At 67.4% G+C, this 92591-nt stretch carries 87 protein-coding genes, 1 tRNA gene and 1 rRNA gene; 70 read left to right on the forward strand and 19 right to left on the reverse strand.

Features of this window, described 5'->3' with window-relative positions; genetic code table 11:
- The 7 genes from rrf to mnhG all read left to right on the forward strand — a co-directional run.
- Positions 1 to 75, forward strand: a 5S ribosomal RNA gene (gene rrf, locus ACI1US_RS06970); the annotation flags it as partial.
- 213 nt (positions 76 to 288) lie between these two features.
- A complete protein-coding gene (locus tag ACI1US_RS06975; protein ID WP_461639411.1) occupies positions 289 to 3168 on the forward strand; it encodes a Na+/H+ antiporter subunit A in 2880 nt (959 codons plus the stop codon).
- Between the two features lie 2 nt (positions 3169 to 3170).
- Entirely contained in the window at positions 3171 to 3617 is a 447-nt protein-coding gene (locus ACI1US_RS06980; RefSeq protein ID WP_461639413.1) for a Na(+)/H(+) antiporter subunit C, read from the forward strand.
- Positions 3614 to 5281 (forward strand): Na+/H+ antiporter subunit D, encoded by a 1668-nt coding sequence (locus tag ACI1US_RS06985; RefSeq protein WP_461639297.1) that lies wholly within the window; start codon positions 3614 to 3616, stop codon positions 5279 to 5281. The genes ACI1US_RS06980 and ACI1US_RS06985 overlap by 4 nt, the downstream gene beginning before the upstream one ends.
- On the forward strand, positions 5274 to 5834 hold the full coding sequence (locus ACI1US_RS06990) for a Na+/H+ antiporter subunit E (protein WP_461639299.1): 561 nt from the start codon (positions 5274 to 5276) through the stop codon (positions 5832 to 5834). Before ACI1US_RS06985 ends, ACI1US_RS06990 begins: the two co-directional genes overlap by 8 nt.
- Entirely contained in the window at positions 5831 to 6139 is a 309-nt protein-coding gene (locus ACI1US_RS06995; protein WP_461639301.1) for a monovalent cation/H+ antiporter complex subunit F, read from the forward strand. The genes ACI1US_RS06990 and ACI1US_RS06995 overlap by 4 nt, the downstream gene beginning before the upstream one ends.
- Positions 6132 to 6587, forward strand: a complete 456-nt coding sequence (gene mnhG / locus ACI1US_RS07000) for a monovalent cation/H(+) antiporter subunit G (RefSeq protein ID WP_461639303.1) — start codon at positions 6132 to 6134, stop codon at positions 6585 to 6587. Before ACI1US_RS06995 ends, mnhG begins: the two co-directional genes overlap by 8 nt.
- On the opposite strand, the gene ACI1US_RS07005 is transcribed toward mnhG, so the two are convergent.
- A complete protein-coding gene (locus ACI1US_RS07005) occupies positions 6578 to 7876 on the reverse strand; it encodes a zinc-binding dehydrogenase (RefSeq protein WP_461639305.1) in 1299 nt (432 codons plus the stop codon). The genes mnhG and ACI1US_RS07005 overlap by 10 nt on opposite strands.
- 249 nt (positions 7877 to 8125) lie before the next feature.
- Positions 8126 to 9799, reverse strand: coding sequence for a malate synthase A (gene aceB, locus ACI1US_RS07010; RefSeq protein WP_416549458.1), 1674 nt, complete (start codon positions 9797 to 9799; stop codon positions 8126 to 8128).
- A gap of 255 nt (positions 9800 to 10054) precedes the next feature.
- Here aceB and ACI1US_RS07015 point away from each other — a divergent pair, with 255 nt between their 5' ends.
- The 4 genes from ACI1US_RS07015 (at position 10055) to ACI1US_RS07030 (ending at position 13540) form a co-directional block, all read left to right on the forward strand.
- The gene (locus ACI1US_RS07015) at positions 10055 to 11524 is read left to right on the forward strand and encodes a helix-turn-helix domain-containing protein (protein ID WP_461639307.1); all 1470 of its coding nucleotides are present in this window, start codon (positions 10055 to 10057) and stop codon (positions 11522 to 11524) included.
- Between the two features lie 154 nt (positions 11525 to 11678).
- Entirely contained in the window at positions 11679 to 12131 is a 453-nt protein-coding gene (locus ACI1US_RS07020; protein WP_461639309.1) for an FHA domain-containing protein, read from the forward strand.
- A complete protein-coding gene (gene ftsR, locus ACI1US_RS07025) occupies positions 12131 to 12808 on the forward strand; it encodes a transcriptional regulator FtsR (protein WP_461639311.1) in 678 nt (225 codons plus the stop codon). The genes ACI1US_RS07020 and ftsR overlap by 1 nt, the downstream gene beginning before the upstream one ends.
- A gap of 210 nt (positions 12809 to 13018) precedes the next feature.
- On the forward strand, positions 13019 to 13540 hold the full coding sequence (locus ACI1US_RS07030) for a MerR family transcriptional regulator (protein WP_461639415.1): 522 nt from the start codon (positions 13019 to 13021) through the stop codon (positions 13538 to 13540).
- 392 nt (positions 13541 to 13932) lie between these two features.
- On the opposite strand, the gene ACI1US_RS07035 is transcribed toward ACI1US_RS07030, so the two are convergent.
- Positions 13933 to 14733 carry a ParA family protein gene (locus ACI1US_RS07035; RefSeq protein WP_461639313.1) on the reverse strand — a complete coding sequence of 267 codons (801 nt, stop codon included), beginning with the start codon at positions 14731 to 14733 and terminating at the stop codon, positions 13933 to 13935.
- A gap of 86 nt (positions 14734 to 14819) precedes the next feature.
- On the opposite strand from ACI1US_RS07035, the gene def reads away from it, so the two are divergent.
- A complete protein-coding gene (def, locus tag ACI1US_RS07040) occupies positions 14820 to 15311 on the forward strand; it encodes a peptide deformylase (RefSeq protein WP_461639315.1) in 492 nt (163 codons plus the stop codon).
- Positions 15312 to 15729: 418 nt separating this feature from the next.
- Here the strand turns inward: def and ACI1US_RS07045 are convergent, their stop codons facing one another.
- Positions 15730 to 17559 (reverse strand): AMP-dependent synthetase/ligase, encoded by a 1830-nt coding sequence (locus tag ACI1US_RS07045; protein WP_416549459.1) that lies wholly within the window; start codon positions 17557 to 17559, stop codon positions 15730 to 15732.
- 138 nt (positions 17560 to 17697) lie between these two features.
- Between ACI1US_RS07045 and ACI1US_RS07050 the strand changes: the two genes are divergently transcribed.
- Both ACI1US_RS07050 and ACI1US_RS07055 read left to right on the forward strand, forming a co-directional pair.
- Entirely contained in the window at positions 17698 to 18372 is a 675-nt protein-coding gene (locus ACI1US_RS07050) for a lysophospholipid acyltransferase family protein (protein WP_416549460.1), read from the forward strand.
- A gap of 148 nt (positions 18373 to 18520) precedes the next feature.
- Positions 18521 to 19903, forward strand: coding sequence for a class II 3-deoxy-7-phosphoheptulonate synthase (locus ACI1US_RS07055; protein WP_416549461.1), 1383 nt, complete (start codon positions 18521 to 18523; stop codon positions 19901 to 19903).
- A gap of 150 nt (positions 19904 to 20053) precedes the next feature.
- On the opposite strand, the gene pknB is transcribed toward ACI1US_RS07055, so the two are convergent.
- Complete coding sequence (gene pknB / locus ACI1US_RS07060) at positions 20054 to 22051, reverse strand: Stk1 family PASTA domain-containing Ser/Thr kinase (protein WP_461639318.1); 1998 nt, start codon at positions 22049 to 22051, stop codon at positions 20054 to 20056.
- Between the two features lie 93 nt (positions 22052 to 22144).
- On the opposite strand from pknB, the gene ACI1US_RS07065 reads away from it, so the two are divergent.
- A complete protein-coding gene (locus ACI1US_RS07065; RefSeq protein ID WP_461639320.1) occupies positions 22145 to 22492 on the forward strand; it encodes an Rv2175c family DNA-binding protein in 348 nt (115 codons plus the stop codon).
- A gap of 83 nt (positions 22493 to 22575) precedes the next feature.
- On the opposite strand, the gene ACI1US_RS07070 is transcribed toward ACI1US_RS07065, so the two are convergent.
- The gene (locus ACI1US_RS07070) at positions 22576 to 23676 is read right to left on the reverse strand and encodes a polyprenyl synthetase family protein (RefSeq protein WP_461639321.1); all 1101 of its coding nucleotides are present in this window, start codon (positions 23674 to 23676) and stop codon (positions 22576 to 22578) included.
- Between the two features lie 72 nt (positions 23677 to 23748).
- Here ACI1US_RS07070 and ACI1US_RS07075 point away from each other — a divergent pair, with 72 nt between their 5' ends.
- From ACI1US_RS07075 to ACI1US_RS07200, 26 genes are all read left to right on the forward strand, one after another.
- On the forward strand, positions 23749 to 24117 hold the full coding sequence (locus ACI1US_RS07075; RefSeq protein ID WP_461639323.1) for a DUF3040 domain-containing protein: 369 nt from the start codon (positions 23749 to 23751) through the stop codon (positions 24115 to 24117).
- A 292-nt stretch (positions 24118 to 24409) separates the two neighbouring features.
- Positions 24410 to 24841: a division/cell wall cluster transcriptional repressor MraZ gene (mraZ, locus tag ACI1US_RS07080; protein ID WP_461639325.1), complete on the forward strand. Its 432-nt coding sequence runs from the start codon at positions 24410 to 24412 to the stop codon at positions 24839 to 24841.
- A 13-nt stretch (positions 24842 to 24854) separates the two neighbouring features.
- Entirely contained in the window at positions 24855 to 25826 is a 972-nt protein-coding gene (gene rsmH, locus ACI1US_RS07085; protein ID WP_461639327.1) for a 16S rRNA (cytosine(1402)-N(4))-methyltransferase RsmH, read from the forward strand.
- Entirely contained in the window at positions 25823 to 26410 is a 588-nt protein-coding gene (locus ACI1US_RS07090; RefSeq protein WP_461639329.1) for a hypothetical protein, read from the forward strand. The genes rsmH and ACI1US_RS07090 overlap by 4 nt, the downstream gene beginning before the upstream one ends.
- Positions 26411 to 26440: 30 nt before the next feature.
- Entirely contained in the window at positions 26441 to 28261 is a 1821-nt protein-coding gene (locus tag ACI1US_RS07095; protein ID WP_461639331.1) for a peptidoglycan D,D-transpeptidase FtsI family protein, read from the forward strand.
- Between the two features lie 11 nt (positions 28262 to 28272).
- Positions 28273 to 29832 (forward strand): Mur ligase family protein, encoded by a 1560-nt coding sequence (locus tag ACI1US_RS07100; RefSeq protein WP_416549465.1) that lies wholly within the window; start codon positions 28273 to 28275, stop codon positions 29830 to 29832.
- Positions 29829 to 31283: a UDP-N-acetylmuramoyl-tripeptide--D-alanyl-D-alanine ligase gene (locus ACI1US_RS07105; RefSeq protein WP_461639333.1), complete on the forward strand. Its 1455-nt coding sequence runs from the start codon at positions 29829 to 29831 to the stop codon at positions 31281 to 31283. The genes ACI1US_RS07100 and ACI1US_RS07105 overlap by 4 nt, the downstream gene beginning before the upstream one ends.
- Complete coding sequence (gene mraY, locus ACI1US_RS07110) at positions 31280 to 32365, forward strand: phospho-N-acetylmuramoyl-pentapeptide-transferase (RefSeq protein WP_416549467.1); 1086 nt, start codon at positions 31280 to 31282, stop codon at positions 32363 to 32365. The genes ACI1US_RS07105 and mraY overlap by 4 nt, the downstream gene beginning before the upstream one ends.
- On the forward strand, positions 32347 to 33864 hold the full coding sequence (murD, locus tag ACI1US_RS07115; RefSeq protein WP_461639336.1) for a UDP-N-acetylmuramoyl-L-alanine--D-glutamate ligase: 1518 nt from the start codon (positions 32347 to 32349) through the stop codon (positions 33862 to 33864). The genes mraY and murD overlap by 19 nt, the downstream gene beginning before the upstream one ends.
- Positions 33865 to 33867: 3 nt before the next feature.
- Positions 33868 to 35094, forward strand: coding sequence for an FtsW/RodA/SpoVE family cell cycle protein (locus ACI1US_RS07120; protein ID WP_416549469.1), 1227 nt, complete (start codon positions 33868 to 33870; stop codon positions 35092 to 35094).
- Between the two features lie 5 nt (positions 35095 to 35099).
- Positions 35100 to 36176: a UDP-N-acetylglucosamine--N-acetylmuramyl-(pentapeptide) pyrophosphoryl-undecaprenol N-acetylglucosamine transferase gene (locus ACI1US_RS07125; RefSeq protein WP_416549470.1), complete on the forward strand. Its 1077-nt coding sequence runs from the start codon at positions 35100 to 35102 to the stop codon at positions 36174 to 36176.
- Positions 36177 to 36183: 7 nt separating this feature from the next.
- The gene (locus tag ACI1US_RS07130; protein WP_461639339.1) at positions 36184 to 37446 is read left to right on the forward strand and encodes an MFS transporter; all 1263 of its coding nucleotides are present in this window, start codon (positions 36184 to 36186) and stop codon (positions 37444 to 37446) included.
- Between the two features lie 178 nt (positions 37447 to 37624).
- Positions 37625 to 39151, forward strand: coding sequence for a UDP-N-acetylmuramate--L-alanine ligase (murC, locus tag ACI1US_RS07135; RefSeq protein WP_461639341.1), 1527 nt, complete (start codon positions 37625 to 37627; stop codon positions 39149 to 39151).
- A complete protein-coding gene (locus tag ACI1US_RS07140) occupies positions 39148 to 40497 on the forward strand; it encodes an FtsQ-type POTRA domain-containing protein (protein WP_461639343.1) in 1350 nt (449 codons plus the stop codon). Before murC ends, ACI1US_RS07140 begins: the two co-directional genes overlap by 4 nt.
- Before the next feature lie 132 nt (positions 40498 to 40629).
- The gene (gene ftsZ, locus ACI1US_RS07145) at positions 40630 to 41829 is read left to right on the forward strand and encodes a cell division protein FtsZ (RefSeq protein ID WP_416549473.1); all 1200 of its coding nucleotides are present in this window, start codon (positions 40630 to 40632) and stop codon (positions 41827 to 41829) included.
- A gap of 9 nt (positions 41830 to 41838) precedes the next feature.
- The gene (locus ACI1US_RS07150) at positions 41839 to 42537 is read left to right on the forward strand and encodes a YggS family pyridoxal phosphate-dependent enzyme (protein ID WP_416549474.1); all 699 of its coding nucleotides are present in this window, start codon (positions 41839 to 41841) and stop codon (positions 42535 to 42537) included.
- Positions 42538 to 42568: 31 nt separating this feature from the next.
- Entirely contained in the window at positions 42569 to 43051 is a 483-nt protein-coding gene (locus ACI1US_RS07155) for a cell division protein SepF (RefSeq protein ID WP_416549475.1), read from the forward strand.
- Positions 43051 to 43347, forward strand: a complete 297-nt coding sequence (locus ACI1US_RS07160; RefSeq protein ID WP_416549476.1) for a YggT family protein — start codon at positions 43051 to 43053, stop codon at positions 43345 to 43347. Before ACI1US_RS07155 ends, ACI1US_RS07160 begins: the two co-directional genes overlap by 1 nt.
- Positions 43348 to 43428: 81 nt before the next feature.
- The gene (locus tag ACI1US_RS07165; protein WP_416549477.1) at positions 43429 to 44085 is read left to right on the forward strand and encodes a DivIVA domain-containing protein; all 657 of its coding nucleotides are present in this window, start codon (positions 43429 to 43431) and stop codon (positions 44083 to 44085) included.
- Positions 44086 to 44092: 7 nt separating this feature from the next.
- Positions 44093 to 44815: a signal peptidase II gene (lspA, locus tag ACI1US_RS07170; protein ID WP_461639347.1), complete on the forward strand. Its 723-nt coding sequence runs from the start codon at positions 44093 to 44095 to the stop codon at positions 44813 to 44815.
- The gene (locus tag ACI1US_RS07175) at positions 44802 to 45719 is read left to right on the forward strand and encodes an RluA family pseudouridine synthase (RefSeq protein WP_461639349.1); all 918 of its coding nucleotides are present in this window, start codon (positions 44802 to 44804) and stop codon (positions 45717 to 45719) included. Before lspA ends, ACI1US_RS07175 begins: the two co-directional genes overlap by 14 nt.
- A gap of 487 nt (positions 45720 to 46206) precedes the next feature.
- The gene (dnaE, locus tag ACI1US_RS07180; protein WP_416549480.1) at positions 46207 to 49707 is read left to right on the forward strand and encodes a DNA polymerase III subunit alpha; all 3501 of its coding nucleotides are present in this window, start codon (positions 46207 to 46209) and stop codon (positions 49705 to 49707) included.
- Positions 49707 to 50576 carry an ammonia-dependent NAD(+) synthetase gene (gene nadE / locus ACI1US_RS07185; protein ID WP_416549481.1) on the forward strand — a complete coding sequence of 290 codons (870 nt, stop codon included), beginning with the start codon at positions 49707 to 49709 and terminating at the stop codon, positions 50574 to 50576. Before dnaE ends, nadE begins: the two co-directional genes overlap by 1 nt.
- Entirely contained in the window at positions 50573 to 51097 is a 525-nt protein-coding gene (msrA, locus tag ACI1US_RS07190) for a peptide-methionine (S)-S-oxide reductase MsrA (RefSeq protein ID WP_461639351.1), read from the forward strand. Before nadE ends, msrA begins: the two co-directional genes overlap by 4 nt.
- 133 nt (positions 51098 to 51230) lie before the next feature.
- The gene (locus ACI1US_RS07195) at positions 51231 to 52100 is read left to right on the forward strand and encodes a hypothetical protein (RefSeq protein WP_461639353.1); all 870 of its coding nucleotides are present in this window, start codon (positions 51231 to 51233) and stop codon (positions 52098 to 52100) included.
- 83 nt (positions 52101 to 52183) lie between these two features.
- The gene (locus ACI1US_RS07200) at positions 52184 to 53029 is read left to right on the forward strand and encodes a Pr6Pr family membrane protein (RefSeq protein ID WP_461639355.1); all 846 of its coding nucleotides are present in this window, start codon (positions 52184 to 52186) and stop codon (positions 53027 to 53029) included.
- On the opposite strand, the gene ACI1US_RS07205 is transcribed toward ACI1US_RS07200, so the two are convergent.
- Complete coding sequence (locus ACI1US_RS07205; protein WP_461639357.1) at positions 53022 to 53534, reverse strand: single-stranded DNA-binding protein; 513 nt, start codon at positions 53532 to 53534, stop codon at positions 53022 to 53024. The genes ACI1US_RS07200 and ACI1US_RS07205 overlap by 8 nt on opposite strands.
- A 195-nt stretch (positions 53535 to 53729) precedes the next feature.
- On the opposite strand from ACI1US_RS07205, the gene ACI1US_RS07210 reads away from it, so the two are divergent.
- Positions 53730 to 54212, forward strand: a complete 483-nt coding sequence (locus tag ACI1US_RS07210; protein WP_461639359.1) for a DUF6993 domain-containing protein — start codon at positions 53730 to 53732, stop codon at positions 54210 to 54212.
- Between the two features lie 151 nt (positions 54213 to 54363).
- Here the strand turns inward: ACI1US_RS07210 and ACI1US_RS07215 are convergent, their stop codons facing one another.
- Entirely contained in the window at positions 54364 to 55212 is an 849-nt protein-coding gene (locus tag ACI1US_RS07215) for a phosphotransferase (protein WP_461639361.1), read from the reverse strand.
- Positions 55213 to 55322: 110 nt separating this feature from the next.
- On the opposite strand from ACI1US_RS07215, the gene ettA reads away from it, so the two are divergent.
- On the forward strand, positions 55323 to 57002 hold the full coding sequence (gene ettA / locus ACI1US_RS07220; RefSeq protein ID WP_416549482.1) for an energy-dependent translational throttle protein EttA: 1680 nt from the start codon (positions 55323 to 55325) through the stop codon (positions 57000 to 57002).
- A 115-nt stretch (positions 57003 to 57117) separates the two neighbouring features.
- Positions 57118 to 57585, forward strand: coding sequence for an acyl-CoA thioesterase (locus tag ACI1US_RS07225; RefSeq protein ID WP_416549483.1), 468 nt, complete (start codon positions 57118 to 57120; stop codon positions 57583 to 57585).
- A 25-nt stretch (positions 57586 to 57610) separates the two neighbouring features.
- On the opposite strand, the gene ACI1US_RS07230 is transcribed toward ACI1US_RS07225, so the two are convergent.
- Complete coding sequence (locus ACI1US_RS07230) at positions 57611 to 58531, reverse strand: acyl-CoA thioesterase (protein ID WP_416549484.1); 921 nt, start codon at positions 58529 to 58531, stop codon at positions 57611 to 57613.
- Between the two features lie 62 nt (positions 58532 to 58593).
- Here ACI1US_RS07230 and ACI1US_RS07235 point away from each other — a divergent pair, with 62 nt between their 5' ends.
- The 5 genes from ACI1US_RS07235 to ACI1US_RS07255 all read left to right on the forward strand — a co-directional run bounded on the left by ACI1US_RS07235 (position 58594) and on the right by ACI1US_RS07255 (position 65973).
- Positions 58594 to 59256, forward strand: a complete 663-nt coding sequence (locus ACI1US_RS07235; protein WP_461639364.1) for a hypothetical protein — start codon at positions 58594 to 58596, stop codon at positions 59254 to 59256.
- Positions 59257 to 59287: 31 nt separating this feature from the next.
- On the forward strand, positions 59288 to 59539 hold the full coding sequence (gene rpoZ, locus ACI1US_RS07240; protein WP_042544196.1) for a DNA-directed RNA polymerase subunit omega: 252 nt from the start codon (positions 59288 to 59290) through the stop codon (positions 59537 to 59539).
- A gap of 92 nt (positions 59540 to 59631) precedes the next feature.
- Positions 59632 to 60834, forward strand: a complete 1203-nt coding sequence (gene metK, locus ACI1US_RS07245) for a methionine adenosyltransferase (RefSeq protein WP_416549485.1) — start codon at positions 59632 to 59634, stop codon at positions 60832 to 60834.
- Between the two features lie 11 nt (positions 60835 to 60845).
- Positions 60846 to 62930 (forward strand): primosomal protein N' family DNA-binding protein, encoded by a 2085-nt coding sequence (locus tag ACI1US_RS07250; protein WP_461639367.1) that lies wholly within the window; start codon positions 60846 to 60848, stop codon positions 62928 to 62930.
- On the forward strand, positions 62923 to 65973 hold the full coding sequence (locus ACI1US_RS07255) for a DEAD/DEAH box helicase family protein (RefSeq protein WP_461639369.1): 3051 nt from the start codon (positions 62923 to 62925) through the stop codon (positions 65971 to 65973). The genes ACI1US_RS07250 and ACI1US_RS07255 overlap by 8 nt, the downstream gene beginning before the upstream one ends.
- Before the next feature lie 156 nt (positions 65974 to 66129).
- On the opposite strand, the gene trpB (ACI1US_RS07260) is transcribed toward ACI1US_RS07255, so the two are convergent.
- Positions 66130 to 67371, reverse strand: coding sequence for a tryptophan synthase subunit beta (gene trpB, locus ACI1US_RS07260; protein WP_461639371.1), 1242 nt, complete (start codon positions 67369 to 67371; stop codon positions 66130 to 66132).
- Positions 67372 to 67572: 201 nt separating this feature from the next.
- Between trpB (ACI1US_RS07260) and ACI1US_RS07265 the strand changes: the two genes are divergently transcribed.
- Both ACI1US_RS07265 and ACI1US_RS07270 read left to right on the forward strand, forming a co-directional pair.
- Complete coding sequence (locus ACI1US_RS07265; RefSeq protein ID WP_461639373.1) at positions 67573 to 68496, forward strand: methionyl-tRNA formyltransferase; 924 nt, start codon at positions 67573 to 67575, stop codon at positions 68494 to 68496.
- Complete coding sequence (locus ACI1US_RS07270) at positions 68493 to 70154, forward strand: RsmB/NOP family class I SAM-dependent RNA methyltransferase (protein WP_461639375.1); 1662 nt, start codon at positions 68493 to 68495, stop codon at positions 70152 to 70154. The genes ACI1US_RS07265 and ACI1US_RS07270 overlap by 4 nt, the downstream gene beginning before the upstream one ends.
- Here ACI1US_RS07270 and ACI1US_RS07275 read toward each other — a convergent pair.
- Positions 70138 to 71073 carry a DMT family transporter gene (locus ACI1US_RS07275; protein WP_461639377.1) on the reverse strand — a complete coding sequence of 312 codons (936 nt, stop codon included), beginning with the start codon at positions 71071 to 71073 and terminating at the stop codon, positions 70138 to 70140. The genes ACI1US_RS07270 and ACI1US_RS07275 overlap by 17 nt on opposite strands.
- Positions 71074 to 71143: 70 nt before the next feature.
- Here ACI1US_RS07275 and ACI1US_RS07280 point away from each other — a divergent pair, with 70 nt between their 5' ends.
- The 5 genes from ACI1US_RS07280 to ACI1US_RS07300 all read left to right on the forward strand — a co-directional run bounded on the left by ACI1US_RS07280 (position 71144) and on the right by ACI1US_RS07300 (position 74331).
- Entirely contained in the window at positions 71144 to 72073 is a 930-nt protein-coding gene (locus ACI1US_RS07280; RefSeq protein WP_461639379.1) for a LysR family transcriptional regulator, read from the forward strand.
- Positions 72051 to 72746, forward strand: coding sequence for a ribulose-phosphate 3-epimerase (gene rpe, locus ACI1US_RS07285; protein ID WP_461639381.1), 696 nt, complete (start codon positions 72051 to 72053; stop codon positions 72744 to 72746). The genes ACI1US_RS07280 and rpe overlap by 23 nt, the downstream gene beginning before the upstream one ends.
- A gap of 207 nt (positions 72747 to 72953) precedes the next feature.
- Positions 72954 to 73367, forward strand: a complete 414-nt coding sequence (locus tag ACI1US_RS07290) for a hypothetical protein (RefSeq protein ID WP_461639383.1) — start codon at positions 72954 to 72956, stop codon at positions 73365 to 73367.
- 76 nt (positions 73368 to 73443) lie between these two features.
- A complete protein-coding gene (locus ACI1US_RS07295) occupies positions 73444 to 73875 on the forward strand; it encodes a PaaI family thioesterase (RefSeq protein WP_461639385.1) in 432 nt (143 codons plus the stop codon).
- A 90-nt stretch (positions 73876 to 73965) separates the two neighbouring features.
- The gene (locus tag ACI1US_RS07300; RefSeq protein WP_461639387.1) at positions 73966 to 74331 is read left to right on the forward strand and encodes a thiamine-binding protein; all 366 of its coding nucleotides are present in this window, start codon (positions 73966 to 73968) and stop codon (positions 74329 to 74331) included.
- A gap of 24 nt (positions 74332 to 74355) precedes the next feature.
- Here ACI1US_RS07300 and chrA read toward each other — a convergent pair whose 3' ends face one another.
- On the reverse strand, positions 74356 to 75666 hold the full coding sequence (gene chrA / locus ACI1US_RS07305) for a chromate efflux transporter (protein WP_461639389.1): 1311 nt from the start codon (positions 75664 to 75666) through the stop codon (positions 74356 to 74358).
- Between the two features lie 168 nt (positions 75667 to 75834).
- Here chrA and ACI1US_RS07310 point away from each other — a divergent pair, with 168 nt between their 5' ends.
- The 13 genes from ACI1US_RS07310 (at position 75835) to ACI1US_RS07370 (ending at position 86452) form a co-directional block, all read left to right on the forward strand.
- Entirely contained in the window at positions 75835 to 76098 is a 264-nt protein-coding gene (locus tag ACI1US_RS07310) for a phosphoribosyl-ATP diphosphatase (RefSeq protein WP_059061754.1), read from the forward strand.
- A 106-nt stretch (positions 76099 to 76204) separates the two neighbouring features.
- Complete coding sequence (gene hisG / locus ACI1US_RS07315) at positions 76205 to 77047, forward strand: ATP phosphoribosyltransferase (protein WP_416549486.1); 843 nt, start codon at positions 76205 to 76207, stop codon at positions 77045 to 77047.
- A gap of 12 nt (positions 77048 to 77059) precedes the next feature.
- On the forward strand, positions 77060 to 77842 hold the full coding sequence (hisF, locus tag ACI1US_RS07320; protein WP_416549487.1) for an imidazole glycerol phosphate synthase subunit HisF: 783 nt from the start codon (positions 77060 to 77062) through the stop codon (positions 77840 to 77842).
- On the forward strand, positions 77839 to 78294 hold the full coding sequence (hisI, locus tag ACI1US_RS07325) for a phosphoribosyl-AMP cyclohydrolase (RefSeq protein ID WP_416549488.1): 456 nt from the start codon (positions 77839 to 77841) through the stop codon (positions 78292 to 78294). The genes hisF and hisI overlap by 4 nt, the downstream gene beginning before the upstream one ends.
- A 107-nt stretch (positions 78295 to 78401) precedes the next feature.
- Positions 78402 to 80036: an anthranilate synthase component I gene (locus ACI1US_RS07330; RefSeq protein WP_416549489.1), complete on the forward strand. Its 1635-nt coding sequence runs from the start codon at positions 78402 to 78404 to the stop codon at positions 80034 to 80036.
- Positions 80029 to 80655 (forward strand): Trp biosynthesis-associated membrane protein, encoded by a 627-nt coding sequence (locus tag ACI1US_RS07335; protein WP_461639393.1) that lies wholly within the window; start codon positions 80029 to 80031, stop codon positions 80653 to 80655. The genes ACI1US_RS07330 and ACI1US_RS07335 overlap by 8 nt, the downstream gene beginning before the upstream one ends.
- A gap of 87 nt (positions 80656 to 80742) precedes the next feature.
- Positions 80743 to 80976 carry an HGxxPAAW family protein gene (locus ACI1US_RS07340; protein ID WP_416549492.1) on the forward strand — a complete coding sequence of 78 codons (234 nt, stop codon included), beginning with the start codon at positions 80743 to 80745 and terminating at the stop codon, positions 80974 to 80976.
- A 2-nt stretch (positions 80977 to 80978) separates the two neighbouring features.
- On the forward strand, positions 80979 to 81749 hold the full coding sequence (trpC, locus tag ACI1US_RS07345; RefSeq protein ID WP_416549493.1) for an indole-3-glycerol phosphate synthase TrpC: 771 nt from the start codon (positions 80979 to 80981) through the stop codon (positions 81747 to 81749).
- 33 nt (positions 81750 to 81782) lie between these two features.
- Positions 81783 to 83030, forward strand: a complete 1248-nt coding sequence (trpB, locus tag ACI1US_RS07350; RefSeq protein WP_416549494.1) for a tryptophan synthase subunit beta — start codon at positions 81783 to 81785, stop codon at positions 83028 to 83030.
- Complete coding sequence (trpA, locus tag ACI1US_RS07355; protein WP_416549495.1) at positions 83027 to 83815, forward strand: tryptophan synthase subunit alpha; 789 nt, start codon at positions 83027 to 83029, stop codon at positions 83813 to 83815. The genes trpB (ACI1US_RS07350) and trpA overlap by 4 nt, the downstream gene beginning before the upstream one ends.
- Before the next feature lie 70 nt (positions 83816 to 83885).
- The gene (gene lgt, locus ACI1US_RS07360; protein WP_416549496.1) at positions 83886 to 84824 is read left to right on the forward strand and encodes a prolipoprotein diacylglyceryl transferase; all 939 of its coding nucleotides are present in this window, start codon (positions 83886 to 83888) and stop codon (positions 84822 to 84824) included.
- Positions 84825 to 84835: 11 nt separating this feature from the next.
- Complete coding sequence (pyk, locus tag ACI1US_RS07365) at positions 84836 to 86299, forward strand: pyruvate kinase (RefSeq protein WP_416549497.1); 1464 nt, start codon at positions 84836 to 84838, stop codon at positions 86297 to 86299.
- Between the two features lie 69 nt (positions 86300 to 86368).
- Positions 86369 to 86452, forward strand: a tRNA-Leu gene (locus ACI1US_RS07370).
- A gap of 62 nt (positions 86453 to 86514) precedes the next feature.
- Here the strand turns inward: ACI1US_RS07370 and ACI1US_RS07375 are convergent.
- The 6 genes from ACI1US_RS07375 to ACI1US_RS07400 form a co-directional block, all read right to left on the reverse strand.
- Positions 86515 to 86910, reverse strand: coding sequence for a hypothetical protein (locus ACI1US_RS07375; RefSeq protein ID WP_461639397.1), 396 nt, complete (start codon positions 86908 to 86910; stop codon positions 86515 to 86517).
- Entirely contained in the window at positions 86907 to 87776 is an 870-nt protein-coding gene (locus ACI1US_RS07380; RefSeq protein WP_461639399.1) for an ABC transporter ATP-binding protein, read from the reverse strand. The genes ACI1US_RS07375 and ACI1US_RS07380 overlap by 4 nt, the downstream gene beginning before the upstream one ends.
- A gap of 20 nt (positions 87777 to 87796) precedes the next feature.
- Positions 87797 to 88540, reverse strand: a complete 744-nt coding sequence (locus tag ACI1US_RS07385; RefSeq protein WP_461639401.1) for a hypothetical protein — start codon at positions 88538 to 88540, stop codon at positions 87797 to 87799.
- Positions 88541 to 88557: 17 nt separating this feature from the next.
- Positions 88558 to 89184, reverse strand: a complete 627-nt coding sequence (locus ACI1US_RS07390) for a hypothetical protein (RefSeq protein WP_461639403.1) — start codon at positions 89182 to 89184, stop codon at positions 88558 to 88560.
- Positions 89185 to 89247: 63 nt separating this feature from the next.
- Entirely contained in the window at positions 89248 to 89838 is a 591-nt protein-coding gene (locus ACI1US_RS07395) for a hypothetical protein (RefSeq protein WP_461639405.1), read from the reverse strand.
- A gap of 193 nt (positions 89839 to 90031) precedes the next feature.
- A complete protein-coding gene (locus tag ACI1US_RS07400; RefSeq protein WP_461639407.1) occupies positions 90032 to 90580 on the reverse strand; it encodes an RNA polymerase sigma factor in 549 nt (182 codons plus the stop codon).
- 306 nt (positions 90581 to 90886) lie between these two features.
- On the opposite strand from ACI1US_RS07400, the gene ACI1US_RS07405 reads away from it, so the two are divergent.
- The gene (locus tag ACI1US_RS07405) at positions 90887 to 91495 is read left to right on the forward strand and encodes an ANTAR domain-containing response regulator (RefSeq protein ID WP_059061781.1); all 609 of its coding nucleotides are present in this window, start codon (positions 90887 to 90889) and stop codon (positions 91493 to 91495) included.
- 505 nt (positions 91496 to 92000) lie between these two features.
- On the opposite strand, the gene ACI1US_RS07410 is transcribed toward ACI1US_RS07405, so the two are convergent.
- Positions 92001 to 92591: HNH endonuclease signature motif containing protein (locus tag ACI1US_RS07410; protein WP_461639409.1), on the reverse strand; the 591-nt coding region annotated here is incomplete at its 5' end.

A 92591-nucleotide genomic window follows, 5' to 3' on the forward strand; every position in this document is an offset into this window, starting at 1 on the left:
AACCCGGAAGCTAAGGCTGACAGCGCCGATGGTACTGCGAGGGGGACCTCGTGGGAGAGTAGGACACCGCCGAACAATTATTGGGGAAGCCCCCGGAGCATTGCTCCGGGGGCTTTTCGCATTTCTGGGCGAGACACCGCACCCTTGTCGGGAGTAGAAAGCAGCGCCAGAGAAAGAACACTGTCAGGGGATTGTTAGCTTCGGTCTTGGAAGCTCCCGGTTTCCGATAAACTGGACGTTGGACAAAGTTAGCGAAGCAGCGAAAGTGGGCAGCCAATGGGCGCGATGATGGGTGTTATCCTCCTTCTCGCGCTCGTGTCTCTCGTTACTCATCCCATTGTCAAGCGCCTCGGGCGTCGTGCGTTCCTCCTGCTGGCTGCCCTCATGGCCGCCGCGTTTGGCGTGTTCGTCACCCTCGCGGTCCCGGTGTTTGGGGGAGCGAACCTCGTCGAACACCTCGAGTGGATCCCCGCCCTCGACGTCGGAATCACCCTGCTGCTCGACCCGCTCTCCGCGCTGTTCGCGCTGCTCGTCACGGGTGCCGGAGCACTCGTGCTGCTCTACTGCGCGTTCTACTTCGACGACAACGAGCTCGGCATTCCCCGCTTCGCCGCCGTCTTCATGGGGTTCGCGACGAGCATGCTGGGCCTTGTCATCGCAGACAACGTCTACCTCCTATTTGTCTTCTGGGAAGCGACCACGGTCTTCTCGTTCCTGCTCATCGGCCACGTCTCCCGTCTGCGCACCGCGAACTCCGCAGCGCTGCAGGCGCTCATGATCACGACGCTTGGCGGCCTCTCGATGCTCGTCGGCTTCGTGCTGCTCGTGCACGCAGGCGGCACGCCGCTGCTCTCGGAGATTATCGCGAACCCTCCCGAGGGAACGATCGTCACCGTGGCCGTCTACCTGGTGCTGCTCGGCGCGCTCTCCAAGTCCGCGATTTTCCCGCTCCACTTCTGGCTTCCGGGTGCGATGGCCGCCCCGACCCCAGTGAGCGCCTACCTGCACGCCGCCGCGATGGTGAAGGCCGGCGTGTACCTCATCGCACGCATGAGCGAACCGTTCTCCGATGTGCCCGGCTACCGCTGGACGCTCGTGATCCTTGGCGGCATCACCATGCTGGTGGGCGGGTTCAGAGCGCTCAGGCAGTTCGACATTAAGCTCATCGTCGCGCAGGGCACCGTGAGTCAGCTCGGCCTGCTCGTCATGGTGATTGGCGTCGGCGACCCTCGCGCGACGTTCGCCGGCCTCGTGCTGCTCTTTGCGCACGCTGTCGCTAAGGCTCCGCTGTTCCTCGCGGTTGGCATCGTCGACTACTCTACCGGCGTGCGCGACCTGCGGCGGCTCAGCGGCATCGGCCGCCGCTTCCGCGGTCTCTTCGTTGTGTCGCTCGTCGCAGCAGCATCGATGGCCGGTGTTCCGCCCTTCTTCGGCTTCGTCGCCAAGGAGTCAGCGTTCACTGAGCTCCTCGAGGTGGGTCTGACACAGCCCGCGGCCTACGTCGCGCTCGCCTTTGCCGTCGTCGGCAGCATCCTGACGGTGAGCTACATGATCCGCTTCCTCTGGGGCGCTTTTGCGTCAAAGCCGGGCGTGCCCGACACCCCAATCGAGACGCGAGTGAGTCCGGCGATCGTCATCGCCCCCGCGCTCTTCGCGGCGATCGCCGTGCTCTTCGGCCTCGCATCGCAGCTGCTCGATCCTTTGGTGCGTGGCACCTTGCCCGAAACGACGCTCGGGTCTCCCGAGTACCTGAGCCTGTGGCACGGGTTCACGCTGCCGCTCGCGCTTTCCGCAGCGATCCTCGCACTCGGCACCCTGCTGTTCTTCCCGGCACGCAAGCTCGCGACGACGCTGCCGCCGCCCTCCGAGCGCTTCTCCGGTTCGCACGTGTACTGGCTGGCGACCCGCACGCTCGACACGATCGCGGTGCGGTTCACCTCGCTCACGCAGCGCGGCTCCCTGCCCTTCTACCTCGCGGTGATCCTCACGGTCGTCGTGGTGACGCTCGGTGGAACCGTGCTGTCCGTGCGGCAGTGGCCCGAGGAGATCGCGCTCGTCTCAAGCCCCGTGGACATCCCGATTGCAATCGTCATGATCGTCGCTGCTCTCTTCGCGATGCGCGCCCGCACCCGCTTCCAGGGCGGCCTGCTCGTCGGTGTGACGGGCTACGGGATGGCGACAATCTTCGCCCTGCACGGCGCTCCAGATCTCGCACTCACCCAGCTGCTCGTCGAGACCGTCACCCTTATCGCGTTCGTGCTCGTGATTCGCAGGCTGCCGGCACACATGGCGGAGCGGCCGAAGCGTGCCCCGCGATTCTTCCGGCTCGCGCTCGGTCTCGGAGTGGGCTTGGTACTCGGCGCAGTCGCCGTTGTCTCACTCGGGGCCCGAATCGCCGACCCGATCTCGCTGGGCTTCCCGCAGCTCGCCGTCGAAGGCGGGCACGGCTACAACGTGGTCAACGTCACGCTCGTCGACATTCGCGCGTGGGACACGATGGGGGAGCTCTCCGTCGTGCTCGCGGCCGCGACCGGCGTGGCCTCCCTCGTGTTCCTGAACACGCGCGTCGACCAGAGCCCGCACCTCTCTCGGCGAGCGGCGCGTGACGCTACGCGCGCACACCTGCTCAGGGTCGCGGACCCCGAGGATCCGGCAAGCCGCATGAACTGGCTGCTCGCCGGCTCGTACCTCAAGCCCGAGCGGCGCTCGATCATTCTCGAGGTCGTGGTGCGGCTCGTCTTCCACGGGCTCCTCATCCTCTCCGTGTTCCTGCTCCTGTCTGGGCACAACGCGCCTGGCGGCGGCTTCGCCGCCGGCCTGGTCGCCGGCCTCGCGCTGGTCGCCCGCTACCTCGCGGGCGGCAGGCACGAGCTCCGGGCGACGGTGTCGCTCGACGCCGGGCGTATCCTGGGCATTGGCTTGGCACTCGCGGTCACCATGGCGATTGTGCCGCTGTTCTTCGGCCAGCCCGCGCTCGCCTCGAGCTGGGTCGACGTCGACCTCGGCCCGTTCGGCACGCTCCCGCTTGTCACCTCGACGCTGTTCGACATTGGCGTGTACCTCGTGGTCTTCGGCCTGGTGCTCGACGTGCTGCGAAGCCTCGGCTCAGAGATCGACGAACACGAAGAGGCCGACAACGCTGAGTTCGCAGAGGAGGCCAGCAAGTGACCATGCCACTCGTACTTGTCGCCGTGATGGTCGTGATGTACACGGCGGGCGTCTATCTGCTGCTCGATCGCAGCCTTACACGCATCATGCTCGGCTTCCTGCTCGTCGGTAACGCGACGAACCTCCTCATCTTCCTCATGTCGGGGGAGTTCGGGGCGTCGCCGATTGCGGGCGGTGACGATGACATCAGCGATCCGCTGCCGCAGGCATTCATCCTCACGGCGATCGTCATCACCTTCGGTGTGAGCGCATTCCTCCTCGCGCTCATCTACCGCTCGTGGCGGCTCGCGCGTGTCAGCGATGACCACGTGGAAGACGACGAGGACGATCTCGCAATCGGCTCGGCCGAGACCCTCACGGCCGAGCAGGTCACCGACGAGGACCTCGAGGACGCGCCAGAGTTTGAAGAAGATGTGCCGGAAGACGAGACAGAGGGGGTACGCAAGTGACATTCCTCGTCCCGCTCGTGGTGCTGATTCCGCTCGTTGCGGCGGCGCTCGCGCTCGCCGTTCCGGGCCACCGCGAGTTGCAGCGCGGCATTACGCTCGTTGCCCTCACGGTGAGCTCCGCGCTCGGCATCACGCTGATGTTCGTCGTTGACCGGCTGGGCCCGCTCATCATGCAGGTGGGGGGCTGGGCGGCACCGTACGGCATCTCGCTCGTGGTGGATCGCGTCTCGGCGCTCATGCTCGCGGTCTCCGCGGTCGTGCTGCTCGCGGTCTTCATCTTCTCGATCGGCCAGGGCCTCGCCGACGGCGACAAAGAGACCCCGGTCTCCATCTACTACCCGACCTATCTGGTGCTCGGCGCGGGCGTGTTCAACGCGTTCATCGCGGGCGACCTCTTCAACCTCTACGTCGGCTTCGAGATCCTGCTGGTGTCGAGCTACGTGCTCATCACGCTCGGCGGGACCGCCGCGAGAATTCGCGCCGGTGTCACCTACGTGGTGGTGTCGCTCGTGTCGTCGATCCTCTTCCTCGCGGCAATTGGGCTCGTGTACGGCGCGACAGGCACCGTGAACATGGCGCAGCTCGCAACGCGCATCGCCGAGCTGCCGAGTGACCTCCAACTCCTGCTCAACTTGGCGCTGCTCATCGCCTTCGGCATTAAAGCCGCGGTGTTCCCGCTCGCGTTCTGGCTGCCCGACTCGTACCCGACCGCACCCGCGCCCGTCACCGCCGTGTTCGCGGGGCTGCTCACGAAGGTCGGCGTGTACGCGATTATCCGGACGCAGACGATGCTCTTCCCGGAGTCGAGCGTCGACCCGTTATTGATGGTGATCGCCGCGCTCACGCTCATCGTCGGGATCCTCGGAGCCATCTCCCAACTCGACGTGAAACGCATGCTCTCGTTCACGCTCATCAGCCACATCGGCTACATGATCTTCGGCATCGCTATCGCGAACGCCGCCGGATTTTCGGCGACGATCTACTACATTGCGCACCACATTATTGTGCAGACGACGCTGTTCCTCGCGGTCGGGCTCATGGAGCGCCAGGGCGGAACGACGTCGCTGTCGGGCCTCGGTGGCCTCATGCGCAGCGCGCCCGTGATTGCCGTGCTGTTCTTCGTGCCGATGCTGAACCTCGGTGGTATTCCGCCGTTCTCTGGCTTCCTCGGCAAGCTCGGCCTGTTCACCGCGGGTGCACAGCTCCAGACCCCCGGGGCGTACTGGCTCATCGGTATCGGCGCGCTCGTGTCGTTGCTCACGCTGTATGCGCTGGCCCGCGCGTGGGTGCTCGCCTTCTGGCGGCCGAAGCCCGCGGCTGCGCCCGTCGCGGAGCCCGTCAAACCGGTCAAGCCGCCGTCGACCGAGGCGCTCATGCTGCGCGCCCGTGAGGAGGCCATGATCGAGCGGCTCCACGACGCGCCCGACGCGGGCCCCGCGCAGGAGAAGCGCGGCATCCCGAAGCTCATGATCGCGGCGACAGCCGGCATGATCGGCGTGAGCCTCGTCCTCACCTTCGCAGCGGGCCCGCTGTTTGCATACGCCGACCGCGCGGGCGACGACCTCGCCCACCCCGAACGGCTCGCCTCACTCGTGCTCGACGGCGAGCACCCGAACGGCGGCAGTGGATCGACGGCAGCCCCGAAGGAGGACGCTGATGGCTAAGCGCTCACCCCGCACCGCGACCGGGCTCGAACTCATCGTCCGGTTCCACGAGCTGCCGCTGCTCGTCGGGCTCGTCGTGCTCTGGATGATGCTCTGGCAAGAGGCATCACTCCTGTCTCTCGTCAGTGGACTCGTCGTGTCCATCGTGATGATGCGCGTCTTCTACCTTCCGCCGGTCGCCCTCGCGGGGCGGTTCAACCCCTGGTACGCCGTGCGCTACCTCAGCTACTTCCTCTGGAACCTCGCGAGCGCCTCAATCGAGGTTGCGTGGCTTGCGGTGCGACCTGGGCCGGTGCCGAAGACCGCGATCATCGCGGTGCGGCTGCGCACGAGCTCCGACTTCATCCTCACGCTCGTGGGCCTCACGATCTCGCTCATCCCGGGGTCGCTCGTCGCCGAGGTTGACCGCTTCGGCTCGACGCTCTACCTGCACGTGCTCAACACGCCCTCGCAGAAGGCGATCACGAAGATGCGGCACGACGTGGCCACCATCGAACGGCTGTTGATCCTCACGCTCGGGTCGAAAGAGGAAGTACAGGCGGTGCGCGGATGACCTTCGAACTGCTCATGTTCATCATCGTGGGGGCGGGCCTCACCTTCACGGCGCTTGCGGCGCTCGTGCGGATCGTGCGCGGGCCGACGATCCTCGACCGCATGGTCGCCTCCGACGTGCTGCTGACGACCGTGATCCTCGCCCTCGGCGCAGACATGGTCGCGCGCGGCCACACCGATTCGATTCCCATCATGATCGCGATTGCCGCGACCGCAACGTTCGCGACCATCGTCGTCGCGCGCTACGTGAAGCGGCGGAGTGAGCAGGGGATCCCGGAGCAGAAGGGCGATGCAGGCCATGTTTGATCAGATTCTCGATATTGCCGCCCTCGTCTGCCTCGTGCTCGCGGCGCTGCTCTCTGCCGCAGCGGGCGTGGGGCTCCTGCGCTTCACCGACTCGCTGAGCCGGCTGCACGCCGCCACGAAGCCCCAGATCTTCGGGCTGTTGCTCGTGATCGCTGCGGTCGCGATCGACGAGCGATCATTCGGCGTGCTGCTCTCGCTCGTGCCGGTGTTCGTCTTCCAGGCGCTCACCGCGCCGACTGCCGCCCACATGGTGGGGCGTGCCGCGTACCGCACCGGTCAGCTCGACGGAGACACGATTCTCGTCGACGAGCTCGGGCCCGCAGTCGAGCGGGCGACGGCACGTGCGGCAGAGCAGGATCGCGAGCAGGCGCGCGCCGCGGCTGCCCGCGACCGGGAGCTTGACGCGCTCGACGCACTGAACGAGTCGGATCAGCCGCCTCAGGTGTAGCGACCGGGGGACTCTCCCGCGTGACCGATCCGGATCCCGACGCGCACCGCGCCTCCAGCGGCCGCGAGCGTTATCGCGTCGTCGAGTTCCCCGAGCGCACGCTCGGCCCCGACGAGCTCCCTGAACGGATAGGCAGTGTGCCGTTCGGCGAGGTATCTCACCGCTGCCTCGAGCTGCGCGGGGGTGTAGTTGTGGACGCCGCGAATGGTCTGCACGCCGCGCACGATCGCCTCTGGGTCGAGCGGAACTGTGCCGGCCGGCGCGACGCTGCCGACGAGCACCGCAACACCGCCGATGGCGAGGATGCCGAGCGCCTGGGAGACCGCGGACGCGGAGCCCGAGGCCTCGATGACCGCGTGCACACCGTCGGGCGCATGGTGCGCGGCGGCGTTGATGTCTGCGGCGTTGATCTCAGCGGCACCGAGCTCGGCGAGGACGCTGCTCAGTGATCCAGGCTCGCTGGCGTCGAGCAGCGGATCCGCAGCGGCGACCGCGCCGAAGCGAAGCGCGAGCGCGCGGCGGTGCGGGTCGGGATCGGCAGCGATCACGCGAGCGCCCCGGTCGCGCGCAATCGCCATCGCGGTGAGCCCGACGAGGCCCGCGCCCGTGACGAGCACGGTCGCCCCGGCGAGCTCGGTGACCTGGGCGGCGGCGTCGACCGCGGCGACGGCGGTTGCCGTGCCGCAGGATAGCGGCGCGGCGATCTCGACGGGGAACTCCTCGGGGATGACCGCTACGGTGGTGCCCGCAAGCAGCTGGACGTGGCTGGCGAAGCCGCCGCTGAGTTGCCACTCCGGCGCAAACCGCTCGTGGCCGAACTTGCGGAGGGTACGGCACTTCTGGGTGAGACCACGCTGGCAGCGGTCGCAGTCGCCGCAGCTCACCGTCAGCGACCACACCACGCGCTCGCCGAGCGCGAGTGGCTGCCCGTCCGAACGACTGGCTCCGGTGCCGAGCGCGACGACCCGCCCGACCTGCTCGTGTCCGAGGACGAGCGGCGCTGGCGCAGAACGCCGCCCGGAGACGGTGTGGAGGTCGGATCCGCACACCGTCGCGTACTCGATCGCGACGAGCGCGTCGCCGGGGCTCAGCTCGACGCTGTCGATCGCGACGGCCTCGTGCGCGGCGCCTGGCCGGGACCACACCATCGCGATGGGCCGAGGCGATAGCTCGGCTGGCGCTGGTGCTGGTGCTGGTGCTGGTGCTGGTGCTGGTGCTGCGGCTGCGGCTGCGGCTGGTGCTCGCGTGAGCGTCGGCGCGGGCGTGCGTTCTGAATCGGGGAGCGGCACAGGGTTCCTTCTCGCGTGTGGGGCTGTGGGCTTGCGGCCTCCTGGCGCGCGTGCAACTCACGAAAGGGTAGCGGGCTCGCGCAAACGGCCTGCGAACGCCTGGCGAACCAAGGGTGAACGCGCGGGCGCTGCGCCGCCCACCAACGCCACAGGGAGGGCCCCGTGTGGGGAGCCCTCCCTGTGTGGAGTGCCGGCGAGCGCGTGTTGCTTCGCCTGTTGCGCTTGCCGGGATTAGCGGGCTATGCCGGGCTATGCCGCGTCGACGAGGTACCGGCTGTACGCGGGAACGGTGAGGAACGTCGGGAAGGTGTCGCCGAGGGCCACGTCTGCGAAGAGTTCCGCGGCGTCGTCGTAACGGTCGCCCTCGAAGCGCTCGAAGCCGCGCACGGTCTCAGCGAGGATCTCCGTTACCCAGGCGCGGGTGATCTGCGTGCCGTCTGCGGTGCGCTGATCCTGATGGATCCACTGCCAGATCTGCGAGCGGCTGATCTCGGCTGTCGCCGCGTCTTCCATGAGGTTGTCGATCGCGGCCGCGCCGATGCCGCGGAGCCACGACTCGATGTAGCGCACGCCGATTGAGACGTTGTCGCGGACGCCCGCCTCGGTGATGTCGCGGCCGATGTGCACGTCGAGCAGCTGGGCGGCGGTCACCTCGACGTCGTCGCGCTGGCGATCCACCTGGTTCGGGCGGTCACCGAGCACGGCGTCGAACTCGGCCTGTGCGACGGGGATGAGATCGGGGTGTGCGACCCAGGTGCCGTCGAAGCCGTCGTTCGCCTCGCGGTTCTTGTCGGCGCGTACCTTCTCCTCGGCGAGCTGCGTCACCTCGGGGTCGCGACGGTTCGGGATGAACGCGCTCATGCCGCCGATGGCATGCGCGCCGCGCTTGTGGCAGGTCTTCACGAGCAGCTCGGTGTACGCCCGCATGAACGGTACCGTCATCGTGACCTCGCTGCGGTCAGGCATCACGAAGCGTGCGCCGCGGCCGCGGTAGTTCTTGATGATCGAGAAGATGTAGTCCCAGCGCCCCGCGTTCAGACCAGCCATGTGGTCGCGCATGACGTAGAGGATCTCCTCCATCTCGAACGCTGCCGGCAGCGTCTCGATGAGCACGGTCGCGCGGATCGTGCCGTGTGCGAGGCCGAGGCGCTCCTCGGTGTAGCTGAAGATGTCGTCCCAGAGCTTCGCCTCCTCGCTCGACTCGAGCTTGGCGATGTAGAAGTATAGGCCGGCGCCGTTGTCGACGAGCTGCTGAGCGTTGTGGAAGGCGTAGAGCCCGAAGTCCACGAGGCTGCCCGAGGCTGCGCCCGACTGACCCTGTGCGTCGGTGAAGCGGATGTGCTTCTCGACGAGGTGCCAGCCGCGGGGCCGCATCACGATCGTCGGCGTGCGCTCGGCAGTGATGCTGTAGTGCTTGCCCGGCTGGCCGTCGGTGCCTTCGCTCGTGTACTCGAGCTGGCCGCGGATCGCGTCGAACAGCGACAGCTGGCCGCCGATGACGTTCTGCCAGGTCGGGCTGGTCGCGTCTTCCTGGTCGGCGAGCCAGACGCGTGCGCCTGAGTTCATGGCGTTGATGGTCATCTTGGGGTCGGTCGGCCCGGTGATCTCGACGCGCCGATCCTCGAGCCCGGGAGCTGGGGGAGCGACCTGCCAGCTCGCGTCTTCGCGAATGTGGCGGGTGTCCTCGCGGAACTTCGGATCGCGGCCGTTGCCGATCTCGTAGCGCTTGCGCTGCCGGTCAGCGAGTCGCTCGTGGCGGGGGCTTGCGAACCGTGCGTGCAGCTCGGTGAGGAACGCGAGTGCCTCCGGGGTGAGGATCTCGTCTGAACGGTGGAACGGGCGGCCGTTGACCTCGAGGCGCGGCTCGTGGGCAGCGGGGGAGAAGGTGCGTGGCCGTTCGGTAGTCGCGGTTGAGGTGTTCATGATCGTGTCTTTCTCGTGGGTGAAGCCGGAGCCGTGAAGCTGGGTGCTGTGCTGGTGCTGCGGAGCCGCTTGGTGTGCTGCTGGTGCCCCGGATCAGGTTTCTCGCCGTTGAGAGCTGTGAACCTGTTTCCGGGGCGGAATCTGTGGTGTGCTTCTATCTTCGGCCCTGGTAACGCCCCAACCGCACACTTTGTAGCGTGAAATACTGCGATATTTCTGCTTGCCGAAAAATCTGGGGTCTGTCACCATGGGGACATGACCATGGAAGCAGGAGATCTCGCCGCCGCCGAGGCGGAAACTGACGCGGGTGACGCCCTCACCCTCGGCCGCCGTATCCGCGAGCGGCGTATCGAGCTGGGGATGACGCTCGAGCAGCTCGCGGCGGCCGTCGACCGCGCGCCCTCGCAGCTGTCTGCTCTGGAGAACGGGAAGCGGGAGCCCCGGCTCCCGCTATTGCGTGCGCTGGCTGGTGCCCTGCAGTCGACCGTCGATGAGCTGCTCATCGACGAGGCGCCGAGCGAGCGCGCGGCGCTTGAGATCTCTGTCGAGCGCGCGCAGCGCGGCTCGGTGTTCCGCTCGCTGGGGCTCCAGCCGATCCGCGTCTCGAAGACCGTGGGCGACGAAACGCTGCGCGCCATCATCGGACTGCATCAAGAAGTTGAGCGGCTGCACACCGAGCGCGCCGCGACCCCGGAAGAGGCGCGGCGAGCAAACACCGAACTCCGAGCCGGCATGCGCGTCGCCAACAACTACTACCCGGATCTCGAGAAGGCCGCCGCGCAGCTCCTCGACAGCGTGGGCTACTCGGGCGGGCCCGTGCTACAGCAGACGGTCGCGCGAGTCGCCGAGAAGCTCGGCTTCACGCTGCACTACGTCACCGACCTGCCGCACTCGACCCGATCCGTCATCGACCGCCGCAACGGCCGCATCTACCTCAGCGCGAACCTGCCGTCGCGGGACGCGAGGGCACCGATCCTCCGCGCCCTCGGCAGCCTCGTGTGCGGGCACGAGGAGCCGCGAAACTACGGCGACTTCCTCAAGCAGCGTGTCGAGGTGAACTATCTCGCCGGCGCGGTGCTGCTGCCCGAGGCGGCCGCCGTCGAGTCGCTGAAGGACGCGAAGAAGCGGCGCGAGATCTCCATGGAGGATCTGCGCGACGCCTTCGCCGTCTCCTACGAGATGGCCGCGCACCGCTTCACGAACCTTGCGACCGAGTGGCTCGACCTCAACGTGCACTTCATGAAGGCGCACGAGTCGGGAACACTCATTAAGGCGTACGAGAACGACGGCGTGCGCTTCCCGTCTGATGCGCTCGGCAACCTCGAGGGCGCGATGGTGTGCCGCAACTGGACCGCACGCACCGTCTTTGCGCAGCCAGACCTCTTTAATCCCTGGTACCAGTACACCGACATGGCGGCGGGCGGCACCTACTGGTGCACCTCGCGGCTGGAGAAGGCGAAAGAGGGGCAGTACTCGGTGAGCGTCGGCGTGCGCTTCGAAGACGTCAAGTGGTTCCGAGGGCGCGAGACGCAGCACCGCTCGAAGTCGTTCTGTCCGGACGAGCGATGCTGCCGCAGGGCGTCGAGCGAGCTCACCAACAAGTGGCAGGCTTCGGCATGGCCGGAGGCGGCGACCCCGACGAGCTTGCTCGCCGCGCTGCCAACCGGGACCTTTCCCGGGGTTGACTCGCACGAGGTGTACGAGTTCCTCGAATCGCATGAGTAGCCAGGGCGGGGTGTCTCGCACGGTGTGAGCCACCACCCGACAATTTGCCCCGCGTGTTGCGTGATCGGGGTGCGCTGAGGTGCCTCACTGCGATAGCGTAGGGGGAAAGTATCGGGGTGAATGCCCCGACGAGTATGAAACGGGTGAGGCAGTGGTGAGCGAGAAGCGGAACAAGGATACCGAGGTACGCGCCACGGAGCAGTTCCGTGAAGACTTGAACGCGATGATTCGCGCGCAGGTCACCGATCTCAATGTCGATGAGCTCGAAGCGGTGCAGTCGCTCCCCTCGGGAGCAGCCCTGCTCGTTGTGCGCCGCGGACCTGACCTTGGCGCGCGCTTCCTGCTCGACCAGGACGTCACGGTCGCCGGGCGACACCCCGCAGCAGACATCTTCCTTGACGACGTGACGGTGAGCCGTAAGCACGCCGAGTTCACGCGCAAGGGCACGATCTTCTCTGTGCTCGACCGCGGGTCGCTGAACGGCACCTACTGCAACGGTGAGCGGATCGAGGGTGAGGTCGTCCTCGAAGACGGGGTAGAGGTGCAGGTCGGCAAGTTCCGCTTCACCTTCTTCGCCTCACGCTTTGATCTTCCAGGCTCGTTTTAATGGGGGCCGCTTCGCTCCGTGCCGTTCCGGCAGGGCTGCTGAGCATCGGTCAGGTGCTCGCGACGTTGCAGGACGAGTTCTCGGACCTCACGCCGTCGAAGCTGCGTTTTCTCGAGGACCAGGGCCTCGTTGCGCCTGAGCGCACGAAGTCTGGCTACCGGAAGTTCTCGCAGGAGCACGTCGAACGGGTGCGGCTCGTGCTCACCCTGCAGCGCGACCACTACCTGCCGCTAAAGAAGATCGCCGAGGTGCTCGAGGATATCGACGCCGGCCGCGATCCCGTGATCCCCGGTGCGTCGCAGCGCAGCGCGTCGACGATCCTCTCATCGAAGCAGGTGCTCTCGAGCGACGAGCTTTGCCGTGCCACGGGCACGAACAAGCGCTTCCTTGGCGAGGCGATTGTGGCCGGGCTGCTGCCCGCCACTGAGGTGTTCCCATACGACTGCATTGCGCAGCTCACGGCGCTCGTGAAGCTCGCTCAGGCCGGCCTCACGCCGCGCCACCTGCGGTCGCTGCGCGTGGCAGCCGAGCGCGAGGCAGAGATGCTCGCGCTTGCTGTGTCCTCGCGTGGCGAGAAGCAGGGATCCCCGAGCGCAGTCGACGGCTCGCTCGAGCTCGTCGAATACCTCGAAACCGTGCGCTCCGGCGTGTTGCGCAGGAAGTTTGGCGCGCTCTAATTCGGCGAGATTCCGCTGATTTCTCAACTTCAAGTTGAACCTTAAGGTGTGTCTCGCGAAATCGCTGCCCGCGGTCGTTGCCAGAGAGCCTGTACGCCGATAGCGTTAGGTGAATTGAGCACAGTGCGAGAGAGGGACGTCATGGAGCATATCGAACCGCCATTCGGCGGTAGCGGTAACGGTACAAACGAGTACCTGGATTCCGCAGAGATGCTCTTCAGCGACGGCCTGCCGCAGCCGAACATCGACGGTGGTTTCAAGGGGGCCGTCGCCGCTCGCGCGGCCGGCATCACCTACCGCCAGCTCGACTACTGGGCGCGCACCGGGCTCGTCGAGCCCACCGTGCGCGAGGCAAGCGGCTCCGGCTCGCAGCGTCTCTACGGCTTCCGTGACATCCTCGTGCTGAAGCTCGTGAAGCGGCTCCTCGACACCGGTATCTCGCTGCAGCAGATCCGCACCGCCGTCGCTCAGCTCCACGCCGCCGGTGTGCACGACCTCTCGCAGACCACGCTCATGAGCGACGGCGCGAGTGTCTACCTGTGCACCTCGAACGACGAGGTCATCGACCTCGTGAGCCGCGGCCAGGGTGTCTTCGGCATCGCGGTCGGTAAGGTGCTCCGCGAGGTCGAAACTTCGCTCGTCGATCTCGACGAGCACCGTCAGAAGGGTGCAGAGGCACCCGCCGCAAGCGACGAGCTCGCAGCGCGCAGGGCGGCCCGCAAGACCTCGTAGCTGGCCCTGAGCCTCCTGTGTGGCTCTGAGCATCCTGAGCCTCCTTGAGCGGTTTTGCGCCTCCTGAGCGGTGCCCCGTGTCTCTCGGAATCGTGTCACCCCTGGCATCCTCTCCGACCCTATTTATTCAGACCGACCCCTGCGAGGGGCGTAAATGGGTCGGAATGGATTAATCGGGGCCCTTGGGACTCGCGCGGGGTTCACGGTTCAAGCGCGGCGGTAGTCGGATCGACCGCATGAGCGCATGCAGGAGCAGCAGGCATGCAGGAGTAGCAGGCATGCAGCAGCAGTAGCAGTAGCAGTAGCAGGCACGCAGGATCAGGCACGCAGGAGTAGAGGGTACGCGGCCTGTCGGGAAGGCGCGCGGCGAACCTCAGGGTGTGGCTGCGCGTTTACTTGGCTGCTGCTGCGGCCGCTGAGCGGAGCACGCGGTCAAGCACGAGGTCGAAGTTCGCTGCCATCTCCTGCGCGGGCTCGCCCGGCCAGAGGTGCACCGGCTTCGCGGCACCCTGTGCCTGCTGCAGCGCGGGGCGCTCGGGCAGCTGCGGGTTGAGCACGAGCGGCCCGAACATTTCGCGCAGCTCGCGGATACGGAACTGGTGCTCCATTGACTGCGGCTGGACGCGGTTGATGAGGATGCCGAGTGGCTGCAGTCGGGGGCTCACGCCGCGGCGGATCTCCTCGATTGCGCGGAGCGCGCGGTCAGTGGCTGCGACAGCGAAGAGGCTCGGCTCGGTGACGATGAGTACGCGGTCGCTCGCGGCCCACGCTGTGCGGGTGAGGGCGTTGAGCGAGGGTGCGGAGTCGATCACGACGAGGTCGTAGTCAGCCTCGACGGTTGCGAGGGCTTCCTCGAGCTTCCAGATGTCGCGTGCCGACGGGTGCGGTCCGTCGAAGTTGATGGCCGAGGGGCTGCCCACGAGCAGGTCGATCTTGCCGCCCTCGTGGAACTCGTTCCAGCCGCTGGGAGCGATCGCCGAGCGGACGACCTTCTCCTTCGGGGACTCGAGCACATCGGCGATGTTGGCGTACCCGTCCGGATCAACCGCAAGGCCGGTCGAAACGTCCGACTGCGGGTCAAGGTCCACGACAAGGGTGCGAAGGCCACGCGAAAACGCTGCCGACGCGATGCCGAGACTCACGGTCGTCTTTCCTACGCCACCTTTGAGGGAGCTGACACTCAATACATGCACATTTCGAGCTTACTGGATTCCGGTTGGAAACGGTTGGGTGTTCTCCGTACGTCGGGCAAATCTCGGTCACCCGATAGCATCTATGCATGGCAAAACGCGAGATTCGACTGTTTGGGGACCCGGTGTTGCGCACCGTGTGTACGGAGATTACGGAGATCGACGCTGGCGTGCACGCCATGGTCGCAGATCTCTGCGAAACCGTGGACGAGCCCGGGCATGCCGGGCTCGCATCGACGCAGATCGGGTACACCCAGCGCGCGTTCAGCCTCCACATTGACGGGCAGATTGAGTATGTGCTCAATCCGGAGCTCGTCGAGGTCTCGGGGGAGCCGCAGCTCACGGGCGAGGGGTGCCTCTCCGTTCCTGGCCTGTGGTTCGACGTCCTGCGTTACCCGTATGCGAAGGTGCGCGGCATCGATCTGCAGGGAAACGAGATCTCTGTCGAAGGCGAAGGGCTCAAAGCGCAGGCGCTGCAGCACGAGTGCGATCACCTCGACGGCAAGCTGTACATCTCCAGGCTTGAGCGGGAGGCGCGCGGGGAGGCCATGCGGCAGATCCGCACCGCTGACTGGTTCTAAGCGAGCGCGCGGCGACGAGCGCGAGAGCCGCAGTTGCCGCTGAGGCGGCTCTTCATGCCTGAGGGCGTCGCCCTGAGCGATCACAAGCGCCCCTGAGGTGGGTGCCAGAGTGAGTACTTCCGAAGAGCGACCGCACGCAGCCGTGGGCCCCGGCATGCATCGGTAGCCCCACGCACGCATCCGTAAGCCCCGGTTTAATCCATTCCGACCCGTTTTAAGCCCGTGCAAGGGTCGGAATGGATTACACGGGGAGGACACGGGGGCCGGGGTGGCTCCACGCGCGCACCGGGCGCGCAGCGGAAGCGCGCGCGACCTACCGCAGACGCAGAAGGCGGCCCCCAGAACGAATCTGGGGGCCGCCTTTCTGTGCTTACAGCTTGCCCTGTAGCCTGCGCTGCGGGCGCGAAGCAGCTGCGTGCTAGCGCTGCGTCTGCACGAAGTCAGTCTGCGGGTTCTCCCCGTAGATCTCGGCGATCTCGGCCGAGAAGTCGCGCATGATGTTGTCGCGCTTAATGCTCATCTTCGGGGTGAGGTGGCCGTTGGCTTCGAAGAAGTCGGTCGGCAGGATCACGAACTTTCGGATCGACTCTGCCCGCGAGACGAGAGCGTTGCCACCGTCGATCGCGCGCTGCACCTCGGCGAGCACCTTCGGGTGCTTCGACGCCTCGAGGATTGTCATCGCGGGATCCTCGTCCTGGTTCTTCAACCACGCGGGGAGCATCTCGGCGTCGAGGGTGATGAGCGCCGCAATAAAGGGCTTCTGGTCGCCGACGACGACGACCTGACTGATGATCGTGTTCGACCGAATCGGATCCTCAAGCGCTGCCGGTGCGACGTTCTTGCCGCCGGCGGTGACGATGATCTCCTTCTTGCGGCCCGTGATCGTGAGGTAGCCGTCGGAGTCGAGCGAACCGAGGTCGCCCGTGCGGAAGAAGCCGTCTTCGGTGAACGCTGCTGCGGTCGCCTCGGGGTTGTTCCAGTACTCCTTGAAGACGTCGATGCCCTTGACCTGGACCTCGCCGTCCTCGGCGATGCGCACGGTGTGCCCGGGAAGCGCGGGGCCGACGGTGCCGATCTTGAACTTGTCGGGCAGGTTCACGGTCACGGGGGCCGTGGTCTCGGTGAGGCCGTAGCCCTCAAGGATCTTGATGCCGAGGCTGCGGTAGAAGTGACCGAGGTAGGGGCTCAGCGGAGCCGATCCCGACACTGCGTTCTTCACGCGTCCGCCGAGCTTCTCGCGGAGCTTCGCGTAGACGAGCTTGTCGAACAGTTTGAACTTCATGTTCAGCATGAACGGAACCTTGCCCGCGTCGAGCGCCTCTGAGTGCTCGACGGCTACCTTTGCTGCGGCGGTGAAGATCTTGCCCTTGCCGTCGGCGGCGGTGCTCTGCTCTGCCGAGTTGTAGACCTTCTCGAAGACGCGGGGGACCGCGAGCAGGAACGACGGGTGGAAGGTGCTCAGCGCGGGCAGCAGCTGGCTGGTGTCTGCCTGGTGGCCAACACGCACGCCGGCGTGCACGCAGAGGATCGAGATGAACCGCGCGAACACGTGCGCGAGCGTCACGAAGAGCAGCGTCGAAGCGCCGGGCTCCTGCACGAGCGAGGAGAGCGCGCCCGCCGAGTTGCGGGAGAGATCCACGAAGTTCGAGTGGGTGAGCACGCAGCCGCGGGGGCGGCCGGTCGACCCGGAGGTGTAGATGAGGGTCGCGATATCGGCGCCGACCGCGAGATTGCGGCGACGGTCGATCTCGGCGTCTTCAACCGAGGCGCCCTGCTCGCCGAGCTGTGCGACGGCACCCTCGTCGATGCGCCACACCTGCTTCATCTCGGTGAGTTGATCCTCGATCTCGGCAAAGCGGGCGTGCTGCTCGCCGGTCTCGATGATGAAGTGCTTCGCGCCTGAGTCTTCGAGGATCCAGTGGATCTGCAGCGCGGACGACGTCTCGTAGACGGGAACCATGACGGCGCCCGTGTAGAGGATCGCGAAGTCGACGAGCGACCACTCGTAGCTTGTCTTGCACATGAACGCGACGTGGTCGCCTGGCTGGACACCCGCGGCGACGAGGCCCTTCGCGAGCGAGACGACTTGCCGACGGAACTCGGTGGCGCTGATGTCGCTCCAGCCGCCGTTCGACGGCGTGGCGAACAGGGCCAGGTCTGGCGTAGCGGCAACCCGCTGCTCAAGAAGATCGGTAATGTTGTCTTCGGGAACCGGGGGAATGAGCAGTGGTGTTTCTGACAGCTTCACGGCAACTCCTTTGTACCTTGTGTCGGACGCTTCCGCGGCTGTTCGGCCGCAGGCATGTATGTTGAACAGCCTATCTCTATGCGCCTGTGGATGCGCGGCTCCGCTATTCTGAAGGCCTACGAAGGGAACCAGCTCACTTTGCTCTACTGGATCTTTAAACACCTGATCGTCGGGCCATTCCTCAAGGCGGTATACCGGCCGTGGGTGGAGGGAGCCGAGAATATTCCGGCCACGGGGCCCGTAATCCTTGTTGGGAACCACCTATCGGTTATCGACTCGTTTTTCATGCCAATCATGATTGATCGCCGCGTGTACTTCCTCGCGAAGAGCGAGTATTTCACCGGCAAAGGCCTGAAAGGCTGGCTCGTGAAGACGTTTATGCTGGCCGTCGGGCAGCTCCCGATTGATCGCTCGGGCGGCAAGGCGTCGGAGGCGTCGCTGAATACCGCGCTCCAGGTGCTGGATCGCGGAGACGTGCTCGGGATCTACCCGGAGGGCACGCGCAGCCCCGACGCGCGATTGTACCGCGGCCGCACGGGCGTGGCGCGCATGGTGCTCGAATCGGGAGCCACCGTTGTGCCCGTCGTGATGGTCGACACCGAGAAGGCGATGCCAATTGGCGCCAAGTTCCCGAAGATCCGCCGCATCGGCACGGTCATCGGAGCTCCGATGGACTTCTCGCGGTTTGCTGGCATGAGCGCGGATCGCTTCGTGCTGCGGAGCGTGACCGACGAGATCATGCTTGAGATCCAGAAGCTCAGCGACCAGGAATACGCCGACGTCTACGCGTCGAGCGTGCGACAGCGCGGCTAGACCACGCGTCGAGCGTGCGGCGGCGCGGCGTCGTAGCGCCGTTCGCTCTGGGCATCGCCCGGGCATTCCCAGCTGACCGGGCGTGTTGGGTAGGCTTGAGCGGGGCCGTCACCCAGGACGGCACACTTGAGATATACACGGGATGGCCATGAACGCAGTAAGCGTAGAGACCCTGACGGCGCAGCAGACCTTCGAGCAGCTCGATACCTATCGTGCACTCGTCGCGAAGCAGCAGCCGAGCTGGCCCGACGCTGCTGCCCTCGAGTATGCGAAGCAAGAGCTTTCGACGCAGCCGCCGCTCGTGTTTGCGGGCGAGGTCGACCAGCTGCGCGAGCGCCTCGCGGCCGCGGCGCGCGGTGAGGCGTTTCTGCTCCAGGGCGGCGACTGCGCTGAGACCTTCGAAGCGGCGACCGCCGACAAGATCCGCGACCGCGTAAAGACGCTGTTGCAGATGGCCGTCGTGCTCACCTACGGCGCGTCGATGCCGGTGATCAAGGTGGGCCGGATGGCCGGCCAGTTCGCGAAGCCGCGCTCGAGCAACGACGAGACCCGTGAGGGTGTCACGCTGCCCGCCTACCGTGGCGACCTCGTGAACGGGTACGACTTCACCGAGGCGTCGCGCACGGCCGATCCGAGCCGACTGGTGCGCGGTTACCATGTGTCCGCGTCGACGCTGAACCTCATTCGCGCGTTCACGCAAGGGGGGATGGCTGACCTGCGCCAGGTGAACTCCTGGAACCAGGGCTTCGTCTCGAACCCCGCGAACCAGCGGTACGAGGCGCTCGCGACGGAAATAGACCGCGCTCTGCGGTTCATGGATGCGTGCGGGGTGGATCACACCGCGCTCACCCAGACCGAGTTCTACGTGAGCCACGAGGCGCTGCTGCTCGATTACGAGCGTCCGCTCGCGCGGATCGATTCGCGCACGGGCGAGCTCTACGGCACGTCGGGGCACATGCTCTGGATCGGCGAGCGCACCCGCGACATCGACGGCGCGCACGTCGACTACCTGTCGAAGCTGCGCAACCCGATCGGCGTGAAGCTCGGTCCGACCGCCACGACCGACGACGCGATGCGCCTCATCGACAAGCTCGATCCCGAGCGCGAGCCCGGCCGCATCACCTTCATCACCCGCATGGGCGCTGAGAAGATCCGCGACGTGCTGCCGGGGCTGCTCGAGGGCGTCCGCGACGCTGGCGCGCAGCCTCTGTGGGTCACCGACCCGATGCACGGCAACGGCATCACGACCGCGAACGGCTTCAAGACGCGCCGCTTCAACGACGTGATGGACGAGCTGCTCGGCTTCTTCGAGGCGCACCGCGAGGTCGGCACGTACCCGGGCGGGATCCACGTCGAGCTCACCGGTGACGACGTCACCGAGTGCCTCGGAGGCTCGGAGAACATCGACGAGGAAGCGCTCGAGCAGCGCTACGAGTCAGTGTGCGACCCGCGCCTGAACCACATGCAGTCGCTCGAGCTCGCTTTCCAGGTCGCCGAAGAGCTCAAGCGCACGGTGGGCACGACCCGCTAGCGCGTCGCGCACGCAGCAGACCCCGCCCCGACGTTCATTCGCGGGGCGGGGTCTGCTGTGTGTTGGTCGCTGACTGTCGGCCACTGTGTGCCGGCCACTGTGTGCCGGGCGTTTCGAGCCGGCCGTTACGTGCTGGCCGCTACGTCCCGGCTACAGCGAGAGCTGCGACGTGACGCGGATCTCGGTGCCGGCCTCGACCCGTTCGCCGGCGGCGGGTGTGCTACCGGTTGCGCGGGCGAGGCCGCGGAGCGCCTCGGGGACGAGCGTGGTGGGGGAGAACCCTGCCCCGGCGAGCGTGTCCATGGCCTCCTGCAGGCCGAGGCCGGAGATGTCGGGGATCTCGAAGAGCTCGGGCCCCTGCGAGATTTGCAGCCCGACGGCATCGCCCGGGCGCACGGGGTCGGTGAGCCAGATGATCCCGATCACCTGCCCCTTGGGCACGTCGTCACTGATGACCTCGGTATTGCTCGCGCTGTCGACCACGAGCTCGCTCTTCGCGAGTGCCTCGGTGGCCTGCTCGACGCTCATGCCGCCCACCTCGGGGGCCGGGCCCGCAGAGAGGATCAGGTTGATCGTGCTGCGCTCCGGGAGGGTCTCGCCGAGCTCGGACTCGTCGCCGTCAAGCGCGCCGAGCACCTCACCAGCTGCGGCGCCCGAGAGCCGGGTGTCGGTGATCTCGCCGAACGTGAACTTGCTGTCTTCGATGAGCTTGATCGCATCGTCCTGTGACAGCCCCACGAGGGTGGGGACGGGGAGCAACTGCGGGCCCGTCGACTGGCAGACAGTGACCTCACTGCCGCGGTCGAGACGTGTACCCGGCTCGGGAGTCACGGCCGCCGCGAGCCCGACCTCGACCTCGAGGCTTGCGCACTCGGATGCCACGACCACGAGATCAAGCTGTTCGAGTGTCTCCTGGGCTGCAGCCATGGTCTCGCCCGTGAGGTTGGGCACGGTGACCTTCGAGCCGGGGCCCTGCCCAAACCAGAGCGCGACGCCCCCGGTCGCGAGGAACAGCACGGCGAGCACGGCAGCGGTGATGAGTCCGCGACGCGAGCGGCGCGCGCTCTGCGCACGGACCCGTTCGACGTCGCCCTCGTGGGCCGGAGCAGCGCCGGTGCCGCTGGTGCCACCGCCGTTGCGCGCCCCCGTGAGCGTGCCCTGTTCTGCACGGTTGAGGATCGACGTCGACGGCGTGAGCTGCGTTGTCGCGGGCGCGCCGAGTGCGGCGGTGCCCGGGAGCACGCTCGTTTCCGAGAACTCGGTGGTGCCCGGCAGTACCGCGGTCGCGAGCGCCTCGGGGAAGCCATACGGGTCTTGGCGCAGCTCGCGCATGTGCACGAGCGCCTCGCCGGCGTTAGCGGGGCGCAGCTCGGGGTTTCGCTGGGTGAGCCAGACCACAAAGCTGTCGAGGGCCGGTGTCGAGACGTCGCCGGCAGACGAGGGAGCGGGCACGTCTGAGTGGGCGTGCTGGTAGGCGATCTGCATCGGCTGCTCGCCGGTGAACGGCTGCGTGCCCGTGAGCATCTCGTAGAGCATGATGCCGAATGCGTACAGGTCGCTGCGCTCGTCTGCGATGCCGCGGGTGACGAGCTCGGGTGAGAGATAGGCGATGGTGCCGAGCAGCGCCTGCCCGGTCGTCGTGTTTGCGCTGACCGCGCGAGCGAGGCCGAAGTCGCCGATCTTGATGCGGCCGTCGTCGACGAGCAGCACGTTCTCGGGCTTCAGGTCGCGGTGCACGATCCCGGCGCTGTGCGCCGCAGCGAGGCCCGCGAGCACGGCGTCACCGATCTCGAGGCTCTGGTCGAGGGTGAGACGCTGCTGCTGCTTCAGGAGCTCGCGCAGGGTGATGTTCGGCAGGTACTCCATCACCAGGTACAGCCGCCCGAGGTCTTCGCCCTGGTCGAAGACATTCACGAGGTTCGTGTGCGAGAGTCGTGCGGCGCTTCTGGCCTCGCGGTCGAAGCGGCGCGTAAAGTTCTCGTCTTCCGCGAGGTGCTCGTGCATGACCTTCACGGCAACGCGGCGTTCGAGCCGGAGGTCGTGCGCGAGGTAGACCATCGCCATGCCGCCGCGCGCGATCCTTGAACGGATCACGTATCTCGCATCGAGCGTCTGCCCGATCAGCGGATCGATGGGAGGAGGAGTCACGCCGAAAGTCTACGGAATTTCGAGGTGGCGAGTGTTGCCGCGCGCCGGTGTTCACGGATTGCGCTTATGGAAACACGCTGGCAGAGTTAATGTGTGCCAGAAACTAGCGGAACAGATCGCTCCTATTACACCATTAGCCAAGTTGCAGAGCTCCTCGGGTTCTCTGTGAGTAAGGTGCGCCGCCTCATCGAGGATCACCACCTCGGGGCCGTGCGCCGCGACGGGGCCCTCATGGTGCCCACCGAGTTCGTGCAGGGCAATGAGCCGCTCCCGTCGCTTCGCGGCACGCTGCTCGTACTGCTCGACGCCGGCTTCTCCGACGATGAGTCGATGGAGTGGCTCTTCAGCGTGAGCGAGGAGCTCGGGGAATGCCCGATCGACTCGCTCGTAGACGGGCGGAAGAGCGCGGTGCGCAGGGCAACCCAGTCACTCGCCTTCTAGCAGTGACATGACAGAAGCCCAGGATCCCGAACGGGATCCTGGGCTTCTGTCGTTCACCCGGGTAGCGGGTCCGCGGGCTCGCGCTACGAAGTTCGCTGCGCTGCTCGCTCGGCGAGCACGTTGAGTCGAGCGATCGCGTCGCTGTCGAGCGTTGCGGCGTCGAGTGCTTGGTGAGCGCGCTCAATGTTGCGGGTGATCATCGTCTCGACCTGCTGCTCGGCTTCGCTTCCGCGGATGGTGCGCTGCAGCATGGCGACCTGCTCTTCGTCGAGGTCGGTTCCGAGCAGGTCGTCGAAGATGCGGCGCTGGGTGCCTGGGAGGGCTTCGCGTGCGAGCGTGACGAGGACCGTGCGCTTGCCCTCGATGAGGTCGTCGCCGCTCGGCTTGCCCGTGACGTTCGTATCACCGAAGACGCCGAGGAGGTCATCGCGCAGCTGAAACGCCACGCCGACGGGAAGCCCGAAGCCGGCGAGCGCCTCTTCCTGGGCGGTGCTCGCGCCGGCGAGGGCGGCCCCGATGAGCAGGGGAGCTTCGACGCTGTACTTCGCCGACTTGTACACGAGCACCCGGGTCGAGCGGTCAAGCTGCTCGGAGTGCTCGGCAAAGCCGCCCCGCTGCTCCTCGAGCACGTCGAGGTACTGTCCGAGCGCAACCTCGCTGCGCATCCGGTTGAAGTGCGCGCGGGTGGCGCGTGCGGCGTCACGGTCGGCGATCGTGTCGCAGGCGCGGCTCATGAGCTCGTCTGACCACGACTGCAGCAGGTCACCGAGCAGGATCGCGCTCGAGATGCCGAAGTGCTCGGGGGTGTTGCGGTAGCCGTGGCGCTCATGCAGGCCCGCGAACGTGCGGTGCACCGAAGGCCGACCCCGGCGGGTGTCGGAACGATCGATGACGTCGTCGTGGATCAGCGCCGCAGCGTGAAAGAGTTCGAGTGAGCAGGCGACGTCGAGGAGCGCCCCAAACTCGGCGTCGATGGGGCCGTCGATGTCTAGGGGGCGAACCGCGCGGTATCCGTGCACGGCGAAGAGCGCGCGAAAGCGCTTGCCTCCGGTGAGGAAGCTCTGAGCCTCGTCGAGCAGCGGCGCGGCGTCAGGACCCAGCGGCTCCAGCCCTTCGCGATGCGCGTCGATTGTATCGTTCAGTCGCTCCTGTATAAGGCCTGCGAGTCTCGTCGTTTCGTCCACCCGACTAGCCTATCCGGGAGGAGAAGCCGTAAACTGGTAGGAAAGACTTTTCTTGAGGGTGAAGGGGGCATTATGGCGCTGTCAGAACACGAACAGCGGCTGCTCGACGAGATGGAGCGCAGGCTCTATCAGAGCGAGGCAGATCTGCTTCCCGCGTCGACGGGCGTGCAACGTCGTTTCAACTATCGCTCGCTCGTGCTCGGCACGCTACTCGCGCTCGCCGGCATTGGCATGTTGATCGGGGGCGCGGCGATGCAGCAGCTGTGGCTCGGTCTCCTTGGCTTCGGCGCAATGCTCGCCGGCGTGCTCGTGATGTTCTCGAAGCGCACCGAGGTTGAGCCCGAACAGTTCAACGCCAGCTCACGGCCGCAGGCCGAATCAAAAGAGTCCCTGACTGACCGGATGGAACGGCGCTGGGACGAGCGCATGGGCGGCCAGTAGCCCCCCACTTTCCTCCACACGGGTCGCAGCTTACGCTGCGGCCCGTTTTTTTGTGCCTAAAAGCTGGCGCGCGGCACCCCCAGACGGGGTGCTTCCCAGGCCTCCGCAGGCGGTATCTGGCCCCAACGCGACCAAATTTGCGAGAAAGCCGTATTCCACTCCACTTTGCTCCACCAATAAATAACAGGTCGATAGTGGAGTTTCTTGGAAACTTGGCGCAAATTTATGAGAAAAGTGGAGGGAAGTGGAGTAGCGTGGGAGAAACGTAACTGCGGCGGGAGGGGAGTGGACCATGTTTCTCGGTACGTTCACCCCGCGCCTCGACGACAAAGGGCGGTTGATCCTCCCCGCGAAGTTTCGTGACGAGCTCGCAGAGGGCCTCGTCATCACCCGTGGCCAAGAGCGCTGCCTCTACGTCTTCAGCGAGAGCGAATTTGCGTCGATGCACGAGCGAGTGCGGCAGGCACCCCTCACCTCGAAGCAGGCTCGCGATTACCTCCGCGTGTTCCTCTCGGGCGCTCACCCAGAGACCCCCGACAAGCAGCACCGCGTCACCGTCCCGCAGAGCCTGCGCGACTACGCGGGGCTCGATCGCGAACTGGCCGTCATCGGAGCAGGCTCGCGGGCCGAGATCTGGGACGCCGCTGCGTGGGAGACGTACCTCACCGAACAAGAATCAGTCTTCTCCGACATTGAAGAGGAGGTGATTCCCGGCATGTTCTAGCCGGGAACACCGAATGGACGAAATCATCCCTAGAAACCCAGCCGAGCTGCACACCTCGGTCATGCTCGAGCGCTGCGTCGAACTGCTCGCGCCCGCCGCCAGTCGCGCAGGCGCGTTCGTCATCGACGCAACCCTCGGCATGGGCGGCCACACCGAGGCGCTCCTCGAGCGCTTCGATGGGCTCACCGTGATCGGGCTTGACCGCGACACCGAGGCGCTTGAGCTGGCCGGAAGCCGCCTCGCCCGCTTCGGCAGCCGCTTCGTACCCGTGCACGCCGTCTACGACGACATTGACTACGCCCTCGAGCAGGCCGGCGCCGGGGGCCTCGACGGTGCGCTGTTCGACCTCGGCGTCTCCTCGCTTCAGCTCGACGACGCGGACCGCGGCTTCGCCTACGCGCAGGACGCGCCGCTCGACATGCGTATGGACCAGACGAGCGGCCGAACCGCGGCCGAGATCCTCGCAGAAGAGCCCGAGGGCAGGCTGCGGGAGCTCTTCGAACGCTACGGCGACGAGCCGCTGGCCGGCCGCTACGCGCGCGCAATCATTGCCGCACGCAGGGTGACGCCGCTTGTGCGCTCGGGCCAGCTCGTAGACGTGCTGCAGGAGGCAACGCCCGCCGCGGTCGCGAGCAAGCGCCACCCCGCCAAGCGCGTGTTTCAAGCGCTCCGTATCGAGGTGAACGGCGAGCTTGCGACGCTCGAGCGGGCAATCCCCGCCGCGATCGACCGCCTGAATCTTGGCGGACGGCTCGTCGTCATGTCCTATCAGTCGCTCGAGGACCGCATCGTGAAGCGGGCGCTGCAGGCACGCAGCCGCTCGACCGCCCCGCAGGGGCTTCCGGTGGAGCTCCCCGAGCACCGCCCCGAGCTGCGCATCCTCACCAAGGGGGCGGAGCTCGCAAGCGAGGCGGAACGCGAGATCAACCCGCGGGCCATCCCAGCGCGGCTCCGCGCCGCTGAACGAGTAAGGGAAGTGTCATGAATGCAACAGTTCCCGTCGAGGGAGATTCGATCCACCTCTTCGGAGCGGCGGCGCCCGAGCGCGAGACCTGGGAGGAGCGGCGGACCCGGCTCCGCCCAGTTGACGCCCCCGCGCCCAAGCCCCGCAAGAGCCCCGTGCTCGGCGCGATTGTCGCCGTTGGCGTGATCCTCGGGATCTTCGCGGCGCAGCTCGCCCTGAGCATTCTCGTGTCGGAGGGCGCCTACGAGAGCCGTGCCCTGAGCATCGAAGAGCGCGATCTCGGTCGCGTCGAGCGCGTGCTGTCGCAGAACCTCGACAAGCTCGCTTCCCCACAGAACCTCGTGGAAAACGCAGGTGCCCTCGGCATGGTCCAAAACGTCGCTCCGGCGACGATGCGGCTGAGCGACGGCGCGATCCAGGGCTCGCTCGACTCCGCAACTCGTGAGGCGAGGGCCAACCTCGTCCCGAACGCGCAGCTTGACGCGCTGCCCGTCGTCGACACCCGCGGGCTCCTCGCGAGCCGCACGGCACCGCAGGTGCCCGCCGCCGACGCGGCAGAGGCCGTCGCCTGGCAGGGTAAACTTCCCGCACCGGAAACCCACTAACGACCGACGCGGCGCGAAGGAGAGGAACGAGTGTTGTGGCGAACCCTGAGCGGTAAGCGCGGACGAAATCTCATCGTGTTCGCGATGGTGATCATCGTCGCGTTTGCGTTCATGGTGCGGCTGATCGACGTGCAGATGGTCTCCGCGGCGCAAATGAACGCGGATTCGCGTGAGAAGCGCGCGGTGCCGATGATTATCCCGAGCGTTCGCGGAGACATCGTCGACCGCAACGGCGACGTCCTCTCGACAACCGACGAACGATACGACGTGCAGCTGTCGCCCAAGAACGTCGACGCTGACGGGACGCGGATGTTCTTCAGGCCCGACCTCGAGCGCGGTGTCGGCACGGTCGAGGTCACCGCTGACCAGGCCTTCGCCGAGATCGGCGCGATCACCGGGCAGCGCGGGCCAGAGATCAAGAAGATCGTCGACGACGCGCTCGCGGTCGACAAAAAATCGGACTTCGCCTACGTCAAGCGCGGCGTCGACCTCTCGCAGCTCCAGGCACTCAAAGAACTGCACATTCCCTGGCTGACATTCGACAGCCAGCACAAACGGGTCTACCCGAACGGGGCCGTCGGCGGTAACATCGTGGGCTTTGCCGGCCAAGACGAAGCTCCGCAGGCCGGCGTCGAGCTCTCGCAAGACGAATGCCTCGCTGGCACCGACGGCGCGGAGACCTACGAACGCGGCGCTGACGGGGTGCAGCTGCCCGGCAGCCTCGTGCAAACCAAGCGGGCCGAAGACGGCGGCACGGTTGAACTCACCATCGACCGCGACCTGCAGTGGTCGGCACAGCAAGTCATCAACGAGCAGACCGCGAATGCGGGTGCCGAGTGGGGCTACCTCGTCATCATGGACGCGAAGAACGGCGAGCTGCTCGCGGTCGCAGAGGACGGCTCCGTCGACCCGAATGATGTTGATGCGTCAGATAGCTCTCGGCACAACGCGCGCTCCTTCGTCGACCCGTACGAGCCCGGCTCGACCTTCAAAGTGATCACCGCCGCCGCGCTCATCGACCAGGGCGCGGCGACGCCGGAGACGATGGTCACGGCACCCTACAACTGGCAGCCGCAGCCCGGCGTGAACTTCAGCGACTGGTTCCAGCACGGCGAGCACGACTGGACACTCACGGGCACCCTCGTCTATTCCTCGAACGTCGGCATCGCGAAGCTCGGCAGCAAGCTCTCGCCCGAGGTGCGCTACGACTACCTGCAGAAGTTCGGTATCGGGCAGCCCACCAGGGCAGGCCTCCCGCTCGAAGACGCAGGGCTCCTCGCCGACGTGGCCGACTGGGATGCGCAAACGAGCTACGTCACGATGTTCGGCCAGGGCCTGTCGTCGACAATCGTGCAGACCGCCGGCGTGTTCCAGACCATTGCGAACGACGGCGTGCGGATCCCGCCGTCGATCGTGAAGAGCTGCACCTCTGCAGACGGCAAGACCGTGAAGCCCGACCACGGCGAGCCAGTGAAGGTGATCTCGCCGGAGGCCGCGCGCACGACGCAGTCGATGCTCGAGACGACGGCCACTGACGGCCTCGTGAAGGGAATGCTGAACATTCCCGGCTACCGCATCGGCGGAAAGACCGGAACAGGCGAGCAATCTGACGGCCAGGGCGGATACCGCACCGACTTTGTGCACAGCTTCGCCGGCGTGTTCCCGATGGACGACCCGCAGTACGTCATCGTCGCCTCGGTCGGATACCCGCACGGCGGCGACGGGACCACGGCGGCGGTGACAGCGTTCCACGACGCGGCCGAGTCGACGATTCGCAAATTCCAGCTCCCGCCATCGGCGGAGGGCTACGAGAAGCTCCCAATTGGCGACGAGCCCGGCACGGCTGGGTAGGATAGATCCACGTGACCAGCTCTCTTGAGGATCGAACGATCCGACCCCAGCACCCGCGACAGGCGTCGCTCTCGCAACTCGCGGAGCAGTTCGCCTGTGACCTCTTCGACGCAACCCCGGGCGCTTTCGTCACCGGCGTAACGATCGACTCCCGCGATGTGCGGCCCGGAGACCTCTACGTGGGCATCCCCGGAGCGCGGCACCACGGTGCGAAGTTTGCCGACGCCGCAGCGCGCGCCGGAGCCGCCGCGATGCTCACCGACGCCGCGGGGCGCGAACTGGCCGCAGCGGCAGGGGTCACTGGCCTCCCGATCCTCGTCATCGACCGGCACCCGCGCGAGATCCTCGGTGAGCTGTCAGCGCGCGTCTACGGCACGCATGAGCTCGGAGCAAAGGTGTTCGGGATCACCGGCACCAACGGGAAGACGAGCGTCGTCTACTGCATCGCGCAGCTGCTCGAGGCGGCGGGTATTCGCCCCGGACTCAGCTCGACAGCAGAGCGGCGGATCGGCCAAGAGGTCATCGTCTCGAACCTCACGAGCCCCGAGTCCTCAGAGCTCCACGGACTGCTCGCCCGGATGGTCGAGCGCGGCGTCGAGGGCATCGCGATCGAGGTGTCGGCGCAGGCGATCGGCCGCCACCGCATCGACGGCGTGCACTTTGACGTGGTCGCGTTCAACAACTTCTCGCAGGATCACCTCGAAGAGTACGGCGACATGGAAACCTATTTCCAGGCGAAGGCCGCGCTGTTCGCGCCCGAGCATGCCGCCCGCGGCGTCGTCGTTGTCGACGGCCCGCACGGGCAGCGGCTCGCCAAAGAATCGGCGATCCCCGTCACCACCCTCGCGACCGAATACGGCCGCTCAGCCGACTGGCACCTCGCGGTCACCCACCAGAGCCTCGACGGCGTCTCGTTCGTGCTGCAGGGCCCGGAGGGCGCGCACTTCCGCGGCCGCGTGCCCGTCTTCGGGCGGTTCATGGCTGAGAACGCCGCACTCGCCCTCATCATGCTGCACGAGGCCGGCATCTCGCTCGAGCAAGTCGCCGCGGGGCTCGACAACGGGCTGATCCCGGTGCACATTCCCGGCAGGCTCGAGGAGATCACGGAGGGCGGCGACGGGCCGCGCTTCTTCGTTGACTACGGTCACACCCCCGGCTCGTTCGAAGCGATGCTCGACGCGCTCGGAGAGGTCGCAGACGGCGACATCATCTTCATGTTCGGCGCCGACGGCGACCGCGACACCACGAAGCGGGCAGAAATGGGCCGGATCGCGGCCGCCGGCGCTGACACAGTCATCGTCTGCGACTACCACCCCCGCACCGAGCCACCCGAGCAGATCCGGGCGCAGCTACTCGAGGGTGCGCGCTCAGCGAAGCACGCGACGCTGCACGAAGAACCGGACCCGCGTGCGGCGATCCGGCGTGCGCTGTCGCTCGCGAAGCCCGGCGACGTCATCTTGTATGCCGGCCCGGGACACGAGGATTATCAGGAGATCAACGGTGCGCAAATTCCGTACTCGGCGCGTGATGAGGTACGCGGGGCACTCCGCGAGGCAGGATTGCTTGCGTGATTGAACTAACTCTGTCCGAAATCGCGGAGGCCACCGCTGGCACGCTAATCCTCGCAGCAGGGGACACCCCTGAGACCGTTGTCTCGGGGGAATCCCAGACCGACTCGCGCGAGGTGCTCCCTGGCCAGCTCTTCTTCGCCCGGCGCGGCGAAGACACCGACGGGCACCTCTTCGGCGGCAAGGCCGCGCGCGCTGGTGCCGCGCTGCTCGTCGTCGAGCGGGAGCTGCACGCGGCTGACCTCGGACTCGAGGCCGCGGCCGACGCCGCAGCCTCCCAGCCCGCCGTTACCCAGCTCGTCGTGGCCGATGCGACTGACGCGCTCGGCGCGCTCGCGACGCTCGTCGTCGGGAGGCTCCGCGAGCGCGCGACGCTCAAGATCGTCGGCATCACCGGGTCAAACGGGAAGACGACGACCAAGAACCTCGTCGCGACGATGGCCGAGAAGCTCGGCCCCACCGTCGCCAGCGAAAAGTCGTTCAACAACGAGGTCGGTGGCCCGATCACGATGCTGCGCACCACCCCCGAAACCGAGACACTCGTCGCCGAGATGGGCGCGAGCGCTGAGGGCGAGATCGCCCGGCTCACGGGGATGGCGCAGCCACACATCGGCGTGGTGCTCTCCGTTGGTCTCGCGCACGCCGGCGAGTTCGGTGGGATCGAGGCGACCTTCCGGGCGAAGAGCGAGATGGTGCAGAGCCTCGACGCCTCGGGAATCGCCGTGCTCAACCGCGACGACCCGCGTGTTGCGCAAATGGCTGAGCTCACGCCCGCCCGCGTGCTGTGGTTCGGGCAGCACCCCGAGGCAGACATCCGCGCGAGCGACATCGAGCCCTCGGCGGCCGGCACCACCTTCACACTGCACGCGAACGGTGAGTCGCGTGAGGTCAGCTTCCGGGTGCTCGGTGAGCACCACGTGATGAACGCCCTCGCCGCGGCCGCGGTGGGGCTGACCCTCGGGCTCGACCTGGACTCGGTCGTCGCCGAACTCGAGGCGGCAACGCTCGCGGCCCCCGGCCGCATGCAGGTGCTCGGTGGCCGCGACGGCATCACCATCATCAACGACGCCTATAACGCGAGCCCGGACTCCATGAGCGCCGCGATCCGCACGCTCGCCCAGATCGGCAAGCCGGGTGGGCGCACCGTCGCCGTGCTCGGCGCAATGAGTGAGCTCGGCGAGTACACGATCCAGGAGCATCTGCGGATCGGTCTGCAGGCCGTGCGCCTGCGCATCAGCGAGCTCGTCGTGGTGGGCCGCGAGGCCCGCGACCTGCACATCAGCGCGATCAATGAGGGGTCGTGGGACGGCGAAAGCGTGTTCTTCGAAACCCAAGATGAGGCTTACAACTATCTACTCGAGACTCTCCGCGCCGATGACACGGTGCTGGTGAAGTCCTCGAACGCCGCAGGCCTGCAGGGCCTCGGAGACCGCCTGGGGGAGGCATACGCATGATCGCCATGCTCATCGCAGCCGGATTCTCGATGCTGTACTCGCTGCTGCTCACGCCACTGTTCGTGCGCGGCTTCAACCGGCTGCGCTGGGGCCAGCCCATTCGCGTCGACGGGCCGAAGCTGCACGAGGTGAAGCGCGGCACGCCGACAATGGGCGGGCTCATCTTCATCTCGGGCTCGGTGCTCGCATACTTCGTCGGCAAGCTTGTCATGGGGGAGGCCCCGACGCCCTCGGCGCTGCTCGTCATCCTCATGGCGGTTGGCGCGGGAACGGTCGGCTTCATCGACGACCTCATGAAGACCCGCAAGCAGAACTCGGCGGGCCTCGGGGGCTGGGCGAAGATCGCAGGCCAGATCCTCATCGCGGTATCGTTCGCCCTGCTCGGCCTGCAGTTTGCCGACCACCACGGACTCACCCCGGTATCCACGCACATCTCAGTGTTCCGCGATCTGCCGTTTGACTTCATGACGCTGGGCGTCGTCGGCGGCACGATCCTTGTGATCCTCTGGGTGATGGTCATCGTCACCGCAACGACGAACGCCGTGAACGTCACCGACGGGCTCGACGGGCTCGCGGCGGGTGCCTCGATCTTCGCGTTCGGCGCGTACGTCATCATCGGTTTCTGGCAGGCGGCGCAGAACTGCGCGGTGAGCCCCGGCGAGGCCGGCTGCTACGAGGTGCGCGACCCGATGGATCTCGCCGTGATCGCCGCAGCATTCCTCGGCGGCGTCGCCGGCTTCCTGTGGTGGAACACGAACCCGGCGCAGATCTTCATGGGCGACACCGGCTCGATGGGCATCGGCGGCGCGATTGCCGCGCTCGCGATCCTCAGCCGCACCGAGGTGCTGCTCGTACTCATCGGCGGCCTCTTCATCATCGAGACCGGCTCCGTGATCCTGCAGCGCGTCTACTTCAAGGTGACGAAGGGCAAGCGCATCTTCCGCATGAGCCCGATCCACCACCACTTCGAGCTCAAGGGCTGGGCGGAGGTGACGATCGTCGTGCGGTTCTGGATCATCGCCGGGCTCTTCGCGATCGTCGGAATCGGATCGTTCTACGCAGAATGGGTACTGAGCCAGTGACCGCCGGGAGTGAGCCAGTGAGCGAGACCCAGACGCGCCTTGACGCGCTCACCAGCTGGCACCACGACTGGTCGGGCCTGCGAGTCGCAGTGCTCGGCCTCGGGGCGACGGGCTTCTCAGTCGCCGACACGCTCGTGGAGCTGCGGTCGCGCGTCCGCGTCATCTACGGCGCGCCCGACACGGACCGCGAGCGGCTGCTCGACGTGATCGGTGCCGAGCGTGCGCTCGCGGAGACCGACGAGACGCAGCTCGCCGAACTCGACGCCTTCGACCCCGAGCTCATCGTGATCTCTCCGGGCTACCCCGCACACCACCCCGTCACGGGGTGGGCGAGCGAGCGTGGCGTGGCCGTGTGGGGCGACATTGAGCTCGGCTGGCGACTGCGCGACAAGACCGACCGGGTCGCTGACTGGATCTGCATCACGGGCACCAACGGCAAAACAACGACCGCGCAGCTCACGGCCCACATGCTCGTCGCTGGCGGGCTGCGTGCAGCCCCCGTCGGCAACATCGGCACGCCGCTGCTCGACGCGCTGCGTGACCCGCTCGGTTACGACGCGCTCGTGCTCGAGCTGTCAAGCTTCCAGCTCGAACGGGTGCACTCGATGTCGCCGTACGCGAGTGTCTGCCTGAACCTCGCCGACGACCACCTCGACTGGCACGGCGGCGCCACCGGCTACCGCGACGCGAAGGCGAAGGTCTACGCGAACACGCAGGTCGCGTGCGTCTACAACCGTGGCGACCTCGAGACTGAGCGCATGGTCGAGGAGGCCGACGTCATCGAGGGCGCGCGGGCCATCAGCTTCGGGCTCGACACCCCGCCACCGAGCGGCTTCGGCGTGGTCGACGGGATCCTCATCGACCGCGGCTTCCATACCGATCGGCGTGACGAGGCCTTCGAGCTCGTCACCGTCGAGGAGCTCGAAAACCGCGGCATCGGCCAGCCCCACATGGGCCTGAACATCCTCGCTGCGGCAGCGCTCGCGCGCTCGCGCGGCGTCGAGCCCGCCGAGATCGCGAGCGCGGTGCTCGGGTTTACCCCCGACCCTCACCGCGCACAGCAGCTCGGCGAATGGGCAGGTGCACGCTGGGTTGACGATTCAAAGGCGACGAACGCGCACGCGGCAGACGCCTCGCTCCGCGCCCTCTCGGGTGTCGTCTGGGTCGTCGGAGGGCTCCTGAAGGGCGCCGACATCGCGCCGCTCGTCGAGAAGCACGCAGCGAGGCTGCGCGGCGCCGTCGTGATCGGCGCCGATCGCAGCGAGGTGCTCGCGGCGCTTGCGGCGCACGCACCCACCGTTGTCGTCACCGAGGTGCTCGCTGAGCGCGGGGCCGAGGTCATGCGTGAGGCAGCTCGCGCGGCGGCCGAGATTGCGCAGCCCGGTGACACCGTGCTCCTGTCACCGGCGTCTGCGTCGATGGACCAGTTCGCCGACTACGCCGATCGCGGCCGCGCCTTCCAAGAGGCGTTCCACGAGCTCGCGGCGGGCGCGGAGTAGACGATGGCCGGGCGGGCCGGGAGGCCAGGGGAGGGCGGCGAGCAGCCGCAACCCCCCGTCACTGGCGCGCGGATCTCGCTCGGCGCGGGCGTGAAGACAGGCAACGACAAGACGGTCGCGCTGCTGTGGGGCATCACCCTGTTCCTCACCGGCATCGGCCTCATCATGGTGCTGTCGGCCTCGTCGATCACCTCCTACACCCAAGACCAGGGCTTCCTCGGGGTGTTTTGGCGGCAGATGCTGTTCGCCGCGATCGGCCTGCCACTCATGGTGTTCGCGGCGACCCGCAAACTCGACTTCTGGAAGCGCTGGGCCTGGTGGTTCTTCGGCGCGGGGCTGCTGCTGCAGCTGCTCGTCTTCACCCCGCTCGGGTTCTCCGCCGGTGGTAACCGCAACTGGCTGGCGATCGGCACCGTGCAGGGCCAGCCGTCTGAGGCGCTGAAGCTCGCGCTCGTTGTGTGGATCGGTGCCGTGCTGCTCAAGAAAGAGAAGCTGCTCGGCAAGGTCTCGCACGAGCTCATCCCGATTATCTTCCCGGGCGCGCTGCTCGCCCTTGGGCTCGTGCTCGCCGGCCGAGACCTCGGAACCGTCATCATCATGGCGGCCCTCGTGATCGGGGCAATGTACTTCGGCGGGGTGAGCTGGAAGACGCTCGGCATCATCGTGCTCGGCGGGCTGCTCGCCGTGGTCTTCTTCGTTGTGACGAGCCAGAACCGCATGGACAGGCTCTTCGAACACGCCGGGGGCGGCTCCGACTACTCGAACCTTGGCTGGCAGCCGCAGCACGGCCTCTGGGCGCTCGCCAACGGCGGCGTCTTCGGCGTCGGGCTCGGGGGCTCGAAGGCAAAGTGGAGCTGGCTGCCCGCGGCTGACAACGACTACATTTTTGCGATCATCGGTGAGGAACTCGGCTTCGTCGGAGCGATGCTCGTCATCGGGCTGTTCATCGGGCTCGCGGTGCTCATGCTGCGCGTTATCTCGCGATCCCGCGACCGCTTTGGCCGCGCCGTCGTTGGCGGTGCGCTCGTCTGGATCGTCGGCCAGGCGTTCATCAACATCGGTGTCGTCATCCGGCTGTTCCCCGTGCTCGGTGTTCCTTTGCCGCTCATTAGCTCGGGCGGAACCGCGCTCGTGTCGTGTTTGGTGACGATGGGCGTCGTGATTTCAATCGCCCGTGACGCGAAGCTCTACCAGGAGGAAATTGCTGGCTCGCCATCCGTGGCACGATAGTAGCTATGACGACCTACCTCCTCGCCGGCGGCGGCACCGCCGGGCATGTGAATCCGCTGCTCGCACTCGCAGATCGGATCCGCCTCCGCGAGGCAGACGCTGAGATCATCGTGCTCGGCACCAAAGAGGGCCTCGAAGCCCGCCTGGTCCCCGAGCGCGGCTACGAGCTCACGACAATCGACAGGCTGCCGTTTCCGCGGCGCCCCAACGGCTACGCGCTCACGTTTCCCGCAAAGTACTTCCGCACGATCAGGGAGGTGCGCGAGATCATTCGCGACCGATCCGTTGACGTCGTTGTCGGCTTCGGCGGCTACGCCTCAGCCCCCGCGTACCGCGCGGCGGCCAAGGAGGGCGTGCCCTCGGTGATCCACGAGGCGAACGCGAAACCCGGGATGGCGAACAAGCTTGGCGCGCGCTCGACCGAATACGTGGGCGTCACCTTCGCGGGCACACCCATCGCGCACGCGCGCGTCACCGGAATGCCGCTGCGGCCCGAGATCGAGCAGCTCGACCTCGCCGCGCTGCGCGGCGAGGCGCGCGCACACTTCGGCTTCGACGCGGACCGGCCGACGCTGCTCGTGACCGGGGGATCCCTCGGCGCGCGCGCAATCAACCGCGGCATCTCGAGCTCCGCGCAGGCGATCGTCGACGCAGGCGTGCAGGTGCTGCACGTCTGGGGCGGGCTCACCGAGATCGAAGACCCGGGCGTGCCCGGCTACCAGGTCATCGAATACTGCGACCGCATGGACCTCGCCTTCGCCGCCTGCGACCTCGCGATCTCGCGTGCCGGATCCACCACCGTCAGCGAGCTCGCCGGCCTCGGCGTCCCCGCGGTATTCGTGCCCCTCAGCCACGGCAACGGCGAGCAGCGGGCGAACGCGGCAGGCGTCGTCGGAGCCGGGGGAGCACTCATTGTCGACGACGCCGAGCTCACCCCCGCGTGGGTGAACGGCACACTGCTGCCGCTGCTCGGCGACAGTGCCCGGCTGCGCGAGATGTCCGAGCGGGCGCGCGGCGCCGGCGCACTCGACGGCACCGCCAGGCTCTACGACCTCGTGCGCGAAGCTCTTGCCGCACGATAGCCACCGGGTGAACGCTGCCGCAATCGCGCCCCGCTCGTGGGCGATGCTCGCCGTCATGGTCTTGGGGCAGGCATCCACGACCGTCGTCACCGCGACACCCGCCTTCCTCATCCCGTACCTCCACGCGGAGCAGGGCATGAGCCTCGCGAGCGCGGGCATGCTCGCGGGCGCCCCGAGCCTCGGTCTCGTCCTCACCCTCATCGCGTGGGGCGCGCTCACCGACCGATTCGGCGAACGCAGGGTGATCCTCACCGGGCTCAGCCTCACCACCCTCGCCGTCGGCGCCTCGATGGCTGCCGCCGCGTTCGCGCCTGGGTTTGTCTGGCTGGGCGTCGCCCTCGTCGCGAGCGGCGCGATGTCCGCCTGCATCAACAACGCGAGCGGCCGGCTCATCACCGGCTGGTTCCCGGTCGAGCGCCGGGGCTTCGCGATGGGCATCCGGCAGACATGCCAGCCCGTGGGCATGGCCATCGCAGCACTCGCCGTTCCCGCGCTGGCAAACGCCTGGGGCGTGGCTGCGGCGCTCGCCTTTGGTGGTGCGCTCACTCTGCTGAGCCTCATCGCCTGCGCGGCGGTCGTCGTCGACCCACAGATCCCCGCTCAGAAGCTGGCGGCGGTGAGCAGCAACCCGTACCGTGAGTCGGGCACGCTTGCCCGCATCCACGCCGTGTCAGTGCTGCTCGTCATTCCGCAGTTCGTGCTCACCTCGTTTGGGCTGGTGTGGTTCGTGATCGGCTTCGGCTGGAGCGAGCTCGCCGCCGGCGCGCTCGTCGCTGCAGCGCAGCTCATCGGGGCAGGCGGGCGGATCCTGGCCGGCAGCTGGAGCGACAGAGCCGGGTCCCGGCTTCGGCCCATCAGAATCATCGCGGTTGCCTGCGCCGCGCTGCTTATCGTCGCCGCGGCATTCGGGTGGGCCGACTGGGCCATCCCCGCCGCGATCGTCTACGTGCTTGTGAGCTGCGTGAGCGTCGCCGACAACGGACTCGCGTTTACCGCGGTCGCCGAGATCGCCGGGCCGCGGTGGTCGGGCCGCGCGCTCGGCGCACAGAACACCGGCCAGTTCTTGGCCTCGGGGCTGCTGCCGCCGGCGATCGGCGCGCTCATCGCCGTGCTCGGGGTGCCGACCGTGCTCGCTCTGGTGGCGATCGCGCCGCTCATCGCCGTGCCGCTCGTGCCGAGCGAGCGCGACGCGCACGCGACGGCGACCCGCACGTTCCGATCGGGCCGCGCGGCGAGCCCTGTCGAAGCCCCGAGCGAGCGAGCTAGCTAGCTAGCGGCTGGACTCGCTGCCACGGGCCGGCGGCCTGCTGCGGTTGGGCTGGCAGACCTGCCTGTGGGCTGCAGCCCCTCCGGCGGTCTGCGCGGTACGCTTGGTTTGGCACGCGAATGCCCGGGCAGAAGCCCGCGCGCACGCGCGTGCCACCCCAACGCGCTGAGGAGGCACCCTGATGATCTACCCCGATCTCGAGCTTGAGATTCCCGAGAACCTCGGGCGGGTGCACTTCGTCGGCATCGGTGGGGCGGGCATGAGCGCGATCGCGCACATGATGCACGCGGCGGGGGTGCCGGTCACCGGCTCCGATCGCGGATCGAACTACAGCACACAGGCGCTCGAAGCGGCCGGCGTGCCCGTGGCAGTGGGACACGCGGCCGACAACGTCGGCGAGGCCGACACGCTCGTCGTCACCGGAGCGCTCTCGCCCGACAACCCCGAGTACCTGCGTGCGCGTGAGCGCGGCATCCCCGTGCTGCACCGCTCGCAGGCGCTCGCCTGGCTCGCCCGCTCGCAGCGCCTCGTCGCGGTCGCCGGCGCACACGGCAAGACCACGTCCACAGGCATGCTCGCGACCGCGCTGCGCGGTCTGGGGCAGGATCCCTCGTTCGTGAACGGCAGCGTCATCGCGGGGATCGGCGCGGCCTCAGCCGCTGGCACCGACGACCTGTTTGTGATCGAGGCCGATGAGAGTGACAAGTCGTTCCTCATCTACGACACCCAGGTTGCGCTCGTGACCAACGTCGACCCGGAGCACCTCGATTTCTTCGGTTCGCGCGAGAACTTTATGGCCGCGTTCGTCGAGTTCGCCCGGGGCGCGAGCGAACTGCTCGTCATCTCGGCCGACGACCCGGGCGCGCTCGAGGTGCTCGAGACGCTGCGTGCCGAGGGCGCCGAGGGCGCCGAGGATGCCGAGGGTGCGGGGCATGCCGGCGCTCGCGCTGTTCCCGTGCGCACCTTTGGGTTCGCCGATTCCGCTGACGTGCGGATCCACGCTGTGCACACCGGCGGCCTCGCCGTGCTCGAGCTCGAGATCGACGGCGCGCGCTTCAGCGAAAAGCTCGGCGTGTTCGGCCGGTATAACGCGGTGAACGCGGCCGGCGCTGTCGCCGTGCTCACCGGCCTCGGCTTCGACCCCGCGGCCTCACTCAAGGCCGTGGCAGGGTTTACGGGAACGCATCGCCGCTTCGAGTTTCACGGCGAGCCCGGCGGTGTCAGGCTCTACGACGACTACGCCCACCACCCGACAGAGGTAGAGGCGCTCCTCGACTCCGCACGCTCGGTGGCGGGCGACGGGCAACTCATCGTGGTTCACCAGCCGCACCTCTACAGCCGCACACGCACCTTCCACCGCGAGTTTGCCGCGGCGTTCGCTGCCGCCGACCACACGATCGTGCTGGAGATCGACGGGGTGCGGGAGGCACCGGATCCGACGACCACCGGCGAAATCGTCACGCAGGCGTTCGCCGACCAGAGCCGCGCGAGCTACGTCGACGACTGGGGCCGCGCAGCCGCCCAGGTCGTCGAGCTGACCCAGCCCGGAGACCTCGTGCTGGTCGTCGGCGCTGGCACGGTCTACCAGATCGTGCCGCGGCTCGCGGACGCGCTGGGGGCATCGCCAGCGGCTGCAGCGGGCGGCGCCGGTGTGGGGAGCCTTGACGCGAACGGGCCCGCCGCGAGCGAGACGCACGGCGCTCGATGAAACGACCGGGAGGGTTCGACAGCGGTGCCGGGCGCGAGCCCGACACTGACGGAGCTGGGCGCCCGGCTCGATCTGGGCGCGCGGAGCGGGCCTCGAAGCAGGATCGGGCCTCCGAGCAGGATCGTGCCTCCGGGCAGGATCGTGCTGATAGCGCGCGGGAGGTGCCGGACGCCCCGCCGTCCCGTCCCGGAGTGCTCGACCGCCTGACTGCCGGCAGGCCAGCGCGGGCGACGGACGCTCGCACGCAGCCCGGGGCTGCTCATCCTGCGGGTGCTGCTCAGCCCTCGGGAGCTGGTGGCTCTTTGCACGCTGCGGGCTCGACTGGCTCCGACGGCGCTTCAGCGACTGACGCGACTGCTGACACCGACGTTATCCCAGACACGGGCATGCTCTCTGACGCTGGCTTGATCGCTGACCGCGACATACTTCCAGATCGTGGTGCCGTTCGCGGCGGTGCCGGTCCCTCTGGCTCCGCTGGCCTCTCGGATGCCGCGGACCTCACCGAGACTCAGGCGCTCGCACCGGCTGGCGCGGGCGGCATGCTGGCGACTCTGCGCGAGCCGAGGCCGGTTGACCCGGTACGCGCAGCGCAGAAGCGGTTGCGCGCTGCCGAGCGCCAGAACAAGCGGCGACTGCGGCGCGAGACGCGCCGCTTCACCGCAGCCTCGCGGCGCGCGCGCCGGCGTGTGTTCATCGCACTCGGAACAGTTGCCGGGCTCGTACTCTTTGTGCTTCTCGGAACATTCACGCCGGTGATGGCGGTGCGCGACATCAAGGTCGAGGGTGCCACCACCGTGAACGTCGAAGACGTGCAGCGGGCACTGTCAGAGTTCGAAGGAGTGCCGCTCGCCCTCGTCGACGAGAATGCGGTGCTGCGGGCGCTCGAGACCTTTCCCCTGATCCAGCGCTACGCAGTTGAGCGGGTGCCTCCGAAGACGCTCATTGTCCGCATCGAAGAGCGCGTTCCCGTGATCGCACTCGAGACAGACGGCGTCTTCCGCATGTATGACGCGGCGGGGGTGCTCGTGGGGGAGGCCCCGGAGCGCCCTGAGGGGGTTCCTCTCGGGGGTGACGGGCTGCGCAGCACGTCCTCGGAGGGGTTCCTTGCCGCGGCGCAGATCGTGCGCGACATGCCCACGGCGCTCCGAGGCCAGATCACCTCGGTGGACTCGAAGAGCGGGCAAGACGTCACGTTCCAGCTCGCCAGCGGTGTCGAAGTGTTCTGGGGAAATCCCGAAGAGACGCGTCGCAAGTCGCTCATTCTGGAGGCGATGCTCACCTCGCTCGGCGAGCGTCCAGTGAGCCATATTGACGTCTCCTCGACCGACTCGCCGATCTTCAGGTAGCTTCGCGGCGTGTCGGCGGGGCAGTGTGGGCCATGGCCCCTAACGTTGACACGAAAGCGTATACGGCAATACTAACTTTGAAGTTCAACTAGAACTTTAATGTTGCTAGTACTTTAGAGTTGAGGGGACCAGGTGGCCATGAACCAGAACTACCTCGCGGTGATCAAGGTTGTGGGAGTCGGTGGCGGCGGCGTCAACGCGGTCAACCGCATGATCGAGCTCGGCCTTCGCGGCGTCGAATTCATCGCGGTGAACACCGATGCTCAGGCGCTGCTCCTCAGCGACGCCGACGTGAAGCTTGATGTGGGTCGCGAACTCACGCGCGGGCTCGGCGCCGGCGCCGATCCCGAGGTCGGCCGTCGCGCCGCAGAGGATCACGCCGAAGAGATCGAAGAAGCCCTCGCAGGCGCAGACATGGTCTTCGTTACCGCGGGTGAGGGTGGTGGCACCGGAACCGGCGCAGCCCCCGTTGTCGCGCGAATCGCGAAGTCGATTGGCGCCCTGACCATCGGCGTCGTCACGAGGCCATTCAGCTTCGAGGGCAAGCGCCGCGCGGCACAGGCAGACGCGGGCGTGAACACGCTCCGCGAGGCCGTGGACACGCTCATCGTCGTTCCGAACGACCGCCTGCTCGAGATCAGCGAGCCCGGGATCAGCATGATCGACGCCTTCGCAGCGGCCGACCAGGTGCTGCTCGCCGGTGTGCAGGGCATTACTGACCTCATCACCACGCCCGGCCTCATCAACCTCGACTTCGCAGACGTGAAGTCCGTGATGCAGGGCGCAGGCTCGGCGCTCATGGGCATCGGCTCGGCGCGCGGTGCCGACCGTGCGATCAAGGCCGCTGAGCTCGCCGTCGCCTCACCGCTGCTTGAAGCATCGATTGAGGGTGCGCACGGCGTGCTGTTCTCGATCCAGGGCTCCTCGAACCTCGCCCTCAGCGAGATCACCGAAGCCTCCACGCTCGTGCAGGACGTCGTGCACCCGGAAGCAAACATCATCTTTGGTACCGTCATCGACGAGACCCTCGGCGACGAGGTGCGCGTGACCGTCATCGCGGCCGGCTTCGACGAGGAGCCCGCCGGGCAGTCGCGCGCGAATGCCGACCGCGGTCGCCGCGCAGGCCACGTTGAGAGCATCGAAGAGGCCAGCGCGGTCAGCGCCGCCCTCGCGAGCACCCCGCGACTTCCGCAGGCCGACGCCGTTCCGGCTGTCGAGCCCGGTGAGTTTGGTGGAGCGCTCGCGCATCCTCCCGTCGAGGAACAGCTGCGCGATCCCGCGTTCGACGGCGACGATGACGACGATCTCGACATCCCCGCGTTCCTGAGGTAGGCGAGCAGCGTGAGTGTGACCGACGCGCTTGCCGGGTACGACGGGCTTGCTGAGCGACTGGAAGACGTGCGCGGCGGCATCGCCGCCGCGTGCGCTGCCGCTGGGAGAGACGCGGGTGAAACCACCCTCATCGTTGTCACCAAGTTTCACCCCGCAAGCCTCGTTCGTGCCCTCGCCGAGCTCGGCGTCACCGATGTCGGAGAGAACCGCCATCAGGAGGCGCAGGACAAAGCGGCCGAGCTTGCAGACGTCGACGTGAACTGGCACTACATCGGCCAGCTCCAGACGAAGAAGGCGCGGCAGGCTGCGCAGTACGCGTCGGCGATCCATTCGATCGACCGCGCACGTCTCGTCGACGCGCTCGCGAACGTCGACCGCAAGCTTGACGTGTTCCTGCAGATCAACCTCACCGATGATCCCGGACGCGGCGGTGCCGCCCCGAGCGAGATCGAGTCGCTCAGCGAGCAGATCCTCTCGGCTGAGGCGCTCAACCTCCGCGGAGTGATGGCGGTCGCGCCGCTCGAGGAGCCCGCAGCAGAAGCGTTCGCACGCTTAGCCGGCTACTCCGAGCGTGTTCGCGCCCTCGCCCCAGCAGCGACCGCGATTTCAGCGGGCATGACGCACGACTACGCAGAGGCGATTGCGGCGGGTGCGACACACCTGCGAATCGGCAGCGCAATCACCGGAAACCGGCCCCTTGCCCGGTAGTGTCGAGGCAATACAACCGTTGGGAGAACAGATGAGCAACCCGTTGAAGAAGACAATGGTGTTCCTCGGACTAGCCGAGGAAGGCCTCGAGGAGGAGACGGTCGAGCAGGCTGCGCCTGAGCGCGAGCCGGCACCCTCCGCTCCCGCGGCCAAGCAGAGCCCCGCTGCTCGCCCGGCGGTTGCCCCGCTCCGGCGGGTTACCCCCGTGCGCTCGCAGGCACCGCAGGCGATGAACGAGATCTTCACCGTTCACCCGACCGCCTACCGCGACGCGCAGGTCATCGCAGAGAGTTTCCGAGACGGAGTTCCCGTCATCATGAACCTCTCACGGATGAGCGACGACGAGGCGAAGCGACTGATCGATTTCTCGAGCGGCCTCACGCTCGGCCTGAACGGGCGCATCGAGCGGGTGACGAGCAAGGTCTTCCTGCTCACGCCCGAGCACATCGAGGTAGGAACAGGGGAGCCTGCCGGCGAAACTGACGGCTCGTTCTTTGTAGCACCCTCCGCATAGTGGAAATACTGTACGTTGCCGGAACCGTAGTCGTTATCGCACTGCGGCTCTTCGTCCTGCTGCTGTGGGCGCGTTTTATCCTTGACTGGGTAATGGTGCTTGCCCGGGGGTTCCGACCCAAGGGTGTGCTCGCCGTCATCGTTGAAGCCGTATTTACGGTGACGGATCCTCCCATTCGCATGTTCCGTAAAATTCTTCCCCCCATCCGGCTTGGGCAGGTAGCCATTGATCTTGGCTGGTTTCTCACGATGTTTGCCTGCATCATTTTGATCCGGATTATCCCGAGCTGGGTATAAACACCGTAAGCTCATTGAGAGTTTGCTAGCGTTGATGTGTTGATCGCGCGAGCGATCCTTCCGACAGAAAGAGATTTAACGATGGCCCTAACTCCTGAAGACGTAGTGAATCAGAAGTTCACGATCACGAAGTTCCGTGATGGCTACGATCTCGATCAGGTCGATGACTTCCTGGACACGGTCGTCGAAGAGATCCGCCAGCGCGACGCCGAGAAGCAGGAGCTCGAGGCGAAGATCGCCGAGCTCACCGCACAGCTCGAAGAGCGCGGCTCCCTGAATCCTTCCGAGGAGACCATCGTCGTCGACGCCCCCGTGGCCGCGGCAGCTGTTGCTCCCGAGCCCGAAGAAACCGTCGAGGCAGAGGACGCAGGCGCGCAGCGCCCCGACGCCATCAAGTCGAGCGCGATGCTCCAGATGGCACTCGAACTGCACGACAAGTACGTGAGCGAGGGCGAGACCACTCGCGACGAACTCATCACCGCCGCGCAGACCAAGAGCACGCAGATGGTTGACGACGCCGAGCGCACCGCTCGCGAGCTCGTCGAAGAGGCGCAGAAGCGCCGCACCGACGAACTGCGCGCACACAGCGACGAGATGGAGAAGCTCAACCAGGTCGTGGCCGAGCTCCGCGGCTTCGAGAGCGAGTACCGCTCGACGCTCCGCTCGTACATCCAGTCGCAGCTCCGCGATCTCGACAGCTCGCCCGAGCCGCTCGTGAGGCCTGAGGGCCTCGAGTAAATCGAGGGTGAACACAAAACCTTCCGTAGCAGCGGCATCGAGCACCCCTCGCCGGGTTCTCGTGCCGCTGCTGCTCATTGTGGTGGCGCTCACCGTGCTCGTGAGCGATCAGCTCGTGAAGAACTGGGTCGTTGCAACGCTCCCTGAGGGCCAGACCGTGCCGGTGCTCGGCAATTTCCTGCAGTGGCACTTCGTGCGAAACCCCGGGGCGGCCTTCTCTATCGCGAGTGGGCAGACCTGGATCTTCACGATCCTCTCCGCGGTCGTCGTCGGCGTGATTATCTGGCAGATTCGCAGGCTTCGCTCGGTCCCGTGGGCGCTCTTCCTCGGCCTCCTGCTCGGCGGCGTGCTCGGTAACCTGACCGACCGATTGACGCGCGAACCCGGGTTCCCGGAGGGTCACGTCATCGACTTCATCTTCACGCCGTGGATGATGCCCGCGATCTACAACATCGCTGACATCGGCATCGTGAGCGGCATGATCCTCTTCGTGCTCATCACCCTCTTCGGCTTCTCGATCGAGGGCGGCCGAGAGACTCGCGCCGACCGGGCTGCGAAGGAAGCTGCAGCGCTCGAAGCGAAGCAGGCTGCTGCTGGTGCGACGGCTGCTGGTGCGACGGATGCTGGTGTGACGGATGTTGCCGAGACGCCCGCTGGCTCGCCCGCCGCCGATCCTGATCCGAATACTCCTGGTGAATCCAGTGAAAGGTCTGAGGGTGGAACACCGTAGTCTTCCCGTGCCCGAGGGGCTCGCGGGGGAGCGTGCAGATGCTGCGCTCGCAAAACTGCTTGGATTCTCCCGCAGCTATGCCCAAGAAGTCATCGCGGCCGGGGGCGTTGCCCTCGACGGGGTGACGGTCGCGAAGTCCGACCGGCTCAGCGCCGGTGCGCTCCTCGAGGTCAGCTGGGTGGAAAAGGCCGAACCCACCGTGGTTCCCGTGCACCTTCCCGAGCTCGGCATTGTCTATGACGATGACGACTTTGTGGTGATCGACAAGCCCGCCGGTGTCGCGGCGCACCCCTCGCTGGGGTGGACCGGGCCGACGGTCCTCGGCGCGCTCGCCGGTGCCGGGTACCGCATCGCTACCTCGGGCCCTCCCGAGCGGCAGGGAATCGTGCACCGCCTCGACGCGGGCACCAGCGGTCTCATGGCGGTCGCAAAGAGCGAGCGCGCCTACAGCCTGCTCAAACGCGCCTTCCGTGACCGGGAAGTCACGAAGATTTACCACGCGGTTGTGCAGGGGCACCCGGATCCCTTCTCCGGAACCATTGAGGGAGCTATCGGGCGACACCCGGGGCACGAGTGGAAGTTCGCGGTGACGAGCGACGGCAAGCCGTCGATCACACACTACGAAACCGTCGAGGCCTACCCGTTCGCGACGCTGCTTGAGGTGGAACTCGAGACGGGCCGCACCCACCAGATCCGCGTGCACATGTCGGCGCAGCGCCATCCCTGCGTCGGCGACACCATGTACGGTGCCGATCCCACGCTCTCTGACCGACTCGGGCTGACCCGCCAGTGGCTGCACGCTATGCGCCTCGGCTTCCGCCACCCGGGAACCGGCGAGCCCGTCGAGTTCGAATCCGTCTACCCTGCGGACCTGCAGCACGCCATAGACGTCCTCGACATCTAGCTCGTGGAGGGCTTGCGCGCTGGTTGGCTGGGCCTGCTTGCCTGCTTGCCCCTGCCCGGCGGAGCCTCGCAGCGCCCGCCCGCCGCGCCGAGCACCCCACCGAAATTCCGCCCTCTCTGACCCTATTTTTCCTGCGTGAGGCTAATACGGGCCGCAGAAGGCTCGGAAAGGAAAAACGGGGTGGGGAAGACGGGAAGGGCGCGCTCCCGCGACGGGCGCGCCGCTGTACCGCGATCCCGCCCCCGCGCCGCCGCGCCACTGTACCGCGATCCCGCACCCGCGTCGCGCCGAGCCGCCGAGCCGCTGAGCCGCGCCGAGCCGCGCCGCGCCGCCGCGCCCCCCTCCCGCCCGCAACGGGCGCGCCCACCTGGCGACGCTGGGTACGCGATTGCACTCGAGGGGGTACCCTTGAATGGTCTTCGAAAGGGGCTCATGAGTGTCGGATTCTGACGGTTTCGTTCACCTCCACGTCCACAGCGAGTACTCGATGCTCGACGGTGCTGCCCGTGTGAAGCCGCTTGTTCAAGCGGTCGCCGAGCAGGGCATGCCTGCGGTCGCAATCACCGACCACGGCAACACCTTCGGTGCGTTCGACTTCTGGAGTTCGGCGAACGACGCTGGCGTGAAGCCGATCATCGGCATCGAGGCGTACGTCACCCCCGGCACGCACCGCTCCGATCGCACGCGCGTGCGCTGGGGCGACGGGGGCGGCGACGACGTCTCGGGTGCCGGCGCGTACACGCACATGACGATGCTCTCGGAGTCGACCGAGGGCATGCACAACCTGTTCAGGCTCTCCAGCTATTCCTCGCTCGAAGGCTACTACTTCAAGCCGCGCATGGACCGCGAGCTGCTGCAGACCTACTCGAAGGGGCTCATCGCGACGACGGGCTGCCCGTCGGGCGAGATCCACACCCGCCTGCGGCTCGGCCAGTACAAGGAAGCTCGCGAGGCCGCCGCGGAGTTCCAGGACATCTTCGGCAAAGAGAACTACTTCGCCGAGATCATGGATCACGGGCTCGAGATCGAGCGGCGCGTGCAGAATGACCTGCTGAAGATCTCGAAGGATCTCGGGATCCCGCTGCTCGCCACCAACGACCTGCACTACGTCCACGAGGGCGATGCGGAGGCGCACTCTGCGCTGCTGTGCGTGCAGTCGGGATCGCGGCTCGACGACCCCAACCGTTTCCAGTTCTCCGGCTCTGGCTACTACCTGAAGAGCGCCGCGGAGATGCGGCACATCTTCCGTGACCTCCCCGAGGCCTGCGACAACACGCTCCGCATCGCCGAGCGGTGTGAAGTCACCTTCAACACCTCGGCCAACTACATGCCCCGCTTCCCGGTGCCCGAGGGCGAGACCGAGGACAGCTGGATGATCAAGGAGGTGGAGGCAGGGCTGCACTACCGCTACCCGGCCGGCATCCCCGACGATGTCCGCAAGCAGGCGGAGTACGAGACCGGCGTCATCATTCAGATGGGCTTCCCCGGCTACTTCCTCGTCGTCGCCGACTTCATCAACTGGGCGAAGGAGAACGGGATCCGCGTGGGCCCCGGCCGTGGCTCGGGAGCCGGCTCGATGGTCGCGTACGCGCTCCGCATCACCGACCTCGACCCGCTGCAGCACGGGCTCATCTTCGAGCGCTTCCTCAACCCCGACCGCGTCTCCATGCCCGACTTCGATGTCGACTTCGATGATCGCCGCCGCGGCGAGGTGATCCGCTACGTCACCGAGAAGTACGGCGATGAGCGCGTCGCGCAGATCGTGACTTACGGCACGATTAAGTCGAAGCAGGCGCTGAAGGACGCGTCGCGTGTGCTCGGCTTCCCGTTCGGCATGGGCGAGAAGCTGACGAAGGCGATGCCGCCCGCCGTGATGGCGAAGGATATTCCGCTCTCGGGTATCACCGATCCGAAGCATGATCGCTACAAGGAAGCCGCCGAGTTCCGCGCGGTGCTCCAGGAGGATCCCGACGCCCAGAAGGTGTATGACACCGCACTCGGGCTCGAGGGGCTGAAGCGACAGTGGGGCGTGCACGCCGCGGGCGTGATCATGTCGAGCGATCCGCTTATCGACATCATCCCGCTGCAGAAGCGCGAGCAAGACGGCCAGATCGTCACGCAGTTCGACTACCCGACCTGTGAGACCCTCGGCCTCATCAAGATGGACTTCCTGGGGCTCAGAAACCTCACGATCATCTCGGATGCGCTCGAGAACATCCAGCTGAACCGCGGCGAGGAGCTCGACCTCGAGCGCCTCGAGCTCGACGACCAGCCCTCCTATGAGCTGCTGGCACGCGGCGACACCCTCGGGGTGTTCCAGCTCGACGGTGGACCGATGCGCGGTCTGCTGCGGCTCATGAAGCCGGATAACTTCGAAGATATCTCGGCCGTGCTCGCGCTGTACCGTCCGGGCCCCATGGGCGCGGACTCACACACGAACTACGCGCTCCGTAAGAACAATCTGCAGCCGATCACGCCGATCCACCCCGAGCTTGAAGAACCCCTGCAGGAGATCCTCGGCACCACCTACGGCCTCATCATCTACCAGGAGCAGGTGATGTCGATCGCGCAGAAGGTGGCGGGCTTCTCGCTCGGCCAAGCAGATATTCTGCGTCGCGCGATGGGCAAGAAGAAGAAGTCGGAGCTCGACAAGCAGTACGAGGGCTTCTCTGGCGGCATGAAGGAACGGGGCTTCTCCGAGGCTGCAGTGAAGTCGCTGTGGGACATTCTGCTGCCCTTCTCCGACTACGCGTTCAACAAGGCGCACTCGGCTGCCTACGGCGTCGTCAGCTACTGGACGGCCTACCTCAAGGCCCACTATCCGGCCGAATACATGGCCGCGCTGCTCACCAGCGTCGGCGACTCGAAAGACAAGCTCGCGATCTACCTCAATGAGTGCCGTCGCATGGGAATCAAGGTGCTGCCGCCCGCGGTGAACGAGTCGTTCGCGAACTTCGCCGCGGTCGGCGACGATATTCGCTTCGGCCTCGGCGCGATCCGCAACGTCGGCGGGCACGTCGTCGAAGCTGTGCGCGAAGCCCGCGAGAAGTCCGGCGACTTCGTGAGCTTCCACGACTACCTGAAGAAGGTGGGCCTGCCCGCGCTGAACAAGCGCACCATGGAATCGCTCATCAAGGCTGGGGCCTTCGACGGCCTCGGTGGCACCAGGCGCGCGCTGCTCGAGATTCACGAGAGCGCGGTTGAGGGCGCTGTCAAGGAGAAGCGCGCCGAGGAGAAGGGTGACGTCGGCTTTGACTTCGACAGTCTCTTCGCCGAGGCCGCGGAGGATTCCGGGGTCGACACCGAGACTGTGTCACTCGTGCCTGATCGCCCCGAGTGGACGAAGAAGGACAAGCTCGCCTTCGAGCGCGAGATGCTCGGGCTCTATGTGTCGGATCACCCGCTGCGCGGGCTCGAGACGACGCTCGCGAAGGAAGCCTCAGCGACGGTTGAGCAGGTGACGAACCCAGACGCAAACTTCGACGGCGAGACCGTGGTCATCGCCGGCCTGCTCACGAGCGTGCAGCACCGCACTGCGAAGTCGGGAAACCTCTACGGCATGGCAACGATTGAAGACTTCACCGGCGAGATTCAGGCGCTGTTCATGGGCAAGTCCTACCAGGAGTTTGGGCCGATGCTGCAGCCCGACTCCGTGGTGGCGCTCCGGGGCAAACTCAACTCTCGTGACGACGGCATGTCGATGCACGCCTACGGGGTGCGCGGCGTCGACACTTCGGTGCAGGACGAAGCGGGGGCGCTCACGCTCACCCTCACTGAATCGCGCGCCACTCAGCCGCTCATGGAAGAATTCCAGGCAATGCTAGGGAGGCACCCGGGTGATTCTGAGATTCGTCTCAACCTCATCACCCCGCACGCGGTTCGCGTGTTCGAACTTCGTGAGCGGGTGCGGATCTCTTCCGACCTGTTTGGCGAGTTGAAAGGGCTGTTGGGGCCTCGGTGCCTCATGGACGTAGAGGAATTGGTGTGATGAACGAATTGCAGCAGCGGATCATTCACGAGCTGGGCGCGCGCCCCACGATCGACGTGGACGCGGAGATCGAACGACGGGTGGCGTTTCTCGCCGACTACGCCGCGGGGATCCCGGGTGTGCGAGGCTACGTGCTCGGGATTTCCGGTGGACAGGATTCCTCGCTCGCCGGCAAGCTCGCGCAGCTCGCGGTCGAGCGGCTGCGCGAGCGCGGTGCGGACGCCGAGTTCTGGGCAATGCGGCTGCCGTACGGTGTGCAGCACGACGAGGACGACGCGCAGCTCGCACTCTCCTTCATCAACGCTGACCACGCCGTGACGGTGAACATTGCGGAATCGGTTGACGGTATGGTGTCAGCACTCAGCGATGCCACGGGGGCACCCGTGAGTGACTTTAACAAGGGCAATGTGAAGGCGCGTGCCCGGATGGTCGCGCAGTACGGTCTCGCGGGGGATCGCGGCCTGCTCGTGATCGGATCCGACCACGCCGCGGAGGCAATCACCGGATTCTTCACGAAATTCGGAGACGGGGCGGCCGATGTGGTTCCGCTGCAGGGGCTCACGAAAAGCCAGGGAGCCCAGATGCTGCGTGCCCTGGGAGCGCCAACCCGGCTGTGGGAAAAGGTGCCGACGGCTGATCTGCTCGACGGCAAGCCCGGCGAGACCGACGAGTCGAGTCTCGGGGTGACCTACCCTGAGATCGACGCGTACCTGCGGGGCGAAGAGGTAACGGACGCCGCGCGCGAGAACCTCGAGCGGCGGTACCTGTCGACGGACCACAAGCGGCGAGTACCGGTTGGCCCGAACGACAGCTGGTGGGTCAGCGGTGCGGGCGGTTCCAGCGAAAACGGCGGAAAGGAATCACGATGACCACAACGTTTGTGCTCGGAGGCGGCTGCTATTGGTGCCTCGACGCGGCATACCGCGCACTCCGAGGGGTGCGAGCGGTGCGCTCAGGCTTCACCGGGGGAGAGTTTCCGAACCCGACCTACGAAGCGGTCTGCACCGGGCTCACCGGCCACGCTGAAATCGTTGAGGTCGAGTTTGACGAGGCCGAATTGCCGGCCGAGGTGGTGCTCGATGCGTTCTTTACGATGCACGACCCGCGGCAGCTCAACCGGCAGGGCAACGACGTCGGTACCCAGTACCGCTCGGCGATGTTCTACGCGGATGATGCGCAGCGCGAGCTCTTCGAAGCCGCGAAGGAGCGCGCGAACGAGGCCTGGGGCGGTGGCGTGGTGACTGAGATTTCGCCGCTGGGTGAGGTCTTTGCGGGCCCCGAGGAGCACCAGGACTTTTTTGCCAAGAACCCAACCCAGGGCTACTGCCTTGCTGTCGCAGTGCCGAAGGTGAACAAGATCCGAGCGGGGTTCGCCGAGTATCTCGTCTAGGGGCGTTCGATCCCCGTCCTGATATTCCGAGACTGACCAAGACGGAAACTCTGAGGGCACTCCCGCTGCTACGTTCGGAAATGGCTCCCATTGTCGGGGGCCGTTTCACTTCACGTTCTCGGGAGGAACTCTCATGCCTGGTCTGCTCTCGCCCCTCACAGATCGGCGCCTGGTGGTCGTTCTCCTCGTGCTGGTCGGGCTCGTCGCGTTGCCCGCTTGCACGTCGCGGTCTTCCCCCGCGGAGGGGGAGTCCTCTGCTGTTGACGCAGGGGCGGAAGAGGATGTGGAGCTGGATGAGGTCGAGAAGGCCGAGGAAGTCGAGGAGCCGCCCGCTGAGCCCGCCTCGCCGTTTGATTTTGTGAGCAGCTCGGTGCTCAGCGACGAAGACGGCTACTCGTACAAACTTGACATCGAAGCCGTTTTTTCTTCTCAGATCGACAAAGACGTCACGCACGAAAAGCCCGGGTTTGCTACCGCGCTCGTTGCGTTGGAACGTGGCGTTGGGACGCTTGAGAATCTCACGCCGGAACGCGCCGCGAACCCCGTCTTCGTGGTGTCTCCCTTCCAGCTCTCCGCGGTCTACCCCGCGTCGAGCCCAGTGTGCGGTCTCGACGCCGCTCGAGACAAGATACTTCGCATTGACGGAGAGCCGTGTTTCATCGAAATCGCAACGGCGGCAGCGGTGTTTGACGACCGGAGCCACCCGCTTGGCGTGGGAGAGGTTAAGAACGTTGAGGTCGGCGTCATGGGGCAAATGATGAGCGACTACAAAGAGGGTGTACTCGGGGATAACGTGGTGCGGTTCCGGGGGATCCCCGAAGCCGAGTGGGAGACCTATGTGGACGCTATCCAGAACCCGGAGTATGTCATGTTGGCACTCGGCGTAGCTGGCGAGATCGTGAGTCCCGTCATGTGTGAGCGCGTGATCAAGCGGCAGGCATGGCCAGGTGCCAACGACCCACGCATTCTCGCCTCCACTGGCCCGCTACCGGTGTGTGAGTAGTGCGGGGCGGAGCGGGCCGGAGCTGACGACTGCGGGGTCGAATACCACCAGCGAGATTCCCGAGGATCTCGTATGATCTTGCCATGACTCGACAAACACCGAACGCTCAGATCACTGGTGGCGTGGTGTTCGAGCGCGGGGCCATCGCCGTGCGTCCGCTCGCGCTCTTCTTTCGCGTGGTGTCGCTGATAGTGATTGCGGCCGGCATCATCCGAATCACCCGAATCTTCGAGGCCAAGCCGGGCTGGCAATCGTTCACGTTTTACACGGTTCAAAGCAACGTGCTCTGCCTCGTCTGGGTCGCCCTGCTCATCTGGGCAACCGTGCGCGATATCGGCAAGACGGGCCCGCGCGGGCACTCGACACCCTCCGCGCGCTGGAGCGCGGCAGTCATGATGGCGATCACCATAACGATGCTGGTGTACCTCATCGTGCTCGTACCGATGACGTTTGTTCAAGACAGCGACTACGTGCCGTTCTCGCTCACTGACAACCTCATTCACATCATCACACCGTGTCTGCTCATTATCGATTGGTTGCTCTTCGTCCCGAAGGGGCGTATCCGAGGCTTCGATCCGCTGCTGTGGGTGCTCATTCCACTGCTGTACCTGGTGTACGCGTTCGTGTACGGCGGACTCGGCGGCGAGTTCTCGCCAGGTCAGCACTACCCGTATCCGTTCCTTGACCTTGGTGCTCACGGGGTCGGCGGCGTAGCGCTCAACGTGCTCGGCCTTGGCGTTGCGCTCGTCGCCGTCGGGTACCTGTTCTTCGGGCTCGATCGGCTGCTCTCTATCCGCTCGCGCAGGGCCGCTGTGGCTGGTCCCGGGCGCGGCAGGGGCGCGGCTGGCGCTTCTGGCGCTGCTGACGCTGCTGACGCTGCTGGCGCTGCTGGCACCCCTGGCACCGTGCCGACCGGATCACCTAGGTAGTTGCCAGGCTGGGCGTAAACCCGTCTGCGGAGAGTTGCTCTGGTGGCACGGGAGAATCGGCTGCTGTCGCGGGACCCGGGACGACCGCTCCGGGCGCCACGTCGGGGGATGCTTCCCCCTCCGCGGCACCCGCATCGCGCGGCATCGCGCCAGGCATCTTCGCGAAGCGGGAGGAGCCGAAGCGTAGGTCGTGGCCGATCCCCTCCGCGTCGATCTCAACCGATGTTCCGCTTTTTGCCTCGGCAGTCCACTGCCGCACCCGGAGCTTGCCGGTCACCACAATCCGGTCGCCCTTCTCGAGGGAGATCTTTGCGTGTGTGGCGAGGCTGCGGAAGGTATTCACTGTGAACCAGTTGGTGTCGCCGTCGATCCACTCCTGCTTTGCTGCGTCGTAGCGCCGGGCAGCGCTCGCGAGGCGAAAGGTGCAGAACTCGGCTCCGCCGGCCGGGGTGAACAGCTTGGGGGTGGTCGCAATCTGGCCGACTGCGCTGAACTGCTGGGACATTGTTGCTCCTTGGGGCTGGGCGAGATGATCTCGGGAAGATGGTGTGGAACCAGCGTGCCGTGGCGGGGAAGCCAGCGAACAGAAAACCCTGCATGTGTGGATGAATCGGGCGAGGCCAGGCGAATTTTCACGCTGTGGGGAATGCTCCCAGCATTGCGGAGGTGTTGCCGCCCGCACTCCCCATAGACTTGGGCCATGGTTGTGAAACGAGCCCGCCGAACCTCTGCCGCGGTTGCCGGCTCCCTGCTGCTCATGCTGGGGCTCAGCTCGTGTTCCCTGATCGAGGGGCCGACGCCGGTGACCCCTGAGCGGCCGCAGGTCGAGGTGCCCGCCGAGCCCGCGCAGTTCATTCCCGGTGGCTCAGCGGAGGAGAACCTGCCGTTCTTTACGCAGCTGCTCAGCGAATACTCGGCGGGGGACCAGCCAATTCAAGGGCAGCCCATCGTCGATGCTGTGGCTGCAGGGGGCTTTGACAAGGCAGCGATGCAGGTCTCGTTCGATCACTCGCAGACAAACCTCGTCGCAGACAGCATCTATGTTGCCGTGCGCTCGGACGAAACCTGCCTGATTGGGCAGCTCGTTACCGAGGATAGGGAAGTAGCGACGCAGGCCGTGGCTGCTGTCGGCCCCGACCGCAATGTCTGTCTCATCGGAAACACCCGCCCCATCGACTGGTAGCTGCCCGGTGCCGGCGCGCTCATAGGGCATCAGTTCAGCGATACAGGGGGTGTTGGGCGGCAAAAGTGATGCCGATTCGCTGAAGGCATATCATCTGAGCGCCGTGAGGCGGGGATGGGCAGGGAAGGGCGGGCAGGGGAGCCGGCCAGAGTCAGCTCACATCCCAGAGCAGGCGGTAGTAGGCGATCCGCTCGGGGTCTGGATCGATGCCGTAGCCCTCATAGACGAGGTGCTCGTAGCCCGGGCCGTAGTTCCACTCCGTGCTCCACGCCGCAACGGCGAGGTCGGCCCAGCGGTCACCGACGCCCAGCTCGCCGAGGTCGACGTGGGCCGTGAACTCACCGGCCTCATCAAGCAGCGTATTCGGCGCGCACGCGTCGCCGTGGCACACCACGGGATCGAGTACCTCGGGGGAGTTGCCGAGCAGCTCGCGGACGCGCGCGACGCTCAACCCGCGGTAGTCAGCGTGCCAGTCGGCCGGCCCGTCGCCTGCACGAGTGCGCGTCTCAAACTGCGCGAGTCTCGTCGGAACATCCCACCTGAACGGGCAGTCGGTGACGGGCAGGGTCTCGTGCAGCACTCGCAGCCCGGCGCCGATTGCGCGCGCCGCCGCGGAGGCGGCTGCGGGCGGCGCGATCCACTGCGGCGCGACCGCTGAATCCCCGGGAATCGCTGTCGTGACGAGCCAGGAGCCCGTGCCGTCTGATCCGTGCTCGAGTACCTCGGGCACGGCCGCGCCGTGGGCGCGCGCCCAGGCGAGGCGTTCGGCCTCGTCGGGCAAGGAAATCTCGGGGGTGCCAGCTGCGACCCACTTGATGAAGCGCGGCCCGCGCTGAGCGTCAGCGCCAGACCCCACGCCCGCATCCCGAAACGTCAGCCCGCCGAGCCCATTCACCCACACCGGCTGCACCGAGCGCCCGCCGGCGAGTTCGGCCACGCGCGCGGGCACCACGACCGGCCCCGTGGGGATCTGTGCGAGCGGTGCGCCGAAGTCACTCATGGAATTGATTCTCACACAGGGCTGGTGCCTCGCAGAGCGGGTAGAGTGGTGGGCGATAGATTCCACTTTTGTGAAACAGGGAGTTCGGGGCGCACGCGCCCGGAAAACATATGGCTGAATACATTTACCAGATGAGCCGCGCGCGCAAGGCGGTCGGCGAGAAGCTGATCCTTGACGACGTCTCGATGTCGTTCCTGCCCGGCGCGAAGATCGGCATGGTCGGCCCGAACGGTGCCGGTAAGTCGACGATCCTCAAGATCATGGCCGGCATGGACACGCCCTCGAACGGCGAGGCAATGCTGTCGCCCGGCTACACGGTCGGCATCCTCATGCAAGAGCCGGAGCTCGACGAGACCAAGACGGTGCTCCAGAACATCGAGGACGGCATCGCGATCAAGGCGAAGCTCGACCGGTTCAACGAGATCTCCGCGCTCATGGCCGAGCCCGACGCTGACTTCGACGCGCTGCTCGCCGAGATGGGCACGCTGCAGGAAGAGATCGACGCAGCCGACGGCTGGGATCTCGACAACCAGCTCGCGCAGGCGATGGACGCACTCCGCACGCCCCCTGGCGACGCAGAGGTTGGCCCGCTCTCCGGCGGCGAGAAGCGCCGCGTTGCGCTGACGAAGTTGCTGCTGCAGAAGCCCGACCTGCTGCTCCTCGATGAGCCCACGAACCACCTTGACGCCGAGAGCGTGCTGTGGCTCGAGCAGCACCTGCAGAAGTACCACGGCGCCGTCATCGCGATTACGCACGATAGGTACTTCCTTGACAACGTCGCCGAGTGGATCGCCGAGGTCGACCGCGGTCGCCTCATCGGCTACGAGGGCAACTACTCGACCTACCTCGAGAAGAAGGCCGAGCGCCTCGACGTGCAGGGCAAGAAGGACCAGAAGCTCGCACGCCGTCTGAAGGACGAGCTCGAGTGGGTCCGCTCGAACACGAAGGGCCGCCAGGCGAAGTCGAAGGCGCGTCTTGCGCGCTACGAAGAGATGGCGACCGAGGCAGAGCGCACGAAGAAGCTGGACTTTGAGGAGATCCAGATCCCCGCGGGCCCGCGACTCGGCAACATCGTCATCGAGGCGAAGGATCTCAAGAAGGGCTTCGGCGACCGCACCCTCATTGACGGGCTGTCGTTTAGCCTGCCGCCGAACGGCATTGTCGGCGTGATCGGCCCGAACGGCGTCGGCAAGACGACCCTGTTCAAGACGATCGTTGGTCTCGAACCGCTCGACTCGGGCGACCTGAAGATCGGCGAGACCGTGAAGATCAGCTACGTCGATCAGAACCGCGCGAACATCGACCCGAACAAGACGCTGTGGGAGGTCGTCAGCGAGGGCCTCGACATCATCACGGTCGGCAAGACTGAGATCCCGTCGCGCGCCTACGTCTCGAAGTTCGGCTTCAAGGGGCCGGATCAGCAGAAGAAGGCCGGCGTGCTCTCGGGTGGTGAGCGCAACCGCTTGAACCTCGCGCTCACGCTCAAGCAGGGCGGCAACCTGCTGCTCCTCGATGAGCCGACGAACGACCTCGACGTCGAAACGCTGCAGTCGCTCGAGAACGCGCTGCTCGAGTTCCCCGGTTGCGCCGTGGTCATCACGCACGATCGCTGGTTCCTCGACCGCATCGCGACGCACATCCTCGCCTACGAGGGCACGGATGAGAAGCCTGCCGACTGGCACTGGTTCGAGGGCAACTTCGAGGCCTACGAGGCAAACAAGGTAGAGCGCCTCGGCGCGGACGCGGCGAAGCCGTCGCGCGCCCACTACCGCAAGCTCACCCGCGACTAGTTCGCAATCACAGTGCCCGCAGGCCTCGCCCGCGGGCACTGTTGTTTTCGCGCTGGCGACGTCCAGCGCACATCGGCACCGCAGTGATCGCGGTGCCCGGGGAAGGATCTGAATCATGGCACGAGCACACGTCGAACTGCAGCTGCGCTGGGGCGATCAAGACGCCTACGGGCACGTGAATAACGTCGCCTATGCGCGGCTGCTTGAGGAGGCGCGCGTGCGTGCGCTGTGGATGGGAGCCGCGGTCGAACAGACCGGGCTCGAGCGCCACTTCAGTGCGAACGAAGAAGGCGAGCAGATGATGCTCGTCGCGAACCAGCAGATTGAGTTTGTGAAGGTGCTCGACTACTCGGCCGAGCTCGTCGTCGTGGAGATCTGGATCGGGAAGCTTGGTGGCGCGAGCCTCGAGATCCACTGCGAGATCCTCGACGGAGCAGCGGCCGAGCGCACCGTCGTGGCGCGCGCGATCACCGCCGCGGTGATGGTTGACGCGGTCACGGTGCGACCGGTTCGTATCACCGAGGGTGGGCGTGAAGCCATCGAGGCGTGGATGGACGAGCCGCTCGCGCTGAAGCGCGGCTGAGCACGGCTCGCGCGCCACGCGCACGCTACGACTGGCGCGGCACCCGGATCATCGACTCCTGGGAGACGCTCGCGACGAGCGCGCCCGAGCGGTCGTAGAAGCGGCCGTGCGCGAGCCCGCGGCCGCCCTGGGCCGTGGGTGACTCGAGCTCGTACAGCAGCCAGTCGTCGACGCTGAACGGCCGGTGGAACCACATCGAGTGGTCGAGGCTTGCTGCGCGCATGCCGGGGGTCGCCCAGGGGATTCCGTGCTGGCGCGTGACCGGCTCAAGCAGCACGTAGTCGCTCGCGAACGCGAGGGCCGCAGAGTGGACGGGCTGGCCGCCCGCGAGCGGTTCGCGGCTCCGGAGCCACACGAGCTGGCGGTTTGTGCGCTCGCCGACCTGCATGAACAGGTCAGATTCGACGTAGCGGAAGTCGAAGGGCCGGTTGAGCACCCACGAGTTTCGCAGGTCGCCCGTGAGGTGGCCGTACTTCTCCCAGACGCTCGGCAGGTCTTCGGGCTGCGGGATCGAGGAGACGTCGAATCCCTCCTGGTGCTCGAGCCCCTCGTCTTCGCCCTGATACGACGCGATGAGCGACATGAGGACGTCGGCGTTTTGATAGGCCTGCGCGCGCCTCGTGGAGTAGGACTTCCCATCGTAGAGTCGCGCAATCTCGAATGTCATGGGGGCGTTGCTGTCGCCCGGCCGCACGAAGTAGCCGTGCATCGAGTGGATCTCACGCCCCTCGGGGGCGGTGAGCCCGGCCGCGATGAGTGCCTGCCCGAGCACCTGGCCGCCAAAGGCGCGGCCGTGCGGTGTCGGCATTGCGGGCCCGGTGAAGATGTCGTAGTGCGTGCGGGCCTCGGTGCTCGCGAGCGAAAGCATCTTCGCGAGGTCGGGAACGTGGCCGTCGCGCTCCGTGGCCTGCTTGCCGGCGTCAGTCATCTTCGCAGCGTCAGTCATGCCGCCAGTCTATGGCTCCGCTGCTCGGCTGCTACTCACCTCGCGGCGCTAAGCTGGAAAGGATGAGCGCACACACTTCTTTCCTCAGCCTCCAAGACCAGGCCACTCGCGACGACCTGCAGAACTATCTCGGGCGACTTGCGCGCTTCGGGGAGGCCGAGGTGCGGCTGCAAACCCGCGGTGCGGTGCTCGCGGTCTACGGCTGCACCCAGGCACCGCTGAGCATCATGGATGAGTCGCCCGTGGTGCTCGTTATGCGGGCGTTCCCGCTGAGCGCGGAGCCGGCGGCTCCCGTTGATACCGTCGTCGAGGTGCGCGCACTCACCGACCGCCTTGCGCGCGTCGAGTCCGGGCTCGAGCTCGCGATGCCCGACATGACCGTCTCCGCCGCCTGGAGCGGCGTGCTCCCGCCGCTGGCGGGCTGGGAGGCGCGCGGCGAGATCGACGCCGGGTCGCTCGCCGTCGTTGCTGCCGAGGGGATGGCGCGGGTTGCTGAGAGCGTGCCGGCTGACGCGGGGGATCCCGTCGTGCAGAAGGTGCGCCGCGCGGTGTGGGGGAGTGAAATCGCCCCGGGGATCCCGGCCGCAGCGGCGTTCGCAGCCGAGGGCCTCGGCTTCCTCGCGGGGGTGGATCGGCTCACGCTTTCGGGCACGAGGGCCTGGACGCGCATGAGCGGCCGTAATGGTCATGTCATCTTGCGGCGCGGTGTTGGCCTCATGAGCTAGACTAGATGGGTCTATCTAGAGGAGTTAATTCATGGCTAATGTCAACGGCATCATCGACCCACCGATCGACGATCTGCTCGCCAAGGTGGACTCGAAGTACGCTCTCGTAGTTTTCGCCGCTCAGCGCGCGCGCCAGATCAACGACTACTACACCGATCTGCACGACGGAAACCTCTTCGACAACGTCGGCCCGCTCGTCGACTCGTCTGTCGACGACAAGCCGCTGTCGATCGCTCTCCACGAGATCGTCGAGGGCAAGCTGCAGATGACGCCTAAGGCGTAACTGCTTTCAGTGTCGGTGGCGCCGGATACCCTTACTGGTACCGGCGCCACAGCTATTCTGAGGCCGCGTTTCGCCGGCCGTGTTTGATTTCTATGCGAGGAGCCTCCGTGCTGCGTCAGTTCACCTCCGAGTCCGTCACCGAGGGACACCCCGACAAGATTTGCGACCGCATTTCTGACTCGATCCTCGACGCGATGCTGGAGCAGGATCCGGGCGCGCGCGTGGCAGTCGAGACGCTCGTGACGACGGGCCTCGTGCACGTTGCCGGCGAGGTGTCGACGAGCGGCTACGTTGAGATCCCGCAGCTCGTGCGCGACACGATCCGCGAGATCGGGTACACGAGCTCCGAGATGGGCTTCGACGCCTCCTCGTGCGGCGTATCCGTATCGATCGGGCAGCAGTCGCCCGAGATCGCCGACGGTGTCGGCGTCTCGCTCGAGGTGCGCGAGGGCGGCGACACCGACGAGCTCAGCGCGCAGGGCGCCGGCGACCAGGGCATCATGTTCGGCTTCGCGACCGACGAGACCCCCGAGCTGCAGCCGCTGCCGAGCTGGCTGTCGCACCGCCTGGCCGAGCGCCTCACGGAGGTGCGCAAGAGCGGGATCATCCCCGAGCTGCGCCCCGACGGCAAGACCCAGGTGACGATCGGCTACGACGGCGACCGGCCGGCCGCGATCGAGGCAGTTGTGGTCTCGACGCAGCACGCCGCGAGTCTCTCGGTTCCCGCGCTCCGCGAGATCGTCGCGCGCGAGGTTATTAACCCCGTGCTCGAGCTCGTGGACCTCCCGAGCGCTGACGCCGAGTTCTTCATCAACCCGGCCGGCCCCTTCGTGGTCGGCGGCCCGATGGGCGACGCGGGCCTCACCGGCCGAAAGATCATTATCGACACCTACGGCGGCGCGAGCCGCCACGGCGGCGGCGCGTTCAGCGGCAAGGATCCGTCGAAGGTCGACCGCTCGGCCGCCTACGCGATGCGCTGGGTTGCGAAGCACGTCGTGCGCGCGGGCCTCGCTCGCCGCGCCGAGCTGCAGGTCGCCTACGCGATCGGCCGCGCGACGCCCGTAGGGCTCTACGTCGAGACCTTTGGCACCGAGACCGTGCCGACGGAGCGCATCGAGGCCGCCGTGCGCGAGGTCTTCGACCTGCGCCCGCTCGCGATCATTCGCGACCTCGACCTGCTCCGCCCGATCTACGCACAGACGAGCGCCTACGGCCACTTCGGCCGCGAGCTTCCCGACTTCACGTGGGAGGCGACTCCGCGCGTCGCGGAGCTGCGCGCAGCCGCTGGCCTGTAAGGGGCGCGTGCATGCAGGCCGGGGAGACGACGTGCAGCTGTCTTGACGCGGAAGCGCCGAACGGTCGCGCCGTCGCCGAGGTACTGCTCGACTCGGCGCTGCCGCAGCTCGACCACCTCTTCGACTACGCGATTCCCGAAGACCTCGCGGGCGAGCTGCGCGTCGGCCAGCGCGTGCGCGTGCCGTTCCGCAATCAGCAGCGTAAGGCCTTCGGCTATGTCATTGGCTTTTCCGAGTCGAGCAGCTTCGGCGGAGAGCTCTCACCGATCGCCGACATCGTCAGCGCGGTGCCGCAGCTCACCCCGGAGATCTGGTCGCTCGCCCGCGCCGTCGCTGACCGGGCGGGCGGCTCCGCCGGGGACATCCTGCGGCTCGCGATCCCGCCCAGGCAGATCAGGGTCGAAAAGCAGCACCTCGCGCTCGCGGGGGAGCAGGCTGAGCCGGCGGATCCAGCAGCGCCGAGTGAGCCAGCGGAGCCAGCCGAAGCCGCGGAGCCAGCCGAAACAGCACTTCCCGACGCCGACGCGCACGAGATTGCCGGCCGGCTCGTCGGGGGCGAGCGCCTCGCGTTCACCGCGACGCACTCACCGATCCGCCTCCCGACCGGGGAATGGGTGGGTGGCTGGGCCGCGCGCCTCGCGCACCTCGCGATTGCCGTGCACGAGCAGCGCCGCAGCGTGATAGCGGTGCTGCCCGACTACCGTGACCAGGATCAGCTGCAGAGCGCCCTCGCGGCGTTCGGGGCCGACGATGTCGTGCGCGTCGACGCCAGGCAGTCGAACGGCGAGCGCTACACGAGCTTCCTCAGAGCGCTCGACAGGGTGCCGCGCATCATCATCGGCAACCGTTCCGCCGTGTACGCGCCGGCGCATGAGCTCGGCGCGATCCTCATGTGGGACGACGGCGACCCCGTGCTCGCCGAGCCGCTCTCGCCCTACGTGCACGCGCGCGACTCGGCGCTCGTGCGCGCCGAGCAGTCGGGTGCGGGGCTGTTCTTCGCCGCGCACGCCCGCTCCGCTGAGGTCGAGCGGCTCGCGCTCATCGGCTATGTCAAAGACCAGGAGAACCCGCCACGGCGTACCCGCGTCTTCCACGCCGACGCCTCGGTCGCGCCCGACGCCTTCGCCGGCCGCGTGCCAGACTTCGCCGCGCGCACGATCCGCGAGGGGCTACGCACAGGCCCCGTGCTCGTGCAGGTCGCGACCCCCGGCTACGCGCCGGTCTCGGTGTGCGGCGACTGCGGCGACCTCGCGCGCTGCACCGCCTGCGGCGGGCCGATCGGCTTCCGCGTCGCCGGCCGCGCCGCCTGCCGCTGGTGCGGCGAGCACGCGGCGGGCTGGGCCTGCCAGGGCTGCGGCGGCAACCGGCTCGCCGAGCGCGGTATGGGCTCGGCCCGCACCGTCGAGCAGTTCGAGCGGCAGTTCCGCGGCTTCCGCGTGCTGCTCTCCGACGGAGACCACCCGCGTGAGCGCGTCGATGCCCGGCCCGCGATCGTGGTCGCGACCCGCGGGGCCGAGCCGCTCGCCGCTGGGGGATACCGTGCCGTGATCCTGCTCGACGCGGAGCGGCTGCTCGGCCTCGAACACCTGCGCGCCGGCGAGGACTGCCTGCGCTGGTGGGAGAACGCGGCCGCACTTGCCGCGCCCGACGGTCACTGCCTCATGGCCTCGGGCGGCGGGCCCGTCGTGCAGGCGTTCGTGACCGGGCGCATTGACGAGTGGCTGCACAGCGAGCTCCGCGACCGGCAGGCGCTCAGGTACCCGCCGGCGGTGCGCGTCGCGAGCGTCACGGGCGGGCCAGCCGAGGTCGACCGCGCGATCGCCGCGCTCCACGCGCCCGACCGGCTGCCAGGGGTCGAGGTGCTCGGGCCGACGCCGCTCGATCCAAGCGACCCGGCCGCGCGCGGCGCGAAGCTCGTGCGCGCGATCGTGCGCTTCGAGTACGCCCGCGGCACCGACGTCGCGAAGCGCCTGCGCGGCGCGCTCGTCGCCGACGCCGCGGGCGCTTCGTCCCGGCAGAAGGGTCGCGCGCCGGGCCGCGCCCGGCCCGAGGCCCTCAGGCTGCGATTCGACGACCGCGGGGTGTTTGATGGGTGATGCGGCGGGGCCGCTCTCATCCTGGCGGTTCGCGGGCGAGTTCAGGCGCTCGCAGCTCACCATCTTCGAAGCGGTCGGTGCGGTGCCCGGGGAGGCTCCCGAGCGCCAGCTGCACATCGTCGCGCCGCCAGGCTCCGGGAAGACGCTCGTCGGGCTCGAGGTCGCCAGGCAGGACGGCGCGCGCGCTCTCGCGCTCGCCCCGACCACGACAATCCGCTCGCAGTGGGCCCGCTCCGCGCGGCAGCTCGCGGCGGGCACGTGGGGCGGCGACGACGGCTCCCCACCCGCCTCCGCTGCTGCGGTCCCGCCGGTGTCCGAAGACCCGGCATCGCTCGGCGATTTCACGGCGCTCACGTACCAGATGCTGTCGGTGCTTGAGACGAGCAACCCATTTAACGAGCTCGCGCGCGTCGAGTGGATCGACGAGCTCGTTGAGGCTGGCCGATCCTCCGCTGCCGCCGACGCGTGGCTCACAGACCTCGCCGCAACGAACCGCGCCGCCTACCAGCGAGGCGTGCGCCGCCGCTCCGGGAGGCTCCGCAAGGACGTCGTGCGGGCGGACCCGGCCGCGCTCGAGGCCGCGCTGCACCCGAACGCGCGCGCCCTCATCACCCGGATCGCCGACCATGGTGTGACGACCCTCATCCTCGACGAGTGCCACCACCTGCTCGACCACTGGGCCGTCGTCGTCCACTGCCTCGCCGGGCGAATCCGCGAGCGCGGCGTCGAACCCCTCATTATCGGGCTCACCGCGACCCTGCCGTCGGAGGACGACCGCACCCTCTACGAGAACTACACGGGCCTGCTCGGCGACGTCGACTACGAACTCCCGACGCCCGCCGTCGTCAAAGAGGGCAACCTCGCGCCATACCGAGACTTCGCCTGGTTCGTGACGCCCACCCCCGACGAGCTGACGTTTCTCCGCACACAGGATCGGCAGCTCGATCAGCTCGTGTCCGAGACGCTCGCCGGTGCAGACGGCCTCGACTTCCTCGAGCACACGCTCGTGGGCGGCGGCGCGGGTTCCGGTTCAGGCGCGGGTGCCGCAGCCGGTGCCGGATCCGAGACTCGCACAGCGCTCCTCCCGCCCACCGGTCGCGAGCTCGAGTCGCGGCTCGCGGCCGCCTTCAAGGCGGACTTCACGATTGCGGAGGCCGCGATGCGGGAGCTCGCGGAACTCGATCCTCATCACGACATCGTGCGCGCTGGCGGCCCCGCGGCCACCACGCGGCCGAGCACCGAGCAGCGGCTGCGTGTGCTCGCCCGCTACGCCCTCGAGCGCATCTTGCCAGACCCCGAGCGGGCGGCGCTGTGGGCGAAGACGCGCGGCGTGCTCGCCGACTTCGGCTACCACCTCACCGACCGCGGCGTGCGGCGGGGCCGCGATCCGATCGACCAGGTGCTCGCAACCTCTGCGGCGAAGGACAGCGCGATCGGCGAGATCCTTCGCCTCGAACTCGGCACCGACACCGGGAGCGACATGCGCGCGGTGGTGCTCGTCGACTTCGCCGTGCACGGGCACGGAACCGCCTCGCGCGGTGACCGGGCCGGGGCGCTCCGCTGTTTTGACACGGTCGTGGCAGACCCGCGGCTGACTGTGCTCCGGCCCGTCATGGTCACGGGGCAACACGTGCGGATCGCGGCGCGCGATACGGCGGCGCTGCTGCCGCGGCTTGCGGCGATCCTCGGGCGCGAACTCGCGACGAGCGAGACCCCGAACCCCGCCGTCGTTGAGCTTGAGACCGCGGGGCTCGGATCCGCCGCCGTGGTCGCCGCCGTCTCGCAGCTCGTCGCCGAGGGAAGCGTGCGACTGCTCGTCGGCACCCGCGGGCTGCTCGGCGAGGGCTGGGACTGCCCCGCGGTGAACACGCTCATCGACCTGTCGGTCGCGGCAACCTCCGCTGCCACCCAGCAGCTGCGGGGCCGAACGCTCAGGCTCGACCCCACCTGGCCCGAGAAAGTCGCGCACAACTGGACCGTCGCCTGCGTGCTCGAAGCCGACACGAAGCTCGACGGCACGAGCGACGTGGCGCGGCTCACCCGCAAGCACGCGCAGGTCTGGGGGATCGCCCTCGACGAAACCGCGGCGGTCGTGCGCGGGCTTGAACACACGCTGACCTCGCGGCAGCGCGTGCAGCTTGACGCGCTCAGCGCCAAACGGGTGCCGGCGACGCGCGCCGCCGACCTCAACCGGGCGACCGTCGAGGCGCTGCCGCGGCGATCCGACACCCGGCTGCAGTGGCGGATCGGCGAGGACTACCTCGGAGAGGAGCGGGCGGCCCTGGCCATCTCTGGACCGCCGAAGCGACGCCCGTTCGCGAGCTCGGTGACGCTGCAGTTCGTGCTGCTGATGCTCGGCACGCTGCTCGTCCTGGCGCTGCTGCAGCTCGAGCGTTTCGGGTCGCGGCTGCGCGAGATGCCCGTGGGTGGCGCGGTCGTGACGGTGCTGTTCGCGCTCGCCGTGACGCTCTGGGGCGCGCGGGATATCCTCGGGGAACTCTGGCGGTCGGTGCGCCAGCGGGCGCTGCCCGCGACCGCCTACCAGGGTGCCGCCTTCGCGATCGCCCGAGTGCTCCACAGCCGCGACTTCGTGCGCGCCTTCGGCCGGGGCAACATCGCGGTCGTTCCGCAGCACGCGACTCCGAGGGTCGTCTCCCACTACACGGTCGAGGTGCGCGGCGGGTCGCTCGCGGAGCAGCGGCTCCTGCTCGACACCCTCGAAGAGCTCATGGCGCCGGTGCGCTCGCCGAGGTTTCTGCTTGAGATTGGCGTCTCGCCGCTGAGCCTGCGAAACCCGGTGAGCTGGCTCGCCGGGAGGATCACCTCGCTGCTGGGCGTGCGCACCCGGTACCTCCAGGTGCCCGCGGTGCTCGGCAAGCGTCGGGCCGACGCGCAGCTGTTCGCGCGCGAGTGGACGCGTCAGGTGGGGCCCTGCACGCTGCACGAGATTGATTCGCCCGAGGAGCTCGCGCTGCTCACCCGCGCCCGCAAGCGGAGCGCCGCCCCGGACACCCGCACAACTCGCCGGGAGGTCTGGGCGTAGGAGTGGCGGGTGGGGGTCCGCCGGAGTACCCCCTTCCTGCAAAAGCACCCCCTTTCTACGCGCAGAAAGGGGGTGCTTTTGCAGGAAGGGGGTGCTTGCGCGGGCGACGCAGTTCCTGGGCCGGGCCCGGGAGCGCGAAGGCAGCGCCACGGGCGTTTACTTCGCGAGCAGCTCCGCGACGAAGTCCACGTCCTTGTCGCCGCGGCCCGAGAGGTTCACGATGATGACCTCGTCGGCACCCAGCGTCGGCGCGAGCTTCACGGCGTGCGCGACCGCGTGCGATGACTCGAGCGCGGGGATGATGCCCTCGGTGCGGGTGAGCAGCTGGAACGCCGCGAGCGTCTCGGCGTCTGAGGCGATCACGTAGTCCGCGCGCCCGAGCTGCTCGAGCCTGGCATGCTGCGGGCCGACGCCCGGGTAGTCGATGCCCGAGGCGATCGAGTGCACCGCCGACGGCTCGCCCACCGCGTCCTGCAGCACCTTCGTGCGCATGCCGTGGAGCACTCCGGGGGTGCCGAGCGTCATGGTCGCCGCGTGGCGGGTGCCCTCGAGGCCCTCACCGCCGGGCTCGACGCCGACGAGCTTCACTGACTCGTCCCCGAGGAACGCGGTGAACAGGCCGAGCGCGTTGGATCCGCCGCCGACCGCCGCGACGAGGTAGTCGGGGAGTGTGCCCTCAGCCTCAAGGATCTGTGCACGCGCCTCGCGGCCGACGACGGACTGGAAGTCGCGCACCATCGTCGGGTAGGGGTGGGGGCCGACGACGGAGCCGATCGCGAAGAAGTATTCCTCCGGATCTGCCGCGTAGGTGCCGAATGCAGAATCGACGGCTTCCTTGAGCGAGCGGCCGCCCTCCTCGACGGTGACGACCGTCGCTCCGAGCAGCTCCATGCGCACGACGTTCGGGTGCTGCTTCGCGACGTCGATCGCGCCCATGTGGATCTCGCACTTCAGCCCGGTGAGGGCCGCGGCGGTGGCGAGCGCCACGCCGTGCTGGCCCGCTCCGGTCTCTGCGATGAGGGTGCGCTTGCCCATGCGCTTGGCGAGCAGCGCCTCGCCAAGGGTGTGGTTGATCTTGTGCGCGCCGGTGTGGTTGAGGTCTTCGCGCTTGAGGTAGATCTTCGCGCCGCCGAGCTTTCGGCTGAGGTTCTCCGCGTAGTACAGGAGCGAGGGCCGGCCGACGTACTTCGAGAGCAGCGCCTGGTACTCGGCCTGGAATGCGGGGTCGGCGCTGGCCGCTGCGTACTCGCGAGCGACCTCTGCCATCGGCTCGACGAGGTGGGGCGGGAGCTCTGCGCCGCCGAACTCGCCAAAGAAGCCGGCCTCGTCGGCCTGGTAGTCGGGGTGCAGCGCGGGTGCGTCAGCCGTTACAGCATGCGCGGAATCAGCGTGAGACATGGGTGGTGAGCTCCTGGTGTTGAGCCTCGCACTGCGCCACCGAAACGAAAACCGCCCGAGTGACATGCACTGCGAGGCGGTGTGGGTTCTGGGTTCTGCGTAAGAACGTGGCCGCCTCTAGGCGAGCCACCACTCCTGGTTGAGTCCAATCTTGCGCATGGCAGGAGCATAGCACCTGGAACACCTGCGAGAATAGACGATATGCGTATTCTCTTCGCCGGAACTCCGGAATTTGCTGTGCCGAGCCTCCGGGCGCTCGCCGCGGCAGGGCACGACATCGTCGGCGTCATCACGCGCGAGGACGCGCCGCTCGGCCGCAAGCGCGTGCTCACGCCATCGCCCGTCGCGCAGGCCGCCGAGGAGCTCGGGCTCGAGACGCTCAAGGCCAATCGGCTCGGCGAGGACGCGACCGCCTGGGCCGAGGCCCGCGGCGCCGAACTTGGCGTGATCGTCGCCTACGGCGGGCTGCTGCGCGAGCCGCTGCTGTCGCTGCCCAATCACGGCTGGATCAACCTGCACTTCTCCGACCTCCCGCGCTGGCGGGGAGCCGCCCCCGTGCAGCGGGCGCTCATGGCCGGCGAGCAGGATCTCGGCGTCACCGTGTTCCGCCTCGTCGAAGCGCTCGACGCGGGCGACGTGCTCACGCGCGACACGACGAGCTTCGCGCCCGGCACCTCCGCAGGTGTTGCGCTCACCCAGCTGTCAAGCACGGGAACCGAGGCGCTCATGCGCGCGGTCGACCTCCTCGCTGCGGATCCCTCCGCGGGCGAGCCGCAGGTCGGCGAGGACACCTACGCGCACAAGCTCAGCCGGGAGGACGGCAGGATCGAGCCGCACACCGTCTCCGCCGCGGCCGCACTCGCGCACTGGGCCGGCGTCACCCCGGAGCCAGGCGCCTACGCGCTGCTCGGCGAGCAGGCGGTCAAGCTCACCGAGCTCAAGCCCTTCGCCGGCGATGTCCCGGCGGATCTCGCCGCGGGAGAGGCCCGGCTCGTCGGCAAGACCGCGCTGCTTGGCTTTGCCGAGGGCGCCCTCGAACTCTCACGGGTGCAGCCGGCCGGCAAGCCCGCAATGGACGGAAACGCGTGGCTTCGCGGCCGCGGCGGAAAGGCGGAGCTCGCATGAGCCCACAGGACAACGGCGGATCGCGCGGCGGCGGGCAGCGCCCGGGCGGCGGTGCCGGGAACGGCGCAGCCGGTCGAGGTGGCGGCAACGGCGGCGCGCGCGGCGGGAACGGCGGCGGCAACGACCGCAATGGTGGATCCCGCGGCGGCAGCTCCCGTGGCGGAGGGCAGCGCGGCGGCAGCGGCCACTCCCGTGGCGGCCAGCGCGAACGCGCCCCGCGGGTCCGCATTTCGGGTGCCCGCATCGTCGCGTACGACGTGCTGCGCGACGTGGTCGACCGCGACGCGTACGCGAACCTCGCGCTTGCCTCCCGTATCCGCACCGCGCGCCTCGACTCCCGTGACGCGGGTCTCGCGACCGAGCTCGCGGCCGGAACGTTGCGCGGCCTGGGCCGCATCGACCGCGTCATCGAACTCGCAGCGGGCCGCTCGACCGAGGACATCGACCCGGTGGCACTCAACGTGCTGCGCCTCGGCGCGCACCAGCTGCTCTCGATGCGCACCGCGGCCCACGCTGCCGTGCACGAGAGCGTCGAACTGCAGCGGCGCGTCGGCAGCGAGCGCGCGGCGGGCTTCGTGAACGGCGTGCTCCGGGAGATCGGGCGCGCGACGAGCGAGGAATGGGACGACCGTATCGTCGCCGAGGCGAAGACCCCTGACGAGGCGCTTGCCGCCCGCGCTTCGCACCCCGCCTGGGTGCTGCGGGCCCTGCGCGACGCGCTGCGCGCCGAGGGCCGCGAGGCTGAGATCGAGGCGCTGCTCGAGACGAACAACGCGTCGCCGCGCGTGAACCTCGCGCTGCTCGAGGGCGCGGGCATCACGGCCGAGGAGCTCGCGGCGGTCGAGCCCGACCTGTTTGACGCGGTGGGCTCCTCTGCGATCGGACTCGAGCTGCACGGCGGCGACCCCGCGCGCGCGATGGCGACGGCCGAGGAGCAGGCGAGCGTGCCACCAGGGCTGCTCCGCGTGCAAGATCAGGGATCGCAGCTCGCCGCCCTCGCGCTCGTCCGCGCGACCCCCGTCGCGCAGGGCGAGCGCTGGCTCGACCTCTGCGCGGGGCCCGGCGGGAAGACGGCCATCCTCGCCGCTGAGGCGCTCGTCGAGGGCGCGACTGTGCGCGCGAACGAGGTGTCGGATCACCGAGCCGATCTCGTCCGCGACTCGGTCAGCGGAGTGGCTGCCCTGCCGGGTGACGTCATCGAGGTCGTCTCACACGACGGCCGTGAGGAGGACGCTTACGGCTGCGGGCGCGGCGAGCACGAGCTCTACGACCGCATTCTCGTCGACGCGCCCTGCTCCGGGCTCGGCGCGCTGCGTCGCCGTCCCGAGGCGCGCTGGCGCAAGCAGCCCGGCGACCTCCCCGAGCTCACGGCGCTGCAGAGTGAGCTCATCGACGCGGCAATCGCGCACCTGAAGCCGGGCGGCGTGCTCGCCTATGTGACGTGTTCGCCGCACCTCGCGGAGACGCGGGTGGGTGTGGATCGGGCGCTGAAGCGCCACCCCGAACTGCGCGAACTCGATGCGAAGGCTGCCGTGCTCGCCGCGTCGCGCGAGGGTGAAGCGCCTGATCTCGCTGGCGAGCAGCTCAGCGCGCAGCTCTGGCCGCACCGCCACGGCACCGACGCGATGTTCGTCTCGCTGCTCACGCGCGACAGCTAGCCGTGCCGCGGCGCGCGAAGCGTCGGTCGAAGACTCCCTGACTCGCGAGGATTCCCAGCACGACGATCGCGCCGCCGAGCGGCTCGTTCCAGTGCATCCCCTCACCGAGGAACAGCGCGCCGAAGGTGACGCCGACGACCGGGGTGAGATACGTCACCGTCGAGGCGCGCGCCGGGCCCCACTCACGGATGATCCCCGTGTACCAGATGTAGGCGATGCCGCTGCCGAGCACCCCGAGCGCCGAGATCGCGAGCACGACTTGCAGTGTGAGGTGCACCGCCCCTGTTGAGAGGACGGGCGCGGCGAAGAGTGCGAGCGCGGTCGCGAGCACCATCTGCATTGCAGCGATCGTGATCGAGTCGAGGTCAGTATGGGCGAGAAAGCGGCGCATGTAGAGCCCGCCAAAGCCGTAGCAGGCGGTTGCGCCGAGCGCCGCGAGGAGTCCCGGCAGCGAGACGCTGCCGCCGTCGAACAGCACTCGCCAGGGAGCGACGAGAACGACGACGCCGAGGATCCCGATCCCGAGCCCGATCCGTTTCGCGCGTGACAGTCGCTCGGTCGGGAGCAACAGCGGGGTGAGCAGCAGCGTCATGATCGGTGTTGTCGCGTTCACGATGCTCGCCACTGTGCTCGGCACCATCGTCTCGGCCCACGCGAACAGGGTGAACGGAATCGTGCACAGCGTCGCGGCGACGACCGTGAGGTGCAGCCAGGTGCGGGGGTGTCGCGGCCAAGCCCGGTGCGTGACGAGCATGATGATGACGAGGGTGGTCGCGCCCAGACTGACCCGGCCGAGCGCGACCTGGCCGGGGGAGAGCCCCACCAGGCTGACCTTCATGAACAGAAAACTTGAGCCCCACACGAGGGCGAGGACGGTGAACGAGAGGGCGGTCCGGGAAGCTCGGGGGTGCGGGGACATGCGGCTAAGCTTAGAAATCACTCGAGCATGAGACAAACGAATATTGCTCATGCATGCATGAAGGGGACTCATGGCACTCACGACGCAACAGCTGCGCGCGTTCGTAGGGGTCGCCGACAGCGGATCCTTTACCGACGCGGCCGCCGCGCTCGGGGTCAGCCAGTCCGCGGTATCGCACGCGATCGCAGGGTTGGAGCGCGAGCTCGCCGGGCCCCTCTTTGACCGGCGCACCCTCTCGCTCACCCCGCTCGGGCAGCGGACCATCGGGCACGCTCGCGCGGCAGCGGTCGCGATCGAGACCCTCGAAGCAGCCGCCCGCGGAGATCGATCCGTATCTGGGTCTGTGCGCTTGGGTGCCGTGCCGACTGTCTGCCGGGGGCTGCTCCCCGAACTCATCGAGGAGTGGGCTGCAGCGCTCCCAGAGGTCCGCGTGGACGTGTTCGAGGGCGACGACGACGAGATGCCAGAGTGGCTCGAGAACGGATTCGTTGACATCGCGATCCTCGTCGACCCGGCCGATCAGCCTGCGCACTCGAAGGTCGTTGACGTCGACGAGTATGCGGCGGTGATTCGTGAGGACCACCCCCTCGTTGAGCTTCCTGAGATTCCCCTCGCAGAGCTCGCCGACGACGGCATGATCGTGTCGAGCGGCGGCTGCGAGACGCACGTCCAGTCGATCTTCGCGGCCGCCGGAGTCCCGCTTGAGGTGCGGCACCGGGTGCGCGAAACGAGCACCCTGCTCGCGATGGTCGAGCAGGGCTTCGGTGTCTCGATTGTGCCGACGCTTGGGCGCGGCATGCTCTCCTCGAGTCTCCGCATGCGGCCGCTCGTCGAGCGCCGCGCACGGCGACTGGTGCTCGCCCTCCCCGGCAACCGAGATCCGCATCCGGTCGGTGCCGCGCTCCTCGCGCACACGAGGTCGCGTCGTGCCGCTTCGAAGCTGTCTGACCGGGAGGCCGACGCGCTGCCCGAGGGAGATGTCGCCGCGCAGATCGCCTAGACTCGTGAGCGTGACCGCGCAGCGCATCAACCCCAGCATCCTGTCCGCCGATTTCGTGAACCTCCAGGCAGAGCTCGAGGCCATCCGCACCGCGGATCTCGTGCATGTCGACGTGATGGACAATCACTTCGTTCCGAACCTCACGATGGGCCCGCCCATTGTGGAGCGGATTCAGGCGGTGTCGCCGATCCCGCTCGATATGCACCTCATGATTTCCGACGCCGATCGTTGGGCTCCCGGATACGCCGAAATGGGCGCGTACTCGGTGACGTTCCACGCCGAAGCGACGACCGATGCGGTGGCGCTTGCCCGTAAGATTCGCGACATCGGCGCACGCGCGGGGATCGCGCTCAAGCCCGGCACCGACCCAGAGCCCTACCTCGAGCTGCTGCCCGAGTTCGACCAGGTGCTCGTCATGACCGTCGAGCCCGGCTTCGGCGGCCAGTCGTTCATGCACGACATGATGCCGAAGCTGCGCAGGTTCGCTGAGGCGCGCGCAAAGCACGGCCTCGACGTGTGGCTGCAGGTCGACGGCGGCATCTCGGTCGACACGATCGGGATCGCGGCCGAAGCCGGTGCAGACACATTCGTCGCGGGCTCCGCGGTGTACGGTGGCGTGCCCGAGGAGCGGATCGCGGACCTCCGCGTCGCAGCTGCCGCGCACAAGCACTAGCGGCAGCACCGGCGCAGGCATTAGCGCAGGCATGGGCGCAGGCGTTGGCGCCGTCGTTGGTGCGGTCATTCAGCGCTGCCGCCCCGCGCTCGCGCCCCCGGGCAACACCTGCCGAGCGGTTGCGCCGCCGGAGTTCGCGGGAGACACTGGGCTGAACGGCCGCTCCGGTCATCGTGCCCGGCGGCCACTCCCGAAGGAGGCCCCACGATGCAGCAGCGCAGTCGCGACACGACTTCTCGACGGATCACGCGAACGCTGCACGTGTTGACGGTCGGGCTCGGTGCGGTGACGCTCGCGGTCGCACTCTGGCTTGTCGCGCGAGACGAGATCCTCTGGGGCGTCGCGGCGTGCTTCATCGGCATGGTGCCGATCGCCGTCTTGACGGTTCTCACGCCGAAGCAAGAAAGCCCAGTCGACCCGGCCCGGCAGCGCGCTCGGCTGCTGACCGCAGCGCGCGCCATCATCGCCGCGGGCGGAGCGATGACTGTCGCGGCTGTGGCGCTCGCGATCTGGGCCCCGAGCCCGCTCGTCGCGCTATTTGCGGCCATGGGGCCGGGTGCGCTGCTCGGCGGCTGGTCAGTGCTCGCCAGTGTGCGCGAGGATACGCGGGCGCAGAAGTAGCGCCACCTTCAGCGTGTGAGCCTGACGGCACTCGGCTCGGCAACGGCGTCGGACCACTGAACGACAGGGGTGTCGCATGGCTGAAGACGCAAAGCTCGTGGCGCAGCAGGTGCTCGAGGCACAGCCGTTTAGTCGGTTGCTCGGGACCAGGCTCACCCGGTGGGACGCTGAGGGGATCACCCTCGAGCTCGACGTGCGGGCTGATCTGTTGCAGCAGCACGGCTTCGTGCACGGCGGCGTGCTGTGTTACCTCGCGGATAACGCGGTGACGTTTGCGGCTGGGCAGGTGCTCGGCACGGGCGTGCTCACCGCGAGCGTGAACCTCCACTATCTCAGGCCCGCGAAGGGCGACCTGGTGATCGCGCGGGCCGCCACGCAGGCAAATACCTCGGGGCGGGCGGTCGCCACCGTCGAGATCTACGCGGCGACCGGCGGTGAGGAATACCTGTGCGCGGCGGGTTCGGGGACCGTGTCGGCGATACGGGCAGCGGGCGCGCCACGCGGCTGACGCCGCGCTACAGGTGGTTTCCGAGAAGGCCTGGCATCTTCGACCGGTAATCTTTCACGAGTTACCAGTCAAGGACGAAAGGACCCCTTCGTGATTCTCGCGTTTTCCGTTGCCCCGAGCGGCGGCCAAGAGCACCCAGACGGATCGGTTGTTGAGGCGGTTGCCGAGGCGATCCGTGTCGTGCGCGACTCCGGCCTTCCGTACCGCACGAGCAGCATGTTCACCGAGATCGAGGGGGAGTGGGACGAGGTCTTCGACGTCGTGAAGCGCGCAACCGAGGCCGTCATGCCGTTCGGTTCGCGGGTGTCGCTCGTCATGAAAGCCGACATTCGCCCCGGCCACACGGGCGAGATTGACGGGAAGCTTGAGCGCCTCGAGGAGGCCGTTGCCCGCAGCGTGGGCGAGTCGAACCCCGATGAGGTGCGCGGACGCGCCCGGCACGTCCGCACCGCGTAACCAAAACCGCAGCTGGGGCGGGCGCTACGCCAGCCCGAGGAGGCCGAGCCCCGCGCCGGCCCCAGCACCGAGCAGCACCACCAGCCAGATCGGTGGGCGCCAGCGCCAGAGTGCCAGGCAGCACAGCAGCGCGAGCGCGAGTGTCGCGGCACCGTTGCCCGCAGCAGCCGCGACGAGGTGCACGAGCGCGGCCGCGAGGAGGCCCACGACCGCGGCGCTCGCGCCCAGCACGGCAGCATTGCCGCGAACGCTGCGGCGGAGCAGCTCCCAGAAGGGCAGCGCCCCGAGCAGCAGCAAGAACCCGGGGACAAAGAGCGCGATGAGCGCGAGCGCCGCACCCGCCGCCCCGCCCGGGCCGACTGTGGCGATCGCGCCAAGGTAAGCGCCGAAGGAGAACAGCGGCCCCGGCATCGCCTGTGCGACGCCGTAGCCGGCACTGAAGTCCCCCTCCGACACCCAGCCAGTCGCCACGAACTCGGTGTGGAGCAGCGGCAGCACGACGTGGCCGCCGCCGAAGACGAGCGATCCCGCGCGCAGTGACGCCGCGACGAGTGCGAGCCAGCCATCGCCGCACGCGCGGCCGACGACTGTCGCCGCTACCCACAGCACGCCGAGCGCGCTGAGACAGGCGAACCCCGCACGGCGGGAGACGCGGCCGCGCCTCAGCGGTTCCGCAGCAACTGTGTCTTCGATCCCATCCGTGGCAACTCCCTCCGGGGCAACCGCCGAGCCCTGAGCCGCGGCTTCGGTCCGCGCGAGCGCGGCGCGCGCGGCTCCCACGCACGACCACGCGCCGACGGCGGCACCGATAGCGATGACCACGAGCTGCGTGACGCCACCGGGCCACAGCAGCGAGGCGGCGAGGGCGGCGATGCCGAGGCCCAGCCGCGTGAGGTCCGGCGTGAGCGTGCGCGCCATGCCGACGACAGCGTGCGCGACGACGGCGACCGCGACGGCCTGCAGCCCCAGCAGCGCGCCGTCCCAGAACGGGCCGGTGAGGAACCTCCCGCCGACCGCGACGAGATACATCAGCAGCGCTGACGGGAGCGTGAACGCGACGAACGCCGCGACCGCGCCGGGAAGCCCGGCGCGCCGGAGTCCGAGGCCGAAGCCGACCTGGCTTGATGCGGGCCCGGGGAGGACCTGGCAGAGGGCCACGAGGTCGGCGTAGTCGCGATCGGAGACCCAGCCACGCCGCGTCACGAGCTCGCTGCGGAAATATCCGAGGTGTGCCACGGGGCCGCCGAACGAGGTGAGGCCCAGGCGCAGAAAGGTGCTGAACACCTCTCTCGTTGAGCCAGGAGGGGTCGCCGCCGGCTGGGTCGTGTGCTGCACGCAGACACCGTAGCGGGCGAAGGTGACGGGAAGGTGGCCGAGTCTCGCGCTGCGCTGGCCCGTGCAACGGCAGCCGCGAGCTCCCGGACAGCCTCGGTGCGAGGGGCGCTCCGGTCGGTTCGGTGCTGGATGCACGAGAGGCGGCCCGCGCCCTGCTAGTCTTGACACGTGAAAACCTTCGACACGCTCTTCGCCGAGCTCGCCGAGAAGGCCGCATCGCGGCCCGACGGCAGCGACACTGTCGCCCGGCTGGACGCTGGCGTGCATTCGATCGGTAAGAAGATCGTCGAAGAGGCAGCAGAAGTCTGGATGGCGGCCGAGTACGAGTCGTCAGAAGCCTGCGCCGAAGAGATCAGCCAGTTGCTGTACCACCTCCAGGTGCTCATGCTCGCGAAGGGCATGACGCTTGAAGATGTGTACACGCATCTGTAGCGTCAACGCTCGGCTTGAGCCCCGCGTTGGCGCGTTTCGCTGACCTTTGAAACTCACTCGGCCGATCCACACGCGTGCCTCGGCCACGATGGAAGGAAATTTCCACATGCTGCGAATCGCAGTTCCGAACAAGGGCGCCCTGGCCGAGGTTGCCGCAGAAATGCTCGCCGAGGCCGGATACTCAGGCCGCAAGGACTCGCGCAAGCTCGTGCACTCGGACCCGAAGAACGACGTTGAGTTCTTCTACCTCCGCCCCCGCGACATCGCCACCTATGTAGGTTCGGGCGCGCTCGACGTCGGTATCACCGGCCGAGACCTGCTGCTCGACTCGGGCTCGGAGGCCCACGAGATCGCAGAGCTCGACTTTGCCGACTCGACGTTCCGCTTCGCGTCGCCCGCTGAGGGCGATATCAAGGAGCTTGAGGATCTCGCCGGCAAGCGGGTCGCGACGAGCTACCCGACGCTCGTCGACACCTTCCTGCGCAAGCGCGGCATCGAGTCCACGCTTGTGAAGCTCGACGGTGCGGTCGAATCGGCGGTGCAGCTCGGCGTCGCCGACGCGGTCGCTGACGTGGTGTCCACCGGGGCCACGCTCCGCGCCGCGGGCCTCGATATCTTTGGCCCGGTTATTCTCGAATCGACCGCCGTGCTCATCGGCGGGCCGAGCCAGCACGCAGGCATCGAGCGCCTCATGCGCCGCCTGCGCGGCGTCCTCGTCGCGCGCAAGTTCGTGCTCATGGACTACGACCTTCCCGTCGAACACCTCGACGACGCGATTGCGGTCGCGGGCGGAATCGAGTCGCCCACGGTGTCGCCGCTGCGCGACGAGGAGTGGGTCGCCGTACGCGTGATGGTGCCGGCCGACGAGGCGAACTTCATCATGGACCGACTGTACGACCTCGGCGCGCGGGCGATCCTCGTCACCGCGATCCACGCCGCACGGCTGTAAGGGGCGCGCATCATGACTGTTGCAGTACGCGTGATTCCCTGCCTCGACGTCGCCGGTGGCCGCGTCGTGAAGGGCGTGAACTTTCTCAACCTGCAAGACGCGGGTGATCCGGTCGAACTCGCGGCGAAGTATGCGGAGCAGGGCGCGGACGAGCTGACGTTCCTCGACGTCACGGCGACCGTCGACGGCCGCTCGACAACCTATGACGTCGTGCGGCGCACCGCCGAGCAGGTCTTCATCCCGCTCACGGTCGGCGGCGGCGTGCGCGAGGCCGACGACGTTGCGAGGCTCCTCGAGGTCGGCGCTGACAAGGTCGGCATCAACTCGGGCGCGATTGCGAGACCCGCGGTAATCGGCGAGATCGCGGACCGCTTCGGCGCGCAGGTCGTGGTGCTGTCACTCGACGTGAAGCGCAGCGAGAAGCAGCCGAGCGGCTTCGTCGTGACGACGCACGGCGGCAAGCGCGAGACCGAGCTCGATGCGCTCGAGTGGTGCCGCGAAGCGGTGGATCGGGGAGCGGGCGAACTGCTCGTGAACTCCATGGACGCCGATGGCACACAGGACGGATTCGACCTCGAGCTCGTGCGGAAGGTGCGCGAGCTTGCCTCAGTGCCCGTGATTGCCTCCGGCGGTGCCGGTGAACTCGAGCACTTCGCGCCGGCGGTCGACGCCGGCGCGGACGCGGTGCTCGCGGCCTCCGTCTTCCACTACGGGAAATTCACGATCGGTGACGTCAAGCAGGCGCTCGCTGACGCCGGGCACACCGTGCGGCTCGGCGGGGGAGCCACCGCATGAGCGTGGAGCCACGCGTCACCGACGCCGAAGCCGGAAGCGATGCCGGAGCCGAAGCCGGAAGCGATGCCGGAGCCGACACCGGGGCCGACACCTCCGCTGCCGAGGCCGCGATCGCTGGGCTGAAGTTCGGCGTCGACGGGCTGCTCGCGGCGATCGTGCAGGACGACGAGTCTGACCGCGTGCTCATGCTCGCCTGGATGGACGCAGAAGCGGTGCGACGCACGCTCACCACGGGCCGCGTCACCTACTGGTCGCGCTCGCGCGGCGAGTACTGGCGGAAGGGCGATACGTCCGGGCACCGGCAGTACGTGCGCTCGGTGGCGAGCGACTGCGATGGCGACACCCTGCTGGTGCGCGTCGTGCAAATCGGCGCGGCCTGCCACACGGGCACGCGCAGCTGCTTCGACGGGCGCGAGCTTTCGGCCGTCGTCGGTGATCCAGCGGCCGAATAGCTGCGTACGTCTCAGCCCCGCCCGAGCCGGGCGGGGCTGAGACGTTTCTGACGATCGGCGGAACCCAGCGCAGGGTTCGCCCCGGAACCGAGAGATAGGCTGAGACAGTGAGCAACACCACCACCCGCGCCGAGTTCGATGCCGAACGGCAGGCCCACGCCGTCATTCCCGTCCGGCGCGAGATCTTCGCCGACGCAGACACCCCCGTGAGCATCTACCGCAAGGTTGCGGGATCGCGCATCGGTACCTTCCTGCTGGAGTCCGCAGAGCAGGGCGGCGTGTGGACCCGATTTAGCTTTGTCGGCGCGGGCAGCTTCGGCGTGCTGGGCGAACGCGATGGCCGCGCGCAGTGGACGCCAAGCGCCGAGACAATTGGTGCACCGCTGAGCGAGGACCGGCTGCTGCCAGGAGGCGTGTCTTCGCTGCAGCCCGTCGAGGCATTGCGCGCGGCCTACGAGCGCTGGAAATCACCCCAGATCCCCGGGCTTCCGCCGCTCGCGAGTGGCTTCGTCGGGTATCTCGGCTGGGAGACCGTCAGGCAGTTCGAGCGCCTTGACGCACCGCCTGCCGTGAGCACGGGGCTGCCGACGCAGGGCCTGAGCTTCGTCTCCGAACTCGTCGTGATTGACCACCGTGAGGGCTCGGTGATCCTCATCGCGAATGTGCTCAACGACCGGGTGCTCAACGCTGGCACGCTCGCGGGCGACGCCGCCGGGCAGGTCGACGGTGATGCCGGGCAGCTCGACGCTGATGCGCAGTGGGGTGATGCTGACGCGCAGTGGGCTGACGCGCAGCGGAGGATCGACGCGCTGCAGGCCGCGCTCTCAGCCCCCGAGTCGTCGCCGCTTGGCGTGCTTGACCGCTCGGCGCTGCCGGATCCCACCCGTCTGACGACGACGCCGGAGTTCATGGCGACTGTCGAGGCCGCGAAGCAGTACATCGTCGATGGCGATATCTTCCAGGTGGTGCCCTCGCAGCGCTTCGACCAGGAGTGCACGGCTGACCCGCTCGACGTGTACCGGGTGCTCCGTCACCTGAACCCGAGCCCCTTCCTGTACCTCGTGCAGCTCGAAGACAACGAGGGCGTGCCCTTCTCCGTGGTCGGTTCGAGCCCCGAGGCGCTCGTCACTGTGCAGGAGCACGGCCACGTGCGGACGCACCCGATCGCGGGCTCAAGGCCGCGCGGCGCGACGATCGAGCAGGATAAGGAGTTTGCGAAGGATCTCCTCGCCGACGAGAAAGAGCGTGCCGAGCACCTCATGCTCGTTGACCTCGCCCGCAACGACCTCGCGCGCGTGTGCGAGCCGGGCAGCGTCGAGGTGACTGACTTCATGATGATTCAGCGCTTCAGCCACATCATGCACATCGTTTCCTCGGTGGAGGGCCAGGTGCGTGCCGGGCAGAACCCGATCGACGTGTTCAAGGCCACCTTCCCCGCTGGCACCCTGAGTGGCGCGCCAAAACCCCGCGCGCTCGAGATCATTGATGAGCTCGAGCCGGTCGAGCGCGGCGTCTACGGGGGAGTGGTCGGCTACTTCGGCCTCGGCGGTGCTGCCGATCTCGCAATCGCGATCCGCACTGCGACCATTCGCGACGGCGTCGCAATGGTCCAGGCGGGAGCTGGGATCGTCGCAGATTCCGTGCCCGAGACTGAAGACGCAGAGTGCCAGAGTAAAGCCGCGGCGCCCCTTCGGGCGATCGCGATCGCGAATTCGCTGAGTAGGACGGACCCACATGCCTGAGACAGGCCCCAATAAGCTCACGAGCAAGGCCACCCTGATCGGATTTGTGATCGTGGCAGGCGCGTTCGCGTTGCTCGCCTCGGTGCAGCGGTGGATCGACCTCGAATTCCTTCCCGGTGCCGCGACGGTAGAGCGGATCTCGGTCACCGGGCAGCAGATGAGCCCGGCGCTCACACTCGTCTCTCTCGCTGCGCTCGCGGCTGCGCTCGTGCTGACGATCGCGGGCAAGACGTTCCGGCGTATCATCGGCGGCCTGATTGTGCTGCTCGGCGTCGGCCTCTCGTACGCGGGGCTCACCGCGGTCACCGACCCGCTTGCGGGCGCGAGCGGCGTCATCGAGGAGGTCAGCGGCATCGCGGGTGAGGCCCAGAGCACCCTGCTGAGCTCGTCGGCGGTGTCGATCTGGCCAACTTTAACCGTGGTCATCGGTGCGCTGCTCGCGCTCTCGGGACTGCTCGTGCTCATCTTTGGGGGGCGCTGGAAGGCAGCCGGCAGAAAGTACGAGTCCGGCGGCGCACAGGCGAAGCAGCGTTCAGCGACGGCCCCGACGGACGACCGCATCTCTGACTGGGATGCGCTCTCTGACGGGGGAGATCCCACCGACTTCGACGAGCGCTAGCCGCGCCACGCGCCAGCGCATTCGCTGAATGCTGGGAATTCCCGGTAAGATTAACTTGTCCGATTGTGCACCTGCCAGAGGAGATTCATGAGTAACCAGCACGGAGACCCCGGTCACGGCGATTCGCCCGCGGCATGGACGGCAGTGGTGGTGATGCTCATTGGCATTGCGGCCGGAACCGTATTCTTCTTCCTGCAGATGCCGACACTCGTATGGGTGTGCGTCGGCGTCGTCGCCCTCGGCCTGATCCTTGGCGGGATCCTCGCGAAGGCGGGCTACGGCGTTAAGGGCCCCCGTTTCACTCCGAAGTCACACGACTAACGGTGCTTGACGAACTCCTCAAGGGATCCCTCGAGGACGCGAAGTCCCGCAGGCAGGTTCGCCCGTACTCCGCCGTAGAAGCGGAGGCGCTGGCGCGCCCGGCCGCGCTGGATGCGCTCGCGCAGCTCGCCCCCGCCGATCACATCCGTGTGATCGCCGAGGTGAAGCGCGCGAGCCCGTCCCGAGGGGATCTTGCGGAGATCGCCGAGCCGCAGGCGCTCGCGAGCCAGTATGAGTCTGGCGGCGCGAGCGTCGTGAGTGTCCTCACGGAGGAACGCCGCTTCAAGGGGTCGCTTGCCGATCTTGAGGCCGTGCGGAAAGCCGTGAGTATTCCCGTGCTCCGCAAGGAATTCATCGGTGAGGAATACCAGATCCTCGAGGCGCGCGCAGCGGGGGCGGATCTCATTCTGCTCATCGTGGCTGCGCTGCCGCAGGAAACGCTCGAACGCCTGTACGCGTTCACCCTCGAGCTCGGCATGACGCCGCTCGTTGAGGCGCACACCGCCGACGAGGTCGCCCGCTCGGTTGACCTGGGCTCACAGCTCATTGGCGTGAACGCCCGTGACCTGTCGACATTCGAGCTCGACCGCGAGCTGTTTGGCCGCGTGGCCGACCAGATCCCGGCGGGCGTGATCCGCGTCGCGGAGTCCGCCGTTCTCGGCGTCGACGACGTTGCACGCTACCGCGAAGCCGGTGCCGACGCGATTCTCGTGGGCGAGGCGCTCGTGACGAATGACCCGATTGCGACGCTTGCATCGTTCTTGAGCGTCTAACTCGCTTCCCCTACGTCTCTTTGAAAGGCGACCATGTCAGATCAGACCTCAGTGACGAGTCTCAGGGATCAGCAGGGGCCGTTCTTCGGCTCCTACGGTGGCCGGTTCATGCCGGAATCGCTGATCGCTGCGATCGACGAGCTCTCTGACGCCTACCAGGCAGCAAAGGCTGACCCGGAGTTTCAGGCGGAACTGCTCGACCTGCTCCGCGACTACGCGGGCCGGCCGTCCCCGATCACCGAGGTGCCCCGCTTTGCGGCGCACGCGGGCGGGGCGCGCATCTTCTTGAAGCGTGAAGACCTCAACCACACCGGGTCTCACAAGATCAACAACGTGCTCGGCCAGGCGCTGCTCACGAAGCGACTCGGCAAGACCCGCGTCATCGCCGAGACCGGAGCGGGCCAGCACGGTGTCGCGACCGCCACGGCCGCCGCGCTGCTCGGGCTCGAGTGCGTCGTCTACATGGGCGAGGTCGACACCAAACGGCAAGCTCTGAACGTCGCGCGAATGCGGCTGCTCGGCGCCGAGGTCATCCCCGTGACGACCGGCTCACGCACGCTCAAGGACGCGATCAACGAGGCCTACCGCGACTGGGTCGCAACGGTCGAGCGCACGAACTACGTCTTCGGCACGGCCGCCGGCCCGCACCCCTTCCCGGCGATGGTCAGGGACTTCCAGAAGATCATCTCGGAAGAGGCGCGCGAGCAGCTGCTCGCGAAGAACGGCCGACTTCCCGACGCGGTCGTCGCCTGTGTCGGCGGGGGATCGAATGCGATCGGCATGTTCGACGCCTTCCTCGACGACGACGCGGTGAAGCTCTACGGCGTTGAAGCCGCGGGTGACGGTGTCGACTCCGCACGCCACGCAGCCTCGATCGAGCGCGGCAGGCCAGGCGTGCTGCACGGCGCACGCACCTACGTGCTGCAGGACGAAGACGGGCAGACCGTCGAGTCGCACTCCATCTCAGCAGGTCTCGACTACCCGGGCGTTGGCCCCGAGCACTCGTGGCTCGCGGACCTGGGTCGCGCCGAGTACATTCCGGCGACCGACGACGAGGCGATGCAGGCGCTGAGGCTGCTCAGCCAGACCGAGGGCATCATTCCCGCGATCGAGTCGGCGCACGCGCTTGCAGGTGCGATCCGCATCGGCAAGGAGCTCGGCCCCGACGCGATCATCGCCGTGAGCCTCTCCGGCCGCGGCGACAAAGACATGGCCACCGCCGGCAAATACTTTGGGCTGTTCGACGGCACCGAGCTCGAGGCTGAAGGGATCACCGAATGACCGCGTCAACCGTGGAAGCCGCGATCCTCACGGCGAAGCGCGAGCGCAAGGGTGCCCTCATCGGCTACCTCCCCGTCGCCTTCCCCGACCTCGACACGAGCGTTGACGCGGCAATTGCGATGGCGCGCTCCGGTGTCGACGTCATCGAGTTCGGCGTCCCGTACTCTGACCCGGTGATGGACGGCCTCGTGATTCAAGAGGCAACGCAGACCGCGCTGAAGGCAGGGTTCAAACTGCCGCAGCTGTTCGAAGCGATCCGCCGGGTGACCGACGTCGTCGATGCCCCCGTGCTCGTGATGACGTACTGGAACCCCGTCGTGCAGTACGGCGTCGAACGGTTTGCGCGCGACCTCGCTGCGGCCGGGGGAGCCGGGCTGATCACGCCCGACATCACACCCGACGCCGCCGCGGAATGGATCGAGATCAGCAAGCGCGTTGGCCTCGACCGCATCTTCCTCGCCGCACCGACATCAAGCGATGAGCGGTTGCGCATGATCTCGGAGCACAGCACCGGGTTCGTATACACCGTCTCGACCATGGGCATCACGGGGGAGCGCTCCGAACTCGATGCCGCGGCGCGCGTGCTCACCGGCAGGCTTCGCGACGCCGGGAGCAACCTTGCCTGTGTCGGCATCGGCATCTCGAACGCCGAGCAGGTCGCCACAACCCTCGAATACGCTGACGGCGCGATCGTCGGAACCGTATTCGTGCGTGCCCTCAGAGATGGGGGTGTCGAACGACTTACCCAGGTCGTTCGTGAGATTGCTGCTGGAGCCAGCAGATAGGATTACATCTGGTGCCGTGGGAGACCGCAGCCGCCGCCAGTGAACAGATTCGCCCGCGAAAGAGGAATCAATGATTCTCCCGCTCAGTATCCCGAGCCCCAGCTTCCAGTTCTTTGAGATTGGTCCGCTGACGATCCACCTGTACGCCCTGTGGATCATCTTCGGCGGTATTCTCGCGGCGATCTGGACAGGCAGGCGGCTCACTGCGCGCGGTGCCGAGCGTGGCGTCGTGCTCGACTTCGCAGTCTGGGCGGTGCTGTTCGGCATCATCGGCGCGCGCCTCTACCACGTCGTTACGCACTGGGGCTACTACTTCGCGCCGGGCCGCCAGTGGTGGAACCCGTTCGAGAAGGACGCCATCTGGAACATCTGGGACGGTGGTATCGCGATCTTCGGTGCGCTCCTCGGCGGCGCGATTGGCGTGCTCATCGCTTCGCGCCTCACCGGCGTTCGCTTCCTTTCGTTCGCTGACGCACTGGTCCCGGGCCTCCTGCTCGCGCAGGCGTTCGGCCGCCTCGGCAACTACTTCAACCACGAGCTCTTCGGCGGCCCCACCACGGCACCGTGGGGGCTCGAGATTGCCTCCTCGAACCCGGCGTTCCCGATCGGCCTGCCCGAGGGCACACTGTTCCACCCGACCTTCCTGTACGAGATCGTCTGGAACCTCGTCGGGATCCTCATCCTGCTCGCCCTCGAGCGCAAGCTGCAGCTGCGCTGGGGCAAGCTCTTCTCGCTGTACCTCATCTGGTACGGCATCGGCCGCGCGATCATCGAGTCGATGCGCGTGGATCCGAGCCTGCTCTTCCTCGGCATCCGTACGAACGTGCTCGCCGCCCTGCTCGCGATCGTGCTCGGTGTGGTGCTCTACATCGTGCAGCGTCGCCGCCACGTCGGCATCGAGACCTCGGTCTACCTCCCCGGCCGTTCAAACCCGGCGGATTCGGTGCTCAAGGACACGGCGGACCCCGAAGAATTCCATCATGTGATCACCCGCGGCAACGCGGAATAGAAGGAGTAGCCATGCGCCACGCCAAGATCGTCGCGACCTGGGGCCCAGCGGTCTCGAGTTACGACCACACCCTCGAGCTCATCAGCGCGGGAGTGAACGTCGCGCGCCTGAACATGTCTCATGGCACGTACAACGTGCACGAGGGCATCTACCGCAACATCCGCCGTGCTGAGGTCGAGGTCAAGCGCCCGATCGCTGTGCTCGCGGACCTGCAGGGACCGAAGATCCGTCTCGATACCTTCGCCGACGGCCCGCACGATCTCGCGGTCGGCGACGAGTTCGCGATCACCACGCGCGACGTGCCCGGCGACCGCACGCTCTGCGGCACGACCCACAAGGGGCTGCCCGGTGACGTGAGCGTCGGCGACCCGCTGCTCATCGACGACGGCAAGATCACCCTGCGCGCGACGAAGGTCACCGAGGACACCGTCTACACCGTTGTCGAGGTTCCCGGAACTGTCTCGAACAACAAGGGAATCAACCTGCCGGGCGTCGCAGTGAACGTGCCCGCGCTGTCCGATAAGGACGAGGAAGACCTGCGCTGGGCGCTGAAGCTCGGTGTCGACTACATCGCGCTCTCGTTCGTGCGCGACGCGGCTGACATCAACCGCGTGCACGAGATCATGGATGAGGAGGGCATCCGCCTTCCGGTCATCGCGAAGATCGAGAAGCCGCAGGCCGTCGACAACCTCGAAGAGATCGTCGCTGCATTCGACGGCATCATGGTCGCCCGTGGCGACCTGGGCGTCGAGATGCCGCTCGAGCGCGTGCCGCTCGTGCAGACCGAGGCGATCGACATTGCGCGCCGCAACGCGAAGCCCGTGATCGTCGCGACGCAGGTCTTCGAGTCGATGATTGAGAACCCGCGCCCGACCCGCGCCGAGGTCTCAGACTGCGCGAACGCGGTGCTCGACGGCGCGGACGCTGTGATGCTCTCGGGCGAGACGAGCGTTGGCGCGTTCCCCGTTGAGGCAGTGCAGACCATGGCCCGCATCATCGAGACGACCGAAGACCACGCGCTCGACCGCATCAAGCCGCTCACCGTTGCTCCGCGGAGCCAGGGTGGCGTGCTCACCCGCGCGGCCGCCGAGGTCGCTGAGTTCACTGGGGCACGCTACATTTGCGTGTTCACCGAGTCGGGAGACACGGTGCGCCGCATGTCACGCCTGCGCAGCACGATCCCGATCATCGGCTTCACGCCGTCGGTCGCGACGCGCCGCCGCATGGAACTCACGTGGGGCGCGCGCAGCATCGAGATGCCGCGTGTCGGCAGCACCGATGAGATGTTCGCACAGGTCGACGAGGTGCTTGAGCCGCGCGACAACATCGAGCTCGGTGAGCGCGTGCTCATCATTGCCGGGTCCCCTCCCGGGGTCGTTGGCACGACGAACACGCTGCGCATCCACCGCGTGGGCGAGACGAGCGGTAACCTCGTTGAGGCGGCTCCTCGCAAGCACACGCTGAGCGGAGAGTAGTTCTTCGGGCGGGCTGTTGCCCGCCCAAGGTCTTCGTGACCGGCTCCAGTGCAGTAAACTGGAGCTCTTGCCGGATTGGTGGAATGGTAGACACGGCGCACTCAAAATGCGCTGCCGAGAGGCGTGCGGGTTCGAGTCCCGCATCCGGTACCAGAATTGAACGGCTCGGACGCCCGCTACACGCGGGGTTCGAGCCGCGTGTGCACCGTCGCATCTCAGCCCGGCGGCGGCCTGTCACAGGCTGAGAACGCGAAGCTCAGGAGCGTCGCGACACCCCGCCCGCGGCTGGTCGTGATCTCACTGATAGACGCGTTCTTGGCATTCTCCGCGAGGGCGTTGAGCGCGTAGACCGTGTCGTCTGGGCCCGTGAACGTGAGCACAGGGTCGCCGTCGGCGTTTGGAACGCACGCGATGGTGCCGTGATCCACAGAGAGATTCCAGGCCCGCCCGAACTCATCCGCCGTGACCTCCTGCGGATTCGTCGCAGCGGAAAACGTGAACTCCTCGTCGAGCGGGAAGTCTTCGGGGTGCAGTGCTCCGCAGCCCGCAGCCGTACTGGCGAGAAGCACCAGGCCAGCGGCGGTGAGCGCGGTTGTTGTGCGTCTGTTCATGGTGAGTCCTCCTGAGTGATGAGCATCATGTAGCCGTCCTCGAGCGTCGGATCAGCGGCTTCGGCGTCGGCCGGGGGAGCCGCGGTAACGACGCGATAGCGCGGCCCGGCGGCCGTCATCATCGCGTTCACCACCGTGGCACCTGGCGGCGGGAGTCTTCCTGGGGCGGTGAGCCAGGTCCGGCCGAGCGCGCCATCGACGAGGCCCGAAGTCGGCCCTGCGAAGGCGACTCTGCCGGCTCTGAGGACACAGACATACGGGCAGGTCTGTGCAACGTCGTCGAGGATGTGGGTGGAGAGCAGCACCGTGCGCTGCTCGCCGAGGCCCGCAAGCAGCGTGCGAAACCGCATCCGTTCCTCGGGATCGAGCCCGGCGGTTGGCTCGTCAACCACCAGCAGCCGCGGGTCGCCCATGAGGGCCTGCGCGATGCCAACGCGGCGGCGCATGCCCCCGGAGAATCCACCGATCCGCCGGTCGCGCGCATCGGCAAGCCCGACCCTGGCGATCAGCTCATCCGCTTGCGAGCGCCGCGTCGCGGCAGAGGCGACCCCTTTGAGCACGCCGATGTAGTCGAGGAACTCTCGCGGGGTGAGCTGCGGGTACGGCTCGATGTCCTGCGGGAGATACCCCAGGGTCATCTTCAGCGCGCGGCGTGCGCTGTGTGCCGCCAGGTCGTAGCCGTCGACGGTGACTCGCCCGCGGCTCGGCTGGATGATGCCGCAGAGTATGCGCATGAGGGTGGTCTTGCCGGCCCCGTTCGCGCCCAGCAGCCCGATGAGGCCCGTCGGTAGATCCAGGGTGACCTCGTCGAGGGCGGCGGGTTTCTTGCGAAAATCCTTGCTCACGCTGTCGAATGAGATAAACATGGTGTTCCTTTCGAGTGTGGCTAACGTCGCCGCCGTAGGTCGGTGATTGCGGATGCGCTCGCCAAGAGCAGCGCTACGACACCGAACTGCCAGAGCAGCGAGAGCAGCGCGCTCAACGCTGTCGGGTCGGCGGCGAGCGGGCCGAGCGTTTCGTAGATCGGTTGCGCCAGGAAGAGGCCAGCGACGACCTGGTCGCCGACGAGGGTGAAGAACGTGCCGTTGAGTACCGGCACCGGGATGAGGGGGCTGGAGAAGCACACCCACAGCCACAGCAGTACTGCGGGGACTCGCGCGATGCCGCGGGGGAGGAGCGCCCCGCAGCACGCTGAGATCGCGATAGCGGTGAGCCCGCTCGGCAACACGACGGTGAGCGCGACAGCCAGGGCTCCGAGCATGGCGGCAGGGCGTCCGTTCACGGTCTGCACGCCTCCCCAGATCAGCAGGACACAGAGGGAAGGGAAGAGGGCAACGGAGAGCGTTCCGATGAGCCGGGAGGCGCGCAGCAGGCCCGCGCGAACCGGCGTCGATGACTCAAGCTCGGCAATGCCCGCGCGTCCGTGCGCGGTGAAATAGTCGGTGAAGGCCGCGGAGTACGCGATCCCCGCAAACATGCCAATGATCTGCCCCGCGAAGGCGAGCTCGGAGATGCCGCCGTCCTGCGGCGATGCCGGTGAAATGAGGGCGAGGAGCGCGGCGAAGCCGGTCAGCAGAGTCGTGGAGACCCAGAGGAGGGCCTGGCGGCGAGCCAGGGTGGCGTGCGCCATGACGATCCGCGCCGGGTTCACGACGAGGCCTTCTGGGCGATGTTCTTCTCGGCGTCGCCGAGCCGCCGCCAGGCCACCCAGCTCATGCCCGCAGCTGCTGCGAGCGGCAGCCCGCGCTGCGCGCCGAGGGGCACGACGTACGGGTCCCAGAGCATGGTGAGGAAGATCCACGCGGCGATGACGCTCATCGTCGCTGACGAAGTGCTCCCCGACAGTGCCGCGGAGAGCAACCCCACGGCGGTGAGGAATACCACCGCGCCAAGGGGGTTCGCGATGCTTCGCCAACCGAGATCGCGAGGCCACACGCTCAGCTGGTGGAGCGGCACGAACATCAGCACTGCGCCCACGCTCGAGCCGAGAGCTACGACGGCCGCACGCATCACCTGGGTGACGCGAAACGATGCGGGCGAGGCCTCGTGCAGCTCGACGAGTGGGTCGCCGGTGAGCGAGACCGCCGCGGCGATCCCGACACTCAGCGGAAAGATCGCGGTGAGCCATGTCAGTAGTGTCGCCGTGTACACCGGCGACCAGAACGCTGCTGCGAGCAGCCCGCCACCCGCGACGAGGCACGCGACGAAGATCGGCGTGAGCAGCAGCGGAGCGCCGACCCGACGCACCTGCGCGAGCAGCAGCGTAACAATCATTGGACACCAATCTGTGAGGGCGGGTCCCTCACTCTCGTGAGTAGCGGCCGGGAGCGCGGCGGTTCACGAGGCCGGGTGAGCTTTCAGCAGCGGGCGCCGGGCGAGTAAGACACCGAGCGCGAGGAATGCGCAGCCGAGACCGGCGACCGCCACCGCCGGAACAACCTCCTGCGCCCCGGCGATGAGCCCGCCGAGGCCGATCCGCGCGGCATCGTCTTGCGCGGGGGTCAGCCAGGGCAGGGCGAGGATCCCCGCGACAGCGCCCAGCCACGGGGCGACGGAGACGGACACGAACGTGACGAGGCCCGCGGCACATAGCAGCGGCGCGAACCACACCGCAATGAGCGCGCCGGGTGAGCCAATCGCAGCCAGGGCCGACGCGGCCCAGGACGCGCAGACGGCACTGACCAAGTTCACGGTGAGCGCCATCACGACCCGCGACAGGAGCACAGTTCGCGGCCCGATCGGAGTGGTGAGGGAGACCCCGTCTCTGGCGCGCGCCGACAGCGCCATGGACACTGAGATGATCCCGCCGAGCAACGTCACCATCACAAAGCCTCTCGCGGCCGCGTGGCCGCCCTCGAAGAAGCGCGCAGCGAAGACCGCGAGCGTCGCGGCGAGAAGGGCGACTGGGCCCATGAGCCAGGGGGCCACTCGCAGCTGTGCAAAGAGGAGCGCGGCTGCGGCGCGGAGGCGTCTCCGCGCCCCCCACCGCGGTCTTGCCAACGGTGACGGGCGGGCGAGGACGCGCGCCCACACCTCAGCAAACGGCGGCATTCCCTCCGCGGCGCGAGCCTCGAGCCGCGCGAGGGCCGCCCTTGTTAGCTCGCCGCACGGCGGTTCTTGCTTAGGATCCATGATTTCCCCGAATCTGTGATTGCAGGATCGCGCGGGCCCGCGACACTCGACTCTTCACCGTGCCGACGGGAATCCCGACGGCGACGGCGACCTCCGCGTACGGAAGCCCGTGCAGCCACGCCAGCGTGACCACCTCGTACAGCTCAGTCGGCAGCGCCTCGATTGCCGAGGTTACGGATTGCGCCGCGGCGGCCTCAGCCACGATATTTGCGGGATCCTCGGACTCTGGACCAGCGACGTCATACTTGTCATCGAGTGGCACGGTGGGCAACCGGATTCCGCGCAGGTGCGTGTGCGCCTGCCGCCGGGCAATTCCGAGGAGCCAGGTCAGTACCTGGCTGTCGCCGCGAAAGCCCTGTGCTGAGCGCCAACATCCCAGCCACACGTCGCCACACACCTCCTCAGCAAGTCCTCGATCACGAACCCGACGCCTCACGAAGCCGTATACGACGGCTCCGTACCTCTCGTACAGCTCCCGCAGCGCGCGTTCGTCGCCTGTGCCCACGCGGCGCAACAGCAGGGACGGGTCAGGGGCCATGCTCTGTTGGTAGCGTGCGGGGCGAGAAAGGTTCACGATGACGGGTGCTCATGGTGTGGGCGGGGATCCGGGTGACGGCGAGGCCGACAACCTCTCTCAGCAATACTCCGTCAGCCGACGCATCGCGGCAGAGTTGGAACCAAACTGTGATCCACCGCGGCTTCGTAGGCGTGGGGTTCTAAGCTGTACTCAAGTGCGGCTGCTTCTAACGCTCTGAAGCTGAGTATTTCGCTTGATTTTGCTTCGGATTTCCCCCACGCTGGGAAAACTGGGTGTTATTCAATTGAGATCCCGTAAGCTTGAGGCGTGAATGACCAGAGTGTTGCACCGACCACGCCACGGCGTGTAGTTGTCGCAGAAGACGAATCCCTCATCCGACTCGACATCGTTGAGACGCTACGCGACAACGGTTTTGACGTTGTCGGTGAGGCCGGCGACGGTGAGACCGCTGTCGCCCTCGTAAAAGAGCTCCGCCCCGACCTCGTCGTGATGGACGTGAAGATGCCGAAGCTTGACGGCATCTCGGCCGCTGAACAGATCAACGAGGAGCACATCGCTCCCGTCGTGCTGCTCACCGCATTCAGCCAGCGCGAGCTCGTTGAGCGCGCGACCGAGGCAGGTGCGCTCGCCTACGTCGTGAAGCCGTTCACCCCCGCAGACCTCATCCCGGCAATCGAGATCGCGCTCTCGCGCTTCCAGCAGATCGTCGCCCTCGAGAGCGAGGTCGCTGACCTCGCCGAGCGCTTCGAGACCCGCAAGCTCGTTGACCGCGCGAAGGGCATCCTCAACGACAAGATGGGCCTCTCGGAGCCCGAGGCGTTCCGCTGGATTCAGAAGGCATCGATGGATCGCCGCCTGACCATGCAGGACGTCGCGAAGACGATCATCGACCAGCTCGGCCCGAAGAAAGACTAGCTTTCGATCGCTGGCCGCTAGGTCGGCAGAGTCCACACAAAAGCCCCGCCTCGGCGGGGCTTTTGTGGTTGCTGGGTGCCCCTGGCCAGCGCGCTCGGCGGCTTCCTCGGTGACTTGTCCGCAGGCCTGGCATCCTCACTGCCCCGATTCATCCAGACCGACTCCTGCAAGGGGCAAACACGGGGCGGAATGGAAAATAGGAGGTCATCTAGCTCAATAACATGATCGTGTTCCACCCTCCTGCGAACCCGCAGCAGCCCCAGTTCTGGCTAGTTGGTGTGGCGTGGTGCGGCTGCCGCGGGCGCTTCGCGCCCTTGCCGGTTTCGCAGGTGGGCGCGGGAGGAGCAACTTTTGGAACTCCCGCGGCCGGGTGCATGCCACTGGCTGAGGAGCCTCGCGGTGGCTCCCGCGGTGGAAGCCACTAGCGAAGACCGCATTATCGTGGGCGTGCCGCAGCGGCTCGGTGGGGGAGCGACTTGGTAGCTGGCCCGGTTACGGTTAGTAGTTAGAAGGGGTGCAGTTCTGGCTCTTTGACCGCGGGCTTAAACCTGACGCGATGTTTTGGCGCGTGTCGTGAGGCCCGTTGTTCCGGGAGTAGATCCCGTGGCCTGTCGATGTGGATGCGCCCGGACGGCGCGGTCCACTCCAACACTCCGCCCGCAAGCTGTCTTACTGTCCAGTCCGAGTTGCCTTTCAACGTGTGGTGGCTGCGGCAGAGATGTGCAAGGTTGTCGGTAGCTGTGGGCCCGCCGAGGGCTGCGTCGATGGTGTGGTCGATTTCGGATCGGTACACCGGGGACACGCAGCCGGGGAACCTGCAGTGTCCGTCACGAGCGACGAGGAACCGTTCCTGTGACTTGTTCGGCCGGTATGTGTCTGTTCTGATGACGGTTCCTGTGTGAGTACAGACCGTGACGAGGTCCCACTGCTGCCGACCGGCAATCAGTGGCCGTACCGAGTCGATATCGATCGGCCCGTAGCCCTTCAGCTCGCACTTCACGCCACCTGCTGGCATGTTGCTGTCTCGGCTGATGCTGCCGCCATGGGTAGCGAGCAAAGCGTCGACGCCTGCTGCGGTGAGGACAAGCTGCACCCG

It is taken from the genome of Leucobacter sp. BZR 635 (genome assembly GCF_048061935.2).
GTDB lineage: Bacteria > Actinomycetota > Actinomycetes > Actinomycetales > Microbacteriaceae > Leucobacter.

What these genes read in the sequence shown, in the direction of transcription:
- ACI1US_RS06975 (WP_461639411.1), top strand. Translation starts at nt 289, where the DNA reads ATGGGTGTTATCCTCCTTCTCGCGCTCGTGTCTCTCGTTACTCATCCC.
- ACI1US_RS06980 (WP_461639413.1), top strand. Translation starts at nt 3,171, where the DNA reads ATGCCACTCGTACTTGTCGCCGTGATGGTCGTGATGTACACGGCGGGC.
- ACI1US_RS06990 (WP_461639299.1), top strand. Translation starts at nt 5,274, where the DNA reads ATGGCTAAGCGCTCACCCCGCACCGCGACCGGGCTCGAACTCATCGTC.
- ACI1US_RS06995 (WP_461639301.1), top strand. Translation starts at nt 5,831, where the DNA reads ATGACCTTCGAACTGCTCATGTTCATCATCGTGGGGGCGGGCCTCACC.
- mnhG (WP_461639303.1), top strand. Translation starts at nt 6,132, where the DNA reads ATGTTTGATCAGATTCTCGATATTGCCGCCCTCGTCTGCCTCGTGCTC.
- aceB (WP_416549458.1), bottom strand. Translation starts at nt 9,799, where the DNA reads ATGAACACCTCAACCGCGACTACCGAACGGCCACGCACCTTCTCCCCC.
- ACI1US_RS07015 (WP_461639307.1), top strand. Translation starts at nt 10,055, where the DNA reads ATGACCATGGAAGCAGGAGATCTCGCCGCCGCCGAGGCGGAAACTGAC.
- ftsR (WP_461639311.1), top strand. Translation starts at nt 12,131, where the DNA reads ATGGGGGCCGCTTCGCTCCGTGCCGTTCCGGCAGGGCTGCTGAGCATC.
- ACI1US_RS07030 (WP_461639415.1), top strand. Translation starts at nt 13,019, where the DNA reads ATGCTCTTCAGCGACGGCCTGCCGCAGCCGAACATCGACGGTGGTTTC.
- def (WP_461639315.1), top strand. Translation starts at nt 14,820, where the DNA reads ATGGCAAAACGCGAGATTCGACTGTTTGGGGACCCGGTGTTGCGCACC.
- ACI1US_RS07055 (WP_416549461.1), top strand. Translation starts at nt 18,521, where the DNA reads ATGAACGCAGTAAGCGTAGAGACCCTGACGGCGCAGCAGACCTTCGAG.
- ACI1US_RS07075 (WP_461639323.1), top strand. Translation starts at nt 23,749, where the DNA reads ATGGCGCTGTCAGAACACGAACAGCGGCTGCTCGACGAGATGGAGCGC.
- mraZ (WP_461639325.1), top strand. Translation starts at nt 24,410, where the DNA reads ATGTTTCTCGGTACGTTCACCCCGCGCCTCGACGACAAAGGGCGGTTG.
- rsmH (WP_461639327.1), top strand. Translation starts at nt 24,855, where the DNA reads ATGGACGAAATCATCCCTAGAAACCCAGCCGAGCTGCACACCTCGGTC.
- ACI1US_RS07090 (WP_461639329.1), top strand. Translation starts at nt 25,823, where the DNA reads ATGAATGCAACAGTTCCCGTCGAGGGAGATTCGATCCACCTCTTCGGA.
- mraY (WP_416549467.1), top strand. Translation starts at nt 31,280, where the DNA reads ATGATCGCCATGCTCATCGCAGCCGGATTCTCGATGCTGTACTCGCTG.
- murD (WP_461639336.1), top strand. Translation starts at nt 32,347, where the DNA reads ATGGGTACTGAGCCAGTGACCGCCGGGAGTGAGCCAGTGAGCGAGACC.
- ACI1US_RS07120 (WP_416549469.1), top strand. Translation starts at nt 33,868, where the DNA reads ATGGCCGGGCGGGCCGGGAGGCCAGGGGAGGGCGGCGAGCAGCCGCAA.
- ACI1US_RS07125 (WP_416549470.1), top strand. Translation starts at nt 35,100, where the DNA reads ATGACGACCTACCTCCTCGCCGGCGGCGGCACCGCCGGGCATGTGAAT.
- murC (WP_461639341.1), top strand. Translation starts at nt 37,625, where the DNA reads ATGATCTACCCCGATCTCGAGCTTGAGATTCCCGAGAACCTCGGGCGG.
- ACI1US_RS07140 (WP_461639343.1), top strand. Translation starts at nt 39,148, where the DNA reads ATGAAACGACCGGGAGGGTTCGACAGCGGTGCCGGGCGCGAGCCCGAC.
- ACI1US_RS07155 (WP_416549475.1), top strand. Translation starts at nt 42,569, where the DNA reads ATGAGCAACCCGTTGAAGAAGACAATGGTGTTCCTCGGACTAGCCGAG.
- ACI1US_RS07165 (WP_416549477.1), top strand. Translation starts at nt 43,429, where the DNA reads ATGGCCCTAACTCCTGAAGACGTAGTGAATCAGAAGTTCACGATCACG.
- dnaE (WP_416549480.1), top strand. Translation starts at nt 46,207, where the DNA reads ATGCTCGACGGTGCTGCCCGTGTGAAGCCGCTTGTTCAAGCGGTCGCC.
- nadE (WP_416549481.1), top strand. Translation starts at nt 49,707, where the DNA reads ATGAACGAATTGCAGCAGCGGATCATTCACGAGCTGGGCGCGCGCCCC.
- msrA (WP_461639351.1), top strand. Translation starts at nt 50,573, where the DNA reads ATGACCACAACGTTTGTGCTCGGAGGCGGCTGCTATTGGTGCCTCGAC.
- ACI1US_RS07195 (WP_461639353.1), top strand. Translation starts at nt 51,231, where the DNA reads ATGCCTGGTCTGCTCTCGCCCCTCACAGATCGGCGCCTGGTGGTCGTT.
- ACI1US_RS07200 (WP_461639355.1), top strand. Translation starts at nt 52,184, where the DNA reads ATGACTCGACAAACACCGAACGCTCAGATCACTGGTGGCGTGGTGTTC.
- ACI1US_RS07205 (WP_461639357.1), bottom strand. Translation starts at nt 53,534, where the DNA reads ATGTCCCAGCAGTTCAGCGCAGTCGGCCAGATTGCGACCACCCCCAAG.
- ACI1US_RS07210 (WP_461639359.1), top strand. Translation starts at nt 53,730, where the DNA reads ATGGTTGTGAAACGAGCCCGCCGAACCTCTGCCGCGGTTGCCGGCTCC.
- ACI1US_RS07215 (WP_461639361.1), bottom strand. Translation starts at nt 55,212, where the DNA reads ATGAGTGACTTCGGCGCACCGCTCGCACAGATCCCCACGGGGCCGGTC.
- ettA (WP_416549482.1), top strand. Translation starts at nt 55,323, where the DNA reads ATGGCTGAATACATTTACCAGATGAGCCGCGCGCGCAAGGCGGTCGGC.
- ACI1US_RS07225 (WP_416549483.1), top strand. Translation starts at nt 57,118, where the DNA reads ATGGCACGAGCACACGTCGAACTGCAGCTGCGCTGGGGCGATCAAGAC.
- ACI1US_RS07230 (WP_416549484.1), bottom strand. Translation starts at nt 58,531, where the DNA reads ATGACTGACGCTGCGAAGATGACTGACGCCGGCAAGCAGGCCACGGAG.
- ACI1US_RS07235 (WP_461639364.1), top strand. Translation starts at nt 58,594, where the DNA reads ATGAGCGCACACACTTCTTTCCTCAGCCTCCAAGACCAGGCCACTCGC.
- rpoZ (WP_042544196.1), top strand. Translation starts at nt 59,288, where the DNA reads ATGGCTAATGTCAACGGCATCATCGACCCACCGATCGACGATCTGCTC.
- metK (WP_416549485.1), top strand. Translation starts at nt 59,632, where the DNA reads ATGCGAGGAGCCTCCGTGCTGCGTCAGTTCACCTCCGAGTCCGTCACC.
- ACI1US_RS07250 (WP_461639367.1), top strand. Translation starts at nt 60,846, where the DNA reads ATGCAGGCCGGGGAGACGACGTGCAGCTGTCTTGACGCGGAAGCGCCG.
- ACI1US_RS07255 (WP_461639369.1), top strand. Translation starts at nt 62,923, where the DNA reads ATGGGTGATGCGGCGGGGCCGCTCTCATCCTGGCGGTTCGCGGGCGAG.
- trpB (WP_461639371.1), bottom strand. Translation starts at nt 67,371, where the DNA reads ATGTCTCACGCTGATTCCGCGCATGCTGTAACGGCTGACGCACCCGCG.
- ACI1US_RS07265 (WP_461639373.1), top strand. Translation starts at nt 67,573, where the DNA reads ATGCGTATTCTCTTCGCCGGAACTCCGGAATTTGCTGTGCCGAGCCTC.
- ACI1US_RS07270 (WP_461639375.1), top strand. Translation starts at nt 68,493, where the DNA reads ATGAGCCCACAGGACAACGGCGGATCGCGCGGCGGCGGGCAGCGCCCG.
- ACI1US_RS07275 (WP_461639377.1), bottom strand. Translation starts at nt 71,073, where the DNA reads ATGTCCCCGCACCCCCGAGCTTCCCGGACCGCCCTCTCGTTCACCGTC.
- ACI1US_RS07280 (WP_461639379.1), top strand. Translation starts at nt 71,144, where the DNA reads ATGGCACTCACGACGCAACAGCTGCGCGCGTTCGTAGGGGTCGCCGAC.
- rpe (WP_461639381.1), top strand. Translation starts at nt 72,051, where the DNA reads ATGTCGCCGCGCAGATCGCCTAGACTCGTGAGCGTGACCGCGCAGCGC.
- ACI1US_RS07290 (WP_461639383.1), top strand. Translation starts at nt 72,954, where the DNA reads ATGCAGCAGCGCAGTCGCGACACGACTTCTCGACGGATCACGCGAACG.
- ACI1US_RS07295 (WP_461639385.1), top strand. Translation starts at nt 73,444, where the DNA reads ATGGCTGAAGACGCAAAGCTCGTGGCGCAGCAGGTGCTCGAGGCACAG.
- hisG (WP_416549486.1), top strand. Translation starts at nt 76,205, where the DNA reads ATGCTGCGAATCGCAGTTCCGAACAAGGGCGCCCTGGCCGAGGTTGCC.
- hisF (WP_416549487.1), top strand. Translation starts at nt 77,060, where the DNA reads ATGACTGTTGCAGTACGCGTGATTCCCTGCCTCGACGTCGCCGGTGGC.
- hisI (WP_416549488.1), top strand. Translation starts at nt 77,839, where the DNA reads ATGAGCGTGGAGCCACGCGTCACCGACGCCGAAGCCGGAAGCGATGCC.
- ACI1US_RS07335 (WP_461639393.1), top strand. Translation starts at nt 80,029, where the DNA reads ATGCCTGAGACAGGCCCCAATAAGCTCACGAGCAAGGCCACCCTGATC.
- ACI1US_RS07340 (WP_416549492.1), top strand. Translation starts at nt 80,743, where the DNA reads ATGAGTAACCAGCACGGAGACCCCGGTCACGGCGATTCGCCCGCGGCA.
- trpB (WP_416549494.1), top strand. Translation starts at nt 81,783, where the DNA reads ATGTCAGATCAGACCTCAGTGACGAGTCTCAGGGATCAGCAGGGGCCG.
- trpA (WP_416549495.1), top strand. Translation starts at nt 83,027, where the DNA reads ATGACCGCGTCAACCGTGGAAGCCGCGATCCTCACGGCGAAGCGCGAG.
- lgt (WP_416549496.1), top strand. Translation starts at nt 83,886, where the DNA reads ATGATTCTCCCGCTCAGTATCCCGAGCCCCAGCTTCCAGTTCTTTGAG.
- pyk (WP_416549497.1), top strand. Translation starts at nt 84,836, where the DNA reads ATGCGCCACGCCAAGATCGTCGCGACCTGGGGCCCAGCGGTCTCGAGT.
- ACI1US_RS07375 (WP_461639397.1), bottom strand. Translation starts at nt 86,910, where the DNA reads ATGAACAGACGCACAACAACCGCGCTCACCGCCGCTGGCCTGGTGCTT.
- ACI1US_RS07380 (WP_461639399.1), bottom strand. Translation starts at nt 87,776, where the DNA reads ATGTTTATCTCATTCGACAGCGTGAGCAAGGATTTTCGCAAGAAACCC.
- ACI1US_RS07385 (WP_461639401.1), bottom strand. Translation starts at nt 88,540, where the DNA reads ATGGCGCACGCCACCCTGGCTCGCCGCCAGGCCCTCCTCTGGGTCTCC.
- ACI1US_RS07390 (WP_461639403.1), bottom strand. Translation starts at nt 89,184, where the DNA reads ATGATTGTTACGCTGCTGCTCGCGCAGGTGCGTCGGGTCGGCGCTCCG.
- ACI1US_RS07400 (WP_461639407.1), bottom strand. Translation starts at nt 90,580, where the DNA reads ATGGCCCCTGACCCGTCCCTGCTGTTGCGCCGCGTGGGCACAGGCGAC.